The organism is Streptomyces sp. XY006 (genome assembly GCF_002237655.1).
Classification (GTDB): Bacteria; Actinomycetota; Actinomycetes; order Streptomycetales; family Streptomycetaceae; genus Streptomyces; species Streptomyces levis.
The window spans coordinates 1-82,993 of record NZ_NOKT01000036.1 but is presented as its reverse complement, the minus strand read 5'-3'; the positions used below and the strand labels follow the sequence as shown (position 1 = coordinate 82,993).

Sequence of the window (82,993 nt, the reverse complement as noted above, 5' to 3'; positions counted from 1 at the left end):
GCGTCCGCCGTCCCGGCGCCGCCGGCCGCCACGGCCCGCGCGGCGCGCGCATCGGCGGCAGCCGCCGGGCGGACGGCACCACCGTGCCGGTCGGTTGGCGCGTCCGCCTCGGTCTGCGCCGCCTCACGCCCCTCGCCGTCCGCGACGCTCGTCGCCTCGCGGCCGGAGGGCGGCACGGGGTCCGGCCCCGAGCCGGTGGCCGGCGTGGCAGCGCGTCCGGCCGCCAGGGCGTCCCGTACCCGCGCCGCCCCGGCCGTCGCGTCTCCGGGCGGCTGCTCAGGCGTCGTCGTCGACGTCGTCGGCGTGTCCAGTTCAGCCGTCGAAGTCGGCTCCGACCACTGCTCGCCCTTCGCCCCGGCGTCCATCGCCTCGTTGGCGAGTCGGTCGGCGTGCTTGTTGCGCTCGCGCGGGATCCACTCGTACGTCACCCGCCCGGGCGGGAAGATCCGGGCCGCTTCCGCCGCGAGGGGCTTCATCGCGGGGTGCTTGATCTTCCAGCGGCCCGACATCTGCTCGACGACGAGCTTGGAGTCCATCCGGACGCGGACCGTGGCGTCCGGGTCCAGCTCGTGGGCGGCGCGCAGGCCGGCCAGCAGGCCCCGGTACTCGGCGACGTTGTTCGTGGCGACGCCGATGTACTCGGCGGCCTCCCGCAGCGTCTGCCCCGTCGCCGCGTCGCTCACCACGGCCCCGTAGCCCGCGGGCCCCGGGTTGCCCCGCGACCCGCCGTCCGCCTCGACGATGAACTCCCGCACCGCAACGGCTCCCTGGATCTAGAGACCGGACTCGGACGTGCGCACCAGGATGCGGCGGCAGTTCTCGCAGCGCACCACCGTGTCGGGCGCCGCCTTGCGGATCTCGTTCAGCTCGGTGATCGCCAGCTCCTGGCGGCAGCCCTGGCAGCTGCGCGCGTACAGCTTCGCCGCGCCGATGCCGCCCTGCTGCCCGCGCAGCTTGTCGTAGAGCTTGAGCAGGTCGTCGGGGATGGACGCGGCGACGACCTCGCGCTCCTTGGTGACCGTCGCGACCTCGGCGTCGATCTCCTCGAAGGCCGCGTCACGCCGCGCGGTCGCGTCGTCGATCTTCCCCTGGACCGAGGAGACCCGCTCGGTCAGCTCGGCGACCCGCTCCTGCGCGGACTCCCGGCGCTCCATGACCTCCAGCACCACGTCCTCCAGATCGCCCTGCCGCTTGGCGAGCGAGGCGATCTCGCGCTGGAGGTTCTCCAGGTCCTTGGGGGAGGTGACGGCACCGGAGTCCAGGCGCTGCTGGTCGCGGGTGGCGCGCTGGCGCACCTGGTCCACGTCCTGCTCGGCCTTGGTCTGCTCGCGTGCGGTGTCGCTCTCCTCGGTCTGCGCGGCGACGAGCAGGTCGCGCAGCTGCGTGTGGTCCTTGGTCAGCGACTCGATCTCGGCGTGCTCGGGCAGCGACTTCCGCCGGTGTGCCAGCTGCTGGAGGCGGACGTCGAGGTCCTGGACGTCGAGGAGGCGGATCTGGTCGGCGGGCGCGGCGTTCAGTTCGGGGCTCCCAGGGGGTCAGAAGTGGTCGAGGCCGCGTGGGCGGTCCAGGGGTCGGTGACCGTCGTGGAGACGTGGACCCGCAGGTCCCATCCATGCCGGTCGGAGATCTCGTCGAGCTGGCTCGCGGCCAGCTCGCACCAGGGCCACTCGGTGGCCCAGTGCGCCGCGTCGAGCAGCGCGAGGGGGCTGTGGGCGCGGGCCTCCGACACGGGGTGGTGGCGCAGGTCCGCGGTGAGGAAGGCGTCGACGCCCGCCGCGCGCACCTGGTCGAAGAGGCTGTCGCCGGAGCCGCCGCTGACGGCGACCGTGCGCACCAGCGCCTCGGGGTCGCCGGCGACGCGGATGCCCTGCGCGGTGGCGGGCAGCCGCTCGGCGGCGCGGGCGGCGAGCTCGCGGACGGTCAGCGGGTGGTCCAGCGCGCAGACGCGGCCCAGGCCCCGCCGACCCTCGGGGTCGGTGGGGTCCGGCACGAGCGGCCCGGTCACCCTGAGGTCCAGGGCGCCCGCGAGGGCGTCGGAGACGCCCGGGTCGGCGGTGTCGGCGTTGGTGTGGGCGACGTGCAGCGCGATGTCGTTCTTGATGAGCGTGTGGACGACGCGGCCCTTGAAGTGCGTCGCCGCGACCGTCGTCGTGCCCCGCAGGTAGAGGGGGTGGTGGGTGACGAGCAGGCCGGCGCCCAGCTTCACCGCCTCGTCGACGATCTCCTGGACCGGGTCGACGGCGAACAGCACGCGCGTGACCTGCTGGTCCGGGTCGCCCACGACGGTGCCGACCGCGTCCCAGGACTCGGCCCGCTCGGCGGGCCACAGGGTCTCCAGCGCGGCGATGACTTCAGACAGACGGGGCACGGGTGCAAGGCTACCCGTCTGATCTGTGGCGTTGAACCGCCGCCGCCCCCGCCCGCCCGCGCTCGCCCCGCTCAGCACAAACGCCCCCTTTCCCTCAGGCGAATCGTTCCTGGAACACCCTTATGTGTGAAGTGGGGTGCCAGGGAATTCCCCGCCCGTTCGTGCGAAAACTACGTTCGTCACTGGAGGTGACCGAACGATGACTGCCTGTGCGATCGAGCCTTCGGCGGAACACGAGGACGGGGAGGGTGCCGCGCCGGCCGGCTGCGCGCTCAGCGCGGACGGCCGGTACGGCGCCCGTCTCGCGTCGGCCGGGGACGCCTGGTTCCCGGAGCGCTGGACCCTCGACGGCCCCGAGCCCTACGCGGTGCCCCTGCCCCGCAACCAGCCGGAGGAGCCAGGCACCGAGGTGCAGCCGATGGGCGACGGGCGGGTCCTCATCCACCGCCGGGTGGCCGGACGGCACGCCTTCTCGCTGCTGTATCCGACCGGGCCCGGCACCGGCGAGCTGCCCCTGGGCGCGGTCGAGTGCCCGGACGACGGCGCCCGGCTGCGGCTGCTGCCGCCCGCGCCCGGAGGGGAGAAGGCGTACGCCCTGGCGGTCGGCCCGCGCTCGACGTCGGTCTGGCTGGTCGCGGGCGGCGCCTTCGGGCCCGAGCGGGTGGCGGAGCTGCCCGGCCGCGGCTCGGGCGGGGTCTGGCTGGACCGCGCGGGGCGGCTGCTGGCCCTGGACCGGGAGACGGGCGGGCGCACCAAGGCGGTCGTGGTGGACCTGGAGCGCGGCGGCGCGTGGTCGCCGCTGCTGCAGATCGCCGCCGACAGCGACGACCGGCTGCTGCTCGCCGATCAGGACAGCGGGCTGCTGATCGTCCGCTCCGACGCGCCCTCGCCGGGGCAGGGCCGGCTGGGCTGGGGCGTGCTGGGCAGCACGCTGCCGGTGCGGTTCCCGCAGTGCCTGCGGCTGCGGGACTGTTCCGTCACGCCGTTCGCGATCCAGCCGGGGCAGGTGCTGACGCCGGAGAGCTGTGCGGTGGCGCTGCGGATCGACGGGCCCGCGGGCAGCTGGGTCGGGGTGTGGCGGCCGGCCGAGCGGCGGATGCACCATCTCCCCGCGCCCGAGGGGTGGTTGACGGGGACCGGCCTGTGGACGGAGGACGGGGTGCTGCGGCTGCCGTACGCGACGGAGGCGGTGCCGTGCGGGGTGGCACGGGTGCGCCCACCCGCACCCGAGCTGCCGGAAACCGCCACCGCGCCACCACCTCCCGAGCCGAACCCGGCGACCGCGCACCCCGGCCCCGGATCGTCGGCCCCGCACCCCGGCCCCGGGCCGGCGGCCCCGCACCCCGATCCCGGGGCGGCGGCCCCGCTTCCGGAACGGTTCGACGACCGGCCCGCCTCGCCCTCGGCGCCCGCGGCCACCCGCCCGGTGCCCCTTCGGGAGGCGCCGTTGGGACGCCTTGTAACGAACTAGTGCCGGTTCGCGTGGCCGCCTGGATCACGGCCGTGGGGCGTTGGTTAGACTCACCCGGCTGAAAAAAGATCATGTTGACGGGGTGAATTCCATCCGATGAGCGACGCCAGCCAGAACCAGCCGCCTGTTGCCGACGTCCAGCAAGCCTCCACCGGCCACGGCCGGCACCGCGGAGAGGTTTCCACGCAGGACAGCGAGACGGCTCCGCGCGGACGCCACCGCAAGCCGGTGGCGGAGACCGACCAGGCCGTGACCGCGGCCTGACGGCACGTCAGTCACCTGACTGCGCATCAGTCGGGCGACTGCGAACGGCCCCTCCCCCCACCGGCGCATTCCAGGGGTCGTTGCAACACAAGTTGATCAACTGGCTGTCGCCAGGAGCTTAGCGAGACGCTCGGCTGGGGTTTCCCAGCCGAGCGTTTTGCGTGGCCGGCTGTTCAGCTCGGCGGCGACGGCCGCCAGGTCCTGGGGCGTGTGAGCGGCCAGGTCGGTGCCCTTGGGGAAGTACTGCCGCAGCAGGCCGTTCGTGTTCTCGTTGGACCCGCGCTGCCAGGGGCTGCCGGGATCGCAGAAGTAGACGGGCATGTCCGTCGCGATGCTGAACTGCGTGTGCAGGTGCATCTCTGAGCCCTGGTCCCAGGTGAGGGAGCGTCTGAGCTGGGCGGGCAGGGTCGAGACGGTCTCGATGAGCGCGTCCCGCATCTGTGAGGGCCGGCGGCCGTCGGGCAGGTGCACCAGGGTGACGAAGCGGCTGGAGCGCTCCACCAGCGTGCCGATGGCGGATTTGTGGGCCTTGCCGATGATGAGGTCTCCCTCCCAGTGTCCGGGGATGGCCCGGTCGGCGGCCTCGGCGGGCCGGTCGCTGATCATCACCATGTCCTTGGCCATGCGGGGCTGGCGCCGGTAGGACTGCCGGTGCGGCCTGCGCATCGTGCGGCCCGTGCGCAGTGCTTTGGCCAGCTCCCGGCGCAGTTCGCCGCGGCCCTGGACGTAGAGGGCCTGGTAGACGGTCTCGTGGGTCACGTGTATCTCCGGCCGGTCGGGGAAGCGCGCCCGCAGAGCCTGGCAGATCTGCTCGGGGCTCCAGCGTCGTTCGAGGTGGTGCTGGATGAAGTCCCGCAGTTCCGGGTTCTGGCCGATCTTGCCCGGCTTCGGCCGAGGCCGGCGGGCGTCGGCACGGGACTGGGCGGCATGCGGGCGGTAGGCCCAGCGGGAGGCGTCCCCGCGCAGTGGCATGCCGTTGCGGCGTATCTCCCGGCTGATGGTGGAAGGGCTCCGGCCCAGCTCAGAAGCTATCTGCCGGATCGACGCCTTCTCCCGCAGCCGGTCGGCGATGTGGATGCGGTCGGCCTCGCGCAGATACCGCGACGGGCCAGCCGAGGAGAGCGGCCGGCGGATCGGCGGCGCACCGCGCGTGCTTCCCGTGGCCTGGCGTCCGTTGCGCCACCGCTTCCCGGTACGCCGGTTGATGCCGACGATCCGGCAAGCCTCCATGCTGCTGACGCCCTGGTCCATGAGCCGGAAGTATTCCTCCCGTTCACGGACCAGGGCCCTACGGCCTGGAGCCTGCCCCCGGTCCTCCCGGATCTTGAAGTCCATCGCATCCCCTGAGCTGGGGTGTTGCGACGACCACTAGAACGGAAGACCCGGCGGGAGGGGCCGTTCTGCGCAGCAGGGGATCACCCGCGTCTCAGCCCCAGCACCTCCGCCGCCGCGAAGGTCTCCCCCGCCGGCCGGTCCGCGTAGTACGGCCCGAGGGCGGCGTCCAGTTCGTCGTAGGTGAAGGTGTCCTGCTTGCTGTCGAACACGGCGGCGACCCGCGGCCGTTCGACGACGGCGACCATCCCGCCGTGCACCACCAGCAGTTGCCCGTTCACGTGCGCTGCGGCGGGCGAGGCCAGATAGCCGACGAGCGGGGCGACGTGCTCGGGGGCGAGCGGGTCGAGGCCGCCCTCGGCGGGCCGCTCGACGCCCGCGAAGACGTCCTCGGTCATCCGCGTGCGGGCGCGCGGGCAGATGGCGTTGGCGGTCACCCCGTACCGGGCGAGGGCGAGGGCCGTGGAGGTGGTGAGGCCGACGATCCCGCCCTTGGCCGCCGCGTAGTTGGGCTGCCCGGCGGAACCGGCGAGGAACGCCTCGGAGGAGGTGTTGACGATCCGCCCGAACACCGGCCGCCCGGCCCGCTTGGACCGCTCCCGCCAGTGCGCGGCGGCGAAGCGGGTGGTGTTGAAGTGCCCCTTGAGGTGCACGCGGAGGACCGAGTCCCATTCCTCCTCGGTCATCGAGAAGACCATCCGGTCGCGCAGGATGCCCGCGTTGTTGACCAGGATGTCGAGTCGGCCGTACGCGGCGACGGCCGACTCGACCAGGTCCCGGGCCTGCTCGAAGTCGGAGACGTCCCCGGTGTGGGCGAGGGCGGCCCCGCCCGCGGCCCGGATCTCGGCGGCGACCTCCTCGGCGGGCCCGGCCGATGCCGCGCCGCTGCCGTCACGGCCGGGCCGCCCGTAGTCGTTGACGACGACCGCGGCGCCCAGCCGGGCGAGTTCCAGCGCCTCGGCCCGGCCGAGCCCGCGCCCCGCCCCCGTGACGATCGCGGACAGTCCCCTCAGCGGCAGCGGCATGGCGTCCGGCCTCACAGCTCGATGCAGGTGCGCAGGGCGGTTCCGGTCCGCATCTGGTCCAGGGCCTCGTTGACCTCGACGAACGGGACCCGGTGGGTGATCAGGCCGGCCAGGTCGACGCGTCCGGCCCGCCACAGGGCGATGGTGCGGGCGTAGGAGCGCAGGACGTCCCCGCCGCCGTACAGCGAGGGCAGGATCCGCTTCTCGTCGAAGAACAGCTCGAACATGTTGAGCTGCAGGACGTCGTCCATGGCGCCGGCGCCGACCACGACGAGGGTGCCGCCGCGCCGGGTGGCGTCGTAGGCGGCGCGGGCCGTGGCGGCCTTGCCGACGACCTCGAAGACGTGGTCGAAGCCCTCGCCGCCGGTGATCTGCTGTTTGGCGTCGGGCAGTTCCTCGGGAGCGACGGCCCGGGTGGCGCCGAAGCGGACGGCCGCCTCGCGCCGGGCGGCGACCGGGTCGACGGCGACGATCTCGGCGGCGCCGCGCAGCCGGGCGCCCTGGATCGCCGAGATGCCGACGCCCCCGCAGCCGATCACCGCCACCGACGAACCGGCCTCCAGGTCGGCGGTGTTGAGCGCGGCGCCCAGGCCGGTCGTCACGCCGCAGCCGATGAGGGCGGCGATGTCGAAGGGCACGTCGTCGGGGATCGGCACCGCGCAGCCGGCGTCGACGACGACCTCCTCGGCGAAGGTTCCGGTGCCGGCGAAGCCGAAGACGTCGCCGCCGGGGCGCTTGAAGTTGGGGGTGCCCGCGTTCATGAACCCCGCCAGGCACAGCTCGGTCTGGCCGCGCTCGCAGGCCGGACAGGCGCCGCAGGCGGGCAGCCAGCACACCACGACCCGGTCCCCGGCCTGCACGTTCCGCACGCCCTCGCCGACTTCGAGGATCTCGCCCGCCCCCTCGTGGCCGGGCACGAACGGCGCGGGCTGCGGCAGCACCCCGCTCATCGCGGACAGGTCCGAGTGGCACAGCCCCGTCGCGCGCACCCGGATGCGCACCTTGCCGGGTCCGAACCCCACCGCCTCGACGTCGTCGAGGACCTCCAGCTTGTCCTGGCCGATCTCGTGCAGTACGGCTGCGCGCATGGTGCGGCTCCCCTCGGACGGCGGTGCGGACTCAGGTGTGTTCGACGATCGTGTCGGCCAGGACGGGCGCGTCGCCGCGCTCGACGGCGGTGACGGCGGCCCGGGTGGACTCCGGCGCGTGCCACATGCGGATCCGCAGCGTCTCCCCCGGGTACACGACCCCGGCGAAGCGGGTGCGGTACGACCGGACCCGGGTGACGTCCCCGCCGAGCAGCGTGTCGACGACCGACTTGAGCGTCATGCCGTAGGTGCACAGGCCGTGCAGGATGGGCCGCTCGAAGCCGGCGCGCTGGGCGAACTCGGGGTCGGCGTGCAGGGGGTTGTAGTCGCCGGAGAGCCGGTAGAGCAGGGCCTGGTCCTCGCGGACCGGGCGTTCGACGGTGCGGTCCGGGTCGCCGGCGGGGGGCTCCGGGCGGGCGGAGGGGCCGCGGTCGCCGCCCCAGCCGCCCTCGCCGCGGACGTAGATCTGCGCGTCGTTGGTCCACAGCGGGCCCTCGGTGTCGCCGACGTCGGTGCGCAGCACGAGGACGGCCGCCTTGCCCTTGTCGTACACGGCGGCGATCCGGTGGGTCGCGGTGGCGGTGCCCGTCGTGGGCAGGGGCCGGTGGATCACCAGGCTCTGACCGCCGTGCAGGACCCGGGCGAGGTCGACGTCGACGCCGGGCATGGACAGCCCGCTGGTCACCCCGGGCTTCCCGCCCCCCGCGACGGTGGCGAAGCTGGGCAGGACGTGCAGCCGGGACTCCAGGGTGTAGCGCAGTTCGTCGGGGTCGGTGGCGGGGGTGCCGGCGCCGATGCCGAGGTGGTAGAGCTGCACGTCCCTGGGGCCCCAGGAGAGTTCGCCGGTCCGGGGTTCGGCGGCGAGCGCCTTGGCTGCGTCGATGGGCATGGGGCTCCTGCTCGCCGTGGGAAGGACCTCGGCACGGCCGTCCGCACCGTCGGCCGCACCGAGGCCGTCTGGGGGCTGAACTGGAACGCGTTGAACTGGAACGCGTTCCAGTCCCGCGCCCTCTGTATAGCCGAGGCCCCCACACTTGTGAAGCCTCCTGACGTTGTGTCAGATGCCGGGTGGGGCGCCGCCGGGCTGGTTGCCCCGGCCGCGGTGCCGGCGTGTACGTTGGCCGCAGGTCCGCGCCGCACCGGATCGGCGCCGGCAACGGCTGGGCGACCAGCCGTGACCAGCCGCGACCACCAGGGGAAACGGAGCACATGGCACGCGTCGCCGTCATCACCGCGCCGAACATCGGGTACCGCAACACCGGCATGCTGAGCGTCGACTTGGCGTTCGAGTCCCTGCGGCGGCGGGCGGGCGGCGCCTTCGACGCCACCTGGTACACGCTGCACACGCCTGACACCGTGCCCCTGCGAGCGTGCGCGCGCGGCACCGACATGCCGTTCGCCTTCCAGCCGCTGGCCGAGAACCTGGACGCGTTGCGCGACCACGACGCGGTCGTGTTCTGGGGCGACTTCCTGCACACCCGGCACTACCTGGCGCAGGACGCGACGAACCGGCTGCTCGACTTCGGCATCGCCGCCGACCGGGACGCCGCCCGGGGCCTGCTCAACCGCACCCTGCTCCTCGCGGACCAGCCCAACGAGCTCCTCGCCCGGACCCTCAGCTACGGCGGCACCGTCCTGCACAACTCCCAGTCCGACTACGAGGACAAGGAGTACGGCCTGCTCTTCACCCGCCTGGTGCGGCGCAGCCACCGCATGTGGGTGCGCGACCCGCTCTCGGCGGCGAAGATCACGCACCTGCGCGGGGACCGCACGACCGACCACTTCGGCGCGGACGCGGCGCTGCTGTCCCGCCCCGGCGACCTCGGCCACCTGCCGGTCACGGCGTGGTCGCGGTCGGTGCCGCAGGGCGGCGCCATCGGCGTCTTCCTCGGCGCCCGTACGCCCGTCCCGGACTGGCTGCCCGCCCACTGCCAGGCCCTGTCCGACCGGCTGGGCGCCCCGCTGGAGTGGCTGCCCTGGTTCGACCGGGACGTCCCCGCCCCGGTCGCCCACATCCCGGCCCGCCCGGGCGAGCACACCATCGGCGACCTGTTCGCGGTGCTGCCGCGCTACCGGCTGGTCATCACCGACACCTACCACCTGGCGGTCAACGCCTGGGGCGCCGGCACCCCGGCGGTGTGCGTCGGGGCGCCCGAGCCGACGCCCAAGACGCACGACGACTACCTGACGCTGAGCGATGTGAAGAAGCACGTCTTCCACATGGCGTACGACGCGACGGACTTCTACCTGTCCACCCAGGAGGGCAGTGAAGGCCGGCAGGGCCGCGACCGGGACCTGGACCGGCTCGTGCGGCTGCTGGAGGGCGGCGGGGCCGCGACCGTCGCGGCGCGTATCCGTGCGCACGCCGACCACTCGGCCGCGGCCTTCACCGAGACCCTGACCTCCCTGCTCGCCTCGTCCCGCCCGCCCCGGAGCGCCTGACCCGCTACGAGGCCGGGTCCGGCGCCCGCCGGAACAGCGCGGTCCACAGGAAGGACTCGCCGAAGCGGTCCGACTCCTCCGGCTCGTCGCGCATCCGCCGCAGTTCGAGCGTGCTCAGGCCGGAGAAGATCTCGCGCAGCGCCTCGGGCGTGTAGGCGAGGCCGCCCCGCAGTCCGGCGCCCTCACGGTAGAAGTCCGCGTCGGGCACCTCCGAGCCCATGCCACCGGCCCCGGCGGCGAAGCAGGTGAGGCCGAACAGGCCTCCGGGAGCCAGGACTTGCTCCAGCAGGGCCAGGTAGCTGATCCGCCGGTGCGGGGGGAGGTGGTGGAAGCAGCCGGAGTCGTAGACGAGGTCGTAGGGGCCGGTCAGTTCCGTTCCGGCGAGGGCGAAGGCGTCCCCGCAGTGGAACCGCACGCCCTCCACCCCGGCCTCGCGGGCCCGGTCCCGGGCCCAGTCCAGGGCCGCCGGGGACAGGTCGACCGCGTCGACCTCGAAGCCGCGGGCCGCCAGATAGAGGGCGTTGCGTCCCGGACCGCAGCCCAGGTCGAGCGCGCGCCCCGGCCCGGCGCGCCCGTCCTCCACGTGACGCACCAGGTTCTCGTCCGGCTTCGCCACGAAGAACGGCACCGGCCGGGACCGCTCGGCATAGAACCCGTCCCACCAGTCGGCCCCCCGCCGCGACCACCGGTCGGCCTCGGGTGCGAACAGCCCGTCGAGCAGGGCGAGTACGTCGTCGACAGTGCGTATGTTCCGGTCCATCCGGCCCCCTTCCGCGACTGCCGACCCTAGGCGGGCGCGGCACGAAAGACCAGGTCAGCCCCGGTTTCCGGGACCGCACGGAAGGCGTCCGACGGCCCACCGCGCGCCCGGGTCGCGCCCCTGCGACGGGTCACTCTGCCCTGGCCGTGAACGGCGTGCGGCGCACCGCCCGGGGGCCGCCGTGGGGTTGTTCCGGACCGCGCGACGGGCACTTTCTTCCCGGGCCGTGGCGCGCGGCTGGCCTAGGGTTCCTCCGGCTTCGCCTCGCGGGGGAGCCAGAGCCACATCAGGGCCACGCCGGCCGCCAGCACCCCGGCGCCCACCCGGAAGGCGAGCGCGTAGCCCTCCGTCAGGGCCTGCGGTGTCGTGCTTCCGGCGGAGCGGGCCGCCGCCAGGGTGGAGAGGACGGCCAGGCCGAGGGAACCGCCCATCGTGCGGGAGGTGTTGACGAGCCCGGAGACCAGTCCGGCCTCCTGGGGAGCCGCACCGGACGTGGCCAGGGAGGCGAGCGGGGTCGCCGCCAGGCCCGCGCCGAGCATCATCAGGATGCCGGGGAAGAGGATGGCGGTCGCGTAGGCCGCGTCGGGGGTCATCGCGGACTGCCAGGCGAAACCGGCCACCGCGATCAGCGTGCCGAGCACGGCCACGTTGCGCGGGCCGACCGGCCGCATCAGCCGGGGCGCCAGCTTGGAGCCGAGGACGACAGCGAGGGAGCTCGGGACCAGGGCGAGCCCGGCCTCCAGCGGGGTGTAGCCGAGGACGTTCTGCGCGTAGAGGGTCATGAAGAACCACATGCAGAACATCGCGGAACCGCTCAGGAACATGGCGACGTTGGACGAGGAGACCGAGCGCAGGCGCAGCAGGCCGAGCGGCATCAGCGGACTCGCGGTGCGGGCCTCGACCGCGAGGAACAGCCCGATCAGGGCCGCTCCGGCGAGCAGCGGCAGCAGGGTGGCCCGGGCCGTCCAGCCCTGTGCCTCCGTCTGGGAGATGCCGTAGGCGAGGGTGCCGAGCCCGGCCGTGACCAGTACGGCGCCGGGCAGGTCGAGGCGCCGTCCGTCCCCGGCCCGGCCCTCGGTGAGGAACCAGGCGGCGGCGCACAGCACCACCGCGCCGACGGGCACGTTGATCAGCAGCACCCAGCGCCAGGACAGCGCCTCCACCAGCAGTCCGCCGACCAGACCGCCGGCCGCGCCCCCGCCGGCCCCGACCGCCGTCCAGGTCCCTATGGCCCGGGCCCGCGCGGCGCCCTCGGGCACGGAGGCGGTGAGGATGGTCAGCGTCGAGGGCGCCAGCACGGCCGCCCCGAGCCCTTGCACGGCGCGGGCGAGGAGCAGCTGCCACTCGGCCTGTGCCAGCCCGCCGGCCAGCGAGGCCAGCGTGAACAGGCCGAGCCCGACGAGGAACATCCGCTTGCGGCCGTAGAGGTCCCCGGCGCGGCCGCCGAGCAGCATGAACCCGGCGAAGGCGATCGCGTAGGCGTTGACCACCCACTGCAGGCCCTGCTCACTCAGTCCGAGCCCGCTGCGCATGGAGGGCAGCGCCACGTTGACGACGGAGACGTCCAGGACGACGAGGAACTGCCCGGCGCAGGTGAGCGCCAGGACGAGCCAGGTGGGGGGCGAGGTGCGGCGGGGTGTACGGGTCATCTCGGCGGCATCGACCATGGGTGTCATGCTCTCAACCACTTCACGCTCCTGGCATCGGGATTTCGACCTAGGGCCACCCGGCGGATCCGGCCGCTGTCCCAAGAGAAGGTCAAGATTTCGTTAGAGTGCCGAAGCAACGGAATAGTTGCCTGCGCATACAAGGTTCACACCCCATGTAACCGTGCCCGCACCGACCCCCGGCCTGGAGGCCCTCCTCAATGACGCAGACGACGGCAGCACGCCCCGCCGGCACCGCGAGCGGGGCCGTGGTCCCGGTGCTCGCCTTCGCGGGCATCGTTGTCGCGGTGATGCAGACGCTGCTCGTCCCGGTGATCAAGGACCTGCCGCAGCTGCTGGACACCACCCCCGGCAACGCCACCTGGGTCCTGACCTCGACCCTCCTCTCGGGTGCGGTGGCCACCCCGATCATGGGCCGCCTCGGCGACCTCTACGGCAAGCGCCGCATGCTGATCCTCAGCCTCGCGGTGATGGTCGTGGGCGCGCTGGTCAGCGCGCTCACCAGCGACCTGCTGCCGATGATCACCGGCCGTACGCTCCAGGGCTTCGCGATGGGCGCCATCCCGCTCGGCATCGGCCTGATGCGCGACATGCTGCCCCGCGAGCGGCTCGGCTCGGCGATGGCCCTGATGAGCTCCTCCATAGGCGTCGGCGGCGGCCTCGCCCTGCCCGCCGCCGCCCTGGTCGCCCAGCACAGCGACTGGCACGCCCTGTTCTACGGCGCCGCCGGACTCGGCGTGCTCTCGATCGCCCTCACCCTCCTCGTCGTGCCGGAGTCCCCGGCGCGCGCCGAGGGCTCCTTCGACCTGCCGGGCGCGTTCGGCCTGTCCGCCGGGCTCGTGCTGTTCCTGCTGCCGATCACCAAGGGCAGCGACTGGGGCTGGGCCTCCGGCACCACGCTCGGCCTGTTCGCCGCGTCGGCGGTCGTGCTCGTGCTGTGGGGCGTGATGGAACTGCGCGTCAAGGCACCGCTGGTCGACCTGCGCACCACGGCCCGCCCGGCCGTGCTCTTCACCAACCTCGCCTCGATCATGGTCGGCGTCTCGTTCTACGTCGTCTCCCTGGTCCTGCCCCAGCTGCTCCAGCTGCCGACGTCCACCGGCTACGGCCTCGGCCAGTCGATGGTCGTCGCGGGCCTGCTCGTCGCGCCGCTCGGCCTGACGATGATGTTCACGGCGCCGGTCTACGCCCGGCTGTCCGCGCGCCACGGCCCCAAGGTCACCCTGATCCTCGGCCTGCTGATCATCGCGATCGGCTACGGTGCCGGCCTCGGCCTGATGAGCGCCGCCTGGCAGAGCCTGGTCATCTCGGTCCTGCTCGGCGCGGGCATCGGCCTGGCCTACTCCTCGCTGCCCGCGCTGATCGTGGGCGCGGTCCCGGCGTCGGAGACGGGTGCGGCCAACGGCCTCAACACCCTGATGCGCTCCATCGGCACCTCGGTGTCGAGCGCCGTGATCGGCATGGTGCTGGCGAACACCGCGAACACCGTGGGCGGTGTCGAGGTCCCGACCATGCACGGCTTCCGGGTCTCCTTCCTGATCGCGACGGGCGCGGTGGCCGTCGGTCTGCTCCTGGCGCTGTTCCTGCCGGGCCGCCGCCCCTCGGACAAGCCGCAGTTGCGCGCCAGCAGCGAGGAGGACGCGGCGCTGGAGCGGGCCGAGCAGGTGCCGCGCGGCTTCCGGGGCCGGGTGCTGGCCGCCGACGGCTCCCCGGTCGCCCGCGCCAACGTCACCCTGATCGACCGCCGGGGCCGGCAGGCCGGGGCGACCCTGTCCGCCGCGGACGGCAGCTACGCGCTCGCCGTCCCCGCGCAGGGCTCCTACGTCGTGGCCGCACGCGCCACGGGCCACGGCCCCCTCGCCTCGTCCGCGACCCACGCCGGCGACCGGCCGGTCGACCTGGACCTGTCGCTGCCCGGGGAGACGGTCTCCGCCTGACCCGCCGCCCGCCGTACCCGCCGCCGCCCGTACCCCCTGTCGTCCCCCGGCAGGGGGTACGGCAGCATGGGCGCCCGGAGTGTCGTACGACCGAGAGGAACCCCATGCCCGCGGCCCCGAAGCCCGAGATCCTGGCCGCGTTCGAGGCGGCGAAGGGATTCATGCCCGTGCACGAGGGGCTGGCCGTGTACGCGGCGGCCCTGGAGGCCGGGCGGCTGGGGCTGCCGCTGCTGGAGGTCGGCACGTACTGCGGGCGCTCCACGGTCCTGCTGGCCGACGCGGCCCGCGAGGCCGGGGTGAGCGCGCTGACCGTGGACCACCACCGCGGCAGCGAGGAGCAGCAGCCCGGCTGGGAGTACCACGACCCGGGGACGGTCGACCCCGAGCTCGGGGTGATGGACACGCTGCCGACGTTCCGCCGCACCCTGTACCGGGCCGGGCTGGAGGACCACGTGGTGGCCCTGGTCGGCCGCTCCCCGCAGATCGCCGCGTTCTGGGGCACACCGCTCGGCTTCGTCTTCATCGACGGCGGTCACACCGACGAGCACGCCACGGCCGACTACGAGGGCTGGGCCCCGCACGTCGCCGAGGGCGGGCTGCTCCTCATCCACGACGTCTTCCCGGACCCGCAGGACGAGTTCACCGGCCAGGCCCCGTACCGCGTCTACCTCCGGGCGCTCGCCTCGGGCGCCTTCACGGAGGTCTCGGCGACGGACTCGCTGCGGGTGCTGCGGCGCACGGGCCCGGGCGTCTGAGGGGACGGCTGGGCGGGTGAACTGCGCCCCGTCCGCCCGCGCCCGGTCGGCCCACGGGCGGCGTGGCGCGTGGGCGGGCGCGTGCCGCTGCCCAAGGATCCGGGCGCGTGGCACACACCTTCGCAGAGCTCGTGGAGAAGCAGCGCGCGGCGGACGAGGCGTACGCCCGCGTGCGTCATCTGCAGGACGCGTACGGTCCGCCCACCCAGACCAAGTGGAGCGACCAGCAGACCACCACGTGGGAGACCGCCTGGCGCGCCTGGCGCGACCTCGCCCGGGACGTCCAGGCGGCGGTGACGGCGTACGCCAAGCAGGAGCAGACCCCGCGCCAGGAGGTGGAGGCCCGGGTGAAGGAGGCGGTACGCCACGGCGAGACAGGCGGGACCGCGACCTGACGGGCGGCCGGGCCACCCGTCGGGGCGCCGCGGGCCGCCGGGCCCCGTGACGGCCGCTAGGGTGGCAGGCGTGTCGTACGCAGGCCCGGACTTCGAACCGCCCCAGCCCCGCCGCTCTCGTCGCGGCCTCATGACCGTGGCGCTCGCCGCGCTGGTGCCGGGGGCGCTGCTCGGCTGGCTGGTCTACGAGACGGCCGGCGGCTCGGGGGACGGCGGCGGTACGGGCGGGGCGAGCGCGCGGGCGTCCGCGAGCGCCGCGCCCGTCTCCCCCACCGAGGACGGCAAGCGCCCGGAAACCTCACCGGCACCCACGGGCTCCCGCAGCTCCGCGCCCGCCGCCTCCGGCCCGCTCAAGGGCAAGGTCGTCGTCATCGACCCGGGGCACAACCCGGGCAACTTCCGGCACACCGGCGAGATCAACCGCCAGGTGGACATCGGCACGAACCGCAAGGAGTGCGACACCACCGGCACCTCCACCAACGACGGGTACACCGAGGCGAAGTTCACCCTGGACGTGGCGCACCGGATGCGCGCGCTGCTGGAGGAGCAGGGCGCCACGGTGAAGCTGACGCAGGACGCCGACCGGCCGTTCGGCCCGTGCGTGGACGAGCGGGCCCGGATCGGCAACGAGGCGAAGGCCGACGCGGTGGTGTCGGTCCACGCGGACGGCTCGGGCGCCGGCAACCGCGGCTTCCACGTCATCCTGCCCGGTTCGGTCCGGGCGGGCGCCGCGGACACCCGGGCGATCGTCGCCCCGTCCCGGGACCTCGGCGAGCGCGTGGCGGGCCGCTTCGTGGCCGTGACGGGCAGCGCGCCCTCCAACTACATCGGCGACGGCACCGGCCTCGTCACGCGTAAGGACCTGGGCGGTCTCAATCTGTCAACGGTTCCCAAGGTGTTCATCGAGTGCGGCAACATGCGCGATAGCAAGGACGCGGCGTTGCTCACCAGCGGCGCCTGGCGACAGAAGGCGGCGCAAGGGATCTCTGAGGGAATCGTGAGTTTCCTGCGCGGGTAGGTGCGGACCGGCAGATCCCGGCGGACACCCTGATGGGGCGGACGATAGGGTCCTCCTACGATGAGGGGCCACCCCCGCGCTTCACACCGCGTCCGGACGGCGACATGGTGACAGCGACGCCTCTACCGACGACGAGACGACCTACGAAGGACCTGAAGTGAATATCCGCTCCCTCACTCGGGGCGACGGCGTGGTGATCGGAGCAGCGGTGTTGCTGTTGATCGCGTCGTTCCTCGACACGTACGACAGCTCCGGCAGCGACATCCCTAACGCCTGGGACAACCTCGGCTTGGTGATGAGCATGTACGTCGGCGGCATCATCGGCGCGGCCCTGATCGTCCTTTCCCGCGCTCTTCCGGAGCGCAAGGTCATCGGACTCGACCTCGGCCAGCTCGGCGTTGCCCTTGCGCTGTTCGCCGCGTGGACCTCACTCTGGACCATCATCGACCCACTGGGCGCATTCAGTGACAATCTGGCTGGCGCGGAAGTCGGCGCCGGTTCGGGTCTCATCCTCGGCCTGATCGCTGCCCTGCTACTCGCCGCCGCGGCCCTCGCCACCCCCCTGGTCCCCGCCCTCAAGGGCGCCCTCGTCCCGGCTCCGCGCCCCGCCGCTCCGCAGCCCTACGGCGGCCAGCCGCAGGGCGGTTACGGCTACCCGGGCGCCCAGCAGCCCGGTGGCTACGGCCAGCCGCAGCCCGGGCAGCCCTTCGGTGGCCAGCCCCAGCCGCAGCAGGCCCAGGCCCCGCAGCCGCCGGCCGGGGACTTCTCCCCGTTCTGGTTCGCCGTGCCGGTGCCGCGTCCGCTGTTCGCGGAGGACGGCTCCCCGACGCCCATCGCCGAACTGGCGCCGGGCACCTGGTACCTGGCCGTCGAGCAGCGCGGCGCGGCCCTGGTCGCCCAGACGCAGGACGGCCGCCGAGGTGTCCTGCAGGACACCTCGGGCATCCAGCGCGGCTGAGCCCGCCGTCTCGCGCACGGCCCCTCGCCCTTCCGGGCGGGGGGCCGTTGCCGTACAGTCGTCGCCCCGTCGGCTGACACACCGTCAGGAGGCAGGCATGCGGCTCGGACTCGCGCTCGGCTACTGGGGCCGCGGCCCCTCCCCCGGCCATGTGCCCCTCGCGCGGGAGGCGGAGCGACTCGGCTACGACTCCGTCTGGACGGCGGAGTCCTGGGGCTCGGACGCCTTCACGCCGCTCGCCTGGATCGCCGCGCACACCTCCCGGATCCGCCTCGGCACGGCGGTCGCGCAGATGGCGGCCCGCCCGCCGACGACGACCGCGATGCACGCCCTGACCCTGGACCACCTCTGCGGCGGCCGCCTGCTGCTGGGCCTCGGACTGTCCGGCCCGCAGGTGGTGGAGGGCTGGTACGGCCGCCCGTTCCCCGCCTCGCCGCTCACCGCCACCCGCGAGTACGTCGCCGTCCTGCGGCAGGCGCTGCGCCGCGAGGCCCCCGTCGAACTGCCCGGCCGCTTCCACGCGCACCCCTACCGGGGCCCGGACGCCACCGGCCTCGGCAGGCCCCTCAAGCCCATCACGCACCCGCTGCGCGCCGATCTGCCGATCCTGCTCGGGGCGGAGGGGCCGAAGAACGTCGCGCAGACGGTCCGGATCGCCGACGGCTGGCTGCCGCTGTACTGGGCGCCGACCCGGCCCGAGGTGTACGGCCCGGCCGTGGCCGCACTCCCCGAGGGCTTCCTGGTCGCTCCGATGGCACAGGCCCGGGTCTGCTCCGACGTCGCCGAGGGGCTGCTGCCGGTCAAGGCGATGCTCGGCTTCTACATCGGCGGGATGGGCCACGCGTCCCGGAACTTCCACGCCGACCTGATGGCCCGCATGGGGTACGAGGAGGAGGCCCGCAGGATCCAGCGGCTGTTCGCCGAGGGCCGCCGCGAGGAGGCCGTCCGGGCGGTCCCGGACGCCTTCGCCGACGAGATCTCCCTGGTCGGCCCGCGCGAACGCATCGCCGAGCGGCTGGAGTCGTGGCGCAAGGGGCCGGTGACGGACCTGCTGGTGCTGTCCCCGGACCGGGAGACGCTGCGGGTGCTCGCCGAGTTGAACTCCTGAGCGAATGCCGTGGTTTCATCCGGAGTTCGGCGGCAATCCGGAAGGTATGTCCCCTCGATATCGCAACGGCGCGAGTCAAGCCGGCACGATCATCGCGGTCGTAGCCGACATCATGGCCCTCATCCTGGGCCTGTGGATCCTGATGTATCTGCTCGACGCGAACCGGGCGAACGACTTCGTCCAGTTCATCCACGACGCGGCCCGCTGGCTGGCCGGCTGGTCGCACGACCTGTTCACGTTCGACGAGGCCTGGGCGCGAGTGGTCTGCGGCTACGGCCTGGCGGCGGTGGTCTACCTGTTCGTCGGCCACGCGATCGCCAATCGAGCACACCGGCACTGACGCCCCCGGGGCGCGGGGGAGCCGCGCGACAAGCCACGCGCAACCCGCGCCCCGGGCGGACGTCCGAGCTCCTAGGCGCAGCAGTCCGACTCGAGCCCCGAAGGCAACTCGGCACCGCCGAACACCTGGCACGTCGCCTCGTGGCCTCCCAGCGCGGCGACGGCGAGCAGCAGTGACCCGGCCGTCCAGGTGGTGAGCTCACGCGGCCAGATCGCGTCGTCGTCGAAGACGTACCCGGTCCAGTAGAGCCCGCTGTCCGGGTCGCGCAGGTGCTGAATCGACTGGAGCACCTCAAGCGCCCGGTCGGACTCCCCCATCGCCCAGAGGGCCAGGGCGAGTTCGGCGGACTCGCCGCCCGTCACCCACGGGTTGGGCACCACGCAGCGCACGCCCAGCCCCGGGACGACGAACCGCTCCCAGTCCTGCTCGATCCGGGCCTTGGCCTCCACCCCGGTCAGCGCGCCGCCCAGCACCGGGTAGTACCAGTCCATCGAGTACCGGTTCTTGTCCAGGAACCGCTCGGGGTGGTGCCGTATCGCGTGCCGCAGCGCGCCGGCCGCCAGTTCCCAGTCGGGCTGCGGCTCCTCCCGCTGCTCGGCGATGGCCAGGGCGCAGCGCAGCGCGTGGTGGATCGAGGAGGAGCCGGTCAGCAGGGCGTCGGCGGTCTGTGTGCCGTCGTCGTCGCGCCGCCAGCCGATCTGCCCGCCGGGCTGCTGCAGCCGGAGCACGAACTCCACGGCCGCGTACACCGTCGGCCACATCCGCTCCAGGAACGTGTCGTCGCCGGTGGACAGGTAGTGGTGCCAGACGCCGACGGCTGTGTAGGCGACGAAGTTGGTCTCGCGGCCGCGGTCGGTGACGTCGGCGAAGTCCCCGTCGGCGTAGGCCGCGTACCAGGAGCCGTCCTCGTTCTGGTGCCGGGCCAGCCACAGGTAGGCCCGCTCGGCGGCCTCGTGCTCACCGGCCGCGTCCAGGGCCATCGCGGCCTCGACGTGGTCCCACGGGTCGAGGTGGTGCCCCCGGAACCAGGGGATCGCGCCGTCCTCGCGCTGCACGGCGAGGAGGCCGGCGACGGTCTCGGCGGCCTGCCCGGCGGTGAGGACCCCGGGCAGGACCAGGTGTTCCGTCCGGGGAGTGGTCACTGGGCGTCCGCCCCGGTACCGGCCGGACGCGGCAGGTGCGGCTTGGTCGCGTACGCCACGAAGCTCTTGCCGATGAGCGGGTTGAGCGCCTGCTCGGCGACCCGGGTGGCCAGGGGCTTCTTCATGATGTCCCAGACCAGCAGCTTGTGGTACGCCCGCACCGGCAGGGCCTTGTCGTTGTCGACGCCGAACGCGCACTTCAGCCACCAGTAGGGCGAGTGCAGCGCGTGGGCGTGGTGGGTGCCGTACGGTTCGAGGCCCGCCTCGCGGATCCGCTCGAGCAGTTCGTCGGCCTTGTAGATGCGGATGTGGCCGCCCTCGACCTCGTGGTAGGCGTCGGACAGGGCCCAGCAGACCTTCTCGGGGCCGTAGCGCGGCACGGTGACGGCGATGCGTCCGCCGGGCTTCAGCACCCGCACCATCTCGGCGAGGACGCCCTTGTCGTCGGGGATGTGCTCCATCACCTCGGAGATGATGACGACGTCGAAGGACTCGTCGGGGAAGGGCAGGGCGAGCGCGTCGCCCTCCATGGCGGTGGCCGTGGCCCCCGCGGGCGCCTCCCCCGCCTCCTTCATCGCCGCGAACCACTTCGCGACCTCGCGGATCTCGTCGGCGTTCCGGTCCAGCGCGACGACCTGAGCGCCGCGCCGGTAGCACTCGAACGCGTGCCGTCCGGCACCGCAGCCGAGGTCCAGGACGCGGTCGCCCGGGGCGAGCGGGAACCGGGAGAAGTCGACGGTCAGCACGTGGCCCTGCTTTCGGAGTTGACGCCTGTTGCATCGGCGGGGGCCGGGGGAACGGCACCCGCCGGGGACGCGGAGGAGGGGGAAGCGGCCCCGGTCGCGGCCGCGGTGGGGACGGCACCGGCCGAGGACGCCGCGGGTCCGGCGGCCGGGGAGCCGGTGCCCGGTGACACCGTCCGAGGGGCGGGGGCGGGGCCCCGGTCCGGGGTCGTGCGGCCCTGCGTCCGGGCCGCGGCCCGGTCGATCGCCTCGCGGTAGCGGGCGACCGTGCCCTCCGCAGCCCGGGCCCAGGTGAAGTGGCGCAGTACCCGTACGCGGCCGGCCGCGCCGAGCCGGGCGCGCAGGTCCGGGTCGCCCAGCAGGCGGCTCAGCCCGGCGGCCAGGGCCTCGGAGTCCCCGGGCGGCACCGCGAGGCAGGTCTCGCCGTCCCGCCCGGCGACCTCGGGGATCGCTCCCCCGGTCGTCGCGAGCAGCGGCGTCCCCGTCGCCATGGCCTCCGCGGCCGGCAGGGAGAAGCCCTCGTAGAGGGAGGGCACGCACGCGACCTGCGCCGAGCGCACCAGGTCGACGAGTTCCGCGTCGGAGATGCCCTTGACGAACTCCACGGCGCCTTCCAGCCCGTAGCGTTCCACCGCCTGGGCGACCGGGCCCTCCGCCGGGCGCTTGCCGACCACGACGAGGTGCGCCCCGGGGTGTTCGGCCCGCACCTTGGCCAGCGCCTCGACCAGGTACACCAGGCCCTTCAGCGGCACGTCCGCGCTGGACGTCGTCACGATGCGCCCGGGCACCACCGGCACCGAGGGGTCGGGCGAGAACAGGTCGGTGTCGGCGCCGATGTGGACGACGTGGATCCGGTCCTGCCGGACGCCGAGGTGGTCGACGATCTCCTGGCGGGACGTGCCGGAGACGGTGAGCACGGACGGCAGCCGCCGCGCGACCCGCTTCTGCATGCGCGTGAAGGCGTACCAGCGCCGCACCGACCAGCGGCGCTGCCGGCCTTCCGCCGCGTCCAGCTCCAACTGCCGGTCCACGGTGATGGGGTGGTGGATGGTCGTCACCAGCGGTGCGCCGACGTCACCCAGCAGGCCGTAACCGAGGGTCTGGTTGTCGTGGACGACGTCGAACTCGCCGCGGCGGGCACGCAGGTGGCGGCGGGCGCGCAGCGAGAACGTCAGGGGCTCGGGGAAGCCGCCGGTCCACATCGTGGCCACTTCCAGCGCGTCGATCCAGTCGCGGTACTCGTCGCGCCCGGGCGTGCGGAAGGGGTCGGGCTGGCGGTACAGGTCGAGGCTGGGCAGCTCGGTGAGGCTCAGGCCGTCGTAGCCCTCGTCGAGGACGGGGTACGGCTGGGCGCCGATGACCTCGACGCGGTGGCCGAGGCGGGCCAGTTCACGGGAGAGGTGCCGGACGTAGACGCCCTGACCGCCACAGAACGGGTTCCCTTTGTAGGTCAGGAGCGCGATGTCGAGCGGTCGCAAGCCGTCGGCAGCGGGGTCCTCCGGAGCCCCGGCCTCCCTGGCCTCAGCGGTCACTCTGGGCCCCCTTCTCCCTGCTCTGTCCCGCGAGATTACGCCGGGACGCTAATCTAGAACAAGTTTCAGACTTGATCGTTCGGAGGCTCCGAATCTACCGGCAGGTAAGGGCGCTGTGACCAGTGGATCAGGTGATTCACGCCACGGCCGGTGCCGTGCCATGCTGTCTGATCACTCGTCCTCACGGACGGTCACGGAACGGGACCGGACCATGCCCGCGGAAGCCCAGGTGAACGCCGACGTGAACAAGGTGGCCAAGCCGGCCAAGGTGGAAGCCGGAGCCGCAGCCTCCGCACCGCTGACGGAGCGGCAGGAGGCCCGTCGTCGCCGCATCCTGCACGCGAGCGCGCAGCTGGCCAGCCGGGGCGGTTTCGACGCCGTGCAGATGCGCGAGGTCGCGGAGTCCTCGCAGGTGGCGCTCGGCACGCTGTACCGCTACTTCCCCTCCAAGATCCATCTGCTGGTCGCGACGATGCAGGACCAGCTGGAGCACATGCACGGCACGCTCCGCAAGAAGCCGCCGCAGGGCGCCACGGCGGCCGAGCGGGTCGCCGAGACGCTGATGCGGGCCTTCCGGGCCCTGCAGCGCGAGCCGCACCTGGCCGACGCGATGGTCCGCGCGCTGACCTTCGCCGACCGCAGCGTGAGCCCGGAGGTCGACCAGGTCTCCCGGCAGACCACGGCGATCATCCTGGACGCGATGGGCCAGGAGGACCCGACCCCGGAGCAGTTGTCGGCGGTCCGGGTCATCGAGCACACCTGGCACTCGGCCCTGATCACCTGGCTGTCGGGCCGTGCCTCCATCGCCCAGGTCAAGATCGACATCGAGACGGTCTGCCGGCTGATCGGTCTGACGGACCCGGACGCCCACCCGTGACCTACTCCTCCGGCGGGAACACCGGCTCCCCGCTGTCCAGCGCGATCGTGATGGCCTCCACCGGGCAGCTCTCGGCCGCCTGAAGCACCTGTTCGCCGGCGTCCGCGTCCGGGGCCACCGGGTGGGACTGGCGGGCGGTGTCCAGGCGGAAGGCGCCGGGCGCGTGGTGGACGCACTGGGCGGAGCCGATGCACAGGGAGCGGTCGACCTCGACGTGCCAGCGGTCGCCCATCGTCACGCGTCCGCCGGCAGGTGGATCATCTTGTGCTCCAGGTACTCGCCGTACCCCTCGGGCCCGAACTCCCGTCCCAGCCCGGAGTTCTTGTAGCCGCCGAAGGGGCCGAGCATGTCCAGGCTGAAGGTGTTGACGGAGTAGGTGCCCGTGCGGACCCGGCGGGCGATGTCGAGGCCGTGCTCGACGTCCGCCGTCCAGACACTGCCGCTGAGCCCGTAGTCGGAGTCGTCGGCGATCCGCACGGCGTCGGACTCGTCGTCGTAGGGCAGCAGGCAGATCACCGGGCCGAAGATCTCCTCGCGGGCGATGCGCATGGAGTTGTCGACGTCGCCGAAGAGGGTGGGTTCGACGTACCAGCCGCGCTCCAGGCCGGGCGGGCGGCCGCCGCCGGTGAGGATCTTGGCGCCCTCCTCCTGGCCGATGCGGATGTAGTCGAGGGCGCGCCGCTGCTGCCGCTTCGCCACCAGCGGGCCCACCTCGGTCGCCGGGTCCAGCGGGTCGCCGACCGTGAGGGCACCGGCCGCGGCGGCCAGGGCGTCGGCGAACTCGTCGTAGCGGGCGCGCGGCAGGAGGACACGGGTCTGGGCGACGCAGGCCTGGCCGTTGTTCATCCAGGCCGCGGGGGCGATGCCCGCGACGGCCGTCCCGACGTCCGCGTCGGGCAGCACGACGGCCGCCGACTTGCCGCCCAGTTCGAGGGTCACGCGCGTGAGGTTGCGGGCCGCGACCTCCATCACGCGCCGGCCGGCCGCGACCGAGCCGGTGAAGGACACCTTGTCGATGTCCGGGTGCCCGACCAGGTACTCGCTCACCTCCCGGTCGGCGGGCAGGATCGACAGCACGCCCTCCGGCAGCCCGGCCTCGCGGGCGATCTCGCCGAGCAGGTACGCGTCGAGCGGCGACTCGGGCGAGGGCTTGAGGACGGCCGTGCAGCCGGCGAGCAGGGCGGGGGCGAGCTTGGCGGCGGCGGTGAACTGCGGGACGTTCCAGGGGACGACGGCCGCGACGACCCCGACCGGCTCGCGCCGCACCAGGATCCGGCCGAGGACGCCGTCGCGCCGCTCCTCGTGGGTGAAGCCGCGGGCCACGGTGATCGCCGCGTCCCACACCATGACCGCGCCGAGGGCCTGGGCGAGGACGCTCCAGGAGTACGGCGAGCCGTTCTGCGCCGAGATCACCCGGGCGATCTCGTCGTGCCGGGCGGCGATGCCGTCCTTGATCCTGCCGACGACCTCGATGCGCTCGTCGAGGCTCAGCCGCGGCCAGGGCCCCTCGTCGAACGCCCGCCGCGCCGCCGCCACGGCACGGTCCACGTCGGCCGTCGAGGCGTGCGGGACGCGCCCGATGGCCTCCTCCGTGTGCGGCGAGATCACCTCGATGACGTCCCGGCCCAGCGGGTCGGTCCACTCCCCGCCGATGAACAGCTGTCCGTGTTCCACGAGCTCGGCCATGGCCACTGCCCTCGTTTCTGACGGTGTTTCAGAACTGATACCAGTTCCAGTTATAGTGAGCAATGGCCGGGGAGCGGAGGGCAGATGACCGAGGCGTTCGAGCACGGCGGAGGGGTCCGCTCCCTCCGGGTCCCCATCCCGGACAACCCGCTGGGCCACACGCTGGTGTACGTCGTCGACACCGACCGCGGGCCGGTGCTGATCGACACCGGCTGGGACGACCCCGGCGCCTGGGACACGCTCGTGCGGGGCCTGACCGCCTGCGGCACCTCGGTCGGCGAGATCCACGGCGTGGTCGTCACCCACCACCACCCGGACCACCACGGCCTGTCCGGCCGGGTCCGGGAGGCGTCGGGCGCGTGGATCGCGATGCACGCGGCGGACACCGCGGTCGTCCGGCGCACCCGGGAGGCCGCTCCCGAGCGCTGGCTCGCGTACATGACGGACAAGCTCGCCGCCGCCGGGGCACCCGAGGAGCACCTCGCCCCGCTGCGCGCGGCCCGGCCCCGCGCCCTGCCCGGCCTCTCCCCCGCCCTGCCCGACCGCGACATCGCGCCCGGCGAGCTGCTGGACCTCCCGGGCCGCCGCCTGCGCGCGATCTGGACCCCGGGCCACACGCCGGGCCACGTCTGCCTCCACCTGGAGGAGGACCACCCGGCGCACCTCCCGGGCCGCGGGCGCCTGTTCTCCGGCGATCACCTGCTCCCCGGGATCAGCCCGCACATCGGCCTCTACGAGGACCCGGACGACACGACCGTGACGGACCCCCTCGGGGACTATCTGGACTCCCTCGAACGCGTCGGCCGCCTGGCCCCCGCGGAGGTCCTCCCGGCCCACCAGCACGCCTTCCCCCACGCCGTCGACCGGGTACGGGAGTTGCTCGCCCACCATCAGAGCCGTCTCACCGGCCTGCTGGCCCTGCTCCGCGAACCCCTCACGCCCTGGCAGCTCGCCGAGCGCATGGAGTGGAACCGCCCCTGGCGCCGGATCCCGCACGGCTCCCGCACCATCGCCGTCTCGGAGGCCGAGGCCCATCTGCGCCGCCTGGTGAAGCTGGGCCACGCGGAGGCGCTGCCGGGCAGCGACCCGGCCAGGTACGTGGCGGTCTAGGTCGGATCCGGTGAACTGTCCGTCACCACAAGGCATTTGGTGGTGTGCTGCGCCCCCTAGGATGGTCGGACGCAACGCTCGCACCGGGAGAGATGCCCATGGGCACCGAAGAGGCCGCATCCGTCACGACCGGCAGCGGGGCCCTGGACGCCCGGTCGGCCGGGCCCATGGTGCCGCGGCTGGTGCTCGGCGCCCGGCTGCGCCGGCTGCGTGAGGAGCGGGGCATCGGCCGCGCGGACGCGGGGGACGTCATCCGCTCCTCCTCGTCCAAGATCAGCCGCATGGAGGCCGGGCGGCACGGCTTCAAACTGCGGGACGTCGCCGATCTGCTCACCCTCTACGGCGTCACCGAGGAGGCCGAGCGCGCCACGCTGCTGGCCCTCGCGGAGCAGGCCAACACCCCGCCCTGGTGGCGCTACTACAGCGATGTCGTGCCCACCTGGATGCAGACGTACCTCGGGGCCGAGCAGGCGGCGAGCCTGGTCCGCTGCTACCAGGTCCAGCGCGTGCCCGGCCTGCTGCAGACCCCCGACTACGCCCGCGCCTCCCTGCGGGTCGCCCACCCCGACGCCGGTCCGGCGGAGATCGAGCGCCGGGTCGCGCTGCGGATGACCCGCCGGCGGATCCTGTACCGGCAGCCGCCCACCCGGCTGTGGGCCGTGCTCGACGAGGCGGCGCTGCGCCGCCCGGTGGGCGGGATCCGGGTGATGCGCGCCCAGCTCAGGCAGCTCATCGAGGTCTGCCGACTGCCGCAGGTCACGCTGCAGATCCTGCCGTTCTCCTCCGGCGGGCACGCGGCGGAGGGCGGCCCGGTGACCATCCTGCGCCTGCCCGGCGGGCAGCTGCCGGACATCGTCTGCCTGGAGAAGCTGACCACCGCCCTGTACCCGGACCGGCCCGCGGACATCGAGCGCCACTGGGACGCGATGAACCGGCTGGTGGTCGAAGCCGAGTCACCGGACGAGACTCCGACCATCCTGCACCGCGTACTGCAGGAGACCTGACTCAGGCCTTGCGGGCCACTCCGCCGTACTGGTGCACCTCGGCGGGCAGGCCCAGGGCCGCCGCGTCGGGGCGCCAGCGGGAGCAGGACGTCACGCCGGGTTCGAGCAGGTCGAGCCCGTCGAAGTGGCGGGCGATCTGCTCCGGGCTGCGCAGGATGTAGGGGATCGAGCCGCCCTCGTTGTACTGGCTGATGGCCCGGACGTAGTCCTCGCTGGTGTCGGTGGAGTCGTAGCTCACGAGGAAGCTGCCGGAGGGCAGGGCGTCCACGAGCTGCCGCACGATGGAGCGGGCCTCGTCGTGGTCCTCGATGTGCCCCAGGATGCCCATGAGCATCAGCGCGACGGGCCGGTCGAAGTCCAGGGTCTTGCCGGCCTCCCGGATGATCGTGTCCGGCCGGCGCAGGTCGGCGTCGACGTAGTTGGTGACGCCTTCCGGGGTGCTGGTGAGCAGCGCGCGGGCGTGGGCGAGGACCAGCGGGTCGTTGTCGACGTAGACGATCCGGCTCTCCGGGGCCACGCGCTGGGCGATCTGGTGGGTGTTGTCCACGTTGGGCAGGCCGGTGCCGATGTCCAGGAACTGCCGGATGCCCTCCTCGGCGGCGAGGTGGCGGACGGCGCGGGCGAGGAAGTAGCGGGCGGCGCGGGCTCCGGTCTCGATGCCGGGGAAGATCTCGCGGAACGCGTCACCGGCGACCCGGTCGACCTCGTAGTTGTCCTTGCCGCCGAGCCAGTAGTTCCAGATCCGGGCCGAGTGCGGCACCGAGGTGTCGATCTTGTCGAACGGCTCCTGCTCGGAGTTCTCCGCGTTCTCCGCCTGGTCGGTCATGGACGCTCCTGTGTGTGGTCGGGAGGCCCCACGTTAGCCGGTCCAGGCCGCTCAGCGGATCAACTCCGCTGCGGTTCACCGGAGTTCACTTACCGGCATCCCGGCCGCACCCGCCGCCCTCGGGCGGTTCCCTACGGGCGGGTACAGTGAGCGGGTCGTCATCACACCGTACGGGGGGAAGCCGGTGCAATTCCGGCGCTGACCCGCAACCGTAAGCCGCCCACGGCGGCGAGCCGGATCGCCGCGTACGGTTCGTGACCGGCTCACGTGCCCGGCAGCCCGCCGGCGCACGGCACCGTCGAGGTATACGGAGCCGAGCCGCCGGGGTGTCCCGCGCTGCCCGGCTCCCCCACAGGGAGAGGCACCCGCCGATCATGAACGTCCGCCGCAGCGCCGCGGTCCTGGCCGCCGTCGCCGTGATCGGCGCCGCCACCCCGGCCGCCGCCGACCCGTCCCCCTCGCCGTCCCAGGCGTTCCCCTCCGCCCTGTACGGCGACTCGGATCCGAAGTACGACGGTGTCTGGCGCCAGTCGCTCGCGTTGCTCGCGCAGGACACGGCCGGTGTGCGGCCGGCCGCGCAGTCCGTCGAGTGGCTGGTGCGCCAGCAGTGCGCCGACGGCGGCTTCGCCTCCTACCGCCCCGACCCCACCGCCGCCTGCGACGCCCAGACGCCGCTCGACACCAACGCCACCTCCGCCGCCGTGCAGGCCCTGGCCGCGCTCGGCGGGCACGACGGGGTCACCGGCAAGGCCGTCGCCTGGCTGAAGTCGGTCCAGAACGAGGACGGCGGCTGGGGCTACGCGCCCGGCGGCGCCAGCGACACCAACTCCACGTCGGTCGTCGTCGGCGCGCTCGCCGCCGCGGGCGAGAAGCCGGACCAGGTGGAGAAGGGCGGCAAGTCGCCCTACGACGCGCTGCTGAAGCTCGCCCTGCCCTGCGACGGGGACGGCGCCGGGGCGTTCGCGTTCCAGCCGGACAAGAAGGGCGGACTGACCGCCAACGCGGACGCCACGGCGGCCGGTGTCCTCGGCGCCCTGGGCCAGGGCATGGTGGTGAAGGCCGGCACGAAGAAGTCCGGCGCGAGCTGCGCCGAGCCGCGCACGCCGGAGCAGGCGGCGGCGAACGGGGCCGCGTACCTCACCTCCGCCCTCGGCAAGGACGACGACCACCTGATGTCGGCCCTGGCCGGTGCCGAGCCACAGCCCGACTTCGGCAACACCGCGGACGCGGTCGTGGCGCTGGCCGCGCGGGGCGAGACCGGGCAGGCGGAGAAGTCCGTGCGGTGGCTGGAGAAGAACTCCGCGGCCTGGGCGGCGCAGAGCGGCCCCGCCGCCTACGCCCAGCTGATCCTCGCCGCCCACGCGACGGGCACGGACCCGCGCGACTTCGGCGGCGCCGACCTGGTGAAGCAGCTCAACGAGACGGGCCCGGCCCCGCAGGCCGCCGCGGCATCCGACGCGGACGGGAAGGACGCCAAGGACGAGAAGAAGGACTCCGACTCGGTGTTCGGCGTGTGGTGGTACGTCGGGGTCTGCCTCGTCGCGGGCATCGGCATCGGGTTCCTGTTCACCGGCCGCCGGAAGCAGCAGCCGTGATCCGCCGGGCCGTTCTGCTCCTCCTGGCCTCGCTCCTGCTGGTCGCGGGCGCGGGCCAGGCGGCCCAGGCCGCCGGTTACCGCTACTGGTCGTTCTGGGAGCGCGACGGCGACCGCTGGGTCTACGCCACCCAGGGCCCGTCCACGGCCCGCCCCGCGGACGGCGACGTCCAGGGCCTGCGCTTCGCGGTGAGCGAGGACTCCTCGGACGCGGCCCGCCCGCGCGGCCGGGCCGCGTTCGAGACGATCTGCGCGCGGACACCGGCGAAGGAGGGCACCAAACGCGTCGCCCTGGTCCTGGACTTCGGCACCCCGGCGGACGCCCCCGAGGGCGAGACGCCGCCCCCGGCCCGTACGGCCTGCGCCCGGGTCTCCCCCGACGCGACGACCGCCGACGCCCTCGCCGCCGTGGCCAAGCCGCTGCGCTACGACACCAACGCCCTGCTGTGCGCGATCTCGGGCTACCCGGAGCAAGGCTGCGGCGAGCAGGTCGCGCAGAAGGAGCGGAAGCCGGCGGCGGAGCGGCAGGACCGGCCGGACGGCGGCCCGTCGCTCGGTCTGGTGGCGGGCCTCGGTCTGGTCGTCCTCCTGGGCGGAGCGGCGATCTGGCAGGTACGCCGACGTGGGTAGGCCGCTCCACCCCGGCGCGTGGTGGCTGTGGGCCCTCTCCCTGGGCACCGCGGCCACCCGCACCACCAACCCCCTCCTGCTCGCCCTGCTCGTCGCCGTCTCCGCGTACGTCGTGGCCACCCGCCGCCCGGACACCCCCTGGTCCCGCTCCTACGGCGCCTTCGTGAAGCTCGGCCTGGCGGTGCTGCTGATCCGTCTTCTGTTCGCGGTGCTCCTCGGCTCCCCCATCCCGGGCACGCACACCCTGTTCACCCTCCCCGAGGTCGCGCTGCCCGCCTGGGCGCAGGGCATCCGCCTCGGCGGCGAGGTCACCGCGGAGGCCGTGACCTTCGCGCTGTACGACGGTCTGAAACTGGCCACGCTGTTGATCTGCGTGGGCGCCGCGAACGCCCTCGCCAACCCCTCCCGCCTGCTGAAGTCCCTCCCGGGCGCGCTCTACGAGGTGGGCGTCGCGGTCGTCGTGGCCCTCACCTTCGCCCCCCACCTCATCGCCGACGTCCAGCGCCTGCGCGCCGCCCGCCGTCTGCGCGGCCGTCCCGACAAGGGCGTGCGGGGCCTGCTGCAGGTGGGCCTGCCGGTGCTGGAGGGCGCCCTGGAGCGTTCGGTCTCCCTCGCCGCGGCGATGGACGCCCGCGGCTACGGCCGTACCGCCCGGGTGCCCGCCGCAGTACGCCGCACCACCGCCGCCCTCACCCTCGGCGGTCTGCTCGGTGTGTGCGCGGGAACGTACGGGCTGCTCACGGCCGAGGGCGGCACCTACGGCCTGCCCGTGCTGCTGGCCGGTGTCGCCGCCGCCCTCGCGGGCCTGAGGCTCGGCGGCCGCCGTTCCCTGCGCACCCGCTACCGCCCGGACCGCTGGGACGTGCGCGCCTGGCTGGTCGTCGCCTCGGGCGTGGCGGTCGCGGCCCTGCTCACGCTCGCCTCCGTGCGCGATCCCGCCGCCCTGCATCCGGGCGTGGTGCCGCTCGTCGCGCCGGTTCTTCCCCTCTGGCCGGCGGCGGCCGTCCTCCTCGGCCTGCTGCCCGCGTTCGTCGCCCCCGATCCCAAGGAGCCGTCGTGATCCGCTTCGAGGACGTGTCCGTCACCTACGACGGGGCCGCCGAACCGACCGTCCGGGGCGTCGACTTCGAGGTCCCCGAGGGTGAACTCGTCCTGCTGGCGGGCCCGTCCGGGGTGGGCAAGTCGACCGTCCTGGGCGCGGTCAGCGGTCTCGTCCCGCACTTCACCGGCGGCACGCTGCGCGGCCGGGTCACCGTCGCCGGCCGCGACACCCGCACCCACAAGCCGCGTGAACTGGCCGACGTGGTGGGCACGGTCGGCCAGGACCCGCTCGCGCACTTCGTCACCGACACCGTCGAGGACGAACTCGCCTACGGCATGGAGTCGCTGGGCCTCGCCCCGGACGTGATGCGCCGCCGCGTCGAGGAGACGCTCGACCTGCTCGGCCTCGCGGACCTGCGCCACCGCCCGATCGCCACGCTCTCCGGCGGCCAGCGGCAGCGGGTCGCGATCGGCTCGGTGCTCACCCCGCACCCGGACGTCCTGGTCCTGGACGAGCCGACCTCCGCCCTGGACCCGGCGGCGGCCGAGGAGGTCCTGGCGGTGCTCCAGCGGCTCGTGCACGACCTCGGCACGACGGTCCTCATGGCCGAGCACCGTCTGGAACGGGTCATCCAGTACGCCGACCAGGTCGTCCTGCTGCCTGGCCCGGGCGCCGCCCCGGTGGTGGGCGCCCCGGCCGAGGTGATGGCCGTCTCGCCGGTGTACCCACCGGTGGTGGCCCTGGGCCGCCTGGCGGGCTGGACCCCGCTCCCGATGACGGTCCGCGACGCGAGGCGCAGGGCGGCAGACCTCAGACGCCGCCTGGAGAGCGACGCCCCTCAGGGGCGCGGGGAACTGCGCGACCAGCCCCAGCCCACCCGCACCCGCGAACGCTCCACGCCCCCCACCCCGGTAGGCGCACTCAAGGCCCTCTCGGTCACCCGCACCCGCATCCGGGCCCTCCGCGACGTCGACCTCACCATCACCCCCGGCGAGACCATCGCCCTCATGGGCCGCAACGGCGCCGGCAAGTCCACCCTGCTCAACTCCCTGGTCGGCCTGGTCACCCCCAGCTCGGGAACGGTCCTCCTCGGCGAAGCCGTCCCGCACCGCACCGCCCCGAAGGACCTCGTCCGCAAGGTCGGCCTGGTCCCGCAGGAACCCCGCGACCTGCTCTACGCCGACACCGTCGCCGCCGAGTGCGCGGCGGCCGACCGGGACGCGGGCGCGGCCCCCGGCACCTGCCGGGCCCTGGTCACCGAGCTGCTCCCGGGCGTCACCGACGACACCCACCCGCGGGACCTGTCGGAGGGGCAGCGGCTCGCGCTGGCCCTGGCCGTGGTGCTGACGGCCCGGCCCCCGCTGCTCCTGCTGGACGAGCCGACCCGGGGCCTGGACTACGCGGCGAAGGCCCGGCTGGTCACGGTGGTGCGCGGCCTGGCCTCCGCGGGCCACGCCATCGTGCTGGCCACGCACGACGTGGAACTGGCGGCGGAGCTCGCGCACCGGGTGGTGCTGCTCGCCGAGGGCGAGGTGATCGCGGACGGCCCGACGGCGGACGTCGTGGTCTCCTCCCCGTCCTTCGCCCCGCAGGTCACCAAGATCCTGGCCCCGCAGCAGTGGCTCACGGTCTCCCAGGTCCGCGCGGCCCTCGGTCCCGAGGGCGCCGCGTGAGCCCGCAGCGGCAGGCGCGGGCCGTCCGCCTCGGCCCCCGCTCGCTCGCCGCCCTCGTCCTGGTCAGTGCCGTCGGGGTGGCCGGCTTCGGCTGGCCGTTCCTCGCGCCGCCGGACTCGCGGCTCGGCGCGCACGCGCAGGACGCGCCCTGGCTCTTCGCGGGCCTGCTGGTGCTGCTGGTGGCGGTCGTGGGCGCGGCGATCTCGGAGTCGGGGCTGGGCCCGAAGGCGGTGGCGATGCTCGGTGTGCTGGCCGCGGCGGGCGCGGCCCTGCGGCCGATCGGCGCCGGGACGGCCGGGATCGAGCCGATGTTCTTCCTGATGGTGCTGAGTGGCCGGGTGCTGGGGCCGGGCTTCGGTTTCGTCCTCGGCTCGGTGACGATGTTCGCCTCCGCGCTGCTCACGGGCGGAGTGGGGCCCTGGCTGCCGTTCCAGATGCTGGCGATGGGCTGGTTCGCCATGGCCGCGGGACTGCTGCCCGGCCCGGACCGGCTGCGTGGCCGGGCGGAGCTCGCGCTGCTCGCGGCGTACGGCTTCCTCGCGGCCTTCGCCTACGGCACGGTGATGAACCTGGCGGGCTGGCCCTTCATGAGCGCCCTCGCCTCGAACGTCGCCTTCGACCCGCACGCCGGTGTGGCCACGAACCTGGCCCGTTTCGTCGCCTACTGCCTGGCGACCTCGCTCGGCTGGGACCTGGGCCGGGCGCTCGTCACGGTCGTCCTGACCCTCACCCTCGGCCCGGCGGTCCTGCGGGCGCTGCGCCGGGCCACACGGCGGGCGGCCTTCGAGACGCCGGTCACGTTCGACCGGCCCGAAGAGAAGCCGGGGAGTGAAGCCCCCCACATGACCCGCGTCACGTACGAAGCGGGGCCGTAGGCACAAGGCCCGGTCAGGGGAACCGAGCGCCCCGCCCATGCGGCCATACCTAGTAAAAGGGTTCATTGCGGGCATCCCGGCGGGCCTGTTTCTGTGGAGCACCGCCCCGCCCACCGTCGAAAGGTCGCCTGTGCCCGCCGCTTCCGTCCTCCGCCGCGCCGCCACCCCGAAGAAGGCCCTCGCCGCCGCTGCCCTGGCCGCCGCCACCTGCGGCACCCTGATCGCCGCCGGGCCCGCCCAGGCCGCGCCCACGGGAGCCTCCTCGGCGCAGGCGGTCGCGCAGAAGATGATCGGCGACGACGCGCAGTACCAGTGCTTCTCGAAGATCGTCGAGCAGGAGAGCCACTGGGACGTGAACGCGCAGAACGCCTCCAGCGGCGCCTACGGCCTGGTCCAGGCCCTGCCGGGCTCCAAGATGGCCTCGGCCGGGTCCGACTGGAAGACCAACGCGGCCACGCAGATCGAGTGGGGCCTGGACTACATGAAGGACCGCTACGGCAGTGCCTGCGGCGCCTGGGAGTTCTGGCAGACCAACCACTGGTACTGAGCCGGCCGGCCACTGGCACTGAACCGGCCGACCACTGGCACCGAGCCGGACCCACCCCCCTGACCGAAGGCGGCGGCCCCCTGATCCCCGGGGCCGTCGCCTTCGCCCATGCCCGGAGCGGCGGTCAGCCCGCGCTGACCGGCAGCTCCTTCACCCCGTTGATCCACGCCGAGCGCAGCCGCCGCGGGTCCCCGACCAGGGTCAGCCCGGGCATCGCGTCGGCGATCGCGGTGAAGATGAGGTCGATCTCCAGCACGGCCAGGGACTTGCCGAGGCAGTAGTGGGGTCCGCCCCCGCCGAAGCCGAGGTGCGGGTTGGGGTCGCGGGTGATGTCGAAGGTGTCCGGGTCGTCGAAGACCTCGGGGTCGTGGTTGGCGGAGGCGTAGAACAGACCCAGCCGGTCGCCCTCGCGGATCCGCTTGCCGCCCAGTTCCGTGTCCCGGGTGGCGGTGCGCTGGAAGGCGGCCACCGGGGTCGCCCAGCGGACGATCTCCTCCGCCGCCGTCGCCGGGCGCTCCTGCTTGTACAGCTCCCACTGGCCGGGGTGGGTGAGGAAGGCGTGCATGCCGTGCGTGATGGCGTTGCGGGTGGTCTCGTTGCCCGCGACGGCGAGCATCAGCACGAAGAAGCCGAACTCGTCGGAGCTGAGGTTGCCCTCGTCCTCCGCCGCGACCAGCTGCGTGACGATGTCGTGGGCGGGGCACTGCTTGCGGTCGGCCGCCATGTTCATCGCGTAGGCGATGATCTCCGTGGCCGACTCGGCGCCGACCTCCTCGGTGAGGGCGTACTCGGGGTCGTCGTACGCGATCATCTTGTTGGACCAGTCGAAGATCTTGTCCCGGTCCTCCTGCGGCACGCCGATGAGCTCGGCGATGGCCTGCAGGGGCAGTTCACAGGCGACCTGGGTGACGAAGTCGAACGGCCCGTCCTGCGCGGCGGCGTGCTCGACGATGGCGTGGGCCCGGGCCCGCAGCCGCTCCTCCAGCGCCCGGATCGCCCGGGGCGTGAAACCGCGCTGCACGATCTGCCGGACCCGGGTGTGCTCGGGCGGGTCCATGTTGAGCAGGATCAGCCGTTGCGCGTCGATGGCCTCGCGCTGGATGTGCTCGTTGAAGCGGATGATCGCCGTGTTGAGGGTCGACGAGAACAACTCGGGGTGCGTGGAGACGTACTTGACGTCGGCGTGCCGGGTGACGGCCCAGTAGCCCTCGTCCTGGAAGCCGGCCAGGCCCGCGGGCTGCGGCACCCAGCAGACCGGTTCGGCCCGGCGCAGCTCGGCGAACTCCGGCAGGGGCACGCGGCGGTGCAGCAGATCCGGATCGGTGAAGTCGAACCCCTCGGGCAGCGCGGGACAGGGCATGGGCGGCTCCCACCACTCGTACCGACTGGACACGCCGACGGATCTCTGACGGCCCATCAGCTGTGCGGAGTTGCGGTGACGGTAGTAACGGGTTCTACAAGTAGCAAGAGCCATGGGCGCCCCAATTGCCCGCACGACCCTTGCGGTCGGCGAGTGGACCTCAGCACACTTCTCCCAGAACTAGAACGCGTACTAGTTCCGCTGAGCCCTCCCGGAGAGGACCCGCACCCATGGCTGCCGAACCCGTGATCGTCGAAGCCGTCCGCACCCCCATCGGCAAGCGCGGCGGCGCGCTCGCCCATCTGCACCCGGCCTACCTCCTGGGTGAGACCTACCGCGAGCTGCTGGGCCGCACCGGCATCCCGGCCGACTGCGTGGAGCAGGTCGTCGGCGGCACGGTCACGCACGCGGGCGAGCAGTCCATGAACCCGGCGCGCACGGCCTGGCTCACCATGGGGCTCCCCTACGAGACGGCGGCGACGACCGTGGACGCGCAGTGCGGGTCCTCCCAGCAGGCCTCGCACATGGTGGCCAACATGGTCGCGGCGGGCGTGATCGACGTCGGCATCTCCTGCGGCGTGGAGTCCATGTCGCGGGTGCCGCTCGGCTCGGGCTCCAAGCACGGGCCCGGCAAGCCGTTCCCGGACGAGTGGAACGTCGACCTGCCCAACCAGTTCGAGGCCGCCGAGCGCATCGCCCGGCACCGCGGCCTGACCCGCGCGGACGTCGACGCGCTGGGACTGCTCTCCCAGCAACGGGCCGCGCATGCCTGGGCGGAGGAGCGTTTCAAACGAGAGACGTTCGCGGTCCAGGTCCCCACGACGGAGGAGGAGCAGCACGCGGGGCAGGGCATGTGGCGCCTGGTCGACAGGGACGAGGGCCTGCGCGACACGTCCGCGGAGGCACTCGCCTCACTGAAGCCGATCATGCCGACGGCGGTGCACACGGCCGGCAACTCGTCGCAGATCTCGGACGGGGCGGCGGCGATCATGTGGGCGTCGAAGCGGATGGCCAGGGCCCTGAAGCTGCGGCCCCGGGCCCGGATCGTGGCGCAGGCCCTGGTGGGCTCCGACCCCCACTTCCACCTCGACGGCCCGATCGACGCGACCAACGCGGTGCTGGGCAAGGCCGGGATGTCCCTGCGGGACATCGACCTCGTCGAGATCAACGAGGCGTTCGCGTCGGTCGTGCTGAGCTGGGCGCGGGTCTTCGAGCAGGACCTGGAGAAGGTGAACGTCAACGGCGGCGCGATCGCGCTCGGGCACCCGGTGGGGGCCACCGGGGCCCGGCTCATCACGACGGCGCTGCATGAACTGGAGCGCGCGGACAAGGAGTTCGCGCTGATCACGATGTGCGCGGGCGGCGGCCTGGCCACCGGCACGATCATTCAGCGGTTGTAGACGTCCAGTCGACGAAGGTGGTGAACGCGGCGGGGTCGAGCGTGAGCACCGGTCCCGCCGGGTTCTTGGAGTCGCGTATCGCGACGGCGGCGTGCGGGGTTTCGGCGACTTCGAGGCATTGACCGCCTTGGTCACCGCTGTAGGACGACTTACGCCACTGCATCTCCATAGCGTTCCTCCATTACGCGCCGGATGAGCTCCGCCGAGTCGTTGAGGGAAAGCGCGGCAGCCCGCAGGTGATCGTAACGGAGCGAACACTCCCTGGCCGTGTCCGGGTTCGCGGTCGGATACCCGCTGCCGTACCCCTCCGTGTAGACGATGGTGGGGTCGCCGGCAAAGCGGTAGACGTCGAACGAGCCTTGCAGTCCGGCGTGCGCACCCGCGGAGAACGGCAGCACCTGGACGTTGATCCGGGGGTTGCCCTGGAACGACAACAGGTGTGCCAGTTGCTCCCGCATGACCTGCGGACCGCCGATCTCCAGGTGCAGAGCGGCTTCACTGAGGACGGCCCAGAAGACCGGCGGGTCCGCCCTCTCGAAGACCCTCCGGCGAGCCAGACGCACCTCCGTGCGGTCGTCCAGGTCCGTCTGGTCCAGCGCGCCGAGTACGGCCCGCGCGTACCCCGGGGTCTGGAGCAGCCCGAGGACCATGTGCGTCTGGAAGGAGCAGATCTCCGTGGCCCGCACCTCCAGCTCCGCCACCTGCTGGAACCAGGCCGGAAGCCGACTGCGCAGCACCAGGTCAACGAGCCGGGAGAACATGCCGTCCGTGCCCAGCGCCGCATCCGCCCGTTCGCTGAACTCCGGCGTCGGGACCTTGCGGGCCGTCTCGATCTGCCCCACGAGTGAGCCGGTGTAGTTGAGGATCCCCCCGAGTTGCTTCAGCGTCAGCCCGGCCGCCTCCCTGTGGCGGCGCAGCTCGTAGCCGTAGTAGTCGAGCGGGGAGGCACCCGGGTCAAGGGCGTTGATGTGGGTCACGGCAGAAGCCCCTCTCACGCAACCCGGCCCACCACGGGACCGGTTGTATCCGTTCCGTAGCCGAGGGTAGTCACCGCACGTCAGCCTCGTCCCGTGAACGAATACATTCCCGCCCGGTACGCGTTGCGCCTCACCGTCGGCGCGCACGCCCCCCGGCACATCCGCCGTATCGCCCGCTCGTTCCTCTCCGCGTGGGGCATGCCCGAGCTGTCCGACGCCGTGGAGCTGGGCGTGACCGAGCTGCTCGCCAACGTCGTACGGCACGTCCCCGACCGGCGCTGCGAGGTGCTGTTGCTGCGACAGCGGGCCGGCGTACGGGTGGAGGTCACGGACGGCAGCGACGAACTGCCGCGTACCCCGGCCTCCTTGGCGGACGAGTCCGAGGGCGGCCGGGGTCTGCTCCTGCTGGACGCCGTGGTCGACAAGTGGGGCGTGTCGCTGGAGTCCGGCGGCGGGAAGACCGTCTGGTTCGAATGCACCTTCGGGAACGACATGGCCGTCTTCAGCAGGTACTGACCCCCCGCCGTACGTACACCACCACCTGCGCCCCGTGCACCCGAACCCGCTCACACTCCGTGAAGTACTCCCTCAGGACCCGGCGTTTCAACTTCTCGCCCGGGAAGGGGTCCCGTGGCTGTCCCGCCGGGTCCTGCAAGGCGATGAGCCGGTCGGAGGCCAGGATGGTGCGGCGCAGGGCGGACGGCGTGAGTTCCGTGCCGTGCAGGGTGTCGGACTGCTCCGGGGGCCGCGCCAGGGCGAGGTCGTGCAGGCGGTCGTAGACCTCGGGGTACGGCAGGAGCCACTCGCGGCGTCGGGACGGCATGAACAGGACCCCGTCCCCCGGGCGTGCCGATCGCTCCACCGTGCGCGCCACCGCCACCACGTCGTCCTTGCGGCTCTCGGGGGAGCGCACGCGCGACGACCACGGCAGCAGCACCGCGACCGCCAGAGTCGCCGCCACGCACTCCGTGACAAGCCTCAGCGGCGGGACGAGCCGGTGGCGTCGCCCGATCGCCCACGCCAGCGCCGCCCCGGCCGGCAGCGCCAGGCCCGTCATGCCGTACAGCACGTACCGGTCGACGTACCACGGCCTCACGAGTGAGATCGTCATCAGCAGCCCGGCCGGGGCGATCAGCAGCGGCAGTGCGAGGCGGGTGAGGGCGGCCGCACCGGGGTGGCGGACCGTTACGAGGAGGCGGCACAGCAGCGCCGAAGGCACCGAGAGCCCCGCGAAGAGCAGCCACGCGCCCGCCTTCGGGCGGCCCAGCCACCCCAGTTGGGCCTCGGCCTGGCCGACGCTGATCACCGCCAGGGGAAGCAGACTCAGGACGACGGCGGCCACCGCGACCGCCCATCGGCGCACCTCCCGCCGTCCCGCACCGGACCACCACAGCGTCACCCCGTGCGCGACCAGCGCCGGCGCGGCGAACTCGTGCAGCCAGCAAGCGACGGCCAGGGCGACGGCGTAAGCCGTCCACCAGCGGCGGCCGGAGCCGGCCGTGGCACGCAGGAAGAAGTACGTGGACCAGGTGACACCCGCCGTGACCAGGGCGTACGAGCGTCCTTCCTGGGCGTACTGCTGGACGATCGGCAGTACCGCGAAGACCAGCCCGGCGAGGAGGCCCGCCCGGTGGCCCGAAAGCCGTGCGCCGATCGCTCCTACCCCGGCCGCGGCCAGGGCCATGCCGAGCACCGAGGGCAGCCTCAGGGCGACGAGCCCGCCGTCCCACACCGCGAACACGGCGTGCATGAGGAGGTAGTACAGGCCGTGCACGGCGTCGATCTCGCCGAGCAGGCCCCACAGTTCACCGAGCGGCCGGTGCGCGACCTGATACGTGACGGACTCGTCGCGCCACATGCTGCCCTGCCGCTCGATGCCCCACAGACCGAGGGCCAGGGCGGCCAGGGCCGGTGACGCGATGGGGGCCGCCTGTCTCCAGCGGCCTGCCGGCGGTTCCGGCCGGGGTGACGAGGGGTGCGGGCGGCGGGGGCCGGGGATCGTGCCCGTGGCGTCCCTGTGCTGGGTGATGGCTGCCTCCACAGACGCGGGGAGCGCGGATCCGCTTGGTGAGACGCACTCCGCACCCACGGGGATGCCTGGGGAGGGTCAACTCCTCATCGGTGTACCGGCTTTCGCTCCGGTTCCCGATCGTTTCCGGCCGCTGCGGCGGTGACGGCCCGCGGCCCCTGCAGCACATACGTCAGCCCGAACCCCGCGGCCACCACCACCGCTCCCCCCACCGCGTCCAGCACCCAGTGATTGGCCGTGACCACGATCGCCGAGGCCGTGAGGAGCGGGTGCAGCATCCCCAGCGCCTTCAGCCACCACCGCGGCGCCAGCACCGCGATCACCACGCCGCACCACAGGGACCAGCCGAAGTGCAGGGAGGGCATGGCCGCGTACTGGTTGGTGAGGGCCGTGAGCGTGCCGTAGTCGGGCTGGGAGAAGTCCTGCACGCCGTGGACGGTGTCGATGAACCCCATGGTCGGCATCAGCCGGGGCGGGGCCAGCGGGTAGAGCCAGAAGCCGGCCAGGGCTAGCAGGGTGGTGATGCCGAGGGCGGAGCGGGCCCAGCGGTAGTCGGCGGGGCGGCGCCAGTAGAGGACCGCGAGGACGGTCAGCGGGACGACGAAGTGGAAGGACGTGTAGTACTGGTCGAAGAAGTCGCGCAGCCAGCCGATCCCGGCGACCGTGTGGTTGGCCCAGTGCTCGATGTCGATGCGCAGGGCCCGTTCCAGGCCGTGGATCTGCGCGCCGTGTTCCTCGGCCTCGGCCCGCCCGGCCGAGTTGCTGCCCCCGGTGGCGGCGAGGCGGACCTGGGAGTAGGCGGCGTAGGTGACCCGCAGCAGGAGCAGTTCGAGCAGCAGGTTCGGCCGGGTGAGGACCCGGCGCAGGAACGGCAGCAGTGGCACGTGCCGGAAGCGGGACGCGGCGGCGGGCGCGTACCGCGCCGGCAGGGGCGTCCGGTAGTACGGCGAGGTGCGCGACAGGAACGGCACGGCGGTGGCGGCGGCGAGGGCGGCCAGCAGGACGACGTTGTCCCGCAGCGGCGCGAGGACCGTCAGGTTCGGCAGGATCATCTTCGCCGGCAGGGTCGTCACCAGGACGACCGTCACCGGCCACACGTACCGGTCCGAGGCGCGGCGGCCCACCCTGCCGACGACGGTGAGCAGCACCCACAGCAGCTGGTGCTGCCAGGCCGTGGGCGAGACGACGATCGCGGCGCAGCCGGTGACGGCGACGGCGAGCAGCGGCTGGCCGTCGCGGAAGCAGCGCACCGCCCGGCGCAGGGCCAGGACGGCGACGGCCGCGCCGAGGGTGAGGAAGAGGGCGATCTCCGGCGGGCCGCTCAGGCCGAGCCGGAGCAGGGCGCCGTGCAGGGACTGGTTGGCGAGGTCGTCGGCCGGGCCGCCGAGGCCCGCGCCCGCCATGTGGTGGACCCAGTAACGGTGGGAGTCGTGCGGCATGGCCGCCCAGGCGAGGCCGGTGCCGGCGGCGAAGGTGGCGCCGGCGGCGAGGGCGGCGCGTCTGCGGCCGGTGCACCACAGCAGGGGCGTGAACAGCAGCAGGGTGGGCTGGAGCGCCGCCGCGACGCCGATGAGCAGACCGCTGAGCCGCTGGCCGCGGGCGACGAAGCAGCCCAGCAGGACGAGCAGGACCGGCACGATGCTGGTCTGGCCGAGCCACAGGGTGTTGCGGACCGGCAGGGACAGCATGAGCAGGCTGATGGCGACGGGGGCGGCCAGCAGCGCCGTGCGGCGGCCGACCGGCTGGGGCAGCGCCCGGGCGGCGATCAGGCCGAGGGCGACGACCAGCAGCAGTGTGCCGAAGGTCCAGCCCCAGCCGAGGGCCTGTTCGGCCGCACGGGTGAGGGGCTTGAGGACGAGGCCGCCGAAGGGCGTGCCGGTGAAGCGGGTCGAGTCGTAGAGGGAGCCGGTCATGTGCAGGACGCCGTCCGGTCCGAGCCAGGTCTCCAGGTCCGTGAGCCGTTCGCCGCGCGGGGTGGCGAGGACGACGGCGACCTGCCGGGCCGCGAGGACGGCGGCGATCAGCCACAGGCCGAGCCGGGCGGCTCTCAGGCGCGGGTGGGCTCCCCCGACGGCTGTCGCTCCGAAGGCTTCCGCCGGTCGTCCGCCGTGATCCGCACTCATCACGCCTCGTCGGCCTCCCGCCCCGGTTCATCCCGCATGTCCGAGATGCGGGATTTCCTCCGCGAACCCTAAGGGGCGTACGGCGCCCCCGGGGGGAAGACGCGGGCCACCCCGGGTTCACCTGACATATGTCGTCCTTTTTCCGGATGACGATAATCCGGGCGACTTGCACCCGCCTCTCCGCGACGCGAGAAGGGTCACATCGCGATCTGGTGGGAACCGCGCCCGAGTGGGCAGACGCACCAGCGCAACCACGTTTTACGTGCAGCCTGCAACGATCGGCACACCGCCCGTAACCGGCGTAAACCCGCCTATCGTCGCTTTTCGGCCCGTACGACAGCGCCGCCGCGCGGGACCGCGTCCCTGTCCCCGTCGAAAGGTAGGCGAGCGAGTCTTGTCGACTGCCTCAGTCGTCACCCCCGCGTCCGTCCTGAAGAACCGTTCCGCGAAAGCCCCCGACGCCACCGTCACCGACCCCGCGCTCGTCCGGCGCGCGGTGAAGGCGGCCGCGCTGGGCAACGCGATGGAATGGTTCGACTTCGGTGTCTACAGCTACATCGCGGTCACGCTGGGCAAGGTCTTCTTCCCCTCCGGCAACCCCACCGCCCAGTTGCTCTCCACCTTCGGCGCCTTCGCCGCGGCCTTCCTGGTCCGCCCCCTCGGCGGCATGGTCTTCGGCCCGCTCGGCGACCGCGTCGGCCGCCAGAAGGTCCTCGCCCTGACCATGATCATGATGGCCGTGGGCACCTTCGCGATCGGTCTGATCCCGTCGTACGCGACGATCGGTGTCGGCGCGCCGGTCCTGCTGCTCGCGGCCCGCCTGGTGCAGGGCTTCTCCACCGGCGGCGAGTACGCCGGCGCCTCGACCTTCATCGCCGAGTACGCCCCCGACAAGCGGCGCGGCTTCCTCGGCAGCTGGCTGGAGTTCGGCACGCTCGCCGGCTACATCGGCGGCGCGGGCCTGGTCACGCTGATGACCGCCCTGCTCTCCGCCGACGACCTCACGTCCTGGGGCTGGCGCGTGCCGTTCCTGATCGCGGGCCCGATGGGCCTCATCGGCCTGTACCTGCGGATGCGCCTGGAGGAGACCCCGGCCTTCGCCGCCGAGGTCGCCAAGGCCGAGAAGGACCGGCCCAAGGTGCCGCTGCGCGAGATGGTCACCGGCCAGTGGCGGGCGCTGCTGCTCTGCGTCGGCCTGGTGCTGGTCTTCAACGTCACCGACTACATGCTGCTGTCGTACATGCCGAGCTACCTGACCAGCGAGCTCCACTACGACGAGACGCACGGTCTGCTCGTCGTGCTCGGTGTGATGACGCTGATGATGATCGTCCAGCCGTTCGCCGGCGCGCTCACCGACCGCGTCGGCCGCCGCCCGGTGATCGCCGCGGGCTGCGCGGGCTTCCTGCTGCTGTCCGTCCCGGCCCTGCTGCTGATCCGCGAGGGCAGCCTGCTCGCGGTCGCGCTCGGCATGGGCGCCCTGGGCCTGCTGCTGGTCTGCTTCACGGCCGCGATGCCCTCGGCCCTGCCGGCGCTGTTCCCGACCAGGGTCCGCTACGGCTCGCTGTCCATCGGCTTCAACGTCTCCGTGTCGCTGTTCGGCGGCACGACCCCGCTGGTGGTCACGGCCCTGATCGGCGCGACCGGGGACATGATGATGCCCGCGTACTACATGATGGCCGCGGCCGTGATCGGCGGTTTCGCGGTGTGGCGCATGGCGGAGTCGGCGGGACGCCCGCTGCCCGGCTCGGCGCCCTCGGTGGCCGGTCGACACGCGGAGTGAGAAGCCACTGACAGCGAAGGCCGCACCAACTATCGTCGTCAGCGCCAGTAGTTAGACACGCTAACCATGCGCGGACGTACGAGAGGCAGGGATGCATGAGCGAGTCGCACGTCTGGGACGAGGTCGACGCCTACTTCACCGACCGGCTCGCCCCGGACGACGAAGCCCTGGCGGCCGCCCTGCGCGACAGCGACGCCGCCGGGCTTCCGCACATCAACGTGGCGGGCAACCAGGGCAAGCTCCTGCAGCTCCTGGCCCAGATCCAGGGCGCACGCCACATCCTGGAGATCGGCACGCTCGGCGGGTACAGCACCATCTGGCTGGCCCGCGCCCTGCCCGCCGACGGGCGGCTGGTCTCCCTGGAGTACGACCCCCGGCACGCCGAGGTCGCCGTCCGCAACATCGCCCGCGCCGGGCTCGACCGGCTCGTCGAGGTGCGGGTCGGGCCGGCCCTGGAGTCACTGCCCCAGCTGGCCGACGAGAACCCGCCGCCGTTCGACCTGGTCTTCATCGACGCCGACAAGGTCAACAACCCGCACTACGTGGAGTGGGCGCTCAAGCTCACCAGCACGGGCAGCCTGATCGTCCTCGACAACGTGGTGCGCGGCGGCCGGGTCGTCGACGCCGCCGCCACCGCTCCCGACGTGACGGGCACCCGCGCCGCGATCGACCTGATCGCCGAGCATCCGAGGCTGAGCGGCACGGCGATCCAGACGGTCGGCATGAAGGGCTACGACGGCTTCGCGCTGGCCCGGGTGGTGTGAGCGCGGGCCGTCGGGTGCCGTGACCCAGGGCCGTCCGATGCCGTACGCCCCGGCCGTCACACCTCGTGGAAGAAGCCCACGTTGACGCTCCGCGGGGCGGTGCGGTCCTGCACGACCAGCTCACCGCTGCCGCCCCGGGGCAGCGGGACGGTGCCGCCGTAGGCGAGCGGCTGGGTGTACTCGCCGATCGTCAGGCGGACCTCGGAGGACGGGTCGGGCTGGGAGCCGCGCAGCCAGGTGACCTGCCAGGTGCCGTCGGGCCCGCACAGGAACTCCAGGTGGACGCGGGAGACGAACAGCCAGTCGTCCGGGGTGCTGAGCCGGCACACCGACTTGTCGCGGCCCACCCGCAGCACGGCACCCGGCTCGCTGGGCGCGTCGGCCATGAGCATGCCGGCCGTGGCACCCTCCTCCGCCGCGGACACGGCGGCCATGGTGAGTTCGAGCACGTGCGCTCCTCCTGAGACGTCCCGGTGGGTCTGCAAGCCCGCCGAATGATAGAACGCCCAGTTGCGCCGTGTCCGGCACAATGGCCTCATGACCGAGCGAAAGCCACCCGGGGTGGACTTCGGGTCCTGGGTCGACAAGCAGATCCGCGACGCGGAGGCGCGCGGGGAGTTCGACCGGCTGCCGGGGGCAGGCCGCCCGCTCCCGCACGACGTGGAGAACACCTACGACGAACTGTGGTGGGTGAAGCGGAAGATGGCCCGCGAGGGCCTCTCCGTGCTCCCTCCGGCGCTGGCGCTGCGCAAGGAGGCGGAGGACGCGCTCCAGGCCGCGTACGCGGCGCCCTCCGAGCCGATGGTCCGGAAGATCATCGGCGAGATCAACGACAAGATCCGCGAGATGATGTTCAAGCCGCCGCCCGGCCCCCCGCTGGGAAAGAAGCCGTACGACGTCGAGGACGTCGTACGGCAGTGGCGGGAGCGCCGGGCGGATCGCTGACCGGGCCGTTCACCCGGGTCACACGTGCAACAGCCGTTCCGCCAGCTCCCGGTAGTCCTTCAGGGCCAGCCGGAGCTGCTCGGTGTCGGCGGACGACACGGGCCGGCCCTCGCCGCCCTCCACCGACTGCCAGGAGTGGCGCAGGGTGCGGCGGCGCTCGGTCACGGCCTCGGTGAACCGGGCCGCGATCTCCTCCAGCAGGTGATCGGCCTCCTCGACGGCGGCCCGGGGCCCGTCGACGAACCCCGCGACCGCGTGCTGCAGCCGCTCGCCGAACTTGCCCGAGTCGTCGTGCGGGAAGAGCCGGTCGCGAGTGCCGTGCACCTCGCCACGGGCCTCACCCCGGCCGGAGGCTCCGGCGCCGAGGGCGTCCCCGCGGGAGCCTTCCCTGCCGGGCGTCACGGCACCGAGGGCGTCTCCATGGGGCGCTTCCCTGCCGGACGTTCCCGTGCCCAGGGCGTCTCCGTGGGGCGCTTCCCTGCCGGACGTTCCCGTGCCCAGGGCGTCTCCGTGGGGCGCTTCCCTGCCGGACGTCCCCGTGCCCAGGGCGTCCCCGTGGGGCGCTTCCCTGCCGGACGTCCCCATGCCCAGGGCGTCCCCGTGGGGCGCTTCCCTGCCGGACGTCCCCATGCCCAGGGCGTCCCCGCGGGGCGCGTCCCTGCCGGACGTCCCCATGCCCAGGGCGTCCCCGCGGGGCGCGTCCCTGCCGGACGTCCCCATGCCCAGGGCGTCCCCGTGGGGCGCTTCCCTGCCGGACGTCCCCATGCCCAGGGCGTCCCCGTGGGGCGCTTCCCTCACCGGCGTGCCGGTGCCGGGCTCGTCGCCGCGCGGTGACGCCGTACCGGGCGTGCCCGTGCCGGGGGCCGCCGCGCGGTCCGCGTCGGTGCCCTGGTGGGTGCCCGGGGCCGTGGTGCCGTGGCCGGTGCCCAGGGCGCTCTCGCCGCGGGCGTCGGGCGCGGTCGGTGTGTGGTCGCCGGGCGGTCGGGTCATGTCGGTCATCGCCTCAGCTCTCCTTCGCCTGGCGTCGGTTCATCGCCCACGGCATGTGGCCGCCGCGGGCCTCGGTCTTGCGGCCGCCGTTCAGCCCGGCACGCTGGTGCCCCTCGTGCCGGCCCTCCTCGTGCCGGCCACCGTCGTGGTGACCGGGCCGCACCAGTTCCTCGAACAGCGCGCGGGCCGCCACCATGGCCTCGCGCATGTCTTCCGTACCCTGGCCGCCGTCGCGCGCGTCCTCCGCGCGCAGGTGCGCCGCACGGTGCACCCGCCGGTAGCCGTCCACGTGGTGGGCGTGGTGCACGGACAGCGCGGCGAGCTGCTCCTCGTACTGCCCGCCGTCCGGGAAGCCCCGGGCGCCGGCCAGCTCGCCGATCAGCCGGTCCGCCTCGGCGACCGCGTCTCGCGGCGAGTCGACGAACCGCTCCTGGGCGGCCGTCCAGCGCGCCTCGTACTGCTCGCGCTGGGCCGGCTCCAACGGCCGCACGCGCAGGTCGCCGTGGCGCTGCACGCGCTCGGTCAGCTCGCGCTCGGCGGCCTTGGTGTCACCGTCGTGCCGGGCGACGACCCGCTCGTACTCGGGTCCGAAGCGCCGCTTCAGGCTCGGGCCACGCCGAGGCCCGCGGGCGCGCAGGGTCATGACGGCCGCGATGATGACGACGACCGCCGCGATCACGATCAGAGCAATGATCAGGCCAGTGGACATGAATGCCTTCCGGGTTCTCGGCCCAACCGGCCGTCCTCGCGAGCCGGTTCGCAGTTCGGGTTGCCCCAAAGCCCGCCGCCAAACGGCGCCCCGGCCGGCCGGGGCGCCCGGACGCCCCCGGATAAACGGTTGTGTGACGGGAGGGACGCCTGTCGAGAATGCGGGTCATGACCACCTGGACCGTGCTCCCGGAACCGTACGACTCCCCGGTCGCCGCCGCGCTCTGGCGGGCGTACTACACCGAGGTGAGCGACCGCTGGTACCTGCTGCGCGAAGGGCGGCGCACCGACCCCGACGAACTGGAGCGGGAGATCGCGAGGCAGCCGGGCGCGGACCTCGCGCCGCCGCGCGGGCGGTTGCTGGTCGCCCGGTACGGCGGCGAGCCGGCCGGCACCGCGGGCGTACGGCTGCTGGACGCCACGACGGCCGAGCTCAAGCGGGTCTTCGTGCACGCGGCGATGCGCGGCAAGGGCGGCGCGCCCCTGCTGGTCCGGGCCGCCGAGGACGCCGCCCGCGCGCTCGGAGCCACGCGGATGGTCCTCGACACCCGCGGCGACCTCGTGGAGGCCCGCGCCCTGTACGCCCGGCTCGGCTACCGCGAGACCGCGCCGCACAACGCCGACCCGTACGCGGAGCACTGGTTCAGCAGACGGCTCGCCTGAGGTCAGACGGGCCGCCGCACCGCCCGCGGGGCGTCCGGCTGCTCGCGCCGCGCCCCGCACAGCTCGCCGTTCAGCTCCCGCACGAGCCGTTCCAGGTCGGTCGGCCGGTCCGGCCCCCACCAGTCGCCGAGCAGCGCGGCGAGGGAGTCCTCACGCGCCTGGGCCAGCCGCTCGGCGACCTCGCGCCCCTCGTCGGTCAGCACGAGGTCGAGGCCCTGCCGCAGGGCGAGCCGCCGTTCCTCGACCTGCCGCGCGGCGTCCATGATCACGGGCAGGTCCACGGGCCCGCGCTCGGCCAGCACGCCCGGCTCCACCGAGCCGTAGCGGCGGATCCGCAGCAGCAGCCAGCTCGCGGCGGGCAGCAGGTCGTAGCCCGCCCGGGCGGTGATCGTCCGGTAGATCTCGCGCCGGCCCTCCCGGGTGCCGAGCACCGACAGGGCGCGGCAGACCTCGTCGTGGGAGGACCGCTCGACGGGGTTGCTGGCGAGGGTCTGGGTGGCGTCGGGCACGGTGACCGAGCCGCGCAGCCGGTCCTCCTTGAGGAACCAGGCCAGCACGAAGCCGAGGAGGGCGACGGGGGCGGCGTAGAGGAACACGTCGGTGATGGCCGTGGCGTAGGCGTGCAGGGCCGGCGGGCGCAGGTCGGGCGGCAGGGCGGCGATGCCCCGCGGGTCGGCCTCCAGCGTGTCCACCGAGGCGCCGGGCGGGAGCGTCGCTCCCCGGAAGGCGTCCGTGAGCTGCTCGCCGAGCCGGCCCGCGAAGACCGTGCCGAAGACGGCGACGCCGAACGAGGCGCCGATGGAGCGGAAGAAGGTCGCGCCGGAGGTGGCCACGCCCAGGTCGGCGTAGGGGACGGCGTTCTGCACGATGAGCACGAGGACCTGCATCACCAGCCCGAGCCCGAGCCCGAAGACGAAGAAGAAGCCGCTCAGTTCGGCCGTGGAGCTGTTCTCGTCGAGCTGGTGCAGCAGGAGCAGCCCGAGCGTGGTGATCCCGGTGCCGGCGATCGGGAACACCTTCCAGCGGCCGGTGCGGCTGACGATCTGCCCGGAGGCGGTCGAGGCCAGCAGCAGCCCCAGCACCATCGGGAGCATGTGCACCCCGGACATGGTGGGGCTCACCCCCTGGACGACCTGGAGGAACGTCGGCAGGTAGGTCATCGCGCCGAACATCGCGAAGCCGACGACGAAGCTGATCACGGCGGACAGCGTGAAGGTCCGCACGCGGAACAGCCGCAGCGGCAGCACCGGTTCGGCGGCCCAGCGCTCCACGGCCACGAAGGCGGCGGCGAGGACGACGCCCAGGACCGCCAGGCCGACGATCTGCACGGAGCCCCAGGCCCAGGTCGTGCCGCCGAGGGAGGCGACCAGCACCAGGCAGGTGGCGACGGCCGCGATGAGGAAGGTGCCCAGGTAGTCGATGACGTGCCGCTGCCGGGTGCGCGGGATGCGCAGGACCACGGCGATCACGGCCAGCGCGACGACGCCGACGGGCAGATTGACGTAGAACACCCACCGCCAGCTCGCGTGCTGGGTGAGCAGCCCGCCGAGCAGCGGCCCGAGCACGCTGGTCGCGCCGAAGACGGCCCCGAACAGCCCCTGGTAGCGGCCGCGTTCGCGCGGGGGCACGAGGTCGCCGACGATCGCCATCGACAGCACGATCAGCCCGCCGCCGCCGAGCCCCTGCACCGCCCGGAACGCGATCAGCTGCGCCATGTCCTGCGCCGCGCCGCACAGCGCGGATCCGACCAGGAAGATCACGATCGCGGTCTGGAACAGCGGCTTGCGCCCGTACTGGTCGCCGAGTTTGCCCCACAGCGGGGTCGCGGCGGTCGCGGCCAGCAGATACGCCGTGACCACCCAGGACAGGTGATCCAGCCCGCCGAGATCGCTGACGATCGTCGGCAGCGCGGTCGAGACGATCGTCTGGTCGAGGGCGGCGAGCAGCATCCCGAGCAGCAGGGCCCCGATGGAGACCAGCACGTTCCCGGGCACCTGCTCCCCGGACGCGGCGCCCGCGGACGACGGCTTGGTGGCGTGCGTGTCCCCGCCCATGAGACCTCCCGGGGTCCTGTGACTTTTTCCATCGTGACCGGTGTGCGGGGGTATGGCCCGCCGAGCCCCTTTGGAAGCCGTCCTTCCGGGGGCTCGCCCGCCGCACTGTGGAGAAGATCTGGATAATCTCTGGAGTTCGCGAGGGGAGGGAGGAACGCGTGGAGCAGCCTGACGGCCACCCGTGCCCGGAGTGCGGCGCGCCCAGACAGCGGGACAACACCCCTTCCTGCGCCTGCACCCACCGCGCCGCCGAGGCCCTGCGCGACGCCCGCACGGCGGAGGCAGCGGCGGCGGAGGACTTCGATCCCCTGCGGATCCGCCCGTACGTGGAGATCACCGGCCCGACCGGGTCCGGCCGGGACGTCCCGGCGGGGGAGAACGCCGCGTCGCGACAGGGGGCAGAGGGGCGTGAGGGGCATGAGAGGCACGAGGGGCTCTCGGGGGACGTGAGGCCTGCGGGGCCTGCGGCGAACGCGGAAGCTGCGGGGTCTGTGGGCGCTGCGGGGGCGGCCGCCGCCTCGCCGGTGCCGTCGTCGGCGGAGGGTGCGCCCACCTCTGAGGCGGCTCCCGCCGGAGGAACCGTGGGAACCGTGACCACCCCCGCCGCTCCCGCCCCACCGGCCTCCTCGGTGCCAGCGGGCTCCTCGGTGCCACCGGCCTCCTCGGCGCCGCCGGGCTCCCCCACCGACGCCGACGCCACCACCCCGTTCCACCCGGTCGACCCCGACGCGACCGCCGCGCTGCCCGTGGCTGCGGACACCACGGCGCTGTCCGCTCCCCTCGTGCCGGGCACCAGCGAGCCCAGCGTCACCGACCTGCGCCTCTTCGACGGCTCGGGGGCGGAGCCCGGCGCTCCCGAAGCGGACGGCCCGGGGGCGGACCGGCCCCGGCGCCGGCGCCGTACGGCCCTGGTCGCCGCTGCCGCCGCCTGCGTCGGCGTGGTCGCGGCGGCCGGGTACGCGACCGGGCTGTTCACCTACGAGAGCCCCTCCCGGGACACGGCGCTGCCGGACGACCTCCGGGCGAGCGTGCCGGACGCCCCGCCGAGCAGCGCGGCGTCCGTGTCCCCGGAGGGCACGCCGTCCGCGGGCCCGTCGTCCCCCTCCGCGTCGCCCGCGTCGCCGTCCCCGAGCGCGAGCGCGTCGCCCTCACCGTCGCCGTCCGTGTCCAGCGCCTCGCCGAGCCCCTCGCGGTCGCCCGGGCCGTCGTCCTCGGCGACGTCCGCCGCGCCGACGGGCCCGGGCGTACCGGAGAACGCGGGCCAGAACGGCGGCCCCACCGTCCTGCGCCGCGGCGACAGCGGCCCGGAGGTCACCGAACTCCAGCTGCGCCTGCGGCAGTTGCTCCTCTACAACGACGAGGCCGACGGCTCCTACAACCAGCGGCTGGAGGACGCCGTCCGCACCTACCAGTGGTCCCGCGGCGTCCAGACCGACGACCTCGGCGTCTACGACCGGCAGACCCGGGAGAAGCTGGAGGCGGAAACCCGGGAGCCCTGACCGGCCCGTCCGCCGTACGGTGACGCCGTGACCATGCGAGTGATCGTTCTCAACGGCGGTTCCAGCTCGGGCAAGTCGAGCATCGCCCGGTGCCTCCAGGAGGTGCTGCCCGACCCGTGGCTGGCCTTCTCGGTCGACGACTTCGTCGATGCGATGCCGGCGCGGCTGCGGGACTCGGAGACCGGCATCGCCTTCGCGCCGGACGGCGGTGTCAGCGTGGGCGGGGAGTTCCGTGCCCTGGACACGGCCTGGTCGCAGGGCATCGCGGCGATGGCCCGGGCGGGCGCCCGGGTCGTGGTCGACGACGTCTTCCTCGGCGGACCGGCGTCCCGCCGGCGCTGGGAGCAGGCCCTGGCCGGCCTGGACGTGCTGTGGGTCGGCGTCCGGTGCGACGGCGAGGTCGCGGCGGGACGCGAGATCGCGCGCGGCGACCGGGTCCGGGGGATGGCCGCGGCCCAGGCCCGGATCGTGCACGAGGGCCTGACCTACGACGTGGAGGTCGACACCACCCGCACGGAGCCTCTGGCCTGCGCACGCGCGATCGCCGCCCACGTCGGCTGAGCGCCACCCGCCGAGCAGACCACCCCGGCCGACCGAGGGGCCGCCGGCCAGGCCGCCCACCGAGCGCCGCACCTCAGCCCCGCCACCCGTGGCGACCGGGCCCGGCGGGCGGCCCTGTCAGCCGATGTGCAGCCGGATCGTCCCGTCCTCCGCAGCGCGCACCCGCACCTGCCTGAGGTCCTGCACCACCACGTCCGGCTCGTGGAACGCGGCCCGGGGCCCGACCCCGACGACCGTCATCCCGGCGGCGCGCCCGGCCGCGATGCCGGCTCCGGAGTCCTCGAAGACGACACAGTCCGCGGGGTCGACGCCCAGCTCGGCGGCGCCCTTGAGGAAGCCCTCAGGGTCCGGCTTGCTCGCCCCGACGGACTCCGCGGTCACCCGCACCTCGGGCAGGTGAAGGCCGGCCGCGGCCATCCGCGCCGTGGACAGCGGCACGTCCGCGGAGGTCACCAGCGCGTGCGGCAGCCCCCGCAGCGAGGCCAGGAACTCCGGCGCCCCCGGGATCGCGACGACACCGTCCGTGTCGGCCGTCTCCTCGGCGAGCATCCGGGCGTTGTCGGCGTGGTTCTGCTCCATCGGCCGGCCGGGCAGCAGCAGCGCCATCGAGGCGTAGCCCTGCCGCCCGTGGACGACCTTCATGACCTCGTCCCCGTCGAGCCCGTGCCGTTCGGCCCAGCGCCGCCAGACGCGTTCCACGGCGGCGTCGGAGTTGACCAGGGTGCCGTCCATGTCCAGCAGGAGGGCGCGGGCGGTGAGCACGGCGGTGGCCGTCATCGGCAGCTCCAAGGCTCGGGGCGCGTTCCAGCGCGGGAGGGGGCGGACGGCGGGTCGCGTCCGTCGCACCCGGGGGGACAAGGCGGCCCCGCCCGCCGGTCAGGGAAAACGGGCGGAGGCCACTTTGTTTCTCTACGGTACAAAACAAGCCGGGGTCCGCGCCAGGGGCCCCCTGCGGACGTTCACCCACTGTTCAGCTCACCCCGTCACGGCCTCCCACAGGCTCCACACCCCGAGACCCAGCATCAGCAGCGCCGCGATCTGCGTGATCAGCCGCAGCGGCACCTTCTTCATCAGCGCCTTTCCGCCGACGATGCCGAGCCCGGCCACCGCCCACAGCGCCAGCACCGCGCCCAGCCCGACGGAGAGCGGGTCGTCGTAGCGGGCGGCGAGATTCGCGGTCATGATCTGGGTGAGATCGCCGAACTCGGCGACCAGGATGAGCATGAAGCCCGCGCCCGAGACCTTCCAGAAGGACTGGTTCTCCGGTTTGCGGACCTCCTCCTCGTCCTCGCCCTTCTTCAGCAGCAGCACCGCGGCGCCACCGAGGAAGAGCACGCCGGTCAGCGCGTGCACGATCTGCTGCGGCAGCAGGGTCAGCACGCTGCCGGCCGCGACCGCGAGCGCCACGTGCAGCGCGAAGGCGGCGGCCACCCCGGCGAAGACGTAGGAGGCGCGGTACCGGGTGCCGAGGACGAGCCCGGCGAGGGCGGTCTTGTCCGGCAGTTCGGCGAGGAAGACGACGCCGAAGACGACGGCCGTCACGGTCAGGCTGATCAAGGGTTCCTCAATCGGTCGGGGCTGCCCCACCGAGAGTGCTGATCCTGTCGAAGATTTTCGACGCGACACCTCGGCACGGCAGCGCACTCGGCGCCCGTGCCGTAGGGCACGGGCGTGCACTGCTTGCCGAAGGTCTCGCTGGCCGGTCCGGGATAAGGACCTGCCTCCGGGCGCCGGCTCAGGCGGGCTGAGCAGTATGTCGACGGTCCGGCGAAGAGCTACTCCCCTTCTGCGCCGTCCATGGTACGCGACGGTCCTGGAGTGAAAAGTTCCGTCTTGAATCTTGTCATGTCATGCACGCGTCACTAACTTCTCACCGGACGCACACCTGTGCGCAACACGGCACCGCGAGCATTCCCTCGCTCGCCCGCCAACACCCCCCTCTCCCCAGGGAGTTCGCATGCCCAGGTTCTACGCGCGTCGACGGCTCAGCGTGGCCGCGGCGTTCACCGCCCTCATATCCTCTGCGGCCCTCTTCAACGCCCCCGCGGCCTCCGCCGCCCTCCCCACCCCGGTCAGCGGCGCCACGGCCCGCTCCTACCTGGCCACGCTCACCGTCACCACCGAGGACCGCACCGGCTACAACCGCGACCTCTTCCCGCACTGGATCACCCAGTCCGGCGCCTGCAACACCCGCGAGGTCGTCCTCAAGCGCGACGGCACCAACGTCGTCCAGGACTCCTCCTGCGCCGCCACCAGCGGCAGCTGGTACTCCCCCTACGACGGCGCCACCTGGTCCGCCGCCTCCGACGTCGACATCGACCACCTGGTCCCGCTGGCCGAGGCGTGGGACTCGGGGGCCGACTCCTGGACGACCTCCCGCCGCCAGTCCTTCGCCAACGACCTGACCCGCCCGCAGCTCATCGCGGTCACCGACAACGTCAACCAGGCCAAGGGCGACCAGGACCCCGCCACCTGGATGCCCTCCCGGACGGCGTACCGCTGCACCTACGTCCGCGCCTGGGTCCAGGTGAAGTACTACTACGGCCTCTCGGTCGACTCCGCCGAGAAGTCCGCCCTGACGAACTACCTCGCGAGCTGCTGACACGCGAGGATTTCGTGTCGGAACCTCCCCGCCGACCTCCGTCGTTCCGTACCGTACGGGGCGACGGAGAGGGGAACGCCATGGCCGGACTGCGCCTCGGACCACTGCTGAGGTACACCGACGGCTCGTCCGCGACCGTCTGGGTCGAGACGAGCCGCCCGTGCACGGCCGAGGTGCGCTGCGCCGACGGCGCCGGCGGCACGGCCCGCACCTTCCAGATCGCGGGCCACCACTACGCGCTCGTCCCGGTCACCGGCCTCACGGCGGGTACGACGACGACGTACGAGGTCCTCCTCGACGACACCCGCGTGTGGCCGCTGCCCGGCTCGCCCTTCCCGCCCTCCGCGATCCACGCGCCGGGCCCCGACGGCGCCCTCCACGTCGCCTTCGGCTCCTGCCGCTGGGCGTCCCCGCCGGCGGGCGGTGACGACCCGGTCGGGCCGGACGCCCTCGACGCGCTCGCCACCCGCCTCGCGGCCGACCCGGAGGGCGAGCGGCCGCACGTGCTGCTGCTGCTCGGCGACCAGGTGTACGCCGACGAGACCTCCGACGCCACGCAGCGCTGGCTGGCGGCCCGCCGCGACCTGAAGGAGCCGCCGGGCAGCGGGGTCGCGGACTACGAGGAGTACACGCACCTCTACTACGAGTCCTGGCTCGACCCGCGCATCCGCTGGCTGCTGTCCACGGTCCCGAGTTTCATGATCTTCGACGACCACGACGTCATCGACGACTGGAACACCTCCGCCGCCTGGCTCGCCGACATGCGGGCCACCGGCTGGTGGCGGGAGCGGCTGCTGAGCGGCCTGATGTCGTACTGGGTCCACCAGCACCTGGGGAACCTCTCCCCGGCGGAACTGGCCGCCGACCCGGTCTACGAGCAGGTCCGCTCCCTGCCCGACGGCACCGACGTGCTGCGTACCTTCACCGCCCGGGCCGACGCCGACCCGGCCACGGCCCGCTGGAGCTACCGGCGCGACTTCGGCCGCGTGCGGCTCGTGATGGTGGACAGCCGGGCGGCCCGCGTCCTCGACGAGGGCGAGCGCTCGATGCTCGACCCGGGTGAGGAGAAGTGGCTGCGCGAGCAGGTCCTCGACTCCCCCGGCGCCTACGACCACCTGCTGATCGGCACCTCGCTGCCCTGGCTGCTGCCGCACCTGGTGCACGACGCGGAGGGGTGGAACGCGGCGCTGTGCCGGGGTGAGCGGGGCTCGCGCTGGGCCCGGCTGAGCGAGCAGGTGCGGCGGGCCGCCGACCTGGAGCACTGGTCGGCGTTCCCCGAGTCCTTCGCCCGGCTGGCGGAGCTGATCGCCGAGGCGGGCTCGGGGGCGGACGCGCCGGCGACGGTCTGCGTGCTGTCCGGGGACGTCCACCACGCCTACATCGCCGAGCCCTCGTGGCGGTCCGGGCCGTCACCGGCCGCCCGGGTGGTGCAGCTGGTCTGCTCCCCCGTCCACAACTCGGTGCCGCTGTCGATGCGGCTGGCCTTCCGGGCCGGCTGGAGTGCGGCGGCGCGCGGCTTCGGCCGCCTCCTGGCCCGGCACGGCCGGCTGTCCCGCCCGCCGGTCGGCTGGCGCAAGACGGGCGGGCCCTGGTTCGGCAACCAGCTCATGACCCTGACCCTGCGCGGCCGTTCGGCCCGGCTCCGGCTGGAGCACGCCAAGCCGCGGCAGGGCACGGGCCCCCGGCTGACGACCCTGCTGGATTCCGAGCTTGCCCCGTAACTCGCGCTTTCCACCCGGTTGTCGACGCTCTGGCCCATGCTGTTGGTGACGCATGTCACAGCAGACGTCGATCCTTCCCCACGGCCTCAATTACCGCTCCCGGCGACGGCATGATGAGGCGGACCGTCCGCTTCCCCTCAAGCGGACCTCCGCCCCGCACACCCCCACGCCCTGGAGCCCCACCCTTGTCTGCGTCGCCCGAGGAATCCGCACCGGCAGAGGCATCCGCACCACTCGGGACGGCGGGGTCGCTCTCCGTCGCCCTCGTCGGGGCCGGGCCCCGCGGCACCAGCGTCCTTGAACGCCTGTGCGCCTCCGCCCCGGAACTCCTGCCTCCCGGTGCCCGGCTGACGGTCCATGTGATCGACCCCGACCCGCCCGGCCCCGGCCGTGTCTGGCGCACCGCCCAGTCGCCCGAACTGCTGATGAACACCGTGGCCTGCCAGGTCACCCTGTTCACCGACGACAGTGTGGACTGCTCGGGCCCGATCCGCCCGGGTCCGAGCCTGTACGAGTGGGCGGACGGCGCGCTGGGCCCGGACGAGTACCCGGCCCGGGCCGAGTACGGGCGCTATCTGGAGTGGGTGTTCGCCGAGGTCGTGCGGCTGGCACCGCCCGCCGTCCGCATCGAGACGCACCGGGCCCGCGCGACCCGCCTCGACGACGGCCCCGACGGCCGCCAGACCCTCGCCCTCGACGACGGCAGCACCCTGACCGGCCTGTCCGCGGTGGTCCTGGCCCAGGGGCATCTGCCGACCACCGCCGGCCCGGACCAGGCACGCCTCGCGGCCCATGCCGCCCGGCACGGACTGCGCCACGTCCCGCCCGCCAACCCGGCCGACGTCGACCTGTCCGGCGTGCTCCCGGGCGAACCCGTCCTGTTGCGCGGCCTCGGACTGAACTTCTTCGACCACATGGCCCTGCTGACGACCGGCCGCGGCGGCCGCTTCGTACCCGGCGAACGGGGCCTGCGCTACCTCCCCTCCGGGCGGGAGCCGCGGCTGTACGCCGGTTCGCGGCGGGGTGTGCCGTACCAGGCGCGCGGCGACAACGCCAAGGGCCCCTACGGCCGGCACGTGCCGCTCGTCCTCACGCCCGAGGTGATCGCGGGCTTCCGCAAGCGCGCGGACTCCGGGGAGGCGCCCGACTTCCGGGCGGAGATATGGCCGCTGGTGGCGAAGGAGGTGGAGACGGTCTACTACCGCACCCTGCTGCGCGAGGCGGAGTGCGCGCGGCGGGAGTTCACCGACCGCTTCCTCGCCGTCGCGCACGGGGACCCGCGGGAGGCCCTGGTGCTCGACGAGTTCGGCGTGGCGGAGGCCGACCGGTGGTCCTGGGAGCGGATCTCCCGGCCGTACGCCGGGCGGGACTTCACCGGTCCGGGCGCCTGGCGCGACTGGCTGCTGCCGTACCTGCGCGAGGACGCCGCGCAGGCCGCCCTGGGCAATGTGCACGGCCCGTTGAAGGCGGCCCTCGACGTCCTGCGCGATCTGCGCAACGAACTCCGGCTGGTCGTCGACCACGGCGGACTCGCCGGCGCCTCCCGCCGGGATCATCTGGACCGCTGGTACACGCCGTTGAACGCCTTCCTGTCCATCGGCCCGCCCCGGCGCCGCATCGAGGAGCTCGCCGCCCTGGTGGAGGCGGGGGTGGTGGAGGTGCTCGGACCGCGGCTGCGGGTGAGGGAGGAGGCCGGGGCCTGGACGGCGGACTCTCCGGACGTCCCCGGTTCGGCCGTCTCTGTGACCACCCTCATAGAGGCCCGGCTGCCGGAACCCGACCTGCGCCACACGGCCGACGCGCTCCTCGCCGGTCTGCTCCGGACGGGGCAGTGCCGCCCGCACACCATCGACCGTTACGAAACAGGGGGGTTGGATGTGACGCCACGCCCCTACCATCTGATAGACCGTCAAAACGGTGTTCACAGAAGACGGTTCGCGTTCGGCGTGCCGACGGAGGGCGTGCACTGGGTGACGGCGGCGGGCGCCCGCCCGGGGGTGGATTCGGTCACTCTTTCGGACGCGGACGCGGTGGCGCGCGGGGCGCTACGTGCGGCGGGGGCCGACACTGAGCTGCGACCAGAGGTAAACCAGTGGCCAAATGTTGAACTTGCAAGCATCTATTAGGCAGACCTAACGTGGGGCGATCGGTTCTGTCCCCCGACCGGCCCTCCCCAGGCCGGCCGACCGAAGGAGACCCCCACATGACCGCTCGCCTCAACGGCGCCCAGCCCTACGCACTGGCGCTGTTCCGGATCGTCATCGGCCTGTTGTTCGCCTGCCACGGCGCCGTCGCGCTCTTCGGCGTCCTCGGTGGCGCGGACGGCAAGGGCGGCACGGCCGCGACCGGCGCCTGGCCGAACTGGTACGCCGCCGTCATCGAACTCGTCGGCGGCACCCTTGTCCTGCTGGGCCTCGGCACGCGGGTCGCCGCGTTCGTCTCCTCCGGCGCGATGGCCTACGCGTACTTCAAGGTCCACCAGCCGGAGGCGCTGTGGCCCATCCAGAACAACGGCGAGGGCGCGGCCATCTACTGCTGGGCCATGTTCCTGCTGATCTTCACGGGCTCCGGCGCGTTCGGCCTGGACCGGCTGCTGAGGCGGGGCGCCGCCGAGCCGGGGCAGCGGAGGGCCGACCAGGCACCGGTGGCGGTCTGACCCCTCCGTGCCCGGCGGACACCGACGGCGTCTTCCCGTTCTCGGGGAGGCGCCGTTCCCGTTGCCCGGACCGGACGCGGCCCTCGGGGGGCGGCCCCTCCGGCGTGCTGCCCGCTCCCGGCCGCTCAGCCGAACGGCACCGTGAGGCAGGCCACCCGCGCTCCCGCGCCGCCCGGCACGTCGTGGAGCACCACCGAGGACGCCTCCCCCTGCCGGAAACCCCACGGGTGCCGGGCGCTCGCCGCGCCCCTGCCGTGCCGGTCGGCCGTGAAGTCCAGCCAGACCTCGTTGTGCGGCCCGACCTCGTGCGGATCGTCCGAGGGCCGGTGCTGGTAGTGCCCGCCGGCGGCCTGCGGGTCGGCGCCGCAGGGCCGGGCGTGCACGTGGACGCCGTAGGCGTGCCCGGGCCTCATCCCGGTCACCCTCAGCCGGACGGTCGTGGCACCGTCCCGTGCCGTGTGCCGGCGGACCTCGATCCACGCGCCCGGGGGCACGAGAGCACGGTCGTAGGTCAGCGCCGGCGACCGCTCGGCGGCGCCCGGCGGGGCGAACCGGGCCTCCGTCCGCAGCACACAGCCCCCGGCACCGCCCGGGCCGCTCGCGAACAGGGCGGCGGCGACGGCTCCCGCGCACATCCCAGCCAGCATCGTCTCCACCGTTCCTCACCCGGTGCGGCCTCAGGTGACCGCGCGTCTTCTCCGTTGCTACGGGACGCCCGTGCGCACCGCCCTCCGGGGTGCGGCAGCCGGGTGACAAGGTGACGACCCGGGACGAGGTGAACACTCCGTACCGAACATACGAGCCCCCCGTGAACCGCCCGTCACACCCCCGCGTACGCTGTATGGCTGTCATCGGCCACCCCTGCCGCTCCCCCCGCGTCATCGCGGCACGGTCTGGCCCACGGGGGATCACGGGGAGTCGCGGTGCTGGAGCAGGTGGGGTCGCTGATCGGCGGCCCATGGATCTATGCGGTGGTCGCCCTGTCCGTGCTGCTGGACGTGTTCCTGCCGGTGCTGCCCAGCGGTGTCCTGGTGATCACGGCGGCCACGGCGGCGGCAGCGGGCACGGCGACCGACGTGCCCGACATCCTCGTGCTGATCCTGTGCGCGGCGACCGCCTCCGTCCTCGGTGACCTGGTCGCCTACCGGCTCGCCTGGCGCGGCGGCGCCCGGCTGGAGCGGGCCCTGTCGCGTTCCCGGCGGCTGACCACCGCGCAGGAACGTCTCGGCGCGGCACTCGCCCGGGGCGGCGGCGCGCTCGTCGTCCTCGCCCGCTTCGCTCCCGCCGGCCGCTCGGTCGTCTCCCTCGGCGCGGGTGCCGCGCACCGGCGCGCCCGCGACTTCCTCCCCTGGTCCGCCCTGGCCGGCCTGACCTGGGCCTGCTACAGCGTCGCCCTCGGCTATTTCGGCGCCCACTGGCTGGGCGCGAGCTGGCTGGGGACGGCGGTGTCGGTCGGGGCGCTGTTCGCGGGCGGGGCCGGGGCGGCGTACCTGATGCGGCGCGAGCCGAGGCCGTCGTAGCCGGCTCGGACTCCTCACCACGATCGAACCAAGACCTGGAAGCGGCTGGGACATTGACGACAACGGCGTCGCGGGAAGCCTCGGAGAGCACACCCACGGAACGGGGGGCGCTCGCCGCGCCACAGCGCCGGCGCGCGGTGCTGTGGGCCACGGCGGGCGTGATCACCCTGGGCTTCCTCCTCGCGCTCCAGATCGTCGCGCACCACCTGGGGATACCCGGGCCGATCACCCAGCAGGCCCGCGAAGTGATCCACGCCCCCAAGTCGGGCTTCCTGCTGTACGCCGCCATGGCGCTGACGATGGTGGTGCTCACCTGGCGGCAACGGCTGATCGCCCTGGGCGCGGCGCTCGGCATCGACCTCGTCTTCCTGACGGTCCGCTGGGCGATCGGCACCGACCTGACGGACGGCCACCCCTTCGGCAACGGCGCCCTGTGGGTCGTCCTGGCCCTCGCCGTCATCGCCCTCACCCGCCGCACCGGGGCGGAACGCCTCCTGCTGCTGAAGGGCGTGGGGCTCGGCCTGCTGCTGGTCACCGGCCGCAAGACCGGCGACACCTGGCTGCTGATCACCTCGAAGACCCTGCCGGTCACCCTCGACCCGTACCTCGCCATGGCCGATCACGCCCTGGGCAACCCGTCGTGGCCGGCGGGCCGGCTCCTTGAGGCCAGTGGCCCGGTCGGTGAGCACGCCCTCGACTACGTCTACGCGCAGCTCGCGGTGGCCGCGGTCGTCGTCGCGCTGTACCAGCTGCGCCATGTGGCGGCCGAGCGGCGCTTCCCGCGCCACCACCTGGTGCGCACGTTCCTGGTGATCGGCCTCGTCGGGCCGGCGATCTACATGATCTATCCCGTGGTCGGGCCGATGTTCGCCTACGGCCCCGAGGGCGGGGGCTGGGCGGCGGCCGACCTGTGGCCGCACACACTGCCGCCGGTCGCCACGCCCCACCCCCTGCCCTTCGACGAGATCACCCCGCGCAACTGCATGCCCAGCCTGCACACGGCGTGGGCCACCGCGATCTTCATCCACTCCCGCAAGGGCCCGCGCGCGCTGCGCCTCGCGGGCGCGTTCTGGCTGGTCGCCACCCTCGCCGCGACGCTCGGCTTCGGCTGGCACTACGGCGTGGACCTCGTCGCCGGTGTGGTGTTCGCGTACACCATCGAGGCCGGGCTGCGCACGTTCGACCACGGCTGGGACCGGGCGGGGGTGCTGCTCGTCGGCTACGGCACCGTGGTCTTCGCCGCGCTCCTGACGGCGTACCGCTTCGCGCCCCTGGAGATGGCCCGGTACCCGTGGCTCGCCGGACCGCTCGTGCTGCTGATGATGGCCTCGGTGGTCTACGGCTACCAGCGCCTCATCCGGCTGTGGGAGGGCGCCACCGTCCCGGCCCCCCGAGCGGAGCCACAGCCGGAACCGGCATGAGGGATGCGGGCCCGCGAGGCCGGCGGAACGGCCGGGCGGCTCCCGTCCGGCCCGGCAGCGGGTCCCGGCCTGCCCGGCGGCAGGTCTCAGCCCGCCCGGCGGCCCGCCCCGGCGCCCCGGACCTCCAGGCCGTCGAGCAGCTCGGCCGTGGCCTGCGCGACGGCCTCCACGGCGCGGTCGAACACCTCCTGGTTGTGAGCGGCGGGCGCTCGGAAGCCCGAAACCTTCCGCACGTACTGCAACGCGGCAGCGCGGATGTCCGCCTCCGTGGCCTCTTCGGGCAGCACGGGCGGACGAAGCGTCTTGATACTCCGGCACATGCCCCCAGTCTCGCCCTTCCGCCCCTCCCGCGACAGCGTTTCCTGCCATGATCACGTCGAGGCGGCCACCATCCCGGGGCCGACCGACGAGAGGAACCCCCGTGGCGCACTCCACGAACGAACCGACCGTGGCCGTCCTCGGCCCGGGTGGCGTGGGCGGCCTGCTCGCCGCCCTGCTCTCCCGCGCCGGCCACCGCGTGATCTGCCTGTCCGGCGAGGAGACGGCGCAGACCCTGCGCACCGACGGCATCCGGGTCCGCAGCGCCCTGTTCGGCGACTTCACGGCCCGCGTCGAGGCCGGTACCGAGCTGCGCGAACCGGTCGACGCCTGCCTGGTGACCGTCAAGCACACCGCCCTCGACGCGGCCCTGCGGCGCGTGCCCGCCGCCGCTGCGGGCGACGCCCTGATCGTGCCGTTCCTGAACGGTGTCGAACACCCGGCGGCGCTGCGCGCCCGTTACCGCCCCGACCGGGTCGCCCCCGCCGTCATCCGGGTCGAGTCGACCCGTCCCGCTCCGGGCGTCGTCGAGCACACCAGCCCCTTCGCGGAGATCGACCTGGCCGGTACGGACGTTCCGCGCGCCCGTCTCGACGCCCTGGCCGAGGCCCTCGCCGCCGCAGGTCCCGCCACCCACGTCCAGGACGACGAGACGGCGGCCCTGTGGGCGAAGATGTCGTTCCTGGCCCCCTTCGCCCTGCTGACCACCCGCTACGGCCTCCCCCTCGGGGAGGTACGCACCCGGCACCGCGACGAACTGACGGCGCTGGTGGAGGAGACGGCGGCGATCAGCCGGGCGTGCGGCGGCCCGTCGGACCCGGCCCGGGCCCTCGCCCGCTACGAGGCGTTCCCGCCCGCGACGAAGTCGTCGATGCAGCGCGACGCGGAGGCGGGCCGGCCGCTGGAACTGGACGCCATCGGCGGTGCGTTGCTCCGCGCGGCCGCACGGCACGGGATCGCGGCCCCGGTGACGGACCGGGTCGTGGGCGAGCTGCGGCTGGTACACCCGTTCGCATGAACCACAGGAAGGAACTCGCTCCGCTAATTCGAACAGGCGTATCATTGGGCCGTGGCTACGACCTATGACTTTCCGAGTGACCTCCTCGCCGGTCAGGAGGAACTCCATCAGGTCCGGGCCGAGCTGTCGGCCCTTCTGAAGCGACTTCCCTGGTCGGTGGAGCCGCTGGACGGCTTCAGCGACGACAACGGCTGGCGCAAGGTGGAACGTCCCGCCTCCCCCGGCTGGACCGCCGACGAACAGGCCGAGGTGGAGAAACTCCGGCGGCGGGAGCACGAACTCGCGGTGTTCGTGAGCACGCACCGCTACTGGTCCGAACTCACCGGCCCCGACCGGGTGGCAGCCCGCTCGGAGCTGAAACACGCCCACGAGCCCCCACCCGGGGACCCGGACGGCACACAGTGACGGAACAGGACGGGACGCGGTGAAGGAAGAGGCCCCCGGGGATTCCCCGGGGGCCTCCGACTGGTCGGTGTCCGTGGGCGCGGACGGTTTCGAACCCGACCAGATCCAGCTCGGCGACCGGCCCGTCCCGGTCCGCCTCCACATCCTCGACACCATGCGCGCCGTCGAGGCCGCCCTCGTCCAGTGCGCCGACGACATCGCGGCCGCGGCCCAGCGCGACCCGAAGCGTTGGAGGCACACGGGCCGCCGGACCGCCTCGCGTTCCGTGCTGTGGCTGCTGGCCAGGATCGAGCGAGCGCCCGGGCCGTACCGGCGGATCACCGGGCAGGAGGAGCAGCGCATCGTCACCGTCGCGGCCGGCGCCGCCGAGCGGATCGAGCGGGCCCTCGGCATCGCCTCGTAGAAGCGGACGTTGGAGCAGCGGTGTGTGCGGCGGGGCCATCGACGTGCACGGTGGCGAGGGGCGGGCGCCGGTCGCGCACTGCCCTGGTTGCGGGCAGATCTGGACGGACGGTGGTGTCGTGGCTGCCTGAGCCTGAACGGCCTTCGAGGGCTCATCCGTTGCGGTAACTGACACAGCATCATTTTCGCGCCAAATGTCCCGCTTAAGTGCGGTGAGAGATAGCTCACGGAAGCCCTGATCGTGTTGGCATTCCGGCATGTGCCTACCCCAGGATTCACCCAACGCAAGAGCCCGTCGGCGTCACCTCCTACAGCGCACCGACGGGCCCCTCCAGTCACGAATCCAGAGAAACGAGACCTGCTTTGGACAGTACACAGAACCGCCCCGCCCGGCCGACTGCTTCAAGGGCGATCCTCATCACGTTGCTCATGTCGGCGTGCATCAACATCGCCCTCTGCGCGGGGATCTTCGGAGGCGTTGTCGGCGATCTGTCGCTCTACCACGCGACCGTCGCGGGCGCCGGAAGCTTCGTTGCTGCGCTGATGGCCGGGGTCCCGCTCATGTTCTTCGCCATCAAGACTGACGGCTGACGTTCACCGGCGGGGTGGCTCCCAATCCTCGGGCGCGCCGCCCCGCCACTCGATCAGCCTGGTCCGGACCACGTCCATCTCGTCGAACTCCTGCAACCCGGCCTCCTGCATGAATCGGGCCACGTTCCGCACGGAGAACGCCCGGCCGACAATCGCGCCGTCGATGCGCACCCGCCGGCCGCCGTCCTCGTCGGGTGGATAGATCGTCACAGGGGTCGCTGAGGCCATGCGTACAGCGTGCGGCCCGGCGCGCGCGGGCTACTCCGCTGGCGTCGCTGGAGCGGGGGCACCCGTTGCCGGGTCGATGGCTACCGGCGTATCAGGCTGAGCCCCTGGACCCTCAAACCTGTCGCGGTAATCACCGCGTCAACGGTCTCCTTGAGTGCGCCGCAGGGACCTCGAAGCCCCTTCCCCGACCGCGCCGCGGGAGGCGTCTCTCGCGCCATCTACCGCAGCCTGACCTGCACGTCTACCGGCCCATCTACCCGGGGCGGCCGGACTGCTTGGCCGAAAGGACGACCGCTCCTGCCCCATCCCACCGAAGAGAGAGGACCGCCACCATGGCCCGACGCAAGTCCCCCCGAACCGGGCTGCGCGCCAAGCTCGCGTACCCCCAGTTCGTCACAGAATCGACACAGGCGCCACACGGCACCCGCACCGGCAGCATGATGCTCCCTCAGCACTCACTGCCCTGGGGGGACGAACCATGCGCATCCGCTACACCATCGGCGCACTCAGCGCCGCTGCACTCCTCACGCTCACTGCCTGCGAAGGCACCGAGGACACCGGCTCCAGCAAGCCGGACACCACCGCCGCCGAGGAAACCAGCGGCCAGACGAAGCAGGACACCAGCACCACCGAGCCCGACACGGACGCGCCCACCACCGAGGCCAGCTCCGACGACGCCGAGCCGGAGACCAGCGAGGTCCCCGACGTCGTCGGCATGAACCACGGCGAGGCACAGAGCCTGCTGCGCAGCGAGGGCTTCATGGTCAACGAGGAGGACGCGTCCCCCGAGGGCCGATGGATCCTCGACAACAGCAACTGGAAGGTCTGCCGCCAGGACCCGGCGCCCGGCGCCACCGACGCCCTCCGTGTCGCCATCTACTCCGTCAAGCTCGACGAGTCCTGCTGACCCACCCCTGATCTGGCCCGGCCGTCCGCACCGTACGGCCGGGCCTTCACATGCCCACCGTCAACGCAGCCACTACGGAAGTAGTTGCAATCTCGGTGATCACGCCTCAACATGGGCCGCAGATCTGGCATGCCCACAAACATTCACAGACCACACGGAGCCCTCAGCCAACACCCCTGGCTGAGGGGTCCGTCGTGAGCCAACGACCTACAGACTGTCCAGGATCTTCGTCCGGCGGTCCCGGTACTCCTCATCCGTGATCGCACCCGCCGCCCGCAGCTGGTCCAGCGTGGCCAGACGAGACGCGATGTCCCCACCTGCCGGAGCAGGGGCAGCGGGAGCCACAGCCGGAGCCGGAGCACCCGGGACGCTGCCGGCCAGGCGGGCGCGCAGCGCATCCGCCAGGATCTTCCCCTGGTCCTTCGGAACCTGCTTGATCTCGGCCTTGTTGTTCGACGCGAACACGATGAGCGTGCCCATCAGCATGCCGCCCGACCACTGTACGGAGCTGATCCGGCTGTACGGGAAGTCCTCCACCTGCTGCGACATGATGCCGTGCTTGAGGAAGATCAGCCGCTGACTGGTCATGGCCACCAGGCCGTTGCCCTTGCCGTAGACGCCGGTGGCGAGCATCTCGACCGTCTCGCCCTCCCACAGCACCTCGGGCAGCCGCTGAATCTCCCGCTTGGACCCGAAGGCGCTGTTGAGCTTCGCTGCTGCGGCGTCGATGTCCGGCCGCACGTTGACGTCCACCATGTGGCACCCCTCCACGTCAGGCGGCGGGGCGCTGTGGCTCTGCGGCATCGCGCCCCCGCCGCGATGAGGCCAAGAGCGTATCGCCCGATATGGAGCCTGCGGAGGTGAAGATGGCGAACCAGAACACCAACCCGGTAACGGAGGCCGAGCTGCAGCGCATTCGCGAACTGCACGCGGAGGGCAAGGGCCGCAACCAGATCTCCCGCCTCACGGGCCGGAGCTGCGAGCCAGCCGAGGGAGACCCGGATCCCGGGCCGCCTGCCCCTCTCGCAGCCGGACTGGACCCGACCCGCCGCCAGTACCCCTGAGCCTGTGCCCTCTCTCGCCTTCGGGCGGGAGGGGGTGGCCCTTTCGTCATGCCTCGATCGCGGCGAGCGCCTGGCCTGTGTCCGACAACTCGTCCAGCACGAAGTGGGCGCCTGCCGCTCGAAGCTCACTCGCCGCGGTACGACCCGTCGCCACCGCCACCACCCGAACACCCGCCTCACGCCCGCCAGCGACATCCGCAGGAGTGTCGCCCACGAACACCGCGCCCTGAGCGGACACACCCGCCCGTTTCAGAGCGGCGTGCAGTAGCTCAGGACGCCCCTCGCCGTCCTCCCCGTAGGCGCCCTCGTCGAGTCGCAGGTACGCGTCCAGGCCGAACACGGCGAGCTTGACCTCGGCGGCCTGGCGGATGTTGCCAGTCACGACGGACTGGCGGACACTCCGCTCCGCGAGAGCGGCCAGGACAGCGGCTGCACCAGGCAGGGCGTGGCCCCGGTCACGCATCTCGGCTGCCCGGCGGACGTGAACCGCGCCGAGGGCGTCAGCGAACCGCACGAAGAGGTCTTCACTGTAAGGGAGGCCGTGCAGGCGCGCCGTCTCCCGAAGGATCACCCGCTCCGTCGACCCAGTCACCGACGCCTGCTCTCGCAGCGCCACCCCTGTTACCTGCTCGAACGCCTCACCCCACAGTTCGCCGCCAAGTCCGCGCGTCGCCATCAACGTGTGGTCGATGTCCCACAGCACCAGTTCCGGCACCAGCGCCTCCCCTCTTCCCAAAGTCCCGGTCCCCACGCAGCGGGCACCCTACGCTCGGAACGAGGAGCGAGGAGCAGGTGCATGGTTGCAGCAGACCTCCCGATCGGGGATCGCATCAGGCACTACCGCGGAGGACGCCGCCAAGACGCAGTCGCCGGGCTGGTCGGAATTTCGCCGGACTACCTGTCGCAGATCGAACGGGGCCTTAAGGTCCCGTCGCTGCAGATTCTGTTCGCCCTCGCCCAAGAACTGGGCGTGCCCACGGCAGCGCTACTCTCCGAGACGCCGCCCGCCGAGGAAGAGACGGCAGACACCGCCGAGGCCGGCGTAGGGCGCGCGTTACTCGGCTACGGGCCGCCCCGAAGCACCGAGCCCGTAACGGCCGCCGAGCTGAGGGACCGGGTCGAGGCAGCCTGGCGGAGCTGGCAGACCGACGCCGAGCGATTCACGAGGGCGGCGGAGACCCTGCCACGGCTGGTCGCCGATGTTGAGCACGCCGCACGCGCCGCGCGCGTCGGATCGGACCCTGTCGAGCGGCGTGCCGTCCTGCGAGCCGCCGCGGACCTGTACTGCCTGCTCCGCTCCTACCTGCGCCGCACGGGCCGCGTCGACCTCGCCACGCTCGCCGCCGACCGGGCGATGCGCGCAGCCGAAGACGCAGACGACCCCCTGCGCATCGCTGCGGCGCAGTGGAACCTGGGGCACGTCCTGCTCGCTGCCGGCCAGCCTGGTGAAGCGGAGGAACTGGCGCTGCGCGCGGCCGAGCAGGTGGCCGGCGCCCGCATCCCGGAGGTGGACCGAACGGCGATGGCCGGCGCTCTGCAGCTCGTCGCGGTAGTGGGGTCGGCTCGTCGGCGCCGGTGGTGGGAGGCGCGCGACCGGCTCAGGGATCATGCGGCGACGGCGGCCCGTGTGGTGCCCGACGACAGCAACGTCGGTTGGACGGTGTTCGGGCCGACCAACGTAGCGCTGCACGCCCTGTCGATCGAGATGGAGGCCGGCGAGACGGGCGAGGCCCTGCACACAGCGGACGCCATCGACACCAGTGGGCTGCCGTCGCTGGAGCGGGAGTTCACCTTCGGCTTGGAAATCGCAGCCTGTCATAGCCAGCGCCGGGATGATGCGGCAGCCCTGCTCGCCCTCCTCGGACTGGAGTCGATCGCGCCGGAGGACCTCGCGCGGACTCCACTCGCACGACAGCTGGTGTTGACGGTGATCCGCCGGGCTCGGGCGATGCATGCCCGGCAGGCGGAGCAGCTGGCGGTGCGCATCGGGCTCGTGTAAGCGCGCCGAGCCAGTGGCTCACCCGAACTGTCAGCTCGGGTGAGATCGACGGCGCCTACCTACGGTCGTTTGTGTGAGACGGATCACCGCGATCGTGGAGGCCCCACCCATGCGCAGCGAGACGACCAGCCCGGACGTCGGCGCTCTCGCACTGCTGCCGCTGCCGAACGTGTCCTCGCTGTCGCAGCGGCAGACCGAGGGCACGATCTGCGTGTGGTGCGGTGCCGGTCTCATCCCGTACACGGCACGCGATCTGGGCTCCCGTCCCAGCCCCCGCGGGGGGCAGATCTTCCCCCGCGGCTGCGGGAAGTGCGTCCGGGAAAAGGCGTCCGACACCTACAAGCTGCACGTGTCGCACTGCGACGCGTGCCTGCGCACTGAGGCGTGCCCCGACCGGATGGGCCTGCGGAGCCTCGCTTCCCAGGGGGCACCGTGACGCTTTCCGCATCGCCGGTCGTCGAGGCCTCGTGGTGCGACGCGTACGTGCGCCTATCAGACCACTGCGTCACCTGCCCAACGTGCACGGCCGTGGACCAGCAGGGGAAGAACCTCCGGCTCCCGTGCACCGCGGCACACCAGCTGAGCGAGGAGCACCGCCAGGCTCGGCGCACCTGAGCTCGCCATTGGACTCCCGCCCCGGTCCCCAACCCTGGACAGGTCGAGCGCCGGGGCGGGTCCCACACCCTTCAAGACGACACGAGGAGCAGCATGTTCGTCCACTCCGACCGTCTGCCCACCAGCCTGGCCCTCCCGCAGGGCCTCGTCACCGCCCGCCCGTGGGGTCTCGGCCGCATGGCGCCCTACCCCACCGTGGCCCCCGCCTACGCCCGCGTCGCCCTGGACCCGGCCACACAGACCGCGGTGTTCTACGACGCTGCCGGCCAGGTGGTGCAGATGGGCAAGCACGGCACCAGCTCGGGCACCAACCCGTCGACGGGCACCAGCCCTGACGGGCAGGGCGGCGGGGACACCGACACCGGGAACGACACCGACCAGTGAGCGGTCCGCGTCCGGTGTTGGTCGTCACCAGCCTGCACGACCCCACCGCCGACGTGGTGATCAACGAGCTGCACGGCCGGGACGTCCCGGTCGTGCGGCTCGACTCGGGGGACTTCCCCGCATCACTGTCGCTGGAGGCAGAGATCACCGAGCACGGCCTCCGCGGCCGTCTCCTCACGCCCTCCCGCACCGCGGACCTCGCGAACGTGCGGGCCCTGTACTACCGGCGCCCGTCCGGTTTCGCCTTCCCGCACCTCGACGAGCAGGACGCCCAGTTCGCCGTCACCCAGGCCCGGTACGGGCTCGGCGGAGTCCTGGCCTCCCTGCCCGACTGCCTGTACGTGAACCACCCGCACCGCATCGGCGATGCGGAGTTCAAGCCGGCCGGGCTGGCCGCAGCGGCGAAGGCCGGGTTCCTGCTGCCGCCCACCCTCATCACCTCAAGCCCCGACGCCGCCCGGCTGTTCATCAAGCGGCACGGCTCGGTCATCTACGAGCCGCTGTGGAACCCGGTGTATCTGGTCGGCGGCGTCTCGTCCGTGGTGAAGGTCGCCGAGGTCGCCGAGGCGGACATCACCGATGACGTCGCGGGCACCGCGCACCTCTTCCAGGAGCGCGTCCCCAAGGTCGCCGACGTGCGGGCGACCGTCATCGGTGGTGACGTGTTCTGCATCCGCATCGACTCCGACCTCCTCGACTGGCGCACCGATTACAGCCGCCTGACCTACACGGTCGTCGAGGCACCGCCCGGCATCCGCCCGGCACTTCACCGCTACATGCGCGGCTTCGGGCTCGTCTTCGGCGCTTTCGACTTCGCCGTCGGCGAGGACGGCCGATGGTGGTTCCTGGAGTGCAATCCCTCCGGCCAGTGGCACTGGCTGGAGACCGAGACCGGCCTGCCCATGACCGCGGCCCTGGCCGACCTTCTGGAGAGGACACCGTGACCGAAGAAGCACAGCTCCACCGGCTGCTCCTGGACAGGCTGACGTCCACCGGCAGCCTGCGCACCGAGCCGTGGAAGCGGGCAGCCGCGGCCGTCCCCCGGCACGAGTTCCTGCGCGGCGGCTTCTTCCGGCGCGCGCACGGCTCGGACTTCACCGCGTGGCAACCCGTCCGGCCAGGAGAGCCGGGCTGGCTGGAGGGCTGCTACACCGACGAGTCGCTGGTGACACAGATCGCCGGCACGATCGTGCCCGCGGACATCCGCGGCCGGATCAGCCGGGAGCCGACCAGCTCCAGCACACTGCCCTCCCTCGTCCTGCGCATGCTGGAGGACCTCCAGGTCGAGGACGGCCACCAGGTCCTGGAGATCGGGACCGGCACCGGCTACTCGACCGCCCTGCTCTGTGCACGGCTCGGCGAGGACCACGTCACCTCCATCGAGTACGACCAGGACGTAGCCACCCTGGCCCGAGCCGCGCTCGGCCACGTCGGCCTCTACCCCACGCTCATCACCGGCGACGGGCTCCTCGGCCACAGCGAGGACGCCCCCTACGACCGGGTGATCGCCACGTGCGCCGTGCGCACCGTGCCGGCCGGGTGGATCGAGCAGACCCGGCCAGGCGGCCTGATCCTGGCGACCATCAGCGGATGGCTCGGCTCCTCCGAGCTCGCGCGGCTGACGGTGCGCCGCGACGGCACAGCATCCGGTCCGCTGCTCGGCGGCGGAGTGAACTTCATGCTCGCCCGCCCGCACCTGCCGCCGCCGCTCGGCCTGCTCCCCGACCTGGAGGACGGCAAGGAGGGCGAGACGACCGTCGGCACGGAGGTGCTGGACAACTGGGCGTCCCGGTTCGTCGTGCAGCTCGCCGTGCCGGGCGCCCAGCGGCTGACGCTGGGGAGGGACGGGCGCACCGAGGACGTCCTGGTCGACGTCGAGACCGGCTCGTGGGCCGCGGTGTACCAGGACGGCGGCCGGTGGCTCGTCCGGCAGGGCGGCCCGGAGCCGCTGTGGGACGCCGTGGAGGAGGCGTTCCGCCGCTGGTGCGCGGCCGGCGCCCCGATGCTGGAGAGGTTCACCGTCACCGTCACGCCGGAGGGGCAGGCCATCCACTGGTGACGCTGGCTCCTGTCAGCGAACCAGTTCAGCGAGGGGCACCCGCTGGGCGTCCGCGATGAGCAGCAATTCGGTGTCCAATCGGGCACGGGGTCGAGAGGCTCCCCCAAATGAGTGGCAAAGAAACATGATCGTTTGGGGTTGTGGACTCTATGTGGATTCCGGCAGCAGAAGAGGCCCCGCGGAAAAGCTCCGGGGGGCCTCTGACCTGCTGCTTGACTAGGTGGGCGCGGACGGTTTCGAACCGCCGACATCCTGCTTGTAAGGCAGGCGCTCTACCCCTGAGCTACGCACCCGGCTCCCGGGTCACGCGCCCAGGACGAGTCGACAGCCTACATTGCCCGGGGCGCGGTCCCGCAAACCCGTATCGCCGGTGGTGCCGGGGGTTATCCCCACCCCGGATCCGGGAGCCGCCCGGATCCCCCGGCGGGCCCCGCGTTCGTACGGTCGTAGAGCGCCCGAGAGCGCCCGTCGTCCGCCAGGGGGAAATCGTCATGGCCCGCACCGCACGCACCGCCGGCACCACTGCCGGCACCACCGCCGGCACCGCCACCCGCAGCACCCGCACGTCCCGCCCCGCCCTCGTCCGCACGGCCGCCGTCGCCGGTGCCGTCGTGGGGCTCGTCGCCGGGCTCGGCGCCTGCGGTGCCTCCGCCGGGGACGACAAGGAGCCCGAGCGCCGGTCCTTCGGCCTCCAGGGCCGCACCCTCACCGTCGACTCCGACGACTCCGCCCTGGAGATCGTCGCCGCCGACGGCCATGCGCGCGGGAAGATCGAGGTCACCCGGTGGTTCCAGGGCTCGGTCGTCCTCGGCGAGGACCCCGGCGTCACCTGGACCATGAAGGACGACCGGCTGGTCCTGCGGCTGAAGTGCTCGGGCTTCGTCGCCGACTGCTCCGCCAGGCACCGCATCGAGGTGCCCCGCGGCATCACCGTGAACGTCCGGGACGGCGACGGCAGCGTCCGCGCCCGGGGCTTCCGCGATCCGCTGAACATCCGCACGGGCGACGGCTCCGTCCGCGTCACCGACACCACCGGCCCCGTCGAGCTGCGCACCGGCGACGGATCGATCCGCGTCTCCGGCACCACCGGCCCGCTGCGGATGCGCACCGGCGACGGTTCCATCCGGGCGGACGTCTCCTCCCGCGACGTGCGCACCCACACCGGCGACGGCTCCGTCCACCTCGAACTCGGCGCCGTACCCGACCGCGTGGACTCCCGCAGCGGGGACGGCTCCGTGACCATCGCCCTGCCCCGGGCCGGCTACCGCGTGAGCACCGAGACCGGGGACGGCGGCGTCGACGTGACCGTGCCCCGCGACGAGAACAGCGCCCACGTGGTGTCCGCCCGCACCGGTGACGGCAAAGTGACGGTCCGAACGGCGAACTAACCGGCCCGTGTGTTCGTCCTTAACCGGTGGGAGAATGACACCGGGCAGGGTGGACCACAGCACGGGAGAGGGATGTGACGGCGACACCAGCGCAGCCGTACTCGCCGTCGGTGCCGCGCGCACGCCGTCCGCGCCGCCGCCTCACCCGGGGACCGGGCCCGCTCCGCGACACGCTCACGCTCGTAACCCTGCCCCTGCTGGCCGCGCTGGCCCTGCCCGCCGCCTTCGCGGGCGGCGGCACCCGCCGCTGGTTCGGCGGCCGGGCCGACAACCAGCGGGCCGAGGCGCAGGCCGCGAAGGACGCCGCCGCGGCGGCCTTCTACGAGCTCGACACCGCCCAGCGCGACCTGCGCATCTCCATCGAGACGATCACCGCCGTCGACGACTCCCCGGCCGCCCGGCGCGCCGTCGGCGACTTCGACGCCCTCGGGCGGCGCATCGACGAGGCCAGCCACCGGTACATCGACGCCGTCGACGCCCACGACCTCGACCGCGACGACCTGGAGGCCTCCGCCGCCTCCCGCGCCCGCAGCGAGCTGACGGCGGCCAAGGAGGAGCTCGGCCGCGTCAAGCAGGAGCTGGACCGGTTCGCCGACGGCCTCGGCCCGCTGCTCGGCAAGGCCGAGACGCAGCTGGCCCGCCTCGCCCCCGCGGTGGAACGCGCCCGCCAGGCCCTGCTCGCCGCCTCCAACGCCCTCGACTCGGTCCGCGCCACGGGCCTGAAGGCGGACGACCTCGCCGCCCGGCTGGCCGCCCTCTCCCCCGAGCTCACGAAGCTGAACCAGGGCGCCGGTCAGCACGGCGTACCGCAGACCCTGGAGCGGGCCGAGCGCGTCACCCGCGAGGCGGAGGCGGTCCGGGTCGAGGCCGAGCGGCTGCCCGAGCGCGCCGCCGAGATCGACCACCGGCTCGTCTCCCTGCGCACCCGCGCCCAGGCCCTGACCACCCGCTCCGAACAGGTCGACCCGATCCTCAGCGAGCTGCGCCGCCGCTTCACCGCCGCCTGCTGGCAGGACCTGCAGAGCGTTCCCGACACGGCCGCCGAGAACGTCCGCCAGGCGGAGACGAAACTCGCCGAGGCCCGCACCGCCCGCGACGAACAGCGCTGGGCCGACGCGACCGCCCTGCTGTCGACCGTGCGGGCCCTGCTGAACACCACCGACGAGGCCGTCTCGGCCGCCGGCGACCGCCTGCACCGGCTGAACGCCGTGCAGAAGGACCCCCAGCAGGAGATCGAACGCACCCGCTTCGCCATCCGCGACGCCCAGCGCCTGGCCATGGCCGGCCGCAACACCCCCGACCCGCGCCACGCCCGCCCCCTGGACGACGCGGTGGCCCGCCTGGAACGCGCCGTCGCGACCCTGGAGGGCCGCCACCCCGACTACTGGCACTTCCTCATGGAGACGGAAGCGGTCCGCCGGTCCGTGGCGCACGTGGTCGCCCTGATCCGCGAGGAACGGGGCACGGCGGCCCACTGACCGCGCCGGTTAACCTGTGCCCATGCCTCGCTACGAGTACCGCTGCCGTACCTGCGGCGACACGTTCGAACTCAGCCGCCCCATGGCCCAGTCCTCCGACCCCGCGGCCTGCCCCTCGGGGCACGACGACACGGTGAAGCTCCTGTCGACGGTCGCCGTGGCCGGCTCGGCCTCCGCTCCCGCCCCGGCGCCCCGCGCGGGCGGTGGCGGCGGAGGCGGCTGCTGCGGTGGCGGCTGCTGCGGCTGACGCCGTCCCCGGGCCCTCAGGTCCTTTTCCTCAGGATCCCTTCAGGTCCGGTTTCCTAGCGTGGGGGCATGACAGCCATCGCCGCGGACGCCGGACCGCAGTGGGTCAACGACCTCATGGACGCGCTGGGCGCGCCGGGTGCCGGTCTCGCCATCGCCCTGGAGAACCTGTTCCCGCCGCTGCCCAGCGAGGTGATCCTGCCCATGGCCGGGTTCGCCGCGAGCAGCGGACGGATGAGCCTGCTCGCCGTCCTGCTGTGGACGACGGCGGGCTCCGTGCTCGGCGCGCTCGCGCTGTACGGGGTGGGGGCGCTGCTCGGCCGTGACCGGACGGTGGCCGTCGCCCGCCGCCTGCCGCTGGTCAAGGTCTCGGACATCGAGAAGACCGAGGCGTGGTTCCTCAAGCACGGCACCAAGGCCGTGTTCTTCGGCCGGATGATCCCGATCTTCCGCAGCCTGATCTCCGTGCCGGCGGGTGTCGAGCGCATGCGCCTGCCGGTGTTCCTGGCCCTGACGACCCTGGGCAGCGCGATCTGGAACACAGTGTTCGTCCTCGCGGGCTACTTCCTCGGCGCGAACTGGCACACCGTGTCCGACATCGTCTCCACCTACTCCAAGGTGGTCCTGGCCGTCGCGGCCCTGGCGGTGGCGGTGTTCATCGCGATACGGCTGCGACGGCGCCCCAAGGGGACGCGCCCCGAAGGGGCGCGGGGAACTGCGCGATCAGCCACGACGGCGCCGCACCCGCACGACGACCACCCCACCCGGACGCTCAGGCGTCCCGCACTGCCCCCAGCATCTCCCGCAGGATCCGCTCCCCGGCGAGAACCCCCCGGTCGGGCAGCACCCTGATCGAGGGAGCCGTGAAGCCCGTGTCGGCCAGCTCCCCGTGGCCGGGCCGCCAGCCCTGGTCCGCCGCGAGGAGCAGGTCGGTGTCGAGCAGCGAGTCCCCCGCGGCCAGCGTGAGACCCGCGCCGGTGCGCCGCGCGACCTCCCGCATCGCCGCGCTCTTGGTGAGCGGCTTGGGCACCGCGTAGATCTTGCGGCCCTGCAGGGACACGGTCCAGCCGCGGTTCTCCGCCCACACCGCGAGCTCCTTCACCCAGTCCTCGTGCAGCAGTTCACGCTCCACGACGAGGTAGGCGAAGAGGTCGTCGGCGACGCGGTGCTTGCGCACCCACACCGGGTCGGCCGCCCTGAGCAGGTGTTCCTGCACCTCGGCCAGGGGCGCGCACTGGTCGGCCAGCCGCGCGGTCACCTGCGCGTGCCAGTCGGGGTCGGAGACGCCGTCGACCAGGAGGTGCCCGCCGTTGGCGCAGATCGCGTATGTGGGCGCCGGGCCGGGCAGGTTGATGCGCTGGTACTGCTTGCGCGTCCGGGTCGTCGTCGGCACGAACACGGCCTCGTCGCCCAGTTCGGCCAGGAGCCGCGCCGCCGTCTCGGTCATGTACGACAGCGGCCTGCTCTCGTGCACCTCCACGCACAGCAGCCGGGGCGCCCGCGCGTCCGGCATGGTCAGCGCCAGGGCCGCGGCGGAGTAGATCAGGGTGCGGTCGAGGTCGCTCGCGACGATCACCGGCATCAGACCGTCACCGCCTTGCCGTCGGCGCCGGTCGCGCCCCGGGTGTACTGGGGGTGGATCAGGCCGACGCAGGTGTAGGGCAGGTCGGCCACCTCCTCGACGGGCACGCCCCGTTGCTCGGCGAGCAGGCGGACGTGGTCCAGGTCGCTGCCCGCCCCGGCGCGCGCCAGGACCTTCCACGGCACGCGGCGCAGCATCACGCGGGTGGTCTCGCCCACGCCGGGCTTGACGAGGTTGACGTCGTGGATGCCGTACTCCTCACTGATGCGTTCGACCGCGGCCCAGCCCTCCCAGGTGGGCGAGCGGTCGGCGGCGAGCAGTTCCCCGGCCTGGGCGCAGGCGGCGTCCGCGACCTCCGGGAACCGGGCGGAGACGGCGTCCAGGAAGGTCACCGAGACGTCGGTCGCGGCGAGTTCGCGGTAGAACTTCGCGCCGTGGAAGTCGTGCGGGCCGACCAGGTCCGCGCGCAGCACGGTCCGTGAGATCAGGCCGGAGACCGTGGAGTTGAGGCAGGCGGAGGGGATGAGGAAGTCCTCGCGGGTGCCGTAGGTCCGTACGCAGGAGCCGGGGTCGGCCAGGACGGCGATCTCCGGGTCGAAGCCGGTGATGCCGTCGGACTTCTCGAACTCCGTGAGCGCCTGGGCGAGTTCGCGGGTGATGGCGCCCTTGCCGGTCCAGCCGTCGACGAAGACGACGTCCCGGGGGTCGTGGTGCTCGGCGAGCCAGCGCAGCGCGTTGGCGTCGATGCCGCGGCCCCGGACGATCGACACGGCGTAGTGCGGCAGGTCGAGGCCGTGCCGGTACCGGGCCCAGCGGCGCATGAGGATGCCCACGGGGGTGCCGGCCCGGGCCAGGGAGACCAGCACCGGGCGCGGCGACCGCTCGGCGAGGACGGTCTCGGTGACGACGCCGACCGCTTGCGCGATCCGGGCCGCCGAGTCCTCCAGCGCGGCGTGGAAGAGAGCCTGGTACTGCTCGCTCGGCTGGTACTCCACGGGCAGCGACTCCGCGTAGTGGGCGCCGCCGCTCTGGATGGCCTCCTCGCGCTCCTCGGTCGGCGCCTCCAGTGTCACGTCCGAGAGGTCCTGGAGCAGCCAGCCGACCTCCTCGGGCGCGTACGAGGAGAAGGCGGGGCCGCGCAGGGGCTCGGGCAGCATGAAGGGCCTTTCGGGGGCGGGCGGGGTCTTCGGGACGTACGACGGCACGACGGCGAGGAGGACCCGCGGGGTGTGGGCCGCGAGGCGGGCCAGCAGTCCGTCGGGGGCGTGCAGCGCCGGGGTGTCCGCGGCGGAGTCGACGACGGCGACGACGGCGTCGAAACCGGCACCGGCGACGTTGTAGGCGTACCGCTCGCCCGGGCCGTCGGCGGGGTCGTCGTGGGCGGGGAAGGCGAGGCGGGTGCGTATCGCGTAGCCCGGGTCGTCCACGGCGAGGACGGGCGAGCGGGTGGTGGTGGAGTAGCGCACCTCGGCGTCCGTGGTCCGCTCCAAAGCCTCGGCGAGCCGCAGCGGGGCGTACATCAGCTCCTCGAAGCCCAGCACGTGCACGCGCCGAGCTCCCCGCGGCAGCGCGTCGGCGATCCGGGCGGCCATGCCGGGCAGGGCGGCTTCCAGGCGTTCCCGGTGGGCGGGGGTGAAGCCGTGCCGGCCCCCGTCGGGGAGACCGGCGGGCCACTGCAGGTCGACGCGGGTGGCGTAGGGGGCGGTGCCCTCGTCGTCCGGGTGCGGGCCGCTGGGGGCTGGTCGCGCATTTCCCCGCGCCCCTGAAAGGGGCGTGTCGGCAACGCCCTCAAGAGGCGCTGAAGACTGCGCGAGCGACCACGACGGCGCCGCACCCGCCGACGGACTCTCCGCCGCACTCTCGGACGCGTACCGCGCCACCAGCTCCTGCCCCTTCTCCAGCACCCCCTCCGGCAGCCGCACCGTCCCCGAAGCCGCCGCCACGAGATCCACCCGCGCACCGATCTCGCGGGCGAAGTCCTCCAGCCGGCCGGCATCGGCAGCGGACCGCATGTCCACCAGCGCCACCACGACGTACCGCCGCCGCGGGTACCGCGCGTGAAGATCGCGCACGGTGTTCAGCACCGTGTTCCCCGTGGAGAACTCGTCGTCGACCAGGACCAGCGGCCCGTCACCGGCGAGCAGCGCGGGATCCTCCGGCAGCAGCAGATGCGAGGTGGCGTGCGAGTGGGACTCCTCGAAGCCGCCCGCCGGGGCGAGCCCGGCGACCGGGCGGCGGGTGGAGTGCAGGCAGGGGGCGAGGCCGAGGCCGTCGGCGACGGAGTGGCCGAGGCCCGTCGCGGTCTCCGCGTAGCCGAGGACGACGGCCTTGCGGGCCTCGTCGTCGCCGAGCAGGTCCCGCACGCGGCGGCCGAGCGCGACCCCGTGGCCGTGGACGACGGACGGCGACTGCGGCACGTGCTTGCCCAGCACGTTCGACACGAGCAGGTGGGCCCGCTTGGGGTTGCGGCGCAGCGCCAGCCCCAGCAGGTCGGTCAGCCGGTCGTCACCGGCCAGCTCGACGCCGAGCCGCTCGGCGACCCAGCTGCCCGACCAGACGCCGTCGCGCACCTCGTGGTGCGGCCCCTCGTTCACTGCCTTCTCCATGGATTCCCTGCGTCGCGTTCACCGGTGTACCTGGTTCGAGGAGTCAGCTCGGCAGACCCGCCGCGAGCAGTTCCACGAAGCCGATGTCCTCGTTGGCCACGCCGAACACCTCGGCGCGCAGAAGCGTCCGCTCCGCCCAGGCGCGGTGCGGCTTCACCTCGTTCATCTTGTTGGTGTACGCCGATCTCAGCACACCCCCGCCGCCGCGCTCGGGGCGCAGGATGTCCTGGGCGTCCGAGAACTCCTCGTGGCTGACGACCGACAGGGCGTGCACCGGCAGGACGTGGGAGGGGTGGATGCACGTCTTGCCCAGCAGGCCGTTGGCCTGGTCCAGGGAGATCTCGCGCAGCAGCCCGTCCATGGCGTGCTCGATCAGCTTCTCGCGCAGCTCGGCGGCCTGCACCTCCAGGAAGGGGCTCTGCCGCAGCAGCGGCTTGAACATGCGCTCCTGGACCCGGAAGTACTCCCACACCGGCCCCGTCACCGTGAAGCCCGTGCCGTCGGCGCGGCCCAGCATGTTCACCACGTCGGCGATCACGGAGGCGACGACCTGCACGTCGTAGGCGGTCATGTCGGGGCCCCGGCGCAGCCCGTAGGAGGAGCAGAAGTCCGTCACGCCGAGGCGCAGGGCGAGGACGCGGTCGCGGTACTTGTCGACCGCGCGGAAGATGCCCTCCAGGGTCTCGACCCGCGACTCGCGGTAGAGCAGCTCGGGGGATTCGAGGACCGGCATGGCGAAAAGGCGACGGCCGCTTTCGGCCTCGGCGGTCGACAGGGCCTCGAGGAACGGGATGCCGCGTTCGGCGGTGAACTTCGGCAGGACGAACCCGGACAGCAGCCGGACGGCGGGGCCGAGGCGCCGTACGAGGTCGGGTATCTGCTCGGGGGCGCGGACGCGGATGAACAGCAGCGGCAGATCCGCGTCCGGCAGGCCGGCCAGGGCCGTGAGCTGCCGGACGAGATTCTCCTCGCCGGGGCCCACTTCCGCGTCGTCGATGGAGTCCTCCAGGCAGAGCACCATCGAGACCACGCCGCGACCGGCCTGCTTGAGGACGTCGTCGGCGAGGCGGGGCCGGGTGGCCGGGCTGTAGAGCGTGGCGCCCAAGGCCGCGGAGAGCAGCCGGGCCGGGGAGTCGGGCGTGAACACGCACGGCTCCCGGTGGAAGAGACGCTTCCGCACCTCAGGGGCGATGTGCCCGAAATGACGCATGGAACTCCCCCGTGGTGGTGGTGCGGCCTGTGAATCGATGAAAGGTGGCCGGTAATAGTACGTAGAAGTCCATGTCGGAGGTTCCCGTCAGGCATGAATTTCAGGTAACGCGGGCAATCACAGCCAGTACCCGGCCATGACGACGGTAGTCCCCGGCGGCCGTCCGCGCCGCTCGTGGCACCCGGCACCCCGCGTTGTCGTGAGCAGGACCGAGAAGGCAGGATGACCGCATGACGCACGCGATGCTGAAGGGGTCGAACGTCCCGCTGGAGGCCACCACGGTGCGCGCCGTGCTGCGCTGGACACCCGGGCAGGGGGTTCCGGACGTCGACGCCTCCGCGCTGCTCCTCGGCCCCGACGGTCGTGTGCGCTCCGACGAGGACTTCGTCTTCTACAACCAGCCCCGGCACCCCTCCGGGAAGGTGTGGCGGCTCGGCAAGAAGCGGGTCGCCGAGGGCCTGACCGACACGATCCAGACAGAGCTCACCGGTGTCGAGCCGGAAGTCAGCCGGATTCTGCTGGTCGCCTCGGCGGACGGCGTGACGTTCGACCGCGTACGGGAGCTGCGCATCCTGCTGTACGACGCGGCCGACGCCGGCACGGAGGCGCTGGCGTACTTCGACGTCAAGCCGGAGACGGGCGAGGAGACCGCGCTGATCTGCGGCGAGCTGTACCGGCGCGGCGAGGGCTGGAAGTTCCGGGCGCTGGGCGAGGGCTACTCGAACGGGCTGAAGGGCCTGGCGACCGACTTCGGCATCTCCGTGGACGAGTCGGAGGCGGCCCAGGAGCCGACCACGACCGTGCCCGCGCCTCCCACGACGGCCGGTTCCGCCCAGCCCACGGCCCCCGGGCCCCGGCAGCAGGCCGCCGCGCAGTCCTCCGGAGAGACGTCCCGGCCGCTGCCGCCGGAGCAGCCGACCGCGGTGCCCGCGCAGTCCGGGTACGGCTACCCGCCCCAGCAGCCCCCGGCGACCCAGCCGGCCTACGGCTATCCGCAGCCCACGAGCCGTCCCGCCTACGGCTACCCACAGGCACCGGCCGCTGCGGGCGGGCAGTCCGGCTACGGCTACCCGCAGCCGGTCACCGCGGCCCCCGACCCGGACTTCCGGCTGCCCCCGCAGGGCCCGCAGTTCATCGGCCGCTGAGTCCGGCGACACCGCCGAGGCCCCCCGGACCGCCCAGGCCGCCGCAAACCCCCGGACCGCCAAGGCCGCCGAGACCACCGGGCCCGCGGAGATGCCGCGGGCTCAGCGGTCGACCTTCGTCTTGTAGCCCCGCCCCCACTGCAGCCCCCACCCGTAGAGCCGGTCCAGTTCCGCCTGGAAGCCGTAGACGAACTTGGCCTCGCGGCGGACGACGATCTCGTTCTTGACCTTCTCGATCATGACGACCGCGCAGGAGCGGGCCTGCGGCTGACGTTCGTCCAGGTGGATCTCGATGCGGGGGCCGTTGCTCGGGTAGAGCGTGACGATGGCCTGGGCGCGGTCGAAGGCGGGCGTCTGGTCGTAGATGTAGACGAAGACCAGGAGCCGCTTGATGCTGTCGCGGTGGTCCAGGTTGATGTACATCGTCTCGCCGGACCCCGAGCCGAACCGGTCATCGCCGCTGAGCTTGACGTACGGCGGGGCGTTGACGTCGCCGAAGTACCCGCCGAGCGGCTGCACGACGCCCTTGGTGCCGTCCTGGAGCTCGTAGAGGCAGCCCAGGTCGAGGTCGACGTTGACCATGCTCTGGCTGTGTCCTACGACCTCCGGTGGCTTGAGGGCCCGCAAGGGATGCCGCAGCAGGCTCTCGCGCTGGGAGCCGCCGATGTCGGAGGTGCGCATCCGCCAGCTGAGGTTGACCCGCAGATGGCCGGTGGCCGCGTCCTGCTTGGTGAGTGATATCTGCGCGCGCCGCTTGGTCAGCTCGATCGCGTTGGTCGACGCACCACCCGAGTCGAACTGCACAGTGCCGCGCCGGAGTCCGTCGAACAGGCCCATTCCGCCCCCACGTTCACTTGGAGACCGCGGGTCGTCGCCCTGCCCGCGGCCCTTGACGACCGACGGGGCGGCCGCCGAGGAGTCGCCTCGGTGGCCGCCCCGTCGAGAGCGTTCCTCACCCGGAGGGCTGTCACACCCCGGACGAGACCTCAGTCTTGTCGTCCGAGCCGGACTGTCCCTCGGCCGCCGCGAGGGCGCGGTTGCGGCGGACGGAGGACCAGAAGGAGGCGCCGATCAGGACAACTCCGATGAGGCCGGTGATGATCTCGTTGATCTCGTACTGGATGGTGACCAGCAGGATCATGGCGAGCGCGCCGATGGCGTAGTGCGCGCCGTGCTCCAGGTAGACGTAGTCGTCCAGGGTGCCCTGGCGGACCAGGTAGACCGTGAGCGACCGGACGTACATGGCGCCGATGCCCAGGCCGAGGGCCATCAGGACGATGTCGTTGGTGATGGCGAAGGCGCCGATCACACCGTCGAAGGAGAAGGACGCGTCCAGGACCTCCAGGTAGAGGAACATGAAGAACGC

The 82,993-nt window shown here is 73.1% G+C and carries 85 protein-coding genes, 1 tRNA gene and 1 riboswitch; of the genes, 49 read left to right on the top strand and 37 right to left on the bottom strand.

The genetic code is table 11. The features are described from left to right. The 3 genes from CHR28_RS32525 to CHR28_RS32515 form a co-directional block, all read right to left on the bottom strand. Window positions 1-755: reverse transcriptase-like protein (locus CHR28_RS32525; protein WP_256984538.1), on the bottom strand; the 755-nt coding region annotated here is incomplete at its 3' end. An 18-nt stretch (window positions 756-773) separates the two neighbouring features. After that, entirely contained in the window at window positions 774-1,517 is a 744-nt protein-coding gene (locus tag CHR28_RS32520) for a zinc ribbon domain-containing protein (protein ID WP_094057313.1), read from the bottom strand. Further along, a complete protein-coding gene (locus CHR28_RS32515; protein ID WP_094057312.1) occupies window positions 1,514-2,368 on the bottom strand; it encodes a Nif3-like dinuclear metal center hexameric protein in 855 nt (284 codons plus the stop codon). Before CHR28_RS32515 ends, CHR28_RS32520 begins: the two co-directional genes overlap by 4 nt. A gap of 199 nt (window positions 2,369-2,567) precedes the next feature. Between CHR28_RS32515 and CHR28_RS32510 the strand changes: the two genes are divergently transcribed. Both CHR28_RS32510 and CHR28_RS37880 read left to right on the top strand, forming a co-directional pair. Next, window positions 2,568-3,839, top strand: coding sequence for a hypothetical protein (locus CHR28_RS32510; protein WP_094057311.1), 1,272 nt, complete (start codon window positions 2,568-2,570; stop codon window positions 3,837-3,839). A 96-nt stretch (window positions 3,840-3,935) separates the two neighbouring features. After that, the gene (locus CHR28_RS37880; RefSeq protein WP_094057310.1) at window positions 3,936-4,103 is read left to right on the top strand and encodes a hypothetical protein; all 168 of its coding nucleotides are present in this window, start codon (window positions 3,936-3,938) and stop codon (window positions 4,101-4,103) included. 96 nt (window positions 4,104-4,199) lie between these two features. Here the strand turns inward: CHR28_RS37880 and CHR28_RS32500 are convergent, their stop codons facing one another. The 4 genes from CHR28_RS32500 to CHR28_RS32485 all read right to left on the bottom strand — a co-directional run bounded on the left by CHR28_RS32500 (window position 4,200) and on the right by CHR28_RS32485 (window position 8,437). Continuing rightward, on the bottom strand, window positions 4,200-5,438 hold the full coding sequence (locus CHR28_RS32500) for an IS30 family transposase (protein WP_094057309.1): 1,239 nt from the start codon (window positions 5,436-5,438) through the stop codon (window positions 4,200-4,202). 80 nt (window positions 5,439-5,518) lie between these two features. Beyond that, window positions 5,519-6,460 carry a 3-oxoacyl-ACP reductase gene (locus CHR28_RS32495; protein WP_094057308.1) on the bottom strand — a complete coding sequence of 314 codons (942 nt, stop codon included), beginning with the start codon at window positions 6,458-6,460 and terminating at the stop codon, window positions 5,519-5,521. 11 nt (window positions 6,461-6,471) lie between these two features. Further along, window positions 6,472-7,548 carry a Zn-dependent alcohol dehydrogenase gene (locus CHR28_RS32490; RefSeq protein WP_094057307.1) on the bottom strand — a complete coding sequence of 359 codons (1,077 nt, stop codon included), beginning with the start codon at window positions 7,546-7,548 and terminating at the stop codon, window positions 6,472-6,474. A 31-nt stretch (window positions 7,549-7,579) separates the two neighbouring features. Further along, window positions 7,580-8,437, bottom strand: a complete 858-nt coding sequence (locus CHR28_RS32485) for a MaoC/PaaZ C-terminal domain-containing protein (RefSeq protein ID WP_094057306.1) — start codon at window positions 8,435-8,437, stop codon at window positions 7,580-7,582. A gap of 320 nt (window positions 8,438-8,757) precedes the next feature. On the opposite strand from CHR28_RS32485, the gene CHR28_RS32480 reads away from it, so the two are divergent. Next, a complete protein-coding gene (locus CHR28_RS32480) occupies window positions 8,758-9,990 on the top strand; it encodes a hypothetical protein (protein ID WP_094057305.1) in 1,233 nt (410 codons plus the stop codon). A gap of 4 nt (window positions 9,991-9,994) precedes the next feature. Here CHR28_RS32480 and CHR28_RS32475 read toward each other — a convergent pair whose 3' ends face one another. Together CHR28_RS32475 and CHR28_RS32470 are read right to left on the bottom strand one after the other, a co-directional pair. Next, the gene (locus tag CHR28_RS32475) at window positions 9,995-10,750 is read right to left on the bottom strand and encodes a class I SAM-dependent methyltransferase (RefSeq protein ID WP_094057304.1); all 756 of its coding nucleotides are present in this window, start codon (window positions 10,748-10,750) and stop codon (window positions 9,995-9,997) included. Between the two features lie 242 nt (window positions 10,751-10,992). Further along, window positions 10,993-12,417, bottom strand: coding sequence for an MFS transporter (locus CHR28_RS32470; protein WP_373453411.1), 1,425 nt, complete (start codon window positions 12,415-12,417; stop codon window positions 10,993-10,995). 200 nt (window positions 12,418-12,617) lie between these two features. Here CHR28_RS32470 and CHR28_RS32465 point away from each other — a divergent pair, with 200 nt between their 5' ends. The 7 genes from CHR28_RS32465 (at window position 12,618) to CHR28_RS32435 (ending at window position 18,928) form a co-directional block, all read left to right on the top strand. Next, the gene (locus tag CHR28_RS32465; protein ID WP_094057302.1) at window positions 12,618-14,354 is read left to right on the top strand and encodes an MFS transporter; all 1,737 of its coding nucleotides are present in this window, start codon (window positions 12,618-12,620) and stop codon (window positions 14,352-14,354) included. A gap of 104 nt (window positions 14,355-14,458) precedes the next feature. Then, a complete protein-coding gene (locus tag CHR28_RS32460) occupies window positions 14,459-15,109 on the top strand; it encodes a class I SAM-dependent methyltransferase (RefSeq protein ID WP_094057301.1) in 651 nt (216 codons plus the stop codon). A gap of 107 nt (window positions 15,110-15,216) precedes the next feature. Beyond that, a complete protein-coding gene (locus CHR28_RS32455; RefSeq protein ID WP_094057300.1) occupies window positions 15,217-15,504 on the top strand; it encodes a hypothetical protein in 288 nt (95 codons plus the stop codon). Window positions 15,505-15,574: 70 nt separating this feature from the next. Continuing rightward, the gene (locus tag CHR28_RS32450; RefSeq protein ID WP_094057299.1) at window positions 15,575-16,522 is read left to right on the top strand and encodes an N-acetylmuramoyl-L-alanine amidase; all 948 of its coding nucleotides are present in this window, start codon (window positions 15,575-15,577) and stop codon (window positions 16,520-16,522) included. A 157-nt stretch (window positions 16,523-16,679) separates the two neighbouring features. Further along, window positions 16,680-17,480 carry a DUF5336 domain-containing protein gene (locus tag CHR28_RS32445; RefSeq protein ID WP_094057298.1) on the top strand — a complete coding sequence of 267 codons (801 nt, stop codon included), beginning with the start codon at window positions 16,680-16,682 and terminating at the stop codon, window positions 17,478-17,480. A gap of 97 nt (window positions 17,481-17,577) precedes the next feature. After that, on the top strand, window positions 17,578-18,588 hold the full coding sequence (locus CHR28_RS32440) for an LLM class F420-dependent oxidoreductase (RefSeq protein WP_094057297.1): 1,011 nt from the start codon (window positions 17,578-17,580) through the stop codon (window positions 18,586-18,588). A 46-nt stretch (window positions 18,589-18,634) separates the two neighbouring features. After that, entirely contained in the window at window positions 18,635-18,928 is a 294-nt protein-coding gene (locus CHR28_RS32435) for a hypothetical protein (protein WP_094057296.1), read from the top strand. Between the two features lie 71 nt (window positions 18,929-18,999). Here CHR28_RS32435 and CHR28_RS32430 read toward each other — a convergent pair whose 3' ends face one another. From CHR28_RS32430 to CHR28_RS32420, 3 genes are read right to left on the bottom strand one after another with little or no spacing between them, the layout of a single operon-like run. Next, window positions 19,000-20,070 carry a prenyltransferase gene (locus CHR28_RS32430; protein ID WP_094057295.1) on the bottom strand — a complete coding sequence of 357 codons (1,071 nt, stop codon included), beginning with the start codon at window positions 20,068-20,070 and terminating at the stop codon, window positions 19,000-19,002. Further along, on the bottom strand, window positions 20,067-20,816 hold the full coding sequence (locus CHR28_RS32425; RefSeq protein WP_094057294.1) for a class I SAM-dependent methyltransferase: 750 nt from the start codon (window positions 20,814-20,816) through the stop codon (window positions 20,067-20,069). The genes CHR28_RS32430 and CHR28_RS32425 overlap by 4 nt, the downstream gene beginning before the upstream one ends. Then, the gene (locus tag CHR28_RS32420; protein WP_094057293.1) at window positions 20,810-22,345 is read right to left on the bottom strand and encodes a glycosyltransferase family 4 protein; all 1,536 of its coding nucleotides are present in this window, start codon (window positions 22,343-22,345) and stop codon (window positions 20,810-20,812) included. Before CHR28_RS32420 ends, CHR28_RS32425 begins: the two co-directional genes overlap by 7 nt. A 211-nt stretch (window positions 22,346-22,556) precedes the next feature. On the opposite strand from CHR28_RS32420, the gene CHR28_RS32415 reads away from it, so the two are divergent. Beyond that, window positions 22,557-23,222, top strand: a complete 666-nt coding sequence (locus CHR28_RS32415) for a TetR family transcriptional regulator (protein ID WP_094057292.1) — start codon at window positions 22,557-22,559, stop codon at window positions 23,220-23,222. A gap of 1 nt (window position 23,223) precedes the next feature. Here CHR28_RS32415 and CHR28_RS32410 read toward each other — a convergent pair whose 3' ends face one another. Further along, the gene (locus tag CHR28_RS32410; protein ID WP_094057291.1) at window positions 23,224-23,454 is read right to left on the bottom strand and encodes a ferredoxin; all 231 of its coding nucleotides are present in this window, start codon (window positions 23,452-23,454) and stop codon (window positions 23,224-23,226) included. A gap of 2 nt (window positions 23,455-23,456) precedes the next feature. Next, window positions 23,457-24,908 (bottom strand): aldehyde dehydrogenase, encoded by a 1,452-nt coding sequence (locus tag CHR28_RS32405; protein WP_094057290.1) that lies wholly within the window; start codon window positions 24,906-24,908, stop codon window positions 23,457-23,459. Between the two features lie 84 nt (window positions 24,909-24,992). Here CHR28_RS32405 and CHR28_RS32400 point away from each other — a divergent pair, with 84 nt between their 5' ends. Both CHR28_RS32400 and CHR28_RS32395 read left to right on the top strand, forming a co-directional pair. Next, a complete protein-coding gene (locus tag CHR28_RS32400; protein ID WP_094057289.1) occupies window positions 24,993-26,018 on the top strand; it encodes an MBL fold metallo-hydrolase in 1,026 nt (341 codons plus the stop codon). 98 nt (window positions 26,019-26,116) lie between these two features. Continuing rightward, entirely contained in the window at window positions 26,117-27,022 is a 906-nt protein-coding gene (locus tag CHR28_RS32395; RefSeq protein WP_094057288.1) for a DUF5753 domain-containing protein, read from the top strand. A gap of 1 nt (window position 27,023) precedes the next feature. On the opposite strand, the gene CHR28_RS32390 is transcribed toward CHR28_RS32395, so the two are convergent. Then, window positions 27,024-27,848, bottom strand: a complete 825-nt coding sequence (locus CHR28_RS32390) for an SAM-dependent methyltransferase (protein WP_094057287.1) — start codon at window positions 27,846-27,848, stop codon at window positions 27,024-27,026. A gap of 138 nt (window positions 27,849-27,986) precedes the next feature. After that, window positions 27,987-28,111: riboswitch (cobalamin riboswitch) on the top strand. A gap of 111 nt (window positions 28,112-28,222) precedes the next feature. On the opposite strand from CHR28_RS32390, the gene CHR28_RS32385 reads away from it, so the two are divergent. The 6 genes from CHR28_RS32385 (at window position 28,223) to CHR28_RS32360 (ending at window position 34,209) form a co-directional block, all read left to right on the top strand. Further along, window positions 28,223-29,443 (top strand): prenyltransferase/squalene oxidase repeat-containing protein, encoded by a 1,221-nt coding sequence (locus tag CHR28_RS32385; RefSeq protein ID WP_094057286.1) that lies wholly within the window; start codon window positions 28,223-28,225, stop codon window positions 29,441-29,443. Further along, the gene (locus tag CHR28_RS32380) at window positions 29,440-30,072 is read left to right on the top strand and encodes an SCO2322 family protein (RefSeq protein WP_094057285.1); all 633 of its coding nucleotides are present in this window, start codon (window positions 29,440-29,442) and stop codon (window positions 30,070-30,072) included. Before CHR28_RS32385 ends, CHR28_RS32380 begins: the two co-directional genes overlap by 4 nt. Next, window positions 30,065-31,132, top strand: a complete 1,068-nt coding sequence (locus CHR28_RS32375; protein WP_094057284.1) for a CbiQ family ECF transporter T component — start codon at window positions 30,065-30,067, stop codon at window positions 31,130-31,132. Before CHR28_RS32380 ends, CHR28_RS32375 begins: the two co-directional genes overlap by 8 nt. Then, a complete protein-coding gene (locus CHR28_RS32370; protein ID WP_094057283.1) occupies window positions 31,129-32,787 on the top strand; it encodes an ABC transporter ATP-binding protein in 1,659 nt (552 codons plus the stop codon). Before CHR28_RS32375 ends, CHR28_RS32370 begins: the two co-directional genes overlap by 4 nt. Next, window positions 32,784-33,662 (top strand): ECF transporter S component, encoded by an 879-nt coding sequence (locus tag CHR28_RS32365; RefSeq protein WP_094057282.1) that lies wholly within the window; start codon window positions 32,784-32,786, stop codon window positions 33,660-33,662. The genes CHR28_RS32370 and CHR28_RS32365 overlap by 4 nt, the downstream gene beginning before the upstream one ends. Window positions 33,663-33,792: 130 nt before the next feature. After that, a complete protein-coding gene (locus CHR28_RS32360; protein ID WP_179272628.1) occupies window positions 33,793-34,209 on the top strand; it encodes a transglycosylase SLT domain-containing protein in 417 nt (138 codons plus the stop codon). Between the two features lie 124 nt (window positions 34,210-34,333). On the opposite strand, the gene CHR28_RS32355 is transcribed toward CHR28_RS32360, so the two are convergent. Next, complete coding sequence (locus CHR28_RS32355) at window positions 34,334-35,569, bottom strand: cytochrome P450 (RefSeq protein ID WP_094057280.1); 1,236 nt, start codon at window positions 35,567-35,569, stop codon at window positions 34,334-34,336. A 230-nt stretch (window positions 35,570-35,799) separates the two neighbouring features. On the opposite strand from CHR28_RS32355, the gene CHR28_RS32350 reads away from it, so the two are divergent. Continuing rightward, window positions 35,800-36,969, top strand: a complete 1,170-nt coding sequence (locus CHR28_RS32350; protein ID WP_094057279.1) for a steroid 3-ketoacyl-CoA thiolase — start codon at window positions 35,800-35,802, stop codon at window positions 36,967-36,969. Here the strand turns inward: CHR28_RS32350 and CHR28_RS32345 are convergent. Then, on the bottom strand, window positions 36,953-37,132 hold the full coding sequence (locus CHR28_RS32345; protein ID WP_256984534.1) for a DUF397 domain-containing protein: 180 nt from the start codon (window positions 37,130-37,132) through the stop codon (window positions 36,953-36,955). The genes CHR28_RS32350 and CHR28_RS32345 overlap by 17 nt on opposite strands. Beyond that, window positions 37,119-37,946, bottom strand: a complete 828-nt coding sequence (locus tag CHR28_RS32340; protein ID WP_094057277.1) for a helix-turn-helix domain-containing protein — start codon at window positions 37,944-37,946, stop codon at window positions 37,119-37,121. Before CHR28_RS32340 ends, CHR28_RS32345 begins: the two co-directional genes overlap by 14 nt. Window positions 37,947-38,039: 93 nt before the next feature. Between CHR28_RS32340 and CHR28_RS32335 the strand changes: the two genes are divergently transcribed. Beyond that, the gene (locus tag CHR28_RS32335; RefSeq protein ID WP_094057276.1) at window positions 38,040-38,462 is read left to right on the top strand and encodes an ATP-binding protein; all 423 of its coding nucleotides are present in this window, start codon (window positions 38,040-38,042) and stop codon (window positions 38,460-38,462) included. Here CHR28_RS32335 and CHR28_RS32330 read toward each other — a convergent pair. Together CHR28_RS32330 and CHR28_RS32325 are read right to left on the bottom strand one after the other, a co-directional pair. After that, window positions 38,449-39,987: a glycosyltransferase family 39 protein gene (locus CHR28_RS32330; RefSeq protein WP_256984533.1), complete on the bottom strand. Its 1,539-nt coding sequence runs from the start codon at window positions 39,985-39,987 to the stop codon at window positions 38,449-38,451. The genes CHR28_RS32335 and CHR28_RS32330 overlap by 14 nt on opposite strands. Before the next feature lie 74 nt (window positions 39,988-40,061). Beyond that, on the bottom strand, window positions 40,062-42,098 hold the full coding sequence (locus tag CHR28_RS32325) for a bifunctional glycosyltransferase 87/phosphatase PAP2 family protein (RefSeq protein ID WP_373453410.1): 2,037 nt from the start codon (window positions 42,096-42,098) through the stop codon (window positions 40,062-40,064). 394 nt (window positions 42,099-42,492) lie between these two features. Here CHR28_RS32325 and proP point away from each other — a divergent pair, with 394 nt between their 5' ends. Next, window positions 42,493-43,878, top strand: coding sequence for a glycine betaine/L-proline transporter ProP (gene proP / locus CHR28_RS32320; protein ID WP_094057274.1), 1,386 nt, complete (start codon window positions 42,493-42,495; stop codon window positions 43,876-43,878). Window positions 43,879-43,973: 95 nt separating this feature from the next. Then, window positions 43,974-44,642, top strand: coding sequence for an O-methyltransferase (locus CHR28_RS32315; protein ID WP_094057273.1), 669 nt, complete (start codon window positions 43,974-43,976; stop codon window positions 44,640-44,642). Between the two features lie 56 nt (window positions 44,643-44,698). On the opposite strand, the gene CHR28_RS32310 is transcribed toward CHR28_RS32315, so the two are convergent. Beyond that, a complete protein-coding gene (locus CHR28_RS32310) occupies window positions 44,699-45,091 on the bottom strand; it encodes a hypothetical protein (protein WP_094057272.1) in 393 nt (130 codons plus the stop codon). A gap of 88 nt (window positions 45,092-45,179) precedes the next feature. Here CHR28_RS32310 and CHR28_RS32305 point away from each other — a divergent pair, with 88 nt between their 5' ends. Then, a complete protein-coding gene (locus CHR28_RS32305) occupies window positions 45,180-45,587 on the top strand; it encodes a J-domain-containing protein (RefSeq protein WP_094057271.1) in 408 nt (135 codons plus the stop codon). Window positions 45,588-45,605: 18 nt separating this feature from the next. Here CHR28_RS32305 and CHR28_RS39045 read toward each other — a convergent pair whose 3' ends face one another. After that, window positions 45,606-46,586, bottom strand: coding sequence for a hypothetical protein (locus CHR28_RS39045; protein WP_373453409.1), 981 nt, complete (start codon window positions 46,584-46,586; stop codon window positions 45,606-45,608). A 4-nt stretch (window positions 46,587-46,590) separates the two neighbouring features. Next, window positions 46,591-47,286 (bottom strand): hypothetical protein, encoded by a 696-nt coding sequence (locus CHR28_RS32295; protein WP_094057270.1) that lies wholly within the window; start codon window positions 47,284-47,286, stop codon window positions 46,591-46,593. A 158-nt stretch (window positions 47,287-47,444) separates the two neighbouring features. Between CHR28_RS32295 and CHR28_RS32290 the strand changes: the two genes are divergently transcribed. Next, the gene (locus CHR28_RS32290) at window positions 47,445-47,948 is read left to right on the top strand and encodes a GNAT family N-acetyltransferase (RefSeq protein WP_179272627.1); all 504 of its coding nucleotides are present in this window, start codon (window positions 47,445-47,447) and stop codon (window positions 47,946-47,948) included. A gap of 2 nt (window positions 47,949-47,950) precedes the next feature. Here CHR28_RS32290 and CHR28_RS32285 read toward each other — a convergent pair whose 3' ends face one another. After that, entirely contained in the window at window positions 47,951-50,002 is a 2,052-nt protein-coding gene (locus CHR28_RS32285) for an MDR family MFS transporter (protein WP_094057269.1), read from the bottom strand. A 590-nt stretch (window positions 50,003-50,592) separates the two neighbouring features. On the opposite strand from CHR28_RS32285, the gene CHR28_RS32280 reads away from it, so the two are divergent. Next, a complete protein-coding gene (locus CHR28_RS32280; RefSeq protein WP_256984532.1) occupies window positions 50,593-51,501 on the top strand; it encodes a peptidoglycan-binding domain-containing protein in 909 nt (302 codons plus the stop codon). A gap of 33 nt (window positions 51,502-51,534) precedes the next feature. Continuing rightward, window positions 51,535-52,062: a chloramphenicol phosphotransferase CPT gene (gene cpt / locus CHR28_RS32275; RefSeq protein ID WP_179272630.1), complete on the top strand. Its 528-nt coding sequence runs from the start codon at window positions 51,535-51,537 to the stop codon at window positions 52,060-52,062. A 117-nt stretch (window positions 52,063-52,179) separates the two neighbouring features. Here cpt and CHR28_RS32270 read toward each other — a convergent pair whose 3' ends face one another. Further along, a complete protein-coding gene (locus CHR28_RS32270) occupies window positions 52,180-52,839 on the bottom strand; it encodes an HAD-IA family hydrolase (protein WP_094057317.1) in 660 nt (219 codons plus the stop codon). A 198-nt stretch (window positions 52,840-53,037) separates the two neighbouring features. Next, window positions 53,038-53,619 (bottom strand): TMEM165/GDT1 family protein, encoded by a 582-nt coding sequence (locus CHR28_RS32265; RefSeq protein WP_094057267.1) that lies wholly within the window; start codon window positions 53,617-53,619, stop codon window positions 53,038-53,040. Window positions 53,620-54,019: 400 nt separating this feature from the next. Between CHR28_RS32265 and CHR28_RS32260 the strand changes: the two genes are divergently transcribed. From CHR28_RS32260 to CHR28_RS32245, 4 genes are all read left to right on the top strand, one after another. Beyond that, the gene (locus CHR28_RS32260) at window positions 54,020-54,664 is read left to right on the top strand and encodes an HNH endonuclease family protein (protein ID WP_094057266.1); all 645 of its coding nucleotides are present in this window, start codon (window positions 54,020-54,022) and stop codon (window positions 54,662-54,664) included. An 80-nt stretch (window positions 54,665-54,744) separates the two neighbouring features. Further along, window positions 54,745-56,385, top strand: a complete 1,641-nt coding sequence (locus tag CHR28_RS32255) for an alkaline phosphatase D family protein (protein WP_094057265.1) — start codon at window positions 54,745-54,747, stop codon at window positions 56,383-56,385. A gap of 185 nt (window positions 56,386-56,570) precedes the next feature. Then, window positions 56,571-58,511, top strand: coding sequence for an FAD/NAD(P)-binding protein (locus tag CHR28_RS32250; RefSeq protein WP_256984530.1), 1,941 nt, complete (start codon window positions 56,571-56,573; stop codon window positions 58,509-58,511). Window positions 58,512-58,588: 77 nt separating this feature from the next. After that, window positions 58,589-59,041, top strand: a complete 453-nt coding sequence (locus CHR28_RS32245) for a DoxX family protein (protein WP_094057263.1) — start codon at window positions 58,589-58,591, stop codon at window positions 59,039-59,041. Window positions 59,042-59,166: 125 nt separating this feature from the next. On the opposite strand, the gene CHR28_RS32240 is transcribed toward CHR28_RS32245, so the two are convergent. Then, window positions 59,167-59,688, bottom strand: a complete 522-nt coding sequence (locus CHR28_RS32240; RefSeq protein ID WP_094057316.1) for a superoxide dismutase family protein — start codon at window positions 59,686-59,688, stop codon at window positions 59,167-59,169. 276 nt (window positions 59,689-59,964) lie between these two features. Here CHR28_RS32240 and CHR28_RS32235 point away from each other — a divergent pair, with 276 nt between their 5' ends. Both CHR28_RS32235 and CHR28_RS32230 read left to right on the top strand, forming a co-directional pair. Next, the gene (locus CHR28_RS32235; protein WP_094057262.1) at window positions 59,965-60,561 is read left to right on the top strand and encodes a DedA family protein; all 597 of its coding nucleotides are present in this window, start codon (window positions 59,965-59,967) and stop codon (window positions 60,559-60,561) included. A gap of 137 nt (window positions 60,562-60,698) precedes the next feature. Next, a complete protein-coding gene (locus CHR28_RS32230; RefSeq protein WP_094057261.1) occupies window positions 60,699-61,982 on the top strand; it encodes a phosphatase PAP2 family protein in 1,284 nt (427 codons plus the stop codon). Window positions 61,983-62,068: 86 nt separating this feature from the next. Here the strand turns inward: CHR28_RS32230 and CHR28_RS32225 are convergent, their stop codons facing one another. Next, a complete protein-coding gene (locus CHR28_RS32225; protein ID WP_094057260.1) occupies window positions 62,069-62,302 on the bottom strand; it encodes a DUF2277 domain-containing protein in 234 nt (77 codons plus the stop codon). 101 nt (window positions 62,303-62,403) lie between these two features. Here CHR28_RS32225 and CHR28_RS32220 point away from each other — a divergent pair, with 101 nt between their 5' ends. The 4 genes from CHR28_RS32220 to CHR28_RS32205 all read left to right on the top strand — a co-directional run bounded on the left by CHR28_RS32220 (window position 62,404) and on the right by CHR28_RS32205 (window position 64,716). Continuing rightward, a complete protein-coding gene (locus CHR28_RS32220; RefSeq protein ID WP_256984528.1) occupies window positions 62,404-63,318 on the top strand; it encodes a ketopantoate reductase family protein in 915 nt (304 codons plus the stop codon). Window positions 63,319-63,369: 51 nt separating this feature from the next. After that, a complete protein-coding gene (locus CHR28_RS32215) occupies window positions 63,370-63,723 on the top strand; it encodes a hypothetical protein (RefSeq protein WP_094057258.1) in 354 nt (117 codons plus the stop codon). Between the two features lie 19 nt (window positions 63,724-63,742). Then, complete coding sequence (locus CHR28_RS32210) at window positions 63,743-64,126, top strand: hypothetical protein (protein ID WP_094057257.1); 384 nt, start codon at window positions 63,743-63,745, stop codon at window positions 64,124-64,126. 362 nt (window positions 64,127-64,488) lie between these two features. Continuing rightward, complete coding sequence (locus tag CHR28_RS32205; protein WP_094057256.1) at window positions 64,489-64,716, top strand: hypothetical protein; 228 nt, start codon at window positions 64,489-64,491, stop codon at window positions 64,714-64,716. Window positions 64,717-64,719: 3 nt separating this feature from the next. Here the strand turns inward: CHR28_RS32205 and CHR28_RS32200 are convergent, their stop codons facing one another. Beyond that, complete coding sequence (locus CHR28_RS32200) at window positions 64,720-64,944, bottom strand: hypothetical protein (protein ID WP_094057255.1); 225 nt, start codon at window positions 64,942-64,944, stop codon at window positions 64,720-64,722. Between the two features lie 478 nt (window positions 64,945-65,422). On the opposite strand from CHR28_RS32200, the gene CHR28_RS32195 reads away from it, so the two are divergent. After that, window positions 65,423-65,851, top strand: a complete 429-nt coding sequence (locus CHR28_RS32195) for a PASTA domain-containing protein (RefSeq protein ID WP_094057254.1) — start codon at window positions 65,423-65,425, stop codon at window positions 65,849-65,851. 207 nt (window positions 65,852-66,058) lie between these two features. On the opposite strand, the gene CHR28_RS32190 is transcribed toward CHR28_RS32195, so the two are convergent. Then, window positions 66,059-66,607 carry a PH domain-containing protein gene (locus tag CHR28_RS32190; protein WP_218829482.1) on the bottom strand — a complete coding sequence of 183 codons (549 nt, stop codon included), beginning with the start codon at window positions 66,605-66,607 and terminating at the stop codon, window positions 66,059-66,061. A 110-nt stretch (window positions 66,608-66,717) separates the two neighbouring features. Here CHR28_RS32190 and CHR28_RS32185 point away from each other — a divergent pair, with 110 nt between their 5' ends. Further along, a complete protein-coding gene (locus CHR28_RS32185) occupies window positions 66,718-66,915 on the top strand; it encodes a hypothetical protein (RefSeq protein ID WP_143655936.1) in 198 nt (65 codons plus the stop codon). A 46-nt stretch (window positions 66,916-66,961) separates the two neighbouring features. Here the strand turns inward: CHR28_RS32185 and CHR28_RS32180 are convergent, their stop codons facing one another. Continuing rightward, window positions 66,962-67,630: an HAD family hydrolase gene (locus tag CHR28_RS32180; protein WP_094057252.1), complete on the bottom strand. Its 669-nt coding sequence runs from the start codon at window positions 67,628-67,630 to the stop codon at window positions 66,962-66,964. 81 nt (window positions 67,631-67,711) lie between these two features. Between CHR28_RS32180 and CHR28_RS32175 the strand changes: the two genes are divergently transcribed. The 5 genes from CHR28_RS32175 (at window position 67,712) to tgmC (ending at window position 71,972) form a co-directional block, all read left to right on the top strand. Then, window positions 67,712-68,914, top strand: a complete 1,203-nt coding sequence (locus tag CHR28_RS32175) for a helix-turn-helix domain-containing protein (RefSeq protein WP_094057251.1) — start codon at window positions 67,712-67,714, stop codon at window positions 68,912-68,914. A 73-nt stretch (window positions 68,915-68,987) separates the two neighbouring features. Continuing rightward, window positions 68,988-69,350 (top strand): hypothetical protein, encoded by a 363-nt coding sequence (locus CHR28_RS32170; protein ID WP_143655934.1) that lies wholly within the window; start codon window positions 68,988-68,990, stop codon window positions 69,348-69,350. Between the two features lie 272 nt (window positions 69,351-69,622). Beyond that, window positions 69,623-69,913: a putative ATP-grasp-modified RiPP gene (tgmA, locus tag CHR28_RS32165; protein ID WP_094057249.1), complete on the top strand. Its 291-nt coding sequence runs from the start codon at window positions 69,623-69,625 to the stop codon at window positions 69,911-69,913. After that, entirely contained in the window at window positions 69,910-70,857 is a 948-nt protein-coding gene (gene tgmB / locus CHR28_RS32160) for an ATP-grasp ribosomal peptide maturase (protein WP_094057248.1), read from the top strand. The genes tgmA and tgmB overlap by 4 nt, the downstream gene beginning before the upstream one ends. Further along, window positions 70,854-71,972, top strand: coding sequence for an ATP-grasp peptide maturase system methyltransferase (tgmC, locus tag CHR28_RS32155; protein WP_256984526.1), 1,119 nt, complete (start codon window positions 70,854-70,856; stop codon window positions 71,970-71,972). The genes tgmB and tgmC overlap by 4 nt, the downstream gene beginning before the upstream one ends. 221 nt (window positions 71,973-72,193) lie before the next feature. On the opposite strand, the gene CHR28_RS32150 is transcribed toward tgmC, so the two are convergent. Continuing rightward, window positions 72,194-72,265: transfer RNA gene (locus CHR28_RS32150), tRNA-Val, on the bottom strand. A gap of 198 nt (window positions 72,266-72,463) precedes the next feature. Here CHR28_RS32150 and CHR28_RS32145 point away from each other — a divergent pair. The 4 genes from CHR28_RS32145 to CHR28_RS32130 all read left to right on the top strand — a co-directional run bounded on the left by CHR28_RS32145 (window position 72,464) and on the right by CHR28_RS32130 (window position 75,936). Continuing rightward, window positions 72,464-73,360 carry a DUF4097 family beta strand repeat-containing protein gene (locus CHR28_RS32145; RefSeq protein ID WP_107473150.1) on the top strand — a complete coding sequence of 299 codons (897 nt, stop codon included), beginning with the start codon at window positions 72,464-72,466 and terminating at the stop codon, window positions 73,358-73,360. A 74-nt stretch (window positions 73,361-73,434) separates the two neighbouring features. Then, window positions 73,435-74,838 carry a hypothetical protein gene (locus CHR28_RS32140; protein WP_094057246.1) on the top strand — a complete coding sequence of 468 codons (1,404 nt, stop codon included), beginning with the start codon at window positions 73,435-73,437 and terminating at the stop codon, window positions 74,836-74,838. A gap of 22 nt (window positions 74,839-74,860) precedes the next feature. After that, window positions 74,861-75,085 carry an FmdB family zinc ribbon protein gene (locus CHR28_RS32135; RefSeq protein WP_094057245.1) on the top strand — a complete coding sequence of 75 codons (225 nt, stop codon included), beginning with the start codon at window positions 74,861-74,863 and terminating at the stop codon, window positions 75,083-75,085. Window positions 75,086-75,153: 68 nt separating this feature from the next. After that, window positions 75,154-75,936, top strand: a complete 783-nt coding sequence (locus CHR28_RS32130; protein WP_094057244.1) for a DedA family protein — start codon at window positions 75,154-75,156, stop codon at window positions 75,934-75,936. On the opposite strand, the gene CHR28_RS32125 is transcribed toward CHR28_RS32130, so the two are convergent. From CHR28_RS32125 to CHR28_RS32115, 3 genes are read right to left on the bottom strand one after another with little or no spacing between them, the layout of a single operon-like run. Next, a complete protein-coding gene (locus CHR28_RS32125) occupies window positions 75,857-76,666 on the bottom strand; it encodes an HAD family hydrolase (RefSeq protein ID WP_094057243.1) in 810 nt (269 codons plus the stop codon). The two genes, CHR28_RS32130 and CHR28_RS32125, sit on opposite strands and share 80 nt — an antisense overlap. Continuing rightward, entirely contained in the window at window positions 76,666-79,272 is a 2,607-nt protein-coding gene (locus tag CHR28_RS32120) for a phosphoribosyltransferase (RefSeq protein ID WP_094057242.1), read from the bottom strand. Before CHR28_RS32120 ends, CHR28_RS32125 begins: the two co-directional genes overlap by 1 nt. A 43-nt stretch (window positions 79,273-79,315) precedes the next feature. After that, window positions 79,316-80,482, bottom strand: a complete 1,167-nt coding sequence (locus CHR28_RS32115; RefSeq protein WP_094057241.1) for an HpcH/HpaI aldolase/citrate lyase family protein — start codon at window positions 80,480-80,482, stop codon at window positions 79,316-79,318. Window positions 80,483-80,712: 230 nt separating this feature from the next. Here CHR28_RS32115 and CHR28_RS32110 point away from each other — a divergent pair, with 230 nt between their 5' ends. Next, complete coding sequence (locus tag CHR28_RS32110) at window positions 80,713-81,627, top strand: TerD family protein (RefSeq protein ID WP_094057240.1); 915 nt, start codon at window positions 80,713-80,715, stop codon at window positions 81,625-81,627. Window positions 81,628-81,729: 102 nt separating this feature from the next. Here CHR28_RS32110 and CHR28_RS32105 read toward each other — a convergent pair whose 3' ends face one another. Together CHR28_RS32105 and CHR28_RS32100 are read right to left on the bottom strand one after the other, a co-directional pair. Further along, window positions 81,730-82,464 (bottom strand): TerD family protein, encoded by a 735-nt coding sequence (locus tag CHR28_RS32105; RefSeq protein WP_094057239.1) that lies wholly within the window; start codon window positions 82,462-82,464, stop codon window positions 81,730-81,732. A gap of 130 nt (window positions 82,465-82,594) precedes the next feature. Further along, a partial coding sequence (locus CHR28_RS32100; RefSeq protein WP_143655932.1) for a DUF475 domain-containing protein occupies window positions 82,595-82,993 on the bottom strand: 399 nt, incomplete at its 5' end.

Excerpts from the sequence above, each read along its gene's own strand:
- CHR28_RS32510 (WP_094057311.1), top strand. The coding sequence starts at position 2,568 with ATGACTGCCTGTGCGATCGAGCCTTCGGCGGAACACGAGGACGGGGAG.
- CHR28_RS37880 (WP_094057310.1), top strand. The coding sequence starts at position 3,936 with ATGAGCGACGCCAGCCAGAACCAGCCGCCTGTTGCCGACGTCCAGCAA.
- CHR28_RS32500 (WP_094057309.1), bottom strand. The coding sequence starts at position 5,438 with ATGGACTTCAAGATCCGGGAGGACCGGGGGCAGGCTCCAGGCCGTAGG.
- CHR28_RS32495 (WP_094057308.1), bottom strand. The coding sequence starts at position 6,460 with ATGCCGCTGCCGCTGAGGGGACTGTCCGCGATCGTCACGGGGGCGGGG.
- CHR28_RS32490 (WP_094057307.1), bottom strand. The coding sequence starts at position 7,548 with ATGCGCGCAGCCGTACTGCACGAGATCGGCCAGGACAAGCTGGAGGTC.
- CHR28_RS32485 (WP_094057306.1), bottom strand. The coding sequence starts at position 8,437 with ATGCCCATCGACGCAGCCAAGGCGCTCGCCGCCGAACCCCGGACCGGC.
- CHR28_RS32480 (WP_094057305.1), top strand. The coding sequence starts at position 8,758 with ATGGCACGCGTCGCCGTCATCACCGCGCCGAACATCGGGTACCGCAAC.
- CHR28_RS32475 (WP_094057304.1), bottom strand. The coding sequence starts at position 10,750 with ATGGACCGGAACATACGCACTGTCGACGACGTACTCGCCCTGCTCGAC.
- CHR28_RS32470 (WP_373453411.1), bottom strand. The coding sequence starts at position 12,417 with ATGGTCGATGCCGCCGAGATGACCCGTACACCCCGCCGCACCTCGCCC.
- CHR28_RS32465 (WP_094057302.1), top strand. The coding sequence starts at position 12,618 with ATGACGCAGACGACGGCAGCACGCCCCGCCGGCACCGCGAGCGGGGCC.
- CHR28_RS32460 (WP_094057301.1), top strand. The coding sequence starts at position 14,459 with ATGCCCGCGGCCCCGAAGCCCGAGATCCTGGCCGCGTTCGAGGCGGCG.
- CHR28_RS32440 (WP_094057297.1), top strand. The coding sequence starts at position 17,578 with ATGCGGCTCGGACTCGCGCTCGGCTACTGGGGCCGCGGCCCCTCCCCC.
- CHR28_RS32435 (WP_094057296.1), top strand. The coding sequence starts at position 18,635 with ATGTCCCCTCGATATCGCAACGGCGCGAGTCAAGCCGGCACGATCATC.
- CHR28_RS32415 (WP_094057292.1), top strand. The coding sequence starts at position 22,557 with ATGCCCGCGGAAGCCCAGGTGAACGCCGACGTGAACAAGGTGGCCAAG.
- CHR28_RS32410 (WP_094057291.1), bottom strand. The coding sequence starts at position 23,454 with ATGGGCGACCGCTGGCACGTCGAGGTCGACCGCTCCCTGTGCATCGGC.
- CHR28_RS32405 (WP_094057290.1), bottom strand. The coding sequence starts at position 24,908 with ATGGCCGAGCTCGTGGAACACGGACAGCTGTTCATCGGCGGGGAGTGG.
- CHR28_RS32400 (WP_094057289.1), top strand. The coding sequence starts at position 24,993 with ATGACCGAGGCGTTCGAGCACGGCGGAGGGGTCCGCTCCCTCCGGGTC.
- CHR28_RS32395 (WP_094057288.1), top strand. The coding sequence starts at position 26,117 with ATGGGCACCGAAGAGGCCGCATCCGTCACGACCGGCAGCGGGGCCCTG.
- CHR28_RS32390 (WP_094057287.1), bottom strand. The coding sequence starts at position 27,848 with ATGACCGACCAGGCGGAGAACGCGGAGAACTCCGAGCAGGAGCCGTTC.
- CHR28_RS32385 (WP_094057286.1), top strand. The coding sequence starts at position 28,223 with ATGAACGTCCGCCGCAGCGCCGCGGTCCTGGCCGCCGTCGCCGTGATC.
- CHR28_RS32355 (WP_094057280.1), bottom strand. The coding sequence starts at position 35,569 with ATGCCCTGTCCCGCGCTGCCCGAGGGGTTCGACTTCACCGATCCGGAT.
- CHR28_RS32350 (WP_094057279.1), top strand. The coding sequence starts at position 35,800 with ATGGCTGCCGAACCCGTGATCGTCGAAGCCGTCCGCACCCCCATCGGC.
- CHR28_RS32345 (WP_256984534.1), bottom strand. The coding sequence starts at position 37,132 with ATGCAGTGGCGTAAGTCGTCCTACAGCGGTGACCAAGGCGGTCAATGC.
- CHR28_RS32325 (WP_373453410.1), bottom strand. The coding sequence starts at position 42,098 with ATGAGTGCGGATCACGGCGGACGACCGGCGGAAGCCTTCGGAGCGACA.
- CHR28_RS32315 (WP_094057273.1), top strand. The coding sequence starts at position 43,974 with ATGAGCGAGTCGCACGTCTGGGACGAGGTCGACGCCTACTTCACCGAC.
- CHR28_RS32305 (WP_094057271.1), top strand. The coding sequence starts at position 45,180 with ATGACCGAGCGAAAGCCACCCGGGGTGGACTTCGGGTCCTGGGTCGAC.
- CHR28_RS39045 (WP_373453409.1), bottom strand. The coding sequence starts at position 46,586 with ATGACCGACATGACCCGACCGCCCGGCGACCACACACCGACCGCGCCC.
- CHR28_RS32295 (WP_094057270.1), bottom strand. The coding sequence starts at position 47,286 with ATGTCCACTGGCCTGATCATTGCTCTGATCGTGATCGCGGCGGTCGTC.
- CHR28_RS32290 (WP_179272627.1), top strand. The coding sequence starts at position 47,445 with ATGCGGGTCATGACCACCTGGACCGTGCTCCCGGAACCGTACGACTCC.
- CHR28_RS32285 (WP_094057269.1), bottom strand. The coding sequence starts at position 50,002 with ATGGGCGGGGACACGCACGCCACCAAGCCGTCGTCCGCGGGCGCCGCG.
- cpt (WP_179272630.1), top strand. The coding sequence starts at position 51,535 with ATGCGAGTGATCGTTCTCAACGGCGGTTCCAGCTCGGGCAAGTCGAGC.
- CHR28_RS32270 (WP_094057317.1), bottom strand. The coding sequence starts at position 52,839 with ATGACGGCCACCGCCGTGCTCACCGCCCGCGCCCTCCTGCTGGACATG.
- CHR28_RS32260 (WP_094057266.1), top strand. The coding sequence starts at position 54,020 with ATGCCCAGGTTCTACGCGCGTCGACGGCTCAGCGTGGCCGCGGCGTTC.
- CHR28_RS32255 (WP_094057265.1), top strand. The coding sequence starts at position 54,745 with ATGGCCGGACTGCGCCTCGGACCACTGCTGAGGTACACCGACGGCTCG.
- CHR28_RS32245 (WP_094057263.1), top strand. The coding sequence starts at position 58,589 with ATGACCGCTCGCCTCAACGGCGCCCAGCCCTACGCACTGGCGCTGTTC.
- CHR28_RS32240 (WP_094057316.1), bottom strand. The coding sequence starts at position 59,688 with ATGCTGGCTGGGATGTGCGCGGGAGCCGTCGCCGCCGCCCTGTTCGCG.
- CHR28_RS32225 (WP_094057260.1), bottom strand. The coding sequence starts at position 62,302 with ATGTGCCGGAGTATCAAGACGCTTCGTCCGCCCGTGCTGCCCGAAGAG.
- CHR28_RS32200 (WP_094057255.1), bottom strand. The coding sequence starts at position 64,944 with ATGGCCTCAGCGACCCCTGTGACGATCTATCCACCCGACGAGGACGGC.
- CHR28_RS32195 (WP_094057254.1), top strand. The coding sequence starts at position 65,423 with ATGCGCATCCGCTACACCATCGGCGCACTCAGCGCCGCTGCACTCCTC.
- CHR28_RS32190 (WP_218829482.1), bottom strand. The coding sequence starts at position 66,607 with ATGGTGGACGTCAACGTGCGGCCGGACATCGACGCCGCAGCAGCGAAG.
- CHR28_RS32185 (WP_143655936.1), top strand. The coding sequence starts at position 66,718 with ATGGCGAACCAGAACACCAACCCGGTAACGGAGGCCGAGCTGCAGCGC.
- CHR28_RS32175 (WP_094057251.1), top strand. The coding sequence starts at position 67,712 with ATGGTTGCAGCAGACCTCCCGATCGGGGATCGCATCAGGCACTACCGC.
- tgmA (WP_094057249.1), top strand. The coding sequence starts at position 69,623 with ATGTTCGTCCACTCCGACCGTCTGCCCACCAGCCTGGCCCTCCCGCAG.
- CHR28_RS32145 (WP_107473150.1), top strand. The coding sequence starts at position 72,464 with ATGGCCCGCACCGCACGCACCGCCGGCACCACTGCCGGCACCACCGCC.
- CHR28_RS32135 (WP_094057245.1), top strand. The coding sequence starts at position 74,861 with ATGCCTCGCTACGAGTACCGCTGCCGTACCTGCGGCGACACGTTCGAA.
- CHR28_RS32130 (WP_094057244.1), top strand. The coding sequence starts at position 75,154 with ATGACAGCCATCGCCGCGGACGCCGGACCGCAGTGGGTCAACGACCTC.
- CHR28_RS32125 (WP_094057243.1), bottom strand. The coding sequence starts at position 76,666 with ATGCCGGTGATCGTCGCGAGCGACCTCGACCGCACCCTGATCTACTCC.
- CHR28_RS32120 (WP_094057242.1), bottom strand. The coding sequence starts at position 79,272 with ATGGAGAAGGCAGTGAACGAGGGGCCGCACCACGAGGTGCGCGACGGC.
- CHR28_RS32115 (WP_094057241.1), bottom strand. The coding sequence starts at position 80,482 with ATGCGTCATTTCGGGCACATCGCCCCTGAGGTGCGGAAGCGTCTCTTC.
- CHR28_RS32110 (WP_094057240.1), top strand. The coding sequence starts at position 80,713 with ATGACGCACGCGATGCTGAAGGGGTCGAACGTCCCGCTGGAGGCCACC.
- CHR28_RS32105 (WP_094057239.1), bottom strand. The coding sequence starts at position 82,464 with ATGGGCCTGTTCGACGGACTCCGGCGCGGCACTGTGCAGTTCGACTCG.